At 76.0% G+C, this 113,399-nt stretch carries 103 protein-coding genes and 6 pseudogenes (1 of these 109 cut by a window edge); 63 read left to right on the top strand and 46 right to left on the bottom strand.

Annotated features, from left to right (window positions below):
- Positions 1–1,764 (top strand): annotated as a pseudogene (locus tag ACYX4T_RS12300) (Tex family protein); its annotated part reaches 645 nt to the left of the window's first position; the annotation flags it as partial.
- A gap of 610 nt (positions 1,765–2,374) precedes the next feature.
- On the opposite strand, the gene ACYX4T_RS12295 reads toward ACYX4T_RS12300, so the two are convergent.
- The gene (locus tag ACYX4T_RS12295) at positions 2,375–2,845 is read right to left on the bottom strand and encodes a gamma-glutamylcyclotransferase family protein (RefSeq protein ID WP_274234137.1); all 471 of its coding nucleotides are present in this window, start codon (positions 2,843–2,845) and stop codon (positions 2,375–2,377) included.
- A 150-nt stretch (positions 2,846–2,995) separates the two neighbouring features.
- Here ACYX4T_RS12295 and ACYX4T_RS12290 point away from each other — a divergent pair, with 150 nt between their 5' ends.
- Entirely contained in the window at positions 2,996–4,393 is a 1,398-nt protein-coding gene (locus tag ACYX4T_RS12290; protein WP_476014779.1) for an NAD(P)H-quinone dehydrogenase, read from the top strand.
- A gap of 10 nt (positions 4,394–4,403) precedes the next feature.
- On the opposite strand, the gene ACYX4T_RS12285 is transcribed toward ACYX4T_RS12290, so the two are convergent.
- From ACYX4T_RS12285 to ACYX4T_RS12275, 3 genes are all read right to left on the bottom strand, one after another.
- The gene (locus ACYX4T_RS12285; protein ID WP_476014778.1) at positions 4,404–7,172 is read right to left on the bottom strand and encodes a helix-turn-helix transcriptional regulator; all 2,769 of its coding nucleotides are present in this window, start codon (positions 7,170–7,172) and stop codon (positions 4,404–4,406) included.
- Between the two features lie 350 nt (positions 7,173–7,522).
- Positions 7,523–9,025: a glycerol kinase GlpK gene (gene glpK / locus ACYX4T_RS12280; RefSeq protein ID WP_476014777.1), complete on the bottom strand. Its 1,503-nt coding sequence runs from the start codon at positions 9,023–9,025 to the stop codon at positions 7,523–7,525.
- A gap of 86 nt (positions 9,026–9,111) precedes the next feature.
- Complete coding sequence (locus ACYX4T_RS12275) at positions 9,112–9,834, bottom strand: MIP/aquaporin family protein (protein WP_476014776.1); 723 nt, start codon at positions 9,832–9,834, stop codon at positions 9,112–9,114.
- A gap of 418 nt (positions 9,835–10,252) precedes the next feature.
- On the opposite strand from ACYX4T_RS12275, the gene ACYX4T_RS12270 reads away from it, so the two are divergent.
- Entirely contained in the window at positions 10,253–11,992 is a 1,740-nt protein-coding gene (locus ACYX4T_RS12270) for a glycerol-3-phosphate dehydrogenase/oxidase (RefSeq protein WP_476015262.1), read from the top strand.
- 150 nt (positions 11,993–12,142) lie between these two features.
- Entirely contained in the window at positions 12,143–12,616 is a 474-nt protein-coding gene (locus tag ACYX4T_RS12265; RefSeq protein WP_476014775.1) for an anthrone oxygenase family protein, read from the top strand.
- Between the two features lie 4 nt (positions 12,617–12,620).
- Here ACYX4T_RS12265 and ACYX4T_RS12260 read toward each other — a convergent pair whose 3' ends face one another.
- The 3 genes from ACYX4T_RS12260 to ACYX4T_RS12250 all read right to left on the bottom strand — a co-directional run bounded on the left by ACYX4T_RS12260 (position 12,621) and on the right by ACYX4T_RS12250 (position 16,582).
- Positions 12,621–14,117: an MDR family MFS transporter gene (locus ACYX4T_RS12260; RefSeq protein WP_476014774.1), complete on the bottom strand. Its 1,497-nt coding sequence runs from the start codon at positions 14,115–14,117 to the stop codon at positions 12,621–12,623.
- 145 nt (positions 14,118–14,262) lie between these two features.
- On the bottom strand, positions 14,263–14,751 hold the full coding sequence (locus tag ACYX4T_RS12255) for a DUF1707 SHOCT-like domain-containing protein (RefSeq protein ID WP_476014773.1): 489 nt from the start codon (positions 14,749–14,751) through the stop codon (positions 14,263–14,265).
- Positions 14,752–14,770: 19 nt separating this feature from the next.
- Positions 14,771–16,582 carry an acetyl/propionyl/methylcrotonyl-CoA carboxylase subunit alpha gene (locus tag ACYX4T_RS12250; RefSeq protein ID WP_476014772.1) on the bottom strand — a complete coding sequence of 604 codons (1,812 nt, stop codon included), beginning with the start codon at positions 16,580–16,582 and terminating at the stop codon, positions 14,771–14,773.
- A 232-nt stretch (positions 16,583–16,814) separates the two neighbouring features.
- Here ACYX4T_RS12250 and ACYX4T_RS12245 point away from each other — a divergent pair, with 232 nt between their 5' ends.
- Positions 16,815–17,603 carry a hypothetical protein gene (locus ACYX4T_RS12245; RefSeq protein WP_476014771.1) on the top strand — a complete coding sequence of 263 codons (789 nt, stop codon included), beginning with the start codon at positions 16,815–16,817 and terminating at the stop codon, positions 17,601–17,603.
- A 20-nt stretch (positions 17,604–17,623) separates the two neighbouring features.
- On the opposite strand, the gene ACYX4T_RS12240 is transcribed toward ACYX4T_RS12245, so the two are convergent.
- From ACYX4T_RS12240 to ACYX4T_RS12205, 8 genes and pseudogenes are all read right to left on the bottom strand, one after another.
- On the bottom strand, positions 17,624–18,259 hold the full coding sequence (locus ACYX4T_RS12240) for a Maf family protein (RefSeq protein ID WP_476015261.1): 636 nt from the start codon (positions 18,257–18,259) through the stop codon (positions 17,624–17,626).
- 78 nt (positions 18,260–18,337) lie between these two features.
- A pseudogene (locus ACYX4T_RS12235) lies at positions 18,338–18,493 on the bottom strand (SAM-dependent methyltransferase); the annotation flags it as partial.
- Positions 18,492–18,620: pseudogene (locus tag ACYX4T_RS12230) on the bottom strand (SAM-dependent methyltransferase); the annotation flags it as partial. The pseudogenes ACYX4T_RS12235 and ACYX4T_RS12230, both read right to left, overlap by 2 nt.
- A gap of 103 nt (positions 18,621–18,723) precedes the next feature.
- Entirely contained in the window at positions 18,724–20,679 is a 1,956-nt protein-coding gene (locus tag ACYX4T_RS12225) for a hypothetical protein (RefSeq protein ID WP_476014770.1), read from the bottom strand.
- A gap of 48 nt (positions 20,680–20,727) precedes the next feature.
- Entirely contained in the window at positions 20,728–21,234 is a 507-nt protein-coding gene (locus ACYX4T_RS12220; protein WP_476014769.1) for a mycothiol transferase, read from the bottom strand.
- 15 nt (positions 21,235–21,249) lie between these two features.
- Positions 21,250–22,140: a YceI family protein gene (locus tag ACYX4T_RS12215; protein ID WP_476014768.1), complete on the bottom strand. Its 891-nt coding sequence runs from the start codon at positions 22,138–22,140 to the stop codon at positions 21,250–21,252.
- A 28-nt stretch (positions 22,141–22,168) separates the two neighbouring features.
- Positions 22,169–22,411 (bottom strand): acyl-CoA carboxylase subunit epsilon, encoded by a 243-nt coding sequence (locus ACYX4T_RS12210; protein ID WP_476014767.1) that lies wholly within the window; start codon positions 22,409–22,411, stop codon positions 22,169–22,171.
- Positions 22,412–22,436: 25 nt separating this feature from the next.
- Positions 22,437–24,092, bottom strand: a complete 1,656-nt coding sequence (locus tag ACYX4T_RS12205; protein ID WP_476014766.1) for an acyl-CoA carboxylase subunit beta — start codon at positions 24,090–24,092, stop codon at positions 22,437–22,439.
- 82 nt (positions 24,093–24,174) lie between these two features.
- Here ACYX4T_RS12205 and ACYX4T_RS12200 point away from each other — a divergent pair, with 82 nt between their 5' ends.
- Together ACYX4T_RS12200 and ACYX4T_RS12195 are read left to right on the top strand one after the other, a co-directional pair.
- Positions 24,175–25,002, top strand: a complete 828-nt coding sequence (locus tag ACYX4T_RS12200) for a biotin--[acetyl-CoA-carboxylase] ligase (RefSeq protein WP_476014765.1) — start codon at positions 24,175–24,177, stop codon at positions 25,000–25,002.
- Positions 25,003–25,036: 34 nt separating this feature from the next.
- On the top strand, positions 25,037–25,741 hold the full coding sequence (locus tag ACYX4T_RS12195; protein WP_476014764.1) for a PH domain-containing protein: 705 nt from the start codon (positions 25,037–25,039) through the stop codon (positions 25,739–25,741).
- Here the strand turns inward: ACYX4T_RS12195 and ACYX4T_RS12190 are convergent.
- Positions 25,674–26,165, bottom strand: coding sequence for a MaoC family dehydratase (locus ACYX4T_RS12190; protein ID WP_476014763.1), 492 nt, complete (start codon positions 26,163–26,165; stop codon positions 25,674–25,676). The two genes, ACYX4T_RS12195 and ACYX4T_RS12190, sit on opposite strands and share 68 nt — an antisense overlap.
- Positions 26,166–26,225: 60 nt before the next feature.
- Between ACYX4T_RS12190 and ACYX4T_RS12185 the strand changes: the two genes are divergently transcribed.
- Positions 26,226–26,504 (top strand): hypothetical protein, encoded by a 279-nt coding sequence (locus tag ACYX4T_RS12185; protein ID WP_476014762.1) that lies wholly within the window; start codon positions 26,226–26,228, stop codon positions 26,502–26,504.
- Here the strand turns inward: ACYX4T_RS12185 and ACYX4T_RS12180 are convergent.
- Positions 26,501–27,343: an inositol monophosphatase family protein gene (locus ACYX4T_RS12180; RefSeq protein WP_476014761.1), complete on the bottom strand. Its 843-nt coding sequence runs from the start codon at positions 27,341–27,343 to the stop codon at positions 26,501–26,503. The genes ACYX4T_RS12185 and ACYX4T_RS12180 overlap by 4 nt on opposite strands.
- A 49-nt stretch (positions 27,344–27,392) precedes the next feature.
- Between ACYX4T_RS12180 and ACYX4T_RS12175 the strand changes: the two genes are divergently transcribed.
- A complete protein-coding gene (locus ACYX4T_RS12175) occupies positions 27,393–28,073 on the top strand; it encodes a response regulator transcription factor (protein WP_476014760.1) in 681 nt (226 codons plus the stop codon).
- A 9-nt stretch (positions 28,074–28,082) separates the two neighbouring features.
- Positions 28,083–29,363: an ATP-binding protein gene (locus ACYX4T_RS12170; RefSeq protein WP_476014759.1), complete on the top strand. Its 1,281-nt coding sequence runs from the start codon at positions 28,083–28,085 to the stop codon at positions 29,361–29,363.
- A gap of 54 nt (positions 29,364–29,417) precedes the next feature.
- Here the strand turns inward: ACYX4T_RS12170 and ACYX4T_RS12165 are convergent, their stop codons facing one another.
- The 3 genes from ACYX4T_RS12165 to ACYX4T_RS12155 form a co-directional block, all read right to left on the bottom strand.
- Positions 29,418–29,675 (bottom strand): hypothetical protein, encoded by a 258-nt coding sequence (locus tag ACYX4T_RS12165; protein ID WP_476014758.1) that lies wholly within the window; start codon positions 29,673–29,675, stop codon positions 29,418–29,420.
- A 232-nt stretch (positions 29,676–29,907) separates the two neighbouring features.
- Complete coding sequence (locus tag ACYX4T_RS12160; RefSeq protein WP_476014757.1) at positions 29,908–30,393, bottom strand: GtrA family protein; 486 nt, start codon at positions 30,391–30,393, stop codon at positions 29,908–29,910.
- Entirely contained in the window at positions 30,390–32,093 is a 1,704-nt protein-coding gene (locus ACYX4T_RS12155; RefSeq protein ID WP_476014756.1) for a sigma-70 family RNA polymerase sigma factor, read from the bottom strand. The genes ACYX4T_RS12160 and ACYX4T_RS12155 overlap by 4 nt, the downstream gene beginning before the upstream one ends.
- A gap of 163 nt (positions 32,094–32,256) precedes the next feature.
- Here ACYX4T_RS12155 and ACYX4T_RS12150 point away from each other — a divergent pair, with 163 nt between their 5' ends.
- Genes ACYX4T_RS12150 through purE form a run of 3 tightly spaced genes read left to right on the top strand, consistent with a single transcriptional unit; the run spans position 32,257 to position 35,020 of the window.
- Positions 32,257–33,279: a GGDEF domain-containing protein gene (locus ACYX4T_RS12150; protein ID WP_476014755.1), complete on the top strand. Its 1,023-nt coding sequence runs from the start codon at positions 32,257–32,259 to the stop codon at positions 33,277–33,279.
- A gap of 23 nt (positions 33,280–33,302) precedes the next feature.
- Positions 33,303–34,490 carry a 5-(carboxyamino)imidazole ribonucleotide synthase gene (locus tag ACYX4T_RS12145; RefSeq protein WP_476014754.1) on the top strand — a complete coding sequence of 396 codons (1,188 nt, stop codon included), beginning with the start codon at positions 33,303–33,305 and terminating at the stop codon, positions 34,488–34,490.
- The gene (gene purE / locus ACYX4T_RS12140) at positions 34,472–35,020 is read left to right on the top strand and encodes a 5-(carboxyamino)imidazole ribonucleotide mutase (protein ID WP_476014753.1); all 549 of its coding nucleotides are present in this window, start codon (positions 34,472–34,474) and stop codon (positions 35,018–35,020) included. Before ACYX4T_RS12145 ends, purE begins: the two co-directional genes overlap by 19 nt.
- Here the strand turns inward: purE and ACYX4T_RS12135 are convergent.
- Positions 34,981–35,607, bottom strand: coding sequence for a TetR/AcrR family transcriptional regulator (locus ACYX4T_RS12135; protein ID WP_476014752.1), 627 nt, complete (start codon positions 35,605–35,607; stop codon positions 34,981–34,983). The genes purE and ACYX4T_RS12135 overlap by 40 nt on opposite strands.
- Before the next feature lie 92 nt (positions 35,608–35,699).
- On the opposite strand from ACYX4T_RS12135, the pseudogene ACYX4T_RS12130 reads away from it, so the two are divergent.
- The 3 genes and pseudogenes from ACYX4T_RS12130 to ACYX4T_RS12120 all read left to right on the top strand — a co-directional run bounded on the left by ACYX4T_RS12130 (position 35,700) and on the right by ACYX4T_RS12120 (position 38,937).
- Positions 35,700–36,975: pseudogene (locus tag ACYX4T_RS12130) on the top strand (FAD-dependent oxidoreductase).
- Between the two features lie 129 nt (positions 36,976–37,104).
- Complete coding sequence (locus ACYX4T_RS12125; RefSeq protein ID WP_476015260.1) at positions 37,105–38,241, top strand: acyl-CoA dehydrogenase; 1,137 nt, start codon at positions 37,105–37,107, stop codon at positions 38,239–38,241.
- A 105-nt stretch (positions 38,242–38,346) separates the two neighbouring features.
- On the top strand, positions 38,347–38,937 hold the full coding sequence (locus ACYX4T_RS12120) for a DUF805 domain-containing protein (protein WP_476014751.1): 591 nt from the start codon (positions 38,347–38,349) through the stop codon (positions 38,935–38,937).
- 154 nt (positions 38,938–39,091) lie between these two features.
- Here ACYX4T_RS12120 and ACYX4T_RS12115 read toward each other — a convergent pair whose 3' ends face one another.
- The 3 genes from ACYX4T_RS12115 to ACYX4T_RS12105 are packed head-to-tail and all read right to left on the bottom strand — an operon-like array spanning position 39,092 to position 43,082.
- On the bottom strand, positions 39,092–40,273 hold the full coding sequence (locus tag ACYX4T_RS12115) for an SGNH/GDSL hydrolase family protein (protein WP_476014750.1): 1,182 nt from the start codon (positions 40,271–40,273) through the stop codon (positions 39,092–39,094).
- The gene (locus tag ACYX4T_RS12110) at positions 40,270–40,983 is read right to left on the bottom strand and encodes a TIGR03089 family protein (RefSeq protein ID WP_476014749.1); all 714 of its coding nucleotides are present in this window, start codon (positions 40,981–40,983) and stop codon (positions 40,270–40,272) included. The genes ACYX4T_RS12115 and ACYX4T_RS12110 overlap by 4 nt, the downstream gene beginning before the upstream one ends.
- Positions 40,984–41,009: 26 nt before the next feature.
- Positions 41,010–43,082 (bottom strand): LCP family protein, encoded by a 2,073-nt coding sequence (locus ACYX4T_RS12105; protein WP_476014748.1) that lies wholly within the window; start codon positions 43,080–43,082, stop codon positions 41,010–41,012.
- 383 nt (positions 43,083–43,465) lie between these two features.
- Between ACYX4T_RS12105 and rfbD the strand changes: the two genes are divergently transcribed.
- The 4 genes from rfbD (at position 43,466) to ACYX4T_RS12085 (ending at position 46,681) form a co-directional block, all read left to right on the top strand.
- Positions 43,466–44,383, top strand: coding sequence for a dTDP-4-dehydrorhamnose reductase (gene rfbD, locus ACYX4T_RS12100; RefSeq protein ID WP_476015259.1), 918 nt, complete (start codon positions 43,466–43,468; stop codon positions 44,381–44,383).
- A gap of 70 nt (positions 44,384–44,453) precedes the next feature.
- Positions 44,454–44,693, top strand: coding sequence for a hypothetical protein (locus ACYX4T_RS12095; RefSeq protein ID WP_476014747.1), 240 nt, complete (start codon positions 44,454–44,456; stop codon positions 44,691–44,693).
- 79 nt (positions 44,694–44,772) lie between these two features.
- Complete coding sequence (locus ACYX4T_RS12090; protein ID WP_476014746.1) at positions 44,773–45,693, top strand: tetratricopeptide repeat protein; 921 nt, start codon at positions 44,773–44,775, stop codon at positions 45,691–45,693.
- Between the two features lie 10 nt (positions 45,694–45,703).
- On the top strand, positions 45,704–46,681 hold the full coding sequence (locus ACYX4T_RS12085; RefSeq protein WP_476014745.1) for a glycosyltransferase family 2 protein: 978 nt from the start codon (positions 45,704–45,706) through the stop codon (positions 46,679–46,681).
- Here the strand turns inward: ACYX4T_RS12085 and ACYX4T_RS12080 are convergent.
- Positions 46,666–47,151, bottom strand: a pseudogene (locus ACYX4T_RS12080) (TetR/AcrR family transcriptional regulator); the annotation flags it as partial. The gene ACYX4T_RS12085 and the pseudogene ACYX4T_RS12080 sit on opposite strands and share 16 nt — an antisense overlap.
- A 108-nt stretch (positions 47,152–47,259) precedes the next feature.
- Here ACYX4T_RS12080 and ACYX4T_RS12075 point away from each other — a divergent pair.
- Together ACYX4T_RS12075 and ACYX4T_RS12070 are read left to right on the top strand one after the other, a co-directional pair.
- A complete protein-coding gene (locus ACYX4T_RS12075; protein ID WP_476014744.1) occupies positions 47,260–48,477 on the top strand; it encodes an oxygenase MpaB family protein in 1,218 nt (405 codons plus the stop codon).
- Positions 48,478–48,555: 78 nt separating this feature from the next.
- Entirely contained in the window at positions 48,556–49,464 is a 909-nt protein-coding gene (locus ACYX4T_RS12070; RefSeq protein WP_476014743.1) for an alpha/beta fold hydrolase, read from the top strand.
- A 24-nt stretch (positions 49,465–49,488) separates the two neighbouring features.
- Here the strand turns inward: ACYX4T_RS12070 and ACYX4T_RS12065 are convergent, their stop codons facing one another.
- Positions 49,489–49,965, bottom strand: a complete 477-nt coding sequence (locus ACYX4T_RS12065) for a hypothetical protein (RefSeq protein WP_476014742.1) — start codon at positions 49,963–49,965, stop codon at positions 49,489–49,491.
- 128 nt (positions 49,966–50,093) lie between these two features.
- Between ACYX4T_RS12065 and manB the strand changes: the two genes are divergently transcribed.
- Positions 50,094–51,212 (top strand): mannose-1-phosphate guanylyltransferase, encoded by a 1,119-nt coding sequence (gene manB / locus ACYX4T_RS12060; protein ID WP_476014741.1) that lies wholly within the window; start codon positions 50,094–50,096, stop codon positions 51,210–51,212.
- Positions 51,205–52,146 (top strand): DNA-3-methyladenine glycosylase family protein, encoded by a 942-nt coding sequence (locus ACYX4T_RS12055; protein ID WP_476014740.1) that lies wholly within the window; start codon positions 51,205–51,207, stop codon positions 52,144–52,146. Before manB ends, ACYX4T_RS12055 begins: the two co-directional genes overlap by 8 nt.
- A gap of 11 nt (positions 52,147–52,157) precedes the next feature.
- Here ACYX4T_RS12055 and ACYX4T_RS12050 read toward each other — a convergent pair whose 3' ends face one another.
- From ACYX4T_RS12050 to ACYX4T_RS12035, 4 genes are all read right to left on the bottom strand, one after another.
- Positions 52,158–52,685 carry an NUDIX hydrolase gene (locus ACYX4T_RS12050; RefSeq protein WP_476015258.1) on the bottom strand — a complete coding sequence of 176 codons (528 nt, stop codon included), beginning with the start codon at positions 52,683–52,685 and terminating at the stop codon, positions 52,158–52,160.
- A gap of 83 nt (positions 52,686–52,768) precedes the next feature.
- Positions 52,769–54,184 carry a coenzyme F420-0:L-glutamate ligase gene (locus ACYX4T_RS12045; protein ID WP_476015257.1) on the bottom strand — a complete coding sequence of 472 codons (1,416 nt, stop codon included), beginning with the start codon at positions 54,182–54,184 and terminating at the stop codon, positions 52,769–52,771.
- 1 nt (position 54,185) lies between these two features.
- Positions 54,186–55,151, bottom strand: coding sequence for a 2-phospho-L-lactate transferase (gene cofD / locus ACYX4T_RS12040; protein ID WP_476014739.1), 966 nt, complete (start codon positions 55,149–55,151; stop codon positions 54,186–54,188).
- A 77-nt stretch (positions 55,152–55,228) separates the two neighbouring features.
- On the bottom strand, positions 55,229–55,990 hold the full coding sequence (locus tag ACYX4T_RS12035; protein WP_476014738.1) for a site-2 protease family protein: 762 nt from the start codon (positions 55,988–55,990) through the stop codon (positions 55,229–55,231).
- A 360-nt stretch (positions 55,991–56,350) separates the two neighbouring features.
- On the opposite strand from ACYX4T_RS12035, the gene ACYX4T_RS12030 reads away from it, so the two are divergent.
- From ACYX4T_RS12030 to ACYX4T_RS12020, 3 genes are all read left to right on the top strand, one after another.
- Entirely contained in the window at positions 56,351–56,584 is a 234-nt protein-coding gene (locus ACYX4T_RS12030; RefSeq protein ID WP_274198973.1) for a WhiB family transcriptional regulator, read from the top strand.
- A gap of 196 nt (positions 56,585–56,780) precedes the next feature.
- Positions 56,781–60,359, top strand: coding sequence for a glycosyltransferase (locus ACYX4T_RS12025; RefSeq protein WP_476014737.1), 3,579 nt, complete (start codon positions 56,781–56,783; stop codon positions 60,357–60,359).
- Between the two features lie 64 nt (positions 60,360–60,423).
- On the top strand, positions 60,424–60,810 hold the full coding sequence (locus ACYX4T_RS12020) for a VOC family protein (RefSeq protein ID WP_476014736.1): 387 nt from the start codon (positions 60,424–60,426) through the stop codon (positions 60,808–60,810).
- A gap of 4 nt (positions 60,811–60,814) precedes the next feature.
- Here ACYX4T_RS12020 and ACYX4T_RS12015 read toward each other — a convergent pair whose 3' ends face one another.
- Positions 60,815–61,222, bottom strand: a complete 408-nt coding sequence (locus tag ACYX4T_RS12015) for a metallopeptidase family protein (protein ID WP_476015256.1) — start codon at positions 61,220–61,222, stop codon at positions 60,815–60,817.
- A 226-nt stretch (positions 61,223–61,448) separates the two neighbouring features.
- Here ACYX4T_RS12015 and ACYX4T_RS12010 point away from each other — a divergent pair, with 226 nt between their 5' ends.
- From ACYX4T_RS12010 to ACYX4T_RS11980, 7 genes are all read left to right on the top strand, one after another.
- Positions 61,449–61,895: a DUF3499 domain-containing protein gene (locus tag ACYX4T_RS12010; RefSeq protein ID WP_476014735.1), complete on the top strand. Its 447-nt coding sequence runs from the start codon at positions 61,449–61,451 to the stop codon at positions 61,893–61,895.
- A gap of 148 nt (positions 61,896–62,043) precedes the next feature.
- Positions 62,044–63,483, top strand: coding sequence for a phosphomannomutase/phosphoglucomutase (locus ACYX4T_RS12005; RefSeq protein ID WP_476014734.1), 1,440 nt, complete (start codon positions 62,044–62,046; stop codon positions 63,481–63,483).
- A 24-nt stretch (positions 63,484–63,507) separates the two neighbouring features.
- A complete protein-coding gene (locus ACYX4T_RS12000) occupies positions 63,508–63,762 on the top strand; it encodes a Trm112 family protein (protein ID WP_476014733.1) in 255 nt (84 codons plus the stop codon).
- A gap of 6 nt (positions 63,763–63,768) precedes the next feature.
- Positions 63,769–64,893, top strand: coding sequence for an SIS domain-containing protein (locus ACYX4T_RS11995; protein ID WP_476014732.1), 1,125 nt, complete (start codon positions 63,769–63,771; stop codon positions 64,891–64,893).
- A 20-nt stretch (positions 64,894–64,913) separates the two neighbouring features.
- On the top strand, positions 64,914–66,161 hold the full coding sequence (gene manA, locus ACYX4T_RS11990; protein ID WP_476014731.1) for a mannose-6-phosphate isomerase, class I: 1,248 nt from the start codon (positions 64,914–64,916) through the stop codon (positions 66,159–66,161).
- A gap of 81 nt (positions 66,162–66,242) precedes the next feature.
- Positions 66,243–67,196, top strand: a complete 954-nt coding sequence (locus ACYX4T_RS11985) for a cation diffusion facilitator family transporter (protein WP_476014730.1) — start codon at positions 66,243–66,245, stop codon at positions 67,194–67,196.
- A gap of 83 nt (positions 67,197–67,279) precedes the next feature.
- Positions 67,280–67,447: a hypothetical protein gene (locus ACYX4T_RS11980; protein ID WP_476014729.1), complete on the top strand. Its 168-nt coding sequence runs from the start codon at positions 67,280–67,282 to the stop codon at positions 67,445–67,447.
- 54 nt (positions 67,448–67,501) lie between these two features.
- Here the strand turns inward: ACYX4T_RS11980 and ACYX4T_RS11975 are convergent, their stop codons facing one another.
- Positions 67,502–69,136, bottom strand: a complete 1,635-nt coding sequence (locus ACYX4T_RS11975) for a long-chain fatty acid--CoA ligase (protein ID WP_476014728.1) — start codon at positions 69,134–69,136, stop codon at positions 67,502–67,504.
- Positions 69,137–69,697: 561 nt separating this feature from the next.
- Here ACYX4T_RS11975 and ahcY point away from each other — a divergent pair.
- The 8 genes from ahcY to secA all read left to right on the top strand — a co-directional run bounded on the left by ahcY (position 69,698) and on the right by secA (position 81,689).
- Entirely contained in the window at positions 69,698–71,182 is a 1,485-nt protein-coding gene (ahcY, locus tag ACYX4T_RS11970; RefSeq protein WP_476014727.1) for an adenosylhomocysteinase, read from the top strand.
- Between the two features lie 264 nt (positions 71,183–71,446).
- Positions 71,447–72,163, top strand: a complete 717-nt coding sequence (locus tag ACYX4T_RS11965; RefSeq protein ID WP_476014726.1) for a dTMP kinase — start codon at positions 71,447–71,449, stop codon at positions 72,161–72,163.
- Positions 72,160–72,837, top strand: a complete 678-nt coding sequence (gene mtrA, locus ACYX4T_RS11960; RefSeq protein ID WP_476014725.1) for an MtrAB system response regulator MtrA — start codon at positions 72,160–72,162, stop codon at positions 72,835–72,837. The genes ACYX4T_RS11965 and mtrA overlap by 4 nt, the downstream gene beginning before the upstream one ends.
- A gap of 94 nt (positions 72,838–72,931) precedes the next feature.
- Positions 72,932–74,680: an MtrAB system histidine kinase MtrB gene (mtrB, locus tag ACYX4T_RS11955; protein ID WP_476015255.1), complete on the top strand. Its 1,749-nt coding sequence runs from the start codon at positions 72,932–72,934 to the stop codon at positions 74,678–74,680.
- Positions 74,677–76,506 (top strand): LpqB family beta-propeller domain-containing protein, encoded by a 1,830-nt coding sequence (locus ACYX4T_RS11950; protein WP_476014724.1) that lies wholly within the window; start codon positions 74,677–74,679, stop codon positions 76,504–76,506. The genes mtrB and ACYX4T_RS11950 overlap by 4 nt, the downstream gene beginning before the upstream one ends.
- Positions 76,507–76,675: 169 nt before the next feature.
- Positions 76,676–77,509, top strand: a complete 834-nt coding sequence (locus tag ACYX4T_RS11945; RefSeq protein WP_476014723.1) for a ComF family protein — start codon at positions 76,676–76,678, stop codon at positions 77,507–77,509.
- Positions 77,510–77,643: 134 nt separating this feature from the next.
- Entirely contained in the window at positions 77,644–78,339 is a 696-nt protein-coding gene (gene hpf / locus ACYX4T_RS11940; RefSeq protein ID WP_476015254.1) for a ribosome hibernation-promoting factor, HPF/YfiA family, read from the top strand.
- A gap of 146 nt (positions 78,340–78,485) precedes the next feature.
- On the top strand, positions 78,486–81,689 hold the full coding sequence (gene secA, locus ACYX4T_RS11935) for a preprotein translocase subunit SecA (RefSeq protein ID WP_476014722.1): 3,204 nt from the start codon (positions 78,486–78,488) through the stop codon (positions 81,687–81,689).
- Between the two features lie 9 nt (positions 81,690–81,698).
- Here secA and ACYX4T_RS11930 read toward each other — a convergent pair whose 3' ends face one another.
- Both ACYX4T_RS11930 and ACYX4T_RS11925 read right to left on the bottom strand, forming a co-directional pair.
- On the bottom strand, positions 81,699–82,319 hold the full coding sequence (locus ACYX4T_RS11930) for an Rv3235 family protein (RefSeq protein WP_476014721.1): 621 nt from the start codon (positions 82,317–82,319) through the stop codon (positions 81,699–81,701).
- A gap of 135 nt (positions 82,320–82,454) precedes the next feature.
- Positions 82,455–83,273: a TrmH family RNA methyltransferase gene (locus ACYX4T_RS11925; protein ID WP_476014720.1), complete on the bottom strand. Its 819-nt coding sequence runs from the start codon at positions 83,271–83,273 to the stop codon at positions 82,455–82,457.
- A 66-nt stretch (positions 83,274–83,339) separates the two neighbouring features.
- On the opposite strand from ACYX4T_RS11925, the gene ACYX4T_RS11920 reads away from it, so the two are divergent.
- The 9 genes and pseudogenes from ACYX4T_RS11920 to ACYX4T_RS11880 all read left to right on the top strand — a co-directional run bounded on the left by ACYX4T_RS11920 (position 83,340) and on the right by ACYX4T_RS11880 (position 92,252).
- Complete coding sequence (locus ACYX4T_RS11920; protein ID WP_476014719.1) at positions 83,340–84,755, top strand: WS/DGAT/MGAT family O-acyltransferase; 1,416 nt, start codon at positions 83,340–83,342, stop codon at positions 84,753–84,755.
- A 10-nt stretch (positions 84,756–84,765) separates the two neighbouring features.
- A pseudogene (locus tag ACYX4T_RS11915) lies at positions 84,766–85,389 on the top strand (patatin-like phospholipase family protein); the annotation flags it as partial.
- Positions 85,390–85,671: 282 nt separating this feature from the next.
- Complete coding sequence (locus ACYX4T_RS11910) at positions 85,672–86,226, top strand: DUF6912 family protein (protein ID WP_476015253.1); 555 nt, start codon at positions 85,672–85,674, stop codon at positions 86,224–86,226.
- A gap of 73 nt (positions 86,227–86,299) precedes the next feature.
- On the top strand, positions 86,300–87,001 hold the full coding sequence (locus tag ACYX4T_RS11905) for a hypothetical protein (protein ID WP_476014718.1): 702 nt from the start codon (positions 86,300–86,302) through the stop codon (positions 86,999–87,001).
- A gap of 45 nt (positions 87,002–87,046) precedes the next feature.
- A complete protein-coding gene (locus tag ACYX4T_RS11900) occupies positions 87,047–89,116 on the top strand; it encodes a hypothetical protein (protein WP_476014717.1) in 2,070 nt (689 codons plus the stop codon).
- Positions 89,117–89,285: 169 nt separating this feature from the next.
- Positions 89,286–89,723 carry a VOC family protein gene (locus ACYX4T_RS11895; RefSeq protein ID WP_476014716.1) on the top strand — a complete coding sequence of 146 codons (438 nt, stop codon included), beginning with the start codon at positions 89,286–89,288 and terminating at the stop codon, positions 89,721–89,723.
- A 123-nt stretch (positions 89,724–89,846) separates the two neighbouring features.
- Positions 89,847–90,254, top strand: coding sequence for a YciI family protein (locus ACYX4T_RS11890; RefSeq protein ID WP_476014715.1), 408 nt, complete (start codon positions 89,847–89,849; stop codon positions 90,252–90,254).
- Positions 90,255–90,282: 28 nt separating this feature from the next.
- Positions 90,283–91,467, top strand: coding sequence for an RNA polymerase sigma factor (locus tag ACYX4T_RS11885; RefSeq protein ID WP_476014714.1), 1,185 nt, complete (start codon positions 90,283–90,285; stop codon positions 91,465–91,467).
- A gap of 23 nt (positions 91,468–91,490) precedes the next feature.
- On the top strand, positions 91,491–92,252 hold the full coding sequence (locus ACYX4T_RS11880; protein WP_476014713.1) for an SDR family oxidoreductase: 762 nt from the start codon (positions 91,491–91,493) through the stop codon (positions 92,250–92,252).
- Positions 92,253–92,256: 4 nt separating this feature from the next.
- Here the strand turns inward: ACYX4T_RS11880 and ACYX4T_RS11875 are convergent, their stop codons facing one another.
- The 3 genes from ACYX4T_RS11875 to ACYX4T_RS11865 all read right to left on the bottom strand — a co-directional run bounded on the left by ACYX4T_RS11875 (position 92,257) and on the right by ACYX4T_RS11865 (position 95,300).
- Positions 92,257–93,078, bottom strand: coding sequence for a DUF5710 domain-containing protein (locus tag ACYX4T_RS11875; protein ID WP_476014712.1), 822 nt, complete (start codon positions 93,076–93,078; stop codon positions 92,257–92,259).
- Between the two features lie 69 nt (positions 93,079–93,147).
- Positions 93,148–94,053 carry an FkbM family methyltransferase gene (locus ACYX4T_RS11870; RefSeq protein WP_476014711.1) on the bottom strand — a complete coding sequence of 302 codons (906 nt, stop codon included), beginning with the start codon at positions 94,051–94,053 and terminating at the stop codon, positions 93,148–93,150.
- Positions 94,050–95,300, bottom strand: coding sequence for an FAD-binding domain-containing protein (locus ACYX4T_RS11865; protein WP_476014710.1), 1,251 nt, complete (start codon positions 95,298–95,300; stop codon positions 94,050–94,052). The genes ACYX4T_RS11870 and ACYX4T_RS11865 overlap by 4 nt, the downstream gene beginning before the upstream one ends.
- A 36-nt stretch (positions 95,301–95,336) precedes the next feature.
- Here ACYX4T_RS11865 and ACYX4T_RS11860 point away from each other — a divergent pair, with 36 nt between their 5' ends.
- A complete protein-coding gene (locus ACYX4T_RS11860) occupies positions 95,337–95,948 on the top strand; it encodes a nucleoside/nucleotide kinase family protein (RefSeq protein ID WP_476014709.1) in 612 nt (203 codons plus the stop codon).
- Between the two features lie 22 nt (positions 95,949–95,970).
- Here ACYX4T_RS11860 and rsgA read toward each other — a convergent pair whose 3' ends face one another.
- Both rsgA and aroA read right to left on the bottom strand, forming a co-directional pair.
- Positions 95,971–96,996 (bottom strand): ribosome small subunit-dependent GTPase A, encoded by a 1,026-nt coding sequence (gene rsgA, locus ACYX4T_RS11855; protein ID WP_476014708.1) that lies wholly within the window; start codon positions 96,994–96,996, stop codon positions 95,971–95,973.
- 6 nt (positions 96,997–97,002) lie between these two features.
- Positions 97,003–98,319 (bottom strand): 3-phosphoshikimate 1-carboxyvinyltransferase, encoded by a 1,317-nt coding sequence (gene aroA, locus ACYX4T_RS11850; protein ID WP_476014707.1) that lies wholly within the window; start codon positions 98,317–98,319, stop codon positions 97,003–97,005.
- Positions 98,320–98,379: 60 nt separating this feature from the next.
- On the opposite strand from aroA, the gene ACYX4T_RS11845 reads away from it, so the two are divergent.
- Positions 98,380–99,186: an SOS response-associated peptidase gene (locus ACYX4T_RS11845; RefSeq protein WP_476015252.1), complete on the top strand. Its 807-nt coding sequence runs from the start codon at positions 98,380–98,382 to the stop codon at positions 99,184–99,186.
- The gene (locus tag ACYX4T_RS11840) at positions 99,183–99,818 is read left to right on the top strand and encodes an alpha/beta hydrolase family protein (RefSeq protein ID WP_476014706.1); all 636 of its coding nucleotides are present in this window, start codon (positions 99,183–99,185) and stop codon (positions 99,816–99,818) included. The genes ACYX4T_RS11845 and ACYX4T_RS11840 overlap by 4 nt, the downstream gene beginning before the upstream one ends.
- A 26-nt stretch (positions 99,819–99,844) precedes the next feature.
- Here the strand turns inward: ACYX4T_RS11840 and ACYX4T_RS11835 are convergent, their stop codons facing one another.
- Positions 99,845–100,420, bottom strand: a complete 576-nt coding sequence (locus ACYX4T_RS11835; RefSeq protein ID WP_476014705.1) for a TetR family transcriptional regulator — start codon at positions 100,418–100,420, stop codon at positions 99,845–99,847.
- 92 nt (positions 100,421–100,512) lie between these two features.
- Between ACYX4T_RS11835 and ACYX4T_RS11830 the strand changes: the two genes are divergently transcribed.
- Positions 100,513–101,550: an NAD(P)-dependent alcohol dehydrogenase gene (locus ACYX4T_RS11830; RefSeq protein ID WP_476014704.1), complete on the top strand. Its 1,038-nt coding sequence runs from the start codon at positions 100,513–100,515 to the stop codon at positions 101,548–101,550.
- Positions 101,551–101,553: 3 nt separating this feature from the next.
- Here ACYX4T_RS11830 and ACYX4T_RS11825 read toward each other — a convergent pair whose 3' ends face one another.
- A complete protein-coding gene (locus ACYX4T_RS11825) occupies positions 101,554–102,036 on the bottom strand; it encodes an aminoacyl-tRNA deacylase (RefSeq protein ID WP_476014703.1) in 483 nt (160 codons plus the stop codon).
- Positions 102,037–102,396: 360 nt separating this feature from the next.
- Here ACYX4T_RS11825 and ACYX4T_RS11820 point away from each other — a divergent pair, with 360 nt between their 5' ends.
- Positions 102,397–103,092 (top strand): sigma-70 family RNA polymerase sigma factor, encoded by a 696-nt coding sequence (locus ACYX4T_RS11820; protein ID WP_476014702.1) that lies wholly within the window; start codon positions 102,397–102,399, stop codon positions 103,090–103,092.
- A complete protein-coding gene (gene rsrA, locus ACYX4T_RS11815; protein ID WP_476014701.1) occupies positions 103,089–103,427 on the top strand; it encodes a mycothiol system anti-sigma-R factor in 339 nt (112 codons plus the stop codon). The genes ACYX4T_RS11820 and rsrA overlap by 4 nt, the downstream gene beginning before the upstream one ends.
- Before the next feature lie 81 nt (positions 103,428–103,508).
- Here the strand turns inward: rsrA and ACYX4T_RS11810 are convergent, their stop codons facing one another.
- Positions 103,509–103,583, bottom strand: a complete 75-nt coding sequence (locus ACYX4T_RS11810) for a 50S ribosomal protein bL37 (RefSeq protein WP_476015251.1) — start codon at positions 103,581–103,583, stop codon at positions 103,509–103,511.
- Between the two features lie 73 nt (positions 103,584–103,656).
- Here ACYX4T_RS11810 and ACYX4T_RS11805 point away from each other — a divergent pair, with 73 nt between their 5' ends.
- Positions 103,657–105,138, top strand: a complete 1,482-nt coding sequence (locus ACYX4T_RS11805; protein WP_476014700.1) for a sensor histidine kinase — start codon at positions 103,657–103,659, stop codon at positions 105,136–105,138.
- A gap of 201 nt (positions 105,139–105,339) precedes the next feature.
- Here ACYX4T_RS11805 and ACYX4T_RS11800 read toward each other — a convergent pair whose 3' ends face one another.
- Positions 105,340–105,594 (bottom strand): WhiB family transcriptional regulator, encoded by a 255-nt coding sequence (locus tag ACYX4T_RS11800; RefSeq protein ID WP_274198967.1) that lies wholly within the window; start codon positions 105,592–105,594, stop codon positions 105,340–105,342.
- 482 nt (positions 105,595–106,076) lie between these two features.
- Positions 106,077–106,997 (bottom strand): diacylglycerol/lipid kinase family protein, encoded by a 921-nt coding sequence (locus ACYX4T_RS11795; RefSeq protein ID WP_476014699.1) that lies wholly within the window; start codon positions 106,995–106,997, stop codon positions 106,077–106,079.
- A 112-nt stretch (positions 106,998–107,109) separates the two neighbouring features.
- On the opposite strand from ACYX4T_RS11795, the gene ACYX4T_RS11790 reads away from it, so the two are divergent.
- Positions 107,110–107,457 (top strand): hypothetical protein, encoded by a 348-nt coding sequence (locus ACYX4T_RS11790; protein WP_476014698.1) that lies wholly within the window; start codon positions 107,110–107,112, stop codon positions 107,455–107,457.
- A 60-nt stretch (positions 107,458–107,517) separates the two neighbouring features.
- Positions 107,518–108,075 (top strand): class I SAM-dependent methyltransferase, encoded by a 558-nt coding sequence (locus tag ACYX4T_RS11785; RefSeq protein ID WP_476015250.1) that lies wholly within the window; start codon positions 107,518–107,520, stop codon positions 108,073–108,075.
- Between the two features lie 6 nt (positions 108,076–108,081).
- Here ACYX4T_RS11785 and ACYX4T_RS11780 read toward each other — a convergent pair whose 3' ends face one another.
- A complete protein-coding gene (locus tag ACYX4T_RS11780; protein WP_476014697.1) occupies positions 108,082–108,720 on the bottom strand; it encodes a histidine phosphatase family protein in 639 nt (212 codons plus the stop codon).
- Positions 108,721–108,859: 139 nt separating this feature from the next.
- Positions 108,860–109,273 (bottom strand): superoxide dismutase, Ni, encoded by a 414-nt coding sequence (sodN, locus tag ACYX4T_RS11775; RefSeq protein ID WP_425550047.1) that lies wholly within the window; start codon positions 109,271–109,273, stop codon positions 108,860–108,862.
- A gap of 92 nt (positions 109,274–109,365) precedes the next feature.
- Here sodN and ACYX4T_RS11770 point away from each other — a divergent pair, with 92 nt between their 5' ends.
- The 3 genes from ACYX4T_RS11770 to ACYX4T_RS11760 all read left to right on the top strand — a co-directional run bounded on the left by ACYX4T_RS11770 (position 109,366) and on the right by ACYX4T_RS11760 (position 113,070).
- The gene (locus ACYX4T_RS11770) at positions 109,366–109,707 is read left to right on the top strand and encodes a S24 family peptidase (protein WP_476014696.1); all 342 of its coding nucleotides are present in this window, start codon (positions 109,366–109,368) and stop codon (positions 109,705–109,707) included.
- A 76-nt stretch (positions 109,708–109,783) separates the two neighbouring features.
- Positions 109,784–111,385, top strand: coding sequence for an IS1182 family transposase (locus ACYX4T_RS11765; protein WP_476014695.1), 1,602 nt, complete (start codon positions 109,784–109,786; stop codon positions 111,383–111,385).
- 437 nt (positions 111,386–111,822) lie between these two features.
- Positions 111,823–113,070 (top strand): NAD(P)-dependent malic enzyme, encoded by a 1,248-nt coding sequence (locus ACYX4T_RS11760; RefSeq protein WP_476014694.1) that lies wholly within the window; start codon positions 111,823–111,825, stop codon positions 113,068–113,070.
- The last annotated feature ends 329 nt before the right edge of the window (positions 113,071–113,399 follow it).

The following is a 113,399-nucleotide window of genomic DNA, read 5'->3' as shown; positions in this document are numbered from 1 at the left end:
GGGCGCGGCGGGGAGGGTGACACGGCGGCGGCGAAGTTCTCCGACTACGCGGCGTTCGACGAGAAGTTCACGCGCCTGCCCTCACACCGGATCCTCGCGGTCCTCCGCGGCGAGACCGAGGAGGTCCTGGCCCTCACGCTCGATCCGCTGGCCGCCGACGACGACGAGTCCGCGATCACCGACGTCTACCTGGCGCGCATCGCCGCCGCGGTGGGCGTGGCCGACCGCGGGCGTCCCGCGGACCGGTGGCTGGGCGAGGCCGTCCGCTGGGCCTGGCGCACGCGCATCCTGTCGCGGCTGATCGTCGACCTGCGGGTGCGCCTGCGCGAGGTCGCCGAGGAGGGCGCGGTGCTGGTGTTCGCCGGCAACCTGCGCGACCTCCTGCTCGCCGCCCCGGCCGGCGCCCGCCCGACGATGGGCCTCGACCCGGGGCTGCGCACCGGGGTGAAGGTCGCGGTCGTCGACGGCACCGGCAAGGTCGTCGCCACCGACACCGTCCACCCGCACGTCCCGCGCCGGCAGTGGGAGGCCTCGCGCACGAGGATCGGCGAGCTCGCGCGCGAGCACGGCGTCGAGCTCGTCGCCATCGGCAACGGCACGGCCTCGCGCGAGACCCACGCCCTGGTCCGCGACCTCATCGCCCGCGAGCCCGGGCTCGGGCTCGTCGCGGCCGTGGTGTCCGAGGCCGGCGCGTCGGTGTACTCCGCGTCGGAGCAGGCCTCGGCCGAGCTGCCGGACCTCGACGTGTCGCTGCGCGGGGCCGTGTCGATCGCGCGCCGGCTGCAGGACCCGCTGGCCGAGCTCGTGAAGATCGACCCGAAGTCGATCGGCGTCGGCCAGTACCAGCACGACATCGCCGGCACGGCCCTCTCGCGCTCGCTGGACGCGGTGGTCGAGGACTGCGTGAACGCGGTCGGCGTCGACGTCAACACCGCCTCGGCGCCGCTGCTGCGGCGCGTGTCGGGCATCAGCTCGGGGCTCGCGACGACGATCGTCGGCTACCGCGACGAGCACGGCCCGTTCGCGTCCCGCGACGCCCTGCACGCCGTGCCGCGGCTCGGGGCGAAGGCGTTCGAGCAGAGCGCGGGCTTCCTGCGCATCCCCGGCGCCGCCGACCCGCTCGACCGCTCGGCCGTGCACCCCGAGTCCTACCCGGTGGTCCACCGCATCGCGTCGGCGACGGGCACCGACGTCGACGGGCTCGTCGGCAACAGCACGCTGCTCGGCGGGCTGGACCCGGACGACTTCACCGACGAGCGGGTCGGGCGCCCCACGGTGATCGACATCATCAGCGAGCTCGACAAGCCCGGCCGGGACCCGCGCCCGGAGTTCACCACCGCCGAGTTCGCCGAGGGCGTCGAGCAGATCACCGACCTGACGCCGGGCATGGTGCTCGAGGGCCAGGTCACCAACGTGGCCGCGTTCGGCGCGTTCGTCGACGTCGGCGTGCACCAGGACGGCCTCGTGCACATCTCGGCGATGTCGAAGGACTTCGTTTCCGACCCCCGCGCGGTCGTGGGGCCGGGCGACGTGGTGCGCGTGCGGGTCCTCGACGTCGACGTGGAGCGCAAGCGCATCTCGCTGACGCTGCGCGTCGACGAGGACGAGAACGCGAGCGAGGGCGGCGACACCAAGTCGGAGGGCTCGCGCGGCGGGCGCGGCGGCCGGGGGCGTGGCGGACGGGGCCGCGGCGGTGCCCGGGGCCAGGGCGGCCAGGGCGGCCAGGGCGGCCAGGGCGGGCAGGCGGCACCGGCGACGGCGCCCGGCGAGGCGCCGGCCCAGGGCTCCCCGGAAGCCGCTCCCACCGGGTCGCCCACCGAGTCGCCCACCGGGTCGCCCACCGAGGCCGCTCCCGCCGGGACACCCTCCGAGGCGGGCGAGCGGCAGGGCGGCGGCCGGCGCGGTGGGCGCGGCCGGGGCGGCCGGCCCGGTGAGGGTCAGGGGCAGCGCGGTCGCGGGCGTCCCGACGAGGCGCGGGGTCCCCGCGGCGAGGGCCAGGGCGGCCGCGAGCAGGAGGGCCGGCCGGAGGGTCGACCCGAGGGCAGGGGCGGTCGGGGCGGGCGTCCCGACCGGGGTCAGGGCGGCCCGCAGGGCGGTGGCCAGCGCGGCGGGCAGGGCGGTCGCGGGGGCCAGGGCGGCCGCGACCAGCGCGGTGGGCAGGGCCAGGGCGGCCAGCGCGGCGGGCGTGACCGCCGGCCCGCGCCGACGAACGACGCGATGGCCGAGGCGCTGCGCCGCGCCGGCTACAGCGGCTGATCTCCGAGGACGTGGTGCACCGCGGGGCGCTCCCGCGCGTGCACCACGTGCTCCTGGTCTCCCTGCGAACGACCGCGAGCGCGCTGCCGGAGACCGACCGAGGTGCCGGCGCGCGCCTCTACAGCTCCGAGCCGGGCCCCGGCCCCACCGAGCGGCAGGGGCGCTCGCGCAGCGCGCGGACGTAGTCGTCCGGCGCGCCGGCGCTCTCGGCCGCGTCGGACAGCACCCCGATGTAGCGCGCGGAGGGCAGCCCGCCCTCGTAGGCGTCGAGGACGTAGACCCAGGCGAGCTGCGGCCCGTCCATGGTCTGGATGCGCAGGCGCAGCTTCTTGTGCATGCCGAGCTCGCCGCCCTCCCAGCGGTCGAGCCCGTCGACGTCGAGGGGGCTGACGTCGTAGAGCACCACGAAGACCCGCGACCCGGGATCCTCGACGACGGTGGACAGGGCGCCCTCCCACCCGTAGTCCTCGCCGCCGAAGGTCAGGCGCCAGCCCTCGAGCCAGCCCGTGCCCGACATGGGCGAGTGGGGCGCCCGTTGCATCATCTGCGCGGGGTCCATGTTGGATCCGTACGCGGCGTAGAGCGGCACGGCGGACAGGGTAGTCAGGAGGCGTGCTCGGGAGGCACCGCCTCGGGGTCCGACCCGTCGGTGGCCGGAACACGATCGGTGCGTGCGCGTCATCCGCGTCGCCGGCCGGTCGTGGACCATGGAGGGTGACGAACAGGAGGGAACCACCACATGACCCGCATCGTCATCCTCGGCGGAGGGCCCGCGGGGTACGAGGCGGCGCTCGTCGCCGCCCAGCACGAGGCCGACGTCACGGTCGTCGAGCAGGACAGCCTGGGCGGCAACTGCGTCGCCTACGACTGCGTGCCGTCCAAGACCTTCATCGCCTCGGCCGGGGTGCGCGCGAGCTTCCGCAGCACCCACGAGATGGGCGTCGACGTCGACGACCCGCGGGTCGACCTGCCCCGGGTCAACAGCCGGGTGCACGGCCTCGCGCTCGCCCAGTCGGCCGACGTGCACCAGACCCTGCAGCGCGCCGGCGTCCGGGTCGTGCAGGGGCGCGCGTGGTTCGAGGAGAGCGACCGCACCAGCGCCACCCATGACGTCTGCATCGCGCACCCCGACGGCAGCACCGAGACGGTGACCGCCGACGTCGCGCTCGTCGCCACGGGCGCCTCGCCGCGCGTGCTGCCCGACGCCCAGCCCGACGGCACGCGCATCCTGACCTGGCGCCAGCTCTACGACCTCGACGCGCTGCCCGAGCACCTCGTCGTCGTCGGCTCCGGCGTCACCGGCGCCGAGTTCGTCTCCGCGTACGCCGAGCTCGGCGTACCGGTGACCCTGATCTCCAGCCGCGACCGGGTGCTCCCGCACGAGGACCCCGACGCCGCGGCGACGCTGGAGGAGGCCTTCACCGCCCGCGGCGTGCACATCGAGCCCCGGTCCCGGGCGGAGAAGGTCGTCGCCACCGCGGACGGCGTGCGGGTGACGCTGAACGACGGCCGCGAGGTCGAGGGCTCGCACGCGCTGATGACGGTCGGCTCGGTGCCCAACACCGGCGACCTCGGGGCCGCGAACATCGGCCTCGCGCTCACCGACAGCGGCCACATCACCGTCGACCGGGTCTCGCGCACCGACATCCCGGGCGTCTACGCCGCCGGCGACTGCACCGGTCTGCTGCCGCTGGCCTCGGTGGCGGCGATGCAGGGCCGCATCGCGATGTGGCACGCCCTCGGCGAGGGCGTCTCCCCGCTGCGGCTCAAGACGGTCGCGTCGGCGGTGTTCACGCGCCCCGAGGTGGCGACGGTCGGGATCAGCCACGCTCAGGTGGAGAGCGGCGAGTTCTCCGCCCGCGAGGTGATCATGCCGCTCGGCACCAACCCGCGGGCGAAGATGTCGGGGCTCCGGGAGGGCTTCGTCAAGATCTTCTGCCGGCCGGCGACGGGCGTCGTGATCGGCGGGGTGATCGTGGCCCCGGTGGCCAGCGAGCTCATCCTCCCGCTGGCCATGGCGGTGCAGAACAACCTGACGGTCGACGACCTCGCCCACACGTTCTCGATCTACCCCTCCCTGTCGGGTTCGGTCACCGAGGCGGGCCGGCGGCTGATGCAGCACGACGACCTGGACTGATCCCGGTCGGTCAGCGGCTCTGGACCCGGTCCCGCAGCGCGCGGCGGCCGGCCAGGCCGAGCTTCCCGTAGACGTTGCGCAGGTGGTACTCGACGGTCTTCCTCGAGACGAACAGCTCGGCGGCGATCTCGGGGTTGGTCCAGCCGCGCCCGACGAGGGTCGTGACCTCGCGCTCGCGGTCGGTGAGCTCGTCGGCCCACCGGCCGCGGCGGGAGACCTCCGGCGGGACGCCGCCGGTCGGGGCGGCCCCCAGGTCGGCGGGCTCGGTCGCATCGGCGAGGTCGGCGAGGCAGCGGTCCAGGAAGGGCCGGGCGCCCATGCGGCTGTAGGCGTCGGCGGCGGCGTCCAGCGCGGCCCGGCCCTCGGCGCGGTGGCCGGCGCGCACCAGGGCCCAACCGTGGGCGTGGCGCAGGCGGGTGCGGTACCAGGCGGGCTCGCCGCCCTCGGCCGGCAGCGCCAGCCCGGCGTCGAGGACCCGGAGGGCGCCGTCGAGGTCACCCCGGGCGGCGGCGAGCCGGCCGCCCAGCCAGGCACGCGCCACCGGCAGGCAGCTGCCCGCCGCGGGGACCCGGTCGAGCGCCGCGAGCGCGGTCGCCGCGTCGTCGAGGCGCCCGGTGTCGAGGTGGCTGTCGACGAGCGCGGGCAGCCACCACCCCGAGTAGAGCCGGACGCGGTCGGGCTCGAGCAGGTCCGGCGTCAGGGTCCCGAGCGTGCTCGCGACGTCGGCGGCGCGGCCCTCGGCCTGCGCGATCGCCGCCTCGGCGAGGGCGAGGTGGACCCGGGGCCCGAGGAAGTCGGCCGCGCGCGCGAGGTCCGTGGCGCGGTGGAGGTCGGCACGCGCGGCGTCCTGCTCGCCCCGGCCCGCGTGGAGGATCGCCGACAGCGAGAACAGGGTGGCGTGGTCGACGCTGCGGCCGTGGCGCACGGCGGCCTCGACGGCGGCCTCGACCTCGCGACGGGCGGCGTCCCACTCGCCGAGCAGGTAGTCGACCCACACCAGGTGCACCTGCGCGGACACCCCGAGCAGGTGCGCCAGCGGCGTGCTCCGGCGTCGGGCGACGACGGTGAGGTCCGCGCACGCCGGGGCGAGCCGTCCGAGCAGCCCCCGCAGCGCGCCGCGGTGGGTGAGCGCGGGCAGTTCGTAGGGGGTGGCCCGCGCCGGGTGGTCGGGCAGGAACGCCAGCTCCTCGAGACCGCGGGCGGGCCCGTCGGTCAGCGCCGTGCCCGCGGCGGTGAAGGCGCGCGCGAGCGGCACCAGCCGGTGGTCCGCGGGCACCCGGCGCCGGGCGTCGCCCGCCGCCGCGACGGCAGGACCCCCGTCGCCGAGCTGACAGTGGACGTAGGCCAGCTCGAGGTCGAGGCGCGCGACGGCCTCGGCCGTCGCGGGCTCCTGCGCGTCGTCGTCCATGCCCGCCCGTGCCGCCTCCAGCAGGTCGCGGGACGCGATCACCTCGTCGCGCGCGAACGCCAGCAGCCCGAGCAGCTCCGAGCGCGCCGGGCCCTCGGGCAGCGCCTCGATCTGCGCGGTGTGCTCGAGCGCGTGCCCCTCGCGGGCGGCGTGCACGAGCAGGCGCACACCCTCGGTCAGCCGGGCGGCCCGCGAGCGCTCGTCGGGGCTGCGCGACGACGCCCACAGCAGGCTCTCCGCGGCCGCGACCAGCGCGCCGCCCTCGAACTCCGCGGTGGCCGCGCGCTCCAGCTCGTCGGCGAGCGCGCCGTCGGGACCCGCCGACGCGCCGACCAGGTGGCGACGGCGGGTGGCGCCGCCCGTCAGCTCCGCGGCCGCCCGGTGCAGCGCGCGCCGGCGGTCGGCGGGCAGGCTGCCGTACACGGCGTCGCGGACGAGCACCGAGCGGAAGGCGAGGATCTCGTCGGTCTCGTCGACCTGGGCCTCCAGCAGCCCCTCCCGCACGAGCGGGGCGGCGTCCTCGGCGACGCCCGCGCGCCCGGTGAGGGCGCGCAGCACCCGGACCGACGCCGGCTCGCCCACCACCGCCAGCGCCTCGAGCGCCGCCCGCGGGCCGTCGGCCAGCCGCACCAGGCGGCGGCGCAGACTCGCGGCGAGGGAACCCGGCGGCTGCGGCCGGCCCAGGCGGTAGCGCCCGGCCAGGTCGGACTCGGCGAGGACCGCGCGCAGGTACGTCGGGTTGCCGTCGGTCTCGGCGCGCAGGCGCGCGACGGTCCAGGCGCTGACCTCGGGGTCGACCTCCCGGGCGAGCTCGCCGACCTCCTCGACCGTGAGCCCGCGCAGCGTCATCCGGACCGTGTCCTCGGGCCACGCGTCGCCGGGCGGGGGCTCGAGCCAGTCGCCGGGGCGGTCGTGCCCGGCGAGCACGGGCAGCACCCGCAGCGGCGGGAGCCGGCGCAGGAGGCGGCGCAGGGTGGCGAGCGACTCGGGGTCGGCGCGGTGCAGGTCGTCCGCGACGAACAGCACCGGGCGCCGGTCGGCGAGGTCCTCGAGGGCGGCGAGCAGCGCCGACGCGCCCGGCCGCGACGGGCCGGTCGGCACGGACGCGTCGGCCGCCCCCGCGGCGTGGGCCGCCGCCAGGCAGCGCTCGAGCAGCTCGCCGGGACGGCTCAGCCCGACGTCGGGGGCCACGGCCCGCACGACGGTCATGGCCGGCTCGACGCGCCGGCGCAGCCGGTCGACGAGCTCGGACTTGCCGATGCCGGCCGGCCCGGTGACGAGGACGGGCACCGGCGCGCCCTCCCGGGCCCGGCGCGCGAGGTCGAGCAGCGAGGCGAGCTCGGCCGAGCGCCCGACGCCGTCGGCACCCACCCTGGTGATCGTCCCCGTCACGCGCCGCACCCCCTGCGCGATCGTGCCGCCCGGCACCGGGACGTGACCAGCCGGATGCCCGGCGTGGACTAGGGATTCACCCTGGGGCGGGTGTCGACGCGCGCGCCGATGCTGGAGCACGTCGCCCGAGCGGCCGCCGACGACAGCGCGTCCCACCCCGACCCCCCCGAGGGTGGGACGCGGAGGTCGGACCGGTGTCGACGACGGGCGCCGGCGCGGTGTGCCCGTGCCGGCGCCGACGCGCCGGGACCGGCCGCTCGGGTGACCCCGCGGTCCCGCCGTAGACCCGGCGCCGACCCGGCGCCGACCCGACAGAGCGCGCCGTGCGATCAGGCCCAGTCGAAGGTGCGCGTGACCGCCTTCTTCCACTGCGCGTAGGTCTCGTCGCGCAGGGTCGGGTCCATTGCCGGCGACCAGACCTTGTCCTGGGCCCAGTTGTCGCGGATGTCCTGCTCGGAGTCCCAGAAGCCGACGGCGAGGCCCGCGGCGTAGGCGGCGCCGAGGGCGGTCGTCTCGGCGACCACCGGCCGGATGACGTCGACGCCGAGCAGGTCGGCCTGGAACTGCATGAGCACCTCGTTGCCGACCATGCCGCCGTCGACCTTGAGGGTGGTCAGCGGGACGCCCGAGTCGGCGTTCATGGCGTCGATGACCTCGCGGGTCTGGAACGCGGTGGCCTCGAGGACGGCGCGCGCGAGGTGGCCCTTGTTGACGTAGCGGGTCAGCCCGACGATCGCGCCGCGGGCGTCGGAGCGCCAGTAGGGCGCGAAGAGGCCGGAGAACGCGGGCACGAAGTAGGCGCCGCCGTTGTCGTCGACCGACTTGGCGAGATCCTCGATCTCGGGGGCCGTCGCGATGATCCCGAGGTTGTCGCGCATCCACTGCACCAGCGAGCCGGTGACGGCGATCGAGCCCTCGAGGGCGTAGACCTGCGGCGCGTCGCCGATCTTGTAGCAGACCGTCGTCAGCAGGCCGTTCTTCGACTCGACCTTCTCGGTGCCGGTGTTCAGCAGCACGAAGTTGCCGGTGCCGTAGGTGTTCTTGGCCTCCCCGACGTCGAGGCACGCCTGCCCGAAGGTCGCGGCCTGCTGGTCGCCGAGGATGCCGGCGACCGGGACGTCCCGGAACGTGCCGCGGGCGCGGATCGGGCCGTAGTTCTCCGACGACGACCGGATCTCCGGCAGCATCGCCATCGGGACGCCGATCTCCTCGCAGAGCTCGGGGTCCCACTCGAGGGTGTCGATGTTCATCAGCAGGGTCCGCGACGCGTTGGTCGGGTCGGTGACGTGCAGCCCGCCCTCGTTGCCGCCGGTGGCGTTCCAGAGCACCCAGGTGTCCATGGTCCCGAACGCGAGCTCGCCGCGCTCGGCGCGCTCGCGGGCGCCCTCGACGTTGTCGAGGATCCAGCGCGCCTTCGGGCCCGCGAAGTACGTCGCCAGCGGGAGGCCGGTCTTCGCGCGGTAGCGCTCCGCGCCGCCGCCGAGCGCGCCGAGCTCGTCGCAGATCGCCTGGGTGCGGGTGTCCTGCCAGACGATCGCGTTGTGGATGGGCTCGCCGGTGGCCTTGTCCCAGACGACCGTGGTCTCGCGCTGGTTGGTGATGCCGACGGCCGCGATCTGGTCGGCGTTGAGGTCGGCGCGGGCCAGCGCCCCGCCGCACACCTGGCGGGTGTTGCCCCAGATCTCCGAGGCGTCGTGCTCGACCCACCCCGCCCTCGGGAAGATCTGCTGGTGCTCGAGCTGGTCGACCGCGACGACCCGTCCCGAGTGGTCGAAGATCATGCACCGGGTCGACGTCGTGCCCTGGTCGATCGCGGCGACGTACTGCGTCATACGGTGGCTCCCTGCGAGATCGGGGGACGTGGAGGTCGGGGCCGAGCGCCCGCTCCCGGACGGGGGAGCGGGTGCCGGCCGGGAGGTCAGCCCGTCGCGACGGGCGCGACGGCGGCGACGAGGGCGGCGAGCGCGGCGCCGATGAGCGGGCCCACGACGGGCACCCACGAGTAGCCCCAGTCGGGGCGGCCCTTGCCACGGATCGGCAGGACGGCGTAGGCGATGCGCGGCCCGAGGTCACGGGCCGGGTTGATCGCGTAGCCCGTCGGGCCACCCATCGTCTGCCCGATGCCCATGACGACCGCGGCGGCGGCGGCGTAGATCGCCGGGCTGTCGCCGTAGGGGGCGACCAGCAGGAACAGCACCAGCGCGAACGTGCCGATGGTCTCCGTGACCATGTTCCACACCGGCTTCTTGATGGGTGGGTTGGTCGAGAAGATGTTCAGCGTGCCCGAGTTGTCCTCGCTCGCGTCGAACTGCAGCTTGTAGACCAGCCAGGCGAGGACGGCCCCGGCGAAGGCGCCCAGGAACTGCCCGATGAGGTACCACGGCACCTGCGACCACGGCGTGCCGCCGGCGATCGCGCTGCCCAGGGTGACGGCCGGGTTGATCGCGCCGCCGGAGGCGTCGGCGATGCTGGCCCCGGCGAAGACGCCGAACCCCCAACCGAACGTGATGAGCACCCACGACGCGGTGTCCCCGTCGGCGTTGGTGCGGGTCAGCAGCACGTTGGCCACGACCCCACAGCCGAAGAGGAGCAGCACCATGGTGCCGAGGAACTCCGAGAGGATGATGCTTCCTGCGCTCACGAGGACTCCTGTCTGCGCCGACCCAGCCCCTGCGACGCTCGTCCGGGGTCCTGGGTCGGCCCAGGGCGCGCGTGATCGGCGACGCTAGTGGCGCGCTTCACCGTGTGTCCATGATCCGGCCGGATCTCGCGGGTGACGGGCCGGGTCCCCGGGCATCCAGCGACCGGGACGGACCACGTGATCGCGCCGCGTGCTCGCTGCCCGGGGTGGCGTTGCCGCGTTAGCGTGAGTGGCGGGGAGCGCCCCGGGGTCGCCCGCCGGCGGTGCGGTTCGGCAGCCCCCCGGCACGACGCGACGGGCAGGGACGAACGAGAGGGGATCGGACGTGGGCGCTGGACGGAGTGCAGGGGGCGCCGCGGACCGCGGGGCGGGTGACGTGGGGGCGGGTGACGCCGGGGTCGATGCCGGCGCCGAGGCGCTGGACGCCGCCGCCGAGCCGTCCCGTCTGGGCCCGGCGGCCCGCGAGCGGGACTGGGACCGGCTGGCCTCGGAGCAGTTCGACGTCGTGGTGGTCGGCGGCGGGGTCGTCGGCACCGGCGCGGCGCTGGACGCGGCCACCCGGGGCCTCAAGGTGGCGCTGGTCGAGGCGCGCGACCTCGCGTCGGGGACGTCGAGCCGGTCGTCGAAGCTCTTCCACGGCGGGCTGCGCTACCTCGAGCAGCTCGACTTCGGGCTGGTGCGCGAGGCCCTGCGCGAACGCGAGCTCAACATGACCCGCCTCGCCCCGCACCTCATCAAGCCGGTCAGCTTCCTGTACCCGCTGACGAAGCACTGGGAGCGCCCGTACGTCACCGCCGGCGTCACGCTCTACGACACGATGGGCGGCAAGAGCTCGCTGCCCCACCAGAAGCAGCTGACCCGCTCGGGCGCGCTGCGCATGGCGCCGGCGCTCAAGCGCAGCGCCCTCGTCGGCGCGATCCGCTACTACGACGCCCAGGCCGACGACGCCCGCCACACGATGATGGTCGGGCGCACGGCGGCCCAGTACGGCGCGGTGGTGCGCACCTCGACCCAGGTCGTCGACTTCCTGCACGAGGTCGACCGCGTGGCCGGCGTGCGCGTCCGCGACGTCGAGACCGGTCGCGAGACCGACGTGCGCGCGTCGGTGGTGGTCAACTGCACCGGGGTCTGGACCGACCAGATGCAGCACGCCGCCGGCACCCGCGGCCGCTTCCGGGTCAAGGCCTCGAAGGGCGTCCACTTCCTCGTGGCGCGCGACAAGATCCCGTCGGACACCGGGATGATCCTGCGCACCGAGAAGTCGGTGCTGTTCGTCATCCCGTGGCGCAACCACTGGATCGTCGGCACCACCGACACCGAGTGGAACCTCGACCTCGCCCACCCCGCGGCGACGCGCAAGGACCTCGACTACCTGCTCGAGCACATCAACTCGGTGCTGGTCACGCCGCTGACCCACGACGACATCGAGGGCGTGTACGCGGGCCTGCGCCCGCTGCTGGCCGGCGAGTCCGAGCAGACCTCGAAGCTCTCGCGCGAGCACGCCGTCTCGCGGGTCATGCCGGGCCTCGTGGCCATCGCGGGCGGCAAGTACACGACCTACCGCGTCATGGCCGCCGACGCGATCGACGCCGCGGCCGAGGACATCCCGACGCGCGTGGCGCCGTCCGTCACCGACCGCGTGCCGCTCGTCGGCGCCGACGGGTACTTCGCGCTGGTCAACCAGGCCGAGCAGCTGGGCACGCGCCACGGGCTGCACCCGCACCGCGTCCGGCACCTGCTCGACCGCTACGGCTCGCTCCTGCACGGCCTGCTGGCCATGGGCGACAGCGCCAACGGCGGGGACCCCTCGCTGCTCGAGCCCGTCCCCGCGTCGCCGGACTACCTGCGCGTGGAGATCGCGTACGCGGTGGCCTACGAGGGCGCGATGCACCTCGACGACGTCCTCACCCGGCGCACCCGCATCTCGATCGAGTACGCCCACCGCGGCATCGACTCGGCCGAGGCCGTCGGCGCGCAGATGGCCGAGCTCCTGGGCTGGACCGACGAGCAGCGCGACCTCGAGGTCCGGTCGTACATCGAGCGCGTCCAGGCCGAGCGGGACTCGCAGACGGTCGACACCGACGTCGAGGCGGACAAGCTCCGCGTCGCCGCCCCCGACCCCCGCGCGCCCCGGCTCGCGGCGCTCGGGACCGGCTGAGTCGCGCCGGGAGGCAGCGAAGGACACGCCCCCGCTGCGTGGGACGCAGCGGGGGACGCCCTCGCCCGGACGGGTATCCGGACGGGCGGGCAGGCATCCCGGACGGACGGCCCTGGTCCGGGGCCGTCGGCGCGCGGTGGACTGGTCGCCATGACGACCCTGGTGGCTGCGGCGACGCTGCTCGCCGGCGCGCTCTCGGCCCTGCTGGCGGGGCTCTACCTGGCGTTCTCGCTGACCGTCATGCCGTCGCTCGCGCGGCTGCCCGACGCGGTGCTGGTGTCGGTCATGCAGACGGTGAACCGGGTGATCGTGCGGCCCGGGTTCGTCGTGCTGTTCCTGGGTGCGCCGCTGGTGGCCGTCGCGGCGCTCGTGCTGGCGCTGGTGGCGGGGGCGCCGGTGGTGCTCGTGCTGATCGGGGCGGTGCTGCAGGTCGCGTCGATCGGGATCACGATCACGGTGAACATCCCGCTGAACACCGCGCTCGACCGTGCGAACCCGGGCGAGGCCGGTGACGTCGCCCGGGTCCGCGAGGCGTTCGAGCGTCCCTGGATGCGCGCGCACCGCGTGCGCACCGCGGTCACCACCGTCGGGGCCGTGGCCCTGCTGGCGGCGCCGCTGGTGTGACCCGTCAGCGCCCGGCGACGGGCGTCGACGGGGTGTCGCTGGTGTCGTCGCCGGTCTCGACGGGACCGCTCTCGGGGCTGCCGTGCGCCGGCGTCCCACCGGCCGGCTTGCGGCGCACCATGAACGAGACGCCGACCGCGACCAGTCCGATGACCCCGGCGACCATGAACGCCAGCTGCAGCCCGGCGGCGTCGGGCGTGCCCGTCGGCGACGAGGACCCGATGGCCGCGACGGTGACGAAGCCCGCCGTGCCGGCCGCGCCCGCGACCTGCTGGAGCGTCGTGAGGATCGCGCTGCCGTGCGAGTACAGGTGCGAGGGCAGGACCGCGAGCCCTTCGGTGAGCAGTGGCGTCATCATCAGGCCGAGCGAGGCCATGAGCAGGATGTGCACCGCGATGACCATCCACAGAGCCGCCCCGGCTCCGAGGAGGGCCAGCAGCCACATCGACGTCGCGAGCCCGATGGCGCCCGGGATGACGAGGGGGCGGGCGCCGACGCGGTCGAACAGCCGGCCCACCGGGCGGCCCATGAACCCGAGCACGAGGCCGCCGGGCAGCACCGCGAGGCCCGTGGTCGCCGCGCTCACGCCGAGGACGTTCTGCAGGTAGATCGGCAGCAGGATCGCCCCGGCGCCCAGCAGCGACATGAACAGCAGGGCCGAGAGCACGATCGCGACGACGAACTGCCGGTGGCTGAACGGCCGCAGGTCGAGCAGGGCCGACTCGGAGCGCTGGAGCTGCATCTGGCGCAGGACGAAGGTGGTCAGCGCGACGGCGCCGACGACCAGCGCGGCCCACGGCGGGATCACCGCGCTGCCGCCGTGCCCGAGCGTCGACAGCCCGTAGACGATGCCGCCGAAGGCGAAGAACGACAGGGCCACCGAGAGCAGGTCGAGCGGCGTCGGGTGCGTCTCGCTCTGCAGCCGGAAGAGCACCAGCCCGACGACGAGCGCGGCGATCGACAGCGGCAGGACGCTCCAGAACATCCAGCGCCAGTCGAGCGAGGCGAGGATGAGGCCGCCGATGGTCGGGCCGATGGCGGGGGCCACGGCGATGACGATCGAGATCGTGCCCATCGTCGCGCCGCGGCGCTCCGGCGGGATCAGGCGCATCACCGAGGTCATGAGCAGCGGGATCATCACCGCCGTGCCCGTGGCCTGCACGATGCGGCCCACGAGCAGCAGCTCGAAGCCCGGCGACAGCGCGCAGATCAGCGTGCCGGTGCTGAACAGCGTCATCGCGGCGAGGAACACCTGCCGCGGCGTGAAGCGGTTGAGGATGTAGCCCGTGGTCGGGATGACCACGCCCATCGTCAGCAGGAAGCCGCTGGTCAGCCACTGCACCGTCGTGGCCGACACCCCGAGGTCGCCGGTGAGGTGCGGCAGCGCCACGCTGAGGATGGTCTCGTTGAGGATCATGACGAAGGCCGAGACGACCAACGTCATGATGATCACCATCGGTCGCGCGCTGGTGCGCTGGCCGGTTCCGGACGGGCCGGTCATCGTTCCCCCTCGTGGCGGCGGCCGTGGCGGTCACGGACCGGTGGCAAGAGCATCACACCCACCCCCGACAGGCGATCGGTTTCCGCCTCCGGGGACCGCACACACGACGCCGGGTGTCCGGTCGGACGACGTGCTCAACACCTGCTCACCCGCGTGGTGTTCCCGCCGTGACGGGGATTGCGCCGAGCGCGGACCCCTCAACCGCCCTGGCGGTGGGAGACGTACGCCACGCCCGCGAGCACGATCGGCACGAGGATGAAATCCAGGGGAAACGCCCACCGCTGACGGCGAAGAGCACCGCGGCCGCCGCCGGTGTGAGCAGCGAGATCAGCCCGGCGTGCCGCGCGATCGCCGCGCCGCCGGGGGCCACGAGCTCCGGGAGCTCCGGGGCGGCGGGCGCGTCGGCCGCCGCCGGCCGCGGCGCCGTCGAGGTGGCCGTCGAGGTGGCCGTCGGGTAGACCGGGTGCGGCTCGGGGAGGTCGCTGAACAGCGCCTCGAGCTGGACCCGAGACGTCGCCCGCGACGCCCTCGCGCAGCGGTCGGCGTGCTCGGCGCGCTCGAGGCGGCCGGCGCGCCGGTGCGCGTCGAGCGCCTCCATCGCGAGCTCCCGCTCGTGCGCCCCGACGTCCGCCACGCCCCTCAGTATGCGCCGCCTACGACGCGTCGGGGATCTCGCAGATCACGGCGCCCTGGTTGACGCTCGCGCCCGCCTCGAGGGTGAGCCCGGTGACGACGCCGTCCTTGTGGGCGGTGACCGGGTTCTCCATCTTCATGGCCTCGACGACCACGACGAGGTCGCCCGCCGACACCGTGTCGCCCTCGGACACCGCGACCTTGACCACCGTGCCCTGCATCGGCGCGGTCACGGCGTCGCCGGAGACCTTGGCGCCGCCGCCGGAGCGGGCGCGCTTCTTCTTCGGCGTCGCGGCCCGCGCGCCGCCCCCGCCGCCACCGATGGCGAGGTCGCCGGGCAGCGACACCTCGAGGCGCTTGCCGCCGACCTCGACGACCACCGTCTGCCGCGGCAGGGAGTCCGCCGCCTCCTCGTCCGTCGCGGCGGCCTCGTACGGCGGGATCCGGTTGTCGAACTCGGTCTCGATCCAGCGCGTGTGCACCGTGAACGACTCGGCGCCGTCCGGGGCGGTGAAGGCCGGGTCGTCCAGCACCGCCCGGTGGAACGGGATGACCGTCGGCAGGCCCTCGACGACGAGCTCGGCGAGCGCACGACGCGAGCGGGCCATCGCCTGCTCCCGGTCCTCGCCGGTGACGATCAGCTTGCCGACCATCGAGTCGAACTGCCCGCCGATGACGGTGCCGGTCTCGACGCCCGAGTCGACGCGCACGCCGGGGCCGTCGGGGGCGACGAAGCGGGTCACCGTGCCGGGCGCGGGCAGGAAGCCGCGGCCGGCGTCCTCGCCGTTGATCCGGTACTCGATGGCGTGCCCGCGCGGGGTCGGGTCCTCGCTGAAGCGCAGCTCCTGGCCGGCGGCGATGCGGAACTGCTCGATGACGAGGTCGATCCCGCTGGTCTCCTCGGAGACGGGGTGCTCGACCTGCAGGCGGGTGTTGACCTCGAGGAACGAGATCGTGCCGTCCTCGCCGACGAGGAACTCCACGGTGCCGGCGCCGGAGTAGCCGGCCTCGACGCAGATGTCGCGGGCCGAGGTGTGGATGCGCTTGCGCTGCTCGTCGGACAGGAACGGCGCGGGCGCCTCCTCGACCAGCTTCTGGTGGCGGCGCTGCAGCGAGCAGTCGCGGGTGCCGACGACGATGCAGTTGCCGTGCTGGTCGGCCAGGACCTGGGCCTCGACGTGGCGGGGCCGGTCGAGGTAGCGCTCGACGAACGACTCGCCGCGCCCGAACGCCGACACGGCCTCGCGCACCGCGGCGTCGAACATCTCGGCGATCTCGTCGCGCTCGCGGGCGACGCGCATGCCGCGCCCGCCGCCACCGAACGCCGCCTTGATCGCCACCGGCAGCCCGTGCTCGTCGGCGAAGGCGATGACCTCGTCGGCGTCGGCGACCGGGTCCTTCGTGCCGGGCACCAGGGGCGCCCCGGAGCGCTCGGCGATCTTGCGAGCGGTGACCTTGTCGCCCAGGTCGCGGATGGCCTGCGGGCTCGGGCCGATCCAGATCAGCCCGGCGTCGATGACGGCCTGGGCGAAGTCCGCGTTCTCGGAGAGGAACCCGTAGCCCGGGTGGATCGCGTTCGCGCCGGAGTCCCGCGCGGCCTTCAGGAGCTTCTCGATGTCGAGGTACGACTCGGCCGCGGTCTCCCCGCCCAGCCCGAACGCCTGGTCGGCGAGGCGGACGTGCGGGGCGTCCCGGTCCGGGTCGGCGTACACGGCGACGCTCCGCAGGCCCGCGTCGGCGCAGGCACGCACCACGCGCACCGCGATCTCGCCGCGGTTCGCCACCAGGACGGTGTGCAGCGGGTCGAACCCCGTCGGGGCGGACGCGGCCATCGAGGGACCTCCTGGGGGATCATCGCTGAACCGGGGCTGGACCGGGGTCGGTCGGGGCAGTGTAGGGGCGGCCGGACGGGTGCCCGGTCGGGTCACTCTCTCGTACTCGATGCGGCAGCGTCGCGGAGCCCGGCGTGGTCATGACCACACGCCGAGGATGCCCGCTCACGCCCCGCACACGCCGCGCCCCGGTGCGGGTCACCCCGTCCGTCGCGGCTACGGTCGGCGACCGATGCAGCCTTGGTGGTGGCGGTCGGTGGCCGTGTGCGCGTCCGTGCTGGCCCTCGCCGGCCTCGTCGCCGTGGTCGCCGGGGCGGTCGGCGCCGACCGGGCGACCTCCCTGCGCCTCGCGACCGAGGACGTCGTCGCGCCCACGGGACCACCACCCGGGGCGGTGGACCCGCCGTCGGAGCCGTCGGAGCCGTCGGAGCCGGCGGCGCCCACGGCCCCGCCGGAGCCCGAGGAGCCGGCGCCGTCCGGACCCGCCGACGAGGCCCCGGCCCCGGACGCGCCGCGCGTGCCCGACGCGGTGACGGCCACGACGCTGGCGCTCCCGGCGGGGTGGCGGGTCGCGCCGGACCAGGACGTCGTCGAGGTGCCGTCGGGCCGGTTCGAGGGCGCGACGATCCTGCGGCGCGGCGAGGGCACGGTGGTGCTCGTCGGCCTCGCGGACCCGGAGCGCGTCCCCGTCGACCCGCCCGTCGCCGACCCCGCCCGGACCTCCGCGCTGGACGCCGAGGCGCGGCGGCTGGCGGACGCCTACGCCGACCTGCTCGCCCCCGGCGCCGGGACCGCGGACCTCACCGACAACGAGGCGTCCGTCGCCGACCTGCCCACCCGCACCTCGGTGCGCCGTGTCGAGGGCGGCGAGCTCGACGGCGCGCTGGTGCGCGTGAGCACGATCGCGGCGCCGGGCCGCACGCTCGCGGTGCTGGCCGTGGCCCGGCCCTCGCCGACCATCGAGGCCGACGGCGACGCGGCGGACGCCGTGGTGCGCTCGCTGCGCCTCGATCCCGCCTGAGCAGCCCCGAGCAGCGGTACTCAGGTCCGGGGGGCCGCCGCCCAGAGCGCGTCGACGCCGACGCCGATCTCGCCGAGCAGGCGCCGGGTCAGGGGCAGGCTCAGCCCGACGACGTTCGACGGGTCGCCCTCGATGCCCTCGACGAACCAGCCGCCCAGGCCGTCGAGCGTGAACGCGCCGGCGACGGCCAGCGGCTCCCCGCTCGCGAGGTAGGACTCGAGCTCGGCGGTGCTGGGCTCGGAGAACGCGACGGCCGTGCGCGCGTGCCCGGTGACCTCGCGCTCCACGGCGCCGTCGACCACGCGGACCAGCGCGTGCCCGGTGAACAGGTCCGCGGCGCGCCCGGCCATCTGGTCCCACCGACCGCGCGCGGCGTCGAGCGACGCCGGCTTGCCCACGAGCTCGCCCTCGAGCCACAGCATGGAGTCCGCGCCGACGATGACGCAGTCGGGCTCGGCCGTCGCGATCCGCGCGGCCACCGTGCGGGCCTTCGCCAGCGCGAGCGCCGACACGGTGTCCTCGGGCGTCGCGCCGTCGCCGAGCTCGGCGACCACGGCGTCCTCGTCGACGTCGGAGACCTCGACGAGGGGTTCCACCCCGGCGGCACGGAGGACGGCCCGTCGGGCCGGGGACGCGGACGCGAGCACCAGACGCACGGGGCGGCACCCTACGTCGGCGGCCCGAGGGCCGCGTCGTCGCCGGTGTCGTCTCCCGCGTCGTCGCCGGTCGACGTGGACCACGCGGGCGTCGGGGTGGGTCCGCCGCGCGACCTCGTGGACCGTCGGCGAGGTCGGGATGCCGGTGCCGATGTCGATGAACGGGGTGATCCCCGCCTGCGCGGGTGATCTCCGCCTGCGCGAGGTGCTCGACCGCCAGCACGAGGAACGCACGGTGGTTGCGCGCGAGCTGGCGCTGATCGGGATGGCTCGCGATCACCGCCTTGGCGGCCTCGCGGTCGGCGGCGACGTTGTCCTGCCCGCCGAGGTAGTAGTCGTCCGTCCGCGCGGGCGACGGCACCTTGTTGTCGAACCCCTCGGTCACCGCCGGCCCCCGCGCGAAGCCACCGTCACCGCCGCGGGGGCGAGGTCCGATGTGCGACGCGACGGCCGCGCCCGTCCGCTCAGAACGGCGGCGGATCGTCCGGCCTGCCCGGTGGTGGTCGCCCCGGCGGCGGGATGTCGGGGTAGGGGTCGTCGATCCAGATCGGGTCGTCGCCGGCGCGCGCCTCCGGGGACGTGCTCGACCGGTAGCGGCCGGGCGCCGGGTCGGGGAGCTCCGGGATCACCCGCCGCGGCGGGCGCTCGTAGGTGTGGCCGGTGGGGCTGGTCCAGACGAAGGTGCCGGGGGAGGTCTGGTCGAGCCGCCACCCGGACCCGTGCTTGAGGTGGTGGTCGTGCGGGCACAGCGGGCCGAGATTTCCGGCGAGAGTCCGTCCGTGCGCGGCCACCGGCCGCGTGTGGTCGATGTCCGCGACCACCGCGGACGCCCGGCAGGGCGGGAACACGCACGACCGGTCCCGCGCCTGGATCCACCTCGCCAGCGCGGCCGATGGGGTGCGCCGATCGGCGGCCTCCGGCGCGTCCTCGTCGGGCGGATGCCACGCCCGGAGCTGGTCCTGCAGGTCGGCGATCACCTCGGCCCAGGGCGGGTGGCGGTCCGGGCGCACCGTCGTGAGCTCGGCCTCGGTGACGTGCAGCTCGACCACCGGCCGCGGCGCCACGGGTGGGTCGTCGAACGGCGTGGTCGCGTACCCGCGCGGCCGGCGGCGGGTCACCAGCGCCGCCACGAGGTGACCGTCGGCGCCGGAGATCGCGACCCGCCACTCGGCCCGGCAGAGCTGCCGCGCGAACTGGCGGGCGAACGCCGCGTGGATGACGCCGTAGCCGGGCATCAGCCCCGGCTTCTCGTCCAGCCCGAGCAGCGTCAGCAGGCCGATCCGCACCTCGATCCGGCCCCGCCGCGACCCCCTCGGGTGCTCGGCGCGCCGGCCGCCCTCGACGGCCGCGTCCTCGCCCTCCTCGTCGGGCACCTCGTCGGGGTCGGCCGCCGCGCCGGGGGCGACCGTGTCGTCGTCGGGCTCGTCCGGCGTGCCGGCGCGGCCCGGGCCCCGGTCGGCCGGCTCGTGGTCGGGCGGTACCTCTCCGTCCGCGGCTTCGTCGGAGCGCCGGTCGTTGGCCGAGTCGTCGGCGCTGCCGTCTCCGTCTGCGCCTGCCGGCCCCCGCCCGCCGTGCTGGACGGGCGTCCGGCGGCCGCGCGGATCCCGCGGGTCGGCCGCGGCCACGACGGCGGCGACGAGGGCGTCGTCGCCGCAGCCGGCGGTGCGGGGGCTGAGCAGGGCGAGGTAGAGGTCGGCGCGGATGGTGTCGAGCAGCCCCGGGTGTCCCAACGCCTTGGCCCGCATCGCGAGCCGGTCGACGTGGGCCACGGAGCGCGCCCCGGCGTCGAGCGGCAGGTCGAGACCCGAGACGTTGAGTGTGCCGGAATCGGTGCGTCGGGCGCGGACGCGACGCTGTCGGCGGGAGTTGTCGTACAACCGCGCCGCCCACTCCGGGTCGATGGCCGCCGCCAGCTGCTGCAGGCGCTCGATCAGGCCGGAGAGCGTCAGCCGCGGCGCCTCCGGCAGCACCGTGCGCACCACCCGCGCGGCGTGCTCCGCCGACAGCGAGGACGTCCAGGTGACGCAGAGGCGCACGCGGTCCGCGTCGACCGAGCCGGCGTCCCACGCCGCCCACAGCTCCGGGATCGCTGCGATCGCCGTGTCGGCCCGGTCCAGCATCGCCGACACCCGCGTGCGGGACTCGGACAGGGCGACCCGCAGCTCGTCGCCGCCGACGGTCGCCGAGCCCTCGCGCCGTCCGCCGGGCTGCTCGGGATCGGCCAGGGCCGCCTCGCGGGCGGCAAGGGAGAACCGCGCCTCGTGGTGGGACAACTGGCGGCGCCACGCCACCGCCAGCGTCACCGCGTCGTGAGCCGACACGGCGCACGGGTCGACCTGCTCGAGCAGCGCGCCCAGCATCGGCCCGGGGGTCGCCGTGGCGATCCCCTCGGGGAGCGATGCGAACACCTGTTCGAACACGACATCAGACTAGCGCCGACCCCCGACGACGACGGCCCTTTCGGGGAACTACTCGCCACCGCTCCCGGTGGCCAGCTCGACCGCTATGTCGAGGTGGCCGACGTGGCGCGCGTACTCCTGTACGAGGTGGAGCAGAACGCGCTCGAGGGTCGCCGGCGGCGCGCCGTCCCATCGAGGTCCGGGCGCGCCGACCTCGTCGAGACGGTGACCCGCGACGATCGCGCGGGTGCGTTCGCCCTGATCGCGCAGGGAGGCGACCACCTCGTCGGCATTCGTGCCCTCGGGTACCACCCAGCGGCCCTCGCGCGAGTCGGCCCACGGGTCGTCGACGGCGAGGCCCAGGAAGCCCCACTCGAGCCAGCGCCGCTCGACGTGCCGCAGGTGGTGCAGCAGCTCCACCGGCAACCATCCGGACGACAGGCGGCTCCGGGCGCCCTCGGCGGCCGGGAGCTCCCGGAGCTTCTCCACGGCACGCTCGCGGAAGAAGTCGAGGTAGCCGAGGAGCACCTCGCTGCGGGACCCGAGGACGTCGGTGGGTTCGGGGAACGCGACCACGCGGCCCACCCTGGCCTACAGCTGCAGCACGGCCTGGACGTCGAGGTGGATCTGGATGGTGGAGCCGACGACGGGGATGCCGCGGGCGACCATCTGCTGCCAGTTGAGCGTGAAGTGCTCGCGGTGCAGCGACGTCGTGGCCGTGGCGCCGACGCGCGTGCCGTTCCACGACTGGGTGCCGAGGTAGGTGGTGTCGAGCCGGACGTCGTTGGTGCGCCCGCGGATCGACAGCTCGCCGTCGATGGTCCAGGCGTTGCCCGCCCGCACGACGAAGCGGGTGCTCGAGAACTGGAGCTGCGGGTGGTCGTCGACGGCCAGGAAGTCCTGGGAGCGCAGGTGGGCGTCGCGCTGGGCGTTGTGGGTCTCGATGCTGGCCGCGTCGATGACGACGTCGACGCTGGAGTCCTCGAGGTCCTCGGCGATGTGGATCGAGCCGCGGAACCGGGTGAACTGGCCGTAGACCCGCGACAGCGCGATGTGCCGGGCGACGAACCCCAGCCGGCTGTGGGCGTCGTCGATCACCCACTCGCCGGGTGAGGGGCGCGTGCTGCCCTGGTCGGCGGACATCGTCAGCGCACCGAGGGCGGCGTGCTCACCCCGGCCGACCAGGAGGTCGCGGGTGAGGGTGGTGTAGCCGCCGAGCGTCGCGCGCAGGGTGTACGCGCCGCTCGGCACCGCGGCGGTGTAGAAGCCGAAGGGGTCGGTGACCGTCTCGGTGACCACGCGCCGCAGGCCCTCGGCCTCGATCACCGCGACCGCGACGCCGGGCAGGGGCCGGCCCTCGACGTTGCGCAGCTGGGCGCTGACCAGCCCGCCGGTGGGCGGGATGGGCATGAGGGCGTGGTCGGCGTCGCGGTAGCTCTCGCCACCGATCGGCGTGCGACGGCGTCGGCGCAGCAGGGCCATCAGGTCACCCGGAGGAGTCGGGGAGGGGTCATCGCGGTCGGGCGGACGCCCGCCAGCCTCCCGGCCCGGGGTGGACCGGGCCGCGCACGAGGTCGACGCGGCGCGCCCAGCCCGACGTCGGCGTCGGGTCGGGGGCCTCGGCGGGGCCACCGCCCGCGGCGGCGAGCACGGCGGTCAGCGCGGCGATCTCGGCCGCGTCCGGCTCGCCGCGCACGATGCGCAGCAGCGGGCGGGCCAGGGTCTCCTGGCCGTCCTCGGAGTCCTCGCTCACCGCCACACCTCCGCGTTCGCTGCCCTCACAGGGGCACGTTCCCGTGCTTGCGCGGCGGCAGCGTCTCGCGCTTGGTCTCGAGCATCCGCAGCGCCCGGGCGACGTAGCCGCGGGTGTGCGACGGCGGGACGACGGCGTCGACGTAGCCCCGCTCCGCGGCCACGTAGGGGTTGGCGAGCGTGTCCTCGTACTCCTGCTGCAGCTCCGCGCGCCGGGCCTCGACGTCCCCGCCGGCGTCCTCGACCTTCTTGAGCTCCTTGCGGTAGAGGATGCTCACCGCGCCGGAGGCCCCGGTGACCGCGATCTGCGCAGTGGGCCAGGCGATGTTGACGTCGGCCCCGAGGTGCTTGGAGCCCATGACGTCGTAGGCGCCGCCGTAGGCCTTGCGGCAGATGACCGTGACGAGCGGGACCGTCGCCTCGGCGTACGCGTAGATCAGCTTCGCGCCACGCCGGATGATCCCGTTGTACTCCTGGTCGGTGCCGGGCAGGAACCCCGGCACGTCGACGAAGGTCAGCACCGGGATGTTGAAGGTGTCGCACGTGCGCACGAACCGCGCGGCCTTCTCGCTCGCCCCGATGTCGAGGCAGCCGGCGAGCTGGGTGGGCTGGTTGGCCACGATGCCGACCGGGCGGCCCTCGACGCGGCCGTAGCCGGTGACGATGTTGGACGCGTAGAGCGCCTGGATCTCGAGGAAGTCGCCGTCGTCGACGACCCGCGTGATCGCCTCGCGGATGTCGTAGGGCTGGTTCGGCGAGTCGGGCACCAGGGTGTCGAGCTCGAGGTCGGTCTCGCCGATGCCGTCGGGCACCGACCCGCTCTCCTCCTCGCCCGGGATCCGCGGCGGGTCGGTGAGGTTGTTCGACGGCAGGTAGCCCAGGAGCTCCTGGACGAAGGAGATCGCGTCGTCCTCGTCGGAGGCCAGGTAGTGGGCGTTGCCGGACGTCGCGTTGTGGGTGCGGGCGCCGCCGAGCTCCTCGAAGCCGACGTCCTCGCCCGTCACCGTCTTGATGACGTCGGGGCCGGTGATGAACATGAACGACGTCTCGTCGACCATGACCGTGAAGTCGGTGAGCGCGGGGGAGTACACCGCACCACCGGCCGCCGGGCCCATGACCAGCGAGATCTGCGGGACGACGCCGGAGGCGTGCACGTTGCGCTTGAAGATCTCGCCGTAGAGCCCGAGGGCGACGACGCCCTCCTGGATGCGCGCGCCACCGCCGTCGTTGATGCCGACGACCGGGCAGCCGATCTTCATGGCCACGTCCATGACCTTGACGATCTTCTCGCCGTAGACCTCGCCCAGCGCGCCGCCGAAGACGGTGGCGTCCTGGGAGAACACGCAGACCGGGCGTCCGTCGACCGTGCCCTGCCCGGTGACGACACCGTCGCCGTAGGGACGGTTGGCGTCGAGGCCGAAGTTGGTGGAGCGGTGGCGCGCCATCGCGTCGAACTCGAGGAAGCTGCCCTCGTCGAGCAGCAGGTCGATCCGCTCGCGGGCGGTCTTGCGGCCCTTGGCGTGCTGGCGCTCGACCGCACGCTCGCTGCCGGCGTGGACCACGTCCTCCTGACGCCGGTACCAGTCGGCCAGCTTGCCGGCCGAGGTGTGGACGTCCGGCTCCTCCGAGGCCCCACTGGCTGCGCTGTCGGGCTCCGGCAACGGCTCCGTCGCGGCGGTCATGGAGCGGCACTGTAGCGACCGGGTCCGACACGCTCGGGGGACGCGGGCGAGAGGGTGATCAGCGGCACTACGGTGCGCGGTCGTGGCCGCTCCCCTGGACGAAGACTCGCTGCGCCGCGCGCTGTGCCCGCCGTCGGGGCCGTGGGCGGCGCTGGACGTCGTGGCCGGCACCGGCTCCACCAACGCCGACCTCCTCGCCCGCGTCGCCGGCCGCGACGCCGCGCCCGACCGGACCGTCCTCGTCGCCGAGCACCAGGACGCCGGCCGCGGGCGCCGCGAGCGCGTGTGGGAGGACCGGGCGGGGGAGGGCCTGACCTTCTCGGTGCTCCTGCGCCCGCGCGAGGTGGCACCGGAGCGGTGGGGGTGGGCGCCGCTGCTGGCCGGGCTGGCGCTGGTCGAGGCGGTCGACACGCTGACCGGCGGCACGGTCCCCGCCGCGCTGAAGTGGCCGAACGACCTGCTGCTCGGCGACGGCGCGAAGGGGGCCGGGGTGCTGGCCGAGGTCGGTGCGGTCACCGGCGACGACCGCGCGCTCGTGGTCGGGATCGGGCTGAACGTCGCGACCCCGGTGGCCGACCTGCCCCCCGGTGCGACGTCCCTGGCCGCCGAGGGCGCCGACCTCGCGCGGGGCGACGTGCTGGTCGCGGTGCTGCGCGCGCTGGCCGAGCTCGACGGACGGTGGCGCGACGCGCGGGGCGACGCGGTCGCGTCCGGCCTCGTCGACGACTACCGCGCGCGCTGCGCGACGCTGGGCCGCGAGGTGGGCGTGACCCTGCCCGGCGACCGGGTGCTCACCGGGCGCGCGGTCGACGTCGACCGCGACGGGCGGCTCGCGGTGCGTGCCCTGGACGGGGACACCACCGTCGTGTCGGCGGGCGACGTCGTCCACGTGCGGCCCACCGCTCGTTAGCCTCGCCGGAGGACCCGGGGAGGGGGTGCGGCGCGTGGCCTACCCCGACGGCGTGCTGCGCCGCGGCGAGCACGTGCTCGCCCACCGGCGCCCGCACTGGCGCATGCTCGTCGTGCCCGCGCTGGTCCCGCCCGCCGCGGTGTTCCTCGCCGCCCTGCTCGCCGGCCTGGCCGACGGCATCCCGTCCGGGTCGACGCGCGCCGCGGTGCGACTGGCGCTGGTGCTGCTCGCGGCGGTCGTCATCGGCTGGCTCGCCGTCCTGCCGCTCGTGCGCTGGCGCTGCACCCACCTCGTCGTCACCGACCGGCGCCTGCTCGTGCGCGAGGGCGTGCTCGCCCGGGAGAGCGTCGAGGTCGCGGGCGCGACGATCACCGAGGTGCGCACGCGCAGCACCGGGTCGGAGCGGGTGCTCGGCGCGGGCACGCTGGTCGTGGCGACCGCGGGCACCGAGGAGCCGTGGGAGTTCGCGGGGCTGGGCGACGTCGAGCGCCTGGCGACGCTGGTGGGGACGATGGCCGAGGACCGGGGCGGGCTCGACCGGGCGCTCGTCCCGCGGGCCGAGGTCCGGGACGCGTGGGACGAGCCGGCCGCGGACGACGAGCTCGACGACGAGGACCCGGACGCCTTCGACCCCGACGACCAGGACGAGCTGGACGAGCCCGACGAGCCGGTCAGGGGCTGGCGGGGCCGCCGGGCGCGGCGGCGGGCGCGCCGTCGCGCCGCCCGAACATCCCGGTGAAGCGGCCCCGGTAGACCTCGGTGCCGTCGTCGCGGGTCAGCGTGCCCAGCAGGGTGACGAGGCCCAGGTGGGGGCGGCTGGCGGAGACGCGCGCTGCGAGGATCTCCAGGGACGCATCGAGCCGGTCGCCCGGGAACACGGGCGCCGGCCACGAGATCTCGTCGCCGCCGGGTGAGCCCAGCGCCGCCGCGCGGGTGAGCAGCGCGTCGACGTAGCAGCGCATCCAGAGCGACGCGGTGAACCACCCCGACGCGCACAGCCCGCCGAACAGCGACGCGCGGGCCGCCTCCTCGTCGACGTGGAAGGGCTGGGGGTCGAAGCGGCGGTTGAAGGCCAGCATCTCGTCGCGGTCGACGACCACCGAGCCGAGCGCGATGCGCCGACCGGCGGGCAGGTCCTCGAAGCAGACCTCGGGGGCGGTCACGGCGGTGATCGTGCCAGTTCCCGGGGGAACCGCTCGGCGGTCGGCTGCGTCGAAACCCGTGTGCGAGCCGGTGAGCTGGCGGGCTGGCTGGCCGCGGCCGGGGTGGCCGGGGCGGCGGTCAGCGTGGACGCCGAGGTCGAGCGGGCGTGGTGCGTGCGGCCCGTGCCCGGGGCGGACGGGGCCGACGGGGCAGAAGGGGCCGAGGACGGGAGCTGGGAGGTGTTCTGGTGCGAGCACGGTGGGCGGTTCGAGTGGACGCGGTTCGACGACGAGTCGGCCGCCTGCTTCTCGCTGTTCGGGCGGCTGGTGTGGGCGCGGCTCGCGGGATCCTCCGGCTAGCGCCGGACGATCTCCAGGGCGGCGTCGTGCAGCAGGCCGTTGGTGGTCAGCGAGTCGCCGCCGTCGGGGCGCGCGACGCCGCCGAGGTCGGTGAGCCGGCCGCCGGCCTCCTCGACGAGGACCTGGGCGGCCGCGAGGTCCCAGGTGTTGGCGGCGGGTTCCACGGCGAGGTCGAGGACGCCCTCGGCGACGAGGCAGTGGTGCCAGAAGTCGCCGAACGCGCGGCTCTCCCAGCAGGCGCGGGTCAACGCGAGCCACTGCTCCTGGCGGTCGATCGTGCGCCAGTACTCGAGGTCGGTGGTGGAGGCGTAGGCGTCCTCGAGGGCTCCGACGCCGGACACCGCGAGCGGGGCGGCGTCGAGGCCGCGGGCGGGGTCGGAGGTGTGGGCGCCCCGGCCCGCCGCGGCCCACCAGCGCCGCTGCAGGGCGGGGGCGCTGACGACGCCGACGACGGGGCGGCCGTCCTGCACCAGCGCGACGAGGCTCGCCCACACCGGGACGCCGCGGGAGAAGTTCTTGGTGCCGTCGATCGGGTCGATCACCCAGACCCGCCCGGTGCCGAGGCTGCCGCCGCGCTCCTCGCCGAGCACGTCGTCGTCGGGGCGGTGGGTGGCGAGCACGGCGCGCAGGCGGTCCTCGCAGGCGGTGTCGGCGTCGGTCACCGGGGTGCGGTCGGGCTTGCGCTCCACGCGCAGGTCGACGGCGCGGAAGCGGGGCAGGGTCACGGCGTCGGCGGCGTCCGCGAGCGAGAGGGCGAGCGCGAGGTCGAGGTCGGGGTCGGGGTCGGGGTCGCTGTCGGGGTCGGCGGGGTCGAGGTCGGCGGACCCGGCGGAGCTCATGGCGGGCGATCGTGCCAGGACTCCGCACCCCCGGGGCTACTGTGGCGCCGTGACCACCGTGCTGCTCGTCGAGGACGACGCGGCGATCGCCGGACCCCTCTCCCGCGCGCTGCAGCGCGAGGGCTACGAGGTCGACATCGTCGGCGACGGTCAGGCCGCGCTCCACCGAGCGGGCTCCGCCGGGCCGGATCTCATGGTGCTGGACCTCGGCCTGCCGGGGATGGACGGGCTCGAGGTGTGCCGGCGGGTGCGCGCCGACCAGCCGGACCTGCCCGTGCTCATGCTCACCGCGCGCACCGACGAGGTCGACTTCGTCGTGGGGCTCGACGCGGGCGCGGACGACTACGTGGGCAAGCCCTTCCGGCTCGCCGAGCTCCTGGCGCGGGTGCGGGCGCTGCTGCGCCGCCGCGCGCCGGAGGTGCTCGACGCCGGCGGGGTGCGCCTGGAGCCGTCGGCGCGGCGGGTCACGGTCGACGGGGTCGAGGTCGGCCTGGCCAACAAGGAGTTCGAGCTGCTCCGGGTGCTCATGGCCCACGCCGGGCAGGTGGTGTCCCGGGAGGAGATCCTCCGTGAGGTCTGGAACGACCCCGAGATGAAGACCTCCAAGACCCTCGACATGCACATGTCCTGGCTGCGCCGCAAGCTCGCCGACGAGGGCGGGTCGGTCGGAGGGGTCGGGGGCAAGCGCATCAGCACGGTGCGCGGGGTCGGGTTCCGCTTCAACACCTAGGCCCCGCCCGTGCGACGCCGGATCCTCGTCTCGACGCTCATCGTCGTCACCATCACGGTGGCGGTACTGGGCGGCCCACTGGCGCTCACGACGTGGCGGCTGGTGGAGGACTTCACGCGCGCGGACATCAACTCGCGGCTGCGGCAGGTCGTCGCGACGCTCGACTCGCAGGTGTCGGGCGAGCGGCCGGTGGACCTCAGCGCGGTCGGCATCGCTGTTCCGCCCGGCGGGTCGCTGGTGGTCCGCACCCCGCGGGGCACGAGCACGCTGGGCGAGCTGGCCCCGGGCCCGACGGTCAGCGAGACCCTGCCGTTCGGGCTCTCGGGGACGGCGGTGCTCTCGGAGCCGATCACCGAGATGCGGGCGCGCCAGCTGCAGGCGACGGCGCTGGTGCTCGCGGCGGTGCTGCTGTCGGTGGCCGTGGGCGCGGTGGTGGCGACGCTGACCGCCCGGCGGCTGGCCGACCCGCTCCAGCAGGTGGCCGGGCGCGCCGCGCGTCTCGGCGCCGGCGACTTCCGGCCCGCGCCGCACCGCCACGGGATCCCCGAGCTCGACCGGGTGTCCGACGTCCTCGACTCCTCGGCCGCGGCGCTCGCCGAGCTGCTCCAGCGCGAGCGCGAACTGGTCGGCGACGTGTCCCACCAGCTGCGCAGCCGCCTGACCGCCCTGCAGCTGCGCCTCGACGAGCTCGCGGCCCACCCCGACGACCAGGTCTCGGCGGAGGGCGCGGCGGCGCTCGAGCAGGCCGAGCGGCTCGCCGAGGTGCTCGACGAGCTCCTCGCCTCCGCGCGCGAGGCCCGCGCGGCGGGCGCGGCGCCGCTGGAGGTGGCGGGCGAGCTGGAGGCCGTGGCCGACGAGTGGCACGACCCGCTGCGTGCCGAGGGCCGCGCGATCCGCGTGCGCACGCCGGAGGGCCTCGTCGCGCGGGCCACGTCGGGACGGCTGCGCGAGGCGCTCGGGGTGCTCGTCGACAACGCCCTGCGCCACGGCCGGGGCACGATCACGCTCTCGGCGCGCCTGTCGGACAACGACACGATCGTCGTCGAGGTCGGCGACCACGGCGAGGGCGTCCCGCCCGAGCTCGCCCCGCACGTGTTCGACCGTGGGGTGTCGGGGGCGGCGTCCACCGGCCTGGGACTGGCGCTGGCCCGCGCGCTGGTCGAGGCCGACGGCGGGCGCCTCGAGCTCGCCCGGACGCGGCCCGCGACCTTCGCGGTGTTCCTCCCCGTGCCCCGCACCGACCGGACCGTCGCCGCCCCGCGCCCGCTCCCCACGACCGGGCCGCGCTGAGGCCTGCCGGGACGACGACGGGCGACAGGCGTTCGGGGGAGGGTCAGCGAGGGGTCAGCGGGGGCGGTGGTGGCGCACCAGCGCCACGGTGACCTCGGTGAGGTCCTCGGCGTCGAGCTCCTGGCGACGTCCGTGGGCCTCCTCGCGGGCGCGGGGGGCGGGATAGGGCCCGTAGGTGTCGGCGGCACCGGTGACGGGGTCGAGGACCAGGACCATCAGCCCGTCGCACTGCTCGAGCCCGTCGGCGTCGAGCAGGGGGTCGGCGGTGACGTCCCGGCTGCCGGTGCGATGCGGGCACGGGAGCTTCGGCACAGCTGGTCCTCCTCCGCGTCCTTCGAGGCCCGGCCCGCCTGAGCCCTCCCCGGCCGAGCGGTACCGACGGTATCAAGAACCTTGGAAACCCCTGCGCGTTCGGGCGACGACCGGCTCCGCATCGGAGACCGGCGGTCGTCGATCTCGCCATGCGGTGGCCTGCGCGACATCGGTCGGCGGAGGGCCGTACCCCGATCGGGGGTCGCGGCGATCACGACGAGCGTTCGCCCGGCTACCGCCACGGGCCGAGATCGTCGGGGAACACCCACCGGCGGAACGCCCACCAGCGGAACACCATGGCGAGGAGCGTCCCGACGACCTGGGCGCTGACCAGGTCGGCGACGTGCTCGGTCAGCGTCGACACCGCGGGCGTGGCGAGGTCGAGCACGTAGCGCGAGATCCCGAGCGGCGCGGCGTTGATCGCCAGCGCGACGCCGGAGACGGCGAAGTACAGCAGCGCCTCGTGGGGCCGGCCGCGCCCGCCGCGCGTACGGAACGACCACTCGCGGTTGAGGACGTAGCCCACGATCGTCGCGACCAGCACCGCCACGACCTTCGCCGTGACGGGCTTCGGCTCGAGCACCGTGGACTTGGCGGTGACGAACACGGCCGTGTCGACCACGAAGGTGATCGCGCCGACGGTGGCGAACTTGACCAGCTCGCCGTGCCGGTCGACGAGCCGCACGGCCCGGCCCGGCACGTCGCGCAGCCCCGTCACCGGGCGGAGTGTAGTGAGCCCTCCCGTGCGGCGGGGCCGGTCCGGCAGATCACGCCCGCGTCACCGACGACGGGCAGCCGGGCCGTCACGAGGCAGTCCTGGTCAGCGGGCCGGGGGCGGGCCGCGGTCGTTCGGGCGGTGGGGCGGGCGGTCGTGCCGCGGGCCGCCGGCGCGGCGCGCTCGGCGCCTGCCGTGCCGGTCGTCCCCGGCGAGGTCTCGCGGCGGGCGGTCGGGGGGTCCCCGGCGGCCGCACCCGCCGCGCGGGCGGGTCCGGTCGCGCGGTGCGTCCCGCTCGGACGGTCGGCGCCGGTGGCCCCGTCGGTCAGGCCCGGGATCGCGAGCACGGCCTCCGGCGACGGCGTGCGGCCCGGGGCCCGGTCGGTCCCGGACGTCGGTCCGCTGCCGCGGCCCGGCGCCGCCGCATCCGGCGCGGCGCCCGCCCGGCCCGAGGTCACCGGGGCGCCCGGCACGCCCGGCACGCGCGGCGGCAGGGCCCCACCCGGCGGCTCGGCGACACCGGGCGGGGCCACCCCCGGCGGCAGGGTCGCCCCCGGCGGCACGGCGACACCTGGCGGGGCCACCCCCGGCGGCACCGCCCCCGGCGCGGGACCGGCCTGGACCGGCGCGGCCGGGGGCTCGAGGGCGTCGCCCAGCACGAAGGCCGCGAGGCCGACCGCGCCGGCGAGGCCGATGACGCCCGCCGTGCGCACCCGGGCGGGCGGGACGGGGCGAACGGCCCCGGTGATCCCCGTCAGCGCGCCGAGCACACCGATCGCGCCGCCCCCGGCGACGGCGAGCTCGCCGGTGCTGGCCACGTCGAGCGGACCGGTCGAGCCGCGCGAGGCCAGGTAGCCCAGCACTCCCGCGCCGAGCACGAGCGGCGCCACCACCGCGCGCAGCATCCCGGCGTTGACGTCGCGCAGCTCGGCGGCCAGGGCCCGGCACTCGGAGCACTCGGCGAGGTGCGCCTCGACCCGCTCGGCCTCCCGGCGCGCGAGTCCGCCGCGGGTGTAGGCGCCGAGCTTCTCGCCGGTCTCGCGGTGCCGGCGGTCCCAGCGGCCCGAGCCGGTGGCGAGGTGTTCCTGCAGGTAGGCCTGGCGCAGCCCCTCCCGCGCGCGGTAGCCGAGCGCGGACACGGCGTTGGCCGACAGCCCGAACAGCGGCGCGATGTCCGCCGGGGTGTCGCCCTCGACCTCGAGGTGCCAGAGCACCGCCTGCCATCGCTCGGGCAGCGTCGCGAAGGCGCGGGCGGCCATCGTGCGCTCGAGGCCGGCCAGGGCGGGGTCGGTGAAGGGGACGACGGTGCCGTCCGGGTCGACGCCCTGGACGTCGGTGAGGTCGTCGGTGAGGTCGACACGACGCTCGGCGCGGCTGCGGTCGTAGGCGAGGTGGCGCACCGACGTCAGCAGGTACGCCCGGAACGCCTCGGTGGGACCGCGCCCGGCGCGCAGCACCTCGAGCATGCGTGTGAAGGCGCCGGCGACGAGGTCGTCGGCGTCCGCGGGGGAGCGGGCGAGCTGGCGGGCCAGGGCCCGCGCGGCGTGCTGGTGGCGGGCGTAGAGCGTCCCGAAGGCGGCCGTGGAGTCGCGGTCCGCGCCGCGCCCGCGCAGCAGCGCGATGAGGTCGGCGTCGCTGCGGGCGTCCCCGCTCGCATCCCCGCCCGCGTCCCTGCCGTCCCCGCCCCCGTCGTCGACGGACATGGCCGCACCTCCCCCCTCACCCGTCCGGTCGAGTGTGCGGGACTCCGGTCGGCCGAACCGGTGAGCGTCACCGTCATGGGCGACGGTCCCGCGCGTCTCCCCTTCGGATCGGGAGGACGGACCCGACGACGCGAGCACGGTGGAGGTCGGCCACGGGATGGACGTGAGCAGCATCGAGGGGACGCGCGCCGCGAGCTCGACGGCGGGCGGCGCGCCGGGGCCCACCGACGCCACCGGTGCCACCGAGGCCGTCGGCGGCGTCGACGCCGCGCTCGCGGGCGCCGCCCCCCGCCCCGGTCGGGCCGCCCTGCTGCGCGAGCGGTGGTTCGCGTGCAGCAGCGCCCTGGGCTGGTCCGCCGCGGCGGACTGGCCGGACCCGACGGTGGAGGCGGTCTGCGCGGTGGTCACCGCCCGGCACGCCGGACGGGACGCGCGCGACCGGGCGGTCGAGCGGGTCCTCGCCCGCTGGGCGGGCGCCCGGGCCGGGGCGGGCATCGGCCTCGCCGAGACCCTCACCGATCTCGCCGCCCTGAGCACCGCCGTGTCCGGCGCCGGGGCGGAGGAGCCCGACGACGCGGTCGGGGGCGTCGTGCCCGGGCGCCACACCCCGGTCCGGGGCCCCGACGGGGTGCGCCTGCTGCGCGCGGTCTCGCTCGCGTGGACCCACGTGGCCTGCGGCGACATCGCCGAGACCGCGGCCGTCGACCCGCTCTCGGGCCTGGCGAGCGTCCGCTACCTGCGCACCCGCCTCGCCGAGGTCTACCGCGCCGCCCGCGCCCACGGCCGCGCCGCGGGTGACGAGCACGCCCTGGTGGTGCTCGCGCTCGACGTCCGCGACTGGCGCCGGGTCGCGCCGCTCTCGATCGCCGGCGACGCCGCGGGCGTGGTGTTCGACGCCGGCGAGTCGATCGCCGTCGTCGGCCGCGGCACCGTCGTCGTTCTCGCCCCGCGCGCGGGTCTCACCGAGCGCACCGCCGTCCTGCGCCGCCTGCTGACCCGCCGGCTCGCGGCGGCCGAGGGGCTCGTCGGGTCGCCGACGGTGCGGATCGCCCGCCTGCCCGCCACCCACGACGGCGCGTGCGCGCTGCTCGCCCGGCTGCGCGACGCCGAGCCGGAGCCCCAGCACGAGCCCCAGCACGAGCCCCACCACGAGCCCCAGCACGAGCCGGAGCCGCATCACACCTGACCAGCGCGTACCGTGCTCCGACCGTGGACGAGCGTACCGGCCTGCCCGTGGTGACGATGATCGGCGGCGGCCAGCTGGCGCGGATGACCCACCAGGCCGCGGTCGCGCTCGGCCAGTCGTTGCGGGTCCTCGCGACGGGGCCGGGCGAGCCCGCGGCGCTGGTGACGCCCGACGTCGTGCTGGGCGAGCACACCGACCTCGAGGCCCTGCGCCGCGCGGCCGTCGGCGCCGAGGCCCTGACCTTCGACCACGAGCACGTGCCCGGCGAGCACCTGCGTGCCCTGGTCGCCGACGGCGTCGCGGTGCACCCCGGCCCGGACGCCCTGCGGCACGCCCAGGACAAGCTCGTCATGCGCACCCGCCTGCGCGAGCTCGGCGAGCCCGTGCCGCCGTTCGCCGCGGTGGAGGGCGTCGACGACGTCACCGCGTTCGCGCAGGAGCACGGCTGGCCGGTGGTGCTCAAGGCCGTCCGGGGCGGCTACGACGGGCGCGGCGTGTGGGTCCTCGACGACGCCGGGGCGGCGCGGGCCACCGTCACCGAGCTGCTCGCGGCGGGCACGCCGCTCATGGTCGAGCAGGAGGTGGCCCTGCGCCGCGAGCTCGCCGCGGTCCTCGCCCGCTCGCCGTTCGGGCAGGCGGCCGTGTGGCCGGTGGTCGAGACCGTGCAGTCCCACGGCATCTGCACCGAGGTCCTCGCTCCTGCGCCCGGGCTCGACCCCGGGCGTGCCCAGGAGGCCGAGGAGCTCGCGCTGCGGATCGCCCACGCGCTCGGCGTCGTCGGGCTGCTCGCGGTGGAGCTGTTCGAGACCGAGCAGGGCCTCGTGGTCAACGAGCTCGCCATGCGCCCGCACAACTCGGCGCACTGGACGATCGAGGGCTCGGTGACCTCGCAGTTCGAGCAGCACCTGCGCGCGGTGCTCGACTACCCCCTCGGCGCCACCGCGACCACCGCGCCCGTCACCGTCATGGCCAACGTGCTCGGCGGTGACCCCGTCCCGACCACCGGCGTCGACGAGCGCCTGCACCACACCCTCGCCCGCTTCCCCGACGCGCGCGTGCACCTCTACGGCAAGGCCGAGCGCCCGGGCCGCAAGGTCGGGCACGTCACCGTGCGCGGTGACCACGTCGACGACGTGCGGACCCGCGCCCGGCTGGCCGCCGACCACCTCTCCACCGGCGTGTGGAGCGACGGATGGGACCCGCACTCGTGAGCACCGAGCCCGCCGTCGGCATCGTCATGGGCAGCGACTCCGACTGGCCGACCATGCGCGCCGCCGCCGAGGCCCTCGACGAGTTCGACGTGCCGTGGGAGGCGCGGGTGCTCTCGGCGCACCGCACCCCGCGGGTCATGCTCGACTGGGCGGCCGCGGCCGCCGGGCGCGGGCTGCGCGTCGTGATCGCCGGCGCCGGCGGGGCGGCGCACCTGCCCGGCATGGTCGCGTCGGCGACGACGCTGCCGGTGATCGGCGTCCCGGTGCCGCTGGCGCACCTCGACGGCATGGACTCGCTGCTCTCGATCGTGCAGATGCCCGCCGGTGTCCCGGTGGCGACGGTGTCGATCGGCGGGGCGCGCAACGCGGGCCTGCTCGCCGTGCGGATGCTCGGCGCCTCCGACCCGGCGCTGGCCCGGGCGGTGGAGCGCTTCCAGGCCGGGCTGGCCGAGGCCGTCGCCGCCAAGGACGAGGCCCTCGCGGCTCGGGCTCACGGCGAGGCCGAGGGCGCCAGCGACCCCGTGAGGTAGCGCTGGATGGTCGGACCGTAGGCGGCGACCAGGGTCTCCCGGTCGGCGGCCGCGAGCTCGGGCAGCGCCAGGATCTGGCGGGCGACGAGGACCCCGACGACCTGCGAGGCGCAAAGGTCGGCGCGCAGCCGGGGGCGGTCAGCCCCCGTGTGCTCGCTGACGGCGGCGGCGAGCCGGTCGAGGATCGCCTCGCCGAGGAACTCGCGCATCATCCGCGCCGCGTCCGGGTGCCCGACGGCCGAGCGCACGAGCCCGAGCATGGGGTTGGCGTCACCGAGCTGGTCGACCACGGTGAGCAGGAGCCGCATGAGCCGCTCGCCCAGCCCGTCGACCCCGGGCGCGAGCAGGCGGGGCACGACCACGCCCGGGTCGAGCGGGAACTCCATCGCCGCGACGAAGAGCCCCTGCTTGGTGCCGAAGAAGTGCATGACCAGCGCCGGGTCCACCCCGGCGTCGCCGGCGATGGCGCGGACGGTCGCGCCGCGGAAGCCGTCGGTGCCGAAGCGCGCCCGGGCCGCGTCGAGGATCGCCTCCCGCGTGCCGGAGTCACCGGGCCGGCGTCCGCGCGGGGTCGGGTCGGTGGCCACGGGACGATCCTAGTTCAACAGCCGTTGATTTCTGCGCGCGACGGGTCCACACTCGGATTCAACAGGCGTTGAGATCGCTGGAGGTGGGAACGATGGAGCGGACGACGTGCTGCGTGGTCGGCGGCGGGCCGGCCGGGATGGTGCTGGGCCTGCTCCTCGCGCGGGCCGGGGTCGAGGTCACGGTGCTCGAGAAGCACGCGGACTTCCTGCGCGACTTCCGCGGCGACACCGTCCACCCGACGACGCTCGACCTGCTCGACGAGCTGGGCCTCGGCGCGCGGTTCGCCGCGCTGCCGCAGAGCCGCCTCGACCTGGTCTCGTTCCCGGTCGACCGCGACGAGACGCTGGTCGTCGGCGACCTGCGCCGCCTCGCCGGGCGGGTGAAGCACCCCTACATCGCGATGGTCCCGCAGTGGGACCTGCTCGACCTGCTCGCCGACGCGGGCGCCGCCGAGCCGGCGTTCACGCTGCGGATGGACACCGAGGTCACCGAGCTGCGCCGCGACGCGGACGGCCGGGTCACCGGGGTCGCGTACCGGACCGCCGACGGTGCCGAGGGCGAGATCGCCGCGGACCTCACGGTCGCCTGCGACGGGCGCGGAATCCACCGCCCGGGCGCAGGCGGGGCTGCGGGTCGTCGAGATCCCGGTGCCGATGGACGCCTGGTGGTTCCGCCTCCCGCGCCGCCCCGAGGACGGGTCGCCGGGGCTCACCCCGCGGATGAGCGAGGGGCGGATGGCCGTCGTCATCCCGCGCGAGGGGTACTTCCAGATCGCGTACCTGGGGGCCAAGGGCCGGGACGCCGAGCTCCGCGCCCGCGGGATCGCGGCGTTCCGTGCCGACGTCGCCGAGCTCGCGCCCGACCTCGCCGACCGCGTCGACGCCCTCGAGAGCATGGACGACGTCAAGCACCTCGACGTCCGGCTCGACCGGCTGTCGCGCTGGCACGTCGACGGGCTGCTCTGCCTCGGCGACGCCGCGCACGCGATGTCGCCGGTGGGCGGGGTCGGGATCAACCTCGCGGTCCAGGACGCCGTCGCCGCGGCCACCCTGCTCGCCGCCCCGCTGCTCCGCGACCAGGAGGGCGGGGCCCGGGTCACCCCCGGCGAGCTCGACGCCGTCCGGCGCCGGCGCCTGCTGCCGACGATCGCGGTGCAGGCGGTCCAGCGGCTCATGCACCGCGGGCTCGTGGTGCCGGTCCTGGCCGGGCGCCGCGGCGGCCCGCCCGCGCCGATCCGCCGGCTGCTCGCCCGGTTCCCGGCGCTGACGGTGGTGCCGGCCTACCTGATCGGGGTGGGCCTGCGGCCCGAGCGCGCCCCGGCCTTCGCGCGGCGCCCCGCCGAGCCGGCGGCGGTCGACCGGGGGTAGCCAGGCCCACACCCGGCGGCGCGACCGCGAGGTGCCGCGACGGTAGGACGTCCGAGTACCGTGATGGCGCAGTGCCGTCAGGGGCGTGGGCCAGTGGTGTGGAGGGACGTCGTGGATCCGGATTTCGACCTGTACAGCCTCGGCGAGGAGCGCGACGCGCTGCGGGAGTCGATCCGTGCCCTCGCGGAGAAGGAGATCGCCCCGTACGCCGCGGAGGTCGACCAGCAGGCGCGGTTCCCCACCGAGGCCCGCACCGCGCTGACCCAGAACGGCTTCCACGCCATCCACATCCCCGAGCAGTACGGGGGTGAGGGCGCCGACTCGATCGTCGCCTGCATGGTCATCGAGGAGGTCGCGCGGGTCGACGCGTCGGCCTCGCTGATCCCGGCGGTGAACAAGCTGGGCTCGACGCCGATCATCCTGTCCGGCTCCGAGGAGCTGAAGCAGCAGGTCCTGCCGACGATCGCCTCGGGCGAGTCGATGATCAGCTACGCGCTCTCGGAGCGCGAGGCCGGCTCCGACACGGTCTCGATGCGCACCCGGGCCCACCGGGACGGGGACGACTGGGTGCTCAACGGCACCAAGTGCTGGATCACCAACGGCGGCGTCTCCGACTGGTACACGGTCATGGCGAAGACCGACCCGGACAAGGGCGCCAACGGCATCTCGGCGTTCGTCGTGCACTCCGACGACCCGGGCTTCTCGGTCGGGCCGAAGGAGCACAAGCTCGGCATCAAGGGCTCGCCGACCACCGAGATCTACTTCGAGAACTGCCGCATCCCGGGCGACCGGATCATCGGCGAGCCGGGTACCGGGCTGAAGACGGCGTTCGCGACCCTCGACCACACCCGCCCGACCATCGGCGCGCAGGCCGTCGGCATCGCGCAGGGCGCCCTCGACGCGGCCGTCGACTACGCGCGCGAGCGCCACCAGTTCGGCAAGGCCGTCGCCGACTTCCAGGGGCTGCAGTTCATGCTCGCCGACATGGCCATGAACACCGAGGCCGCCCGCCACCTCGTCTACGCCGCCGCGGCGCGTGCCGAGCGCGGCGAGAGGATGGGCCTCATCGCCTCGGCGTCGAAGTGCTTCGCCTCCGACACGGCCATGTCGGTGACCACCGACGCCGTGCAGATCTTCGGCGGTGCCGGCTACACCGTCGACTTCCCGGTCGAGCGGATGATGCGCGACGCCAAGATCACGCAGATCTACGAGGGCACCAACCAGATCCAGCGCATGGTCATGGCGCGGAGCCTGCTGAAGAAGTAACCCGTTCGGGGTACTGCTCACGGAGCGTGTGGATCGCTAGCCTACCCGGGCGAAAGGGTCCGCGGCGGACGCGGCCCCGCCCCACGCTCCGTGAGAGGTCCTCCCATGCAGTGGTACCTGAAGGTGCTCAAGCAGTACGCCGACTTCAACGGGCGTGCGCGGCGCACCGAGTTCTGGATGTTCGTGCTGTTCAACATCCTCGCGGTGATCGTGCTGAGCATCATCGACGTGCTGATCGGCACCGCGAGCTTCTCGACCACGAGCACCGGCTTCTCCACCAGCGGCGGCCTGCTGACCACGATCTACCAGCTCGCCGTGCTCATCCCGTCGCTCGCGGTCGGCGCCCGGCGCCTGCACGACACCGGCCGCTCGGGCTGGTGGCAGCTGCTCGCCCTCATCCCGCTGGTCGGCATCATCATCCTCATCGTCTGGTGGGCCACCGACGGGCAGCCCGGCGCCAACGAGCACGGCATGAACCCGAAGCAGGACGCGATGGCCGGCTACCCGCAGGGCGGCTACCCGCAGCAGGGCTACGGCCAGGGCGGCTACCCGCAGCAGGGCTACGACCAGGGCGGCTACCCGCAGCAGGGTTACCCGCAGGGCTACCCGCAGCAGGGTGGCTACCAGCAGGGCGGCTACCCGCAGCAGCAGCAGTACCCGCCGCAGCAGCAGTACCCGGGCGCGCCGCAGGCGTGACGGGCGGGGCCACCGCGCCCCCGACGAACGCACGGGCGGGCCCCCGCCCCCGACGAACGAACGGCGCTCTCGCTGCTACCGATGCAGCGAGAGCGCCGTTCGTTCGTCCGGGGGGTCGGCGTCCGGGGGCGTGCCGAGGGCCGGACGGCTCAGCTCAGCCGGCGAGCGGGCCGCCGGGGCCGAAGGCGTGGGCGGCGAAGCGCCCGGCGATGAGCCGGTGGGTCGCGGGGTCGGGGTGGAGCCGGTCGGGCAGGGGCAGCTCGGCGGCGTCGGCCTCGCCGTAGAGCTCCCGGCCGTCGAGGTGGTGCAGGTGCGGGTCGTCGGGGGCCCGCTGCGCGACGACGCGCGCGAGCTCCTCGCGGATCACCTGCAGCGTCAGCCGCCCGGACGCGACGTCGGCGGGGTCGCCGGTGGCGCGGAAGAACAGCGTGCCCTCGTCGGCGACGTCCATGGCGCCGGGGCCCGGGGTCTCCTCGTGGATCGGGCAGAGGATCGACGAGACGACCAGCAGCGGCGTCGTCGGGCGTCCCTCCCGGATCGTGTCGAGGAACCCGTGCACCGCGGGCCCGAGCGCGCGGCGGCGCAGGAGGTCGGCGTTGACGAGGTTGATGCCGATCTTGAGGCTGATGACGTCGGCCGGGGTGTCGCGGATGGCGCGCGCGGTGAACGGGTCCAGCAGCGCGCTGCCGCCGAAGCCCAGGTTGACCAGCTCGACGCCGGCCTCCGCCGCGGCCAGGGCGGGCCAGGTCGTCGACGGGCTCGCGGCGTTGGAGCCGTGGCTGATCGAGCTGCCGTGGTGCAGCCAGACCCGCCGGTCGCCGGTCGGTGCCGCGGTCAGCGGGGCGTCGGAGCGCAGGGCGACGAGCTCGGTGATCTCGGTGTGCGGGAGCCAGACCTCGACGAACTTGTCGCGGTCGGCGAGGCCGTCGAAGCGCACGGTGCCGACCGGGCCGGGCTCGGTCGTCGCGGCGCCCGTGGCGGGATCGAGCCGCAGCACCTTGCCGCCCGAGGTGCCGCCCCGGGCGACGAGCTCGCCGTCGACGCGCAGGTCGTAGACGCCGTCCGGGCGCAGTGGCGTGCCGACGTAGCCGACGCGCGTGCGCAGCGTGTCCAGCTCGACGACCGTCGCCCGCGTGTGCACGGCGACCCGCACCCCGGACGGCTGGGCCTCGGCCATGGCGACCTGGCCCCTATCGGCGTGCTCCATTGAATGCGCCTGCGCGCGCGCCCGGGCGGGCAGGCGGTGGGGGAGGACCCCGTGCTCGGTGCGCTCGAGCTCGACGGCGCCGCGCAGGAGGTCGGCGGTGATCTCGGTGGTGATGTCCGGGGTGCTCACAGGACGCGGGTGACCTTCTCCGTGCCGGCGCGCCGCTCCTGGTCGCCGGCGGGGTGCCGCACCTGCACCAGCGAGGCCCCGGCGGCGAGCACGGCGAGGAAGCCGTCGACGAGGCCGCCGGCGGTCGCGAGCGGCCACGAGGCGGTGGAGAGCACCCGGTCGCCCGCGCCGAGCCCGAGCTCGGCCGCGCGCTCCCGGGCGGTGGCGACGACGGTCGCGACGTCGGCGCCCTCGAGCGCCGGGGCGTCCTCGCCGACCGGGGTGAGCGGGTCGAAGTGGTCGCCGTGCACGCGGACCTCGGTGGCGTAGTCGACCGCGCCCCGGGGCAGCGCGTCCCCCAGCCCCTGGCCGAACGCGTCGAGGGAGAAGCCGACGACGAGCCCGGCGGCGCCCGCGGCCCCGAGGTGCTCGGCGTCGGTCAGGGCGACCTCGGCGCCCGCGGGCTCGGCGACCGCCTCGGCGCCGCAGGCCCACACCGCGCACAGCGCCGCCGCGGTCTGCCAGTGCGCGGGCAGCAGCACCGCGACCGGGGTGCCGGGCTCGACGTCGCACTCGTCGCGCAGGAGGTTCGCGGTCTTCGCGACCCAGTTGCCGAACGTGGCGCCGGAGAGCTCGATGCGCTCGCCGGTGGCGTCGTCGTAGAAGGTGATCAGCGGGCGGGCCGGGTCGCCCGCGAGCCACGGGGCGAGCAGGGCGTCGGTGACGGTCATCGGGCCCGGACGCTATCGCCCGTCGCTCAGTCGATGCAGGGGACGCCGTCGGCGGTGATCGCCGGCTGGGGCGGCGGGGCGGGGGCGACCTCGCCGCCGCCGGTCAGCCCGCCCGAGGCGCCGGAGGCCGGAGGCGGGCTGGGTGCGGCGCCGGGCCCGTCGTAGTCGGCGCCGAGCAGCACGCGCACGGTGTTCGGCGGGACCGTCGGGTCGAAGCGGGTCGGCAGGTCGTCGAGGCTGCGGGCGACGCGCGCGCCCGCCCCGTCGCCCGCCGGGCCGAACAGCACCTCGGAGCGCGGGGCCGGGGCCTCGGCGTTGCCGGCGACCGTCCGGGCGTAGCCCTGCGCGGAGAGCACGGCGACGACCCTCGCGGCGGCCCCCTCGGCGTCGGAGGCGTTGCGGACGTCGACGGGGATGGTCGCGGGCGCGGGGCCGTCGTCGTTGGCGTCGGCGGAGTCCTCGGGCCCGATGGCGTCCGCGACGAAGCGCTGCACGGTCCTCGGGTCGACGTCGAGGACCTCGCCGCGCCCCTCGACGTTCCGCGTGCCGTTGGTGGGGATGGTCAGGAACGCGACCGCGCCGGCGCTGACGTCCTGCATCTGCTGGCCGAAGCGCAGCAGGTCCCACCCGCCGTCGAGCACCACCGACTGCTGGACGGCCTCGAGCAGGCGGCCGAGGGTGAGCGGGTCGGCGAGCGTGCCGGTGGAGAGCACCTTGCGCGACATCGAGGCGAGGAACGCCTGCTGGCGGCGGATGCGGTCGAGGTCGCCGTTGGGCAGGCCGTGGCGCTGGCGGACGAAGGCCAGCGCGTCGCGCCCGGCGATCGTGCGCGGGCCCGCGGGGAAGCGGGCGCCGGAGAGCTCGTCGTCCACGGGGTTGCGGAGGCACACGTCGACGCCGCCGATGGCGTTGGTCAGCGTGTAGAAGCCCATGAGGTTGACCTCGGCGTAGTGGTCGACGGTCAGCCCGGTGAGGTCGGCGACGGAGCGCACCAGCTCCTGGCGGCCGGCCTCGGACGAGCGGACGTCGACCTCGCGCGGGTCGGTGACGCCGGACGCCACCAACCGGTTGGCCTCGTCGGCCTTCGCGCCGGGGTACGCCGAGTTGATCTTGTCGCGGCGGAAGGCGCCGGGGATCGAGACGTAGCTGTCGCGGGGGATCGAGAACGCGACCGCACGGCTGCCGTCGTTGGGCACCCGCACCAGGATCATCGTGTCGGTGTTGACGACGCCGTCCGCGGCGCCGGCGCCCAGCTCGCGCAGCGCCTCCTCGGGCAGCGGCCGGCCCTGGGCGTCGGTGCGGCTGTCGACGCCGACGAGCAGGATGTCGGTCGCGCCGTCGGCGGCGTCGCCGACCGGGCCGTTGCCCAGGGCGCTCGTGCCGCCGACGCTGCCCGACAGCGCCGCCCACGCCGAGCCCGACAGCGCGAAGACCAGCACCGAGAGCACGACGAGGCCCGTGCGGATCCAGCGGCCGATCGGCCGGCGCCCGTCCCCCTCGGGGAGCTCGCGCACCGGCCGCGGCCGGCCGGGGGGACGCGGCGGGGGCGGGCCGGGACGGCCCCGGTCGCGATCGGGCCGGTCCCGGGAGGGGCGGCGGTCGAGGTCGCGGGGGTCGCGGTCGCGGGGGTCGCGGTCGCGGGGATCGCGGTCGCGGGGATCGCGGTCGCGGGGGTCGCGGTCGCGGGGCCCCGGGCGTCGTGGGCGCCCGGGCGGCCCGGGGAGGTCGTCGGGGCCCGCGACGCGGCTGCTCGTGCGCGACCCGGCGGGGACGGCGGAGAGCTCGGCGAGGTCGCGGCGGCGCAGGCGTGCCCCGGCGCCGTCACCGTTGCCGTTCCGGCGGGCAGCACCGTTGCCGGCACTGCCGTTGCTGGCACTGCCGTTGCCGCCACTGCTGCCGTTGCTGCGGGCGGAGGGCCGGCGGTCGGGCTGCGTGGCGCTGTCGTCGGGGGCGGGGCCCCACCCGTCGTCCCGGTCGCCGGGATCGCCGGGGTCGCCGGCGGGCGGTCCACCGGCGCGGCCGGGGCTGCGGCGGGCCGCGGACGGCCCGAAGCGGCGGGCCGGGTCACGGCGGGTCGGGCCGGGGTCGTCACGGTCCATCGCCCCGCCTCCCTCCGCCGTCCGGGCCCCGGGCGAGGGCCGTCGGTCGATCATGGTCCGTCGTCGCCGCGGGCCCGCGGCGCCCCCGGCGAGGCGCTGGTGGGCTCCCCCCGGTGCCGGGCCCGGTCGGGGCTCGCGCCGTCGACGAGGGGCCTGTCCAGAGGCTAGACGGCGTCCGTCCCGTTCGGTGTCTCTCACCCGTTGGACGGCTCGTCGGCGCGTCGCGGCGACGCGCGGTGAGTGCGGGCCGGTTCCCGTGGCTCGAGCTGGGGGTCGAGGCGCCGGGGCCGTGCGACGGCGGTGACCGGGCACGCACGGGCGTCACCCGGCGGGCTGGGAGACTGCCGCGCGTGATCGACGGGGGGCGGGGTCCGGTGCGGTGGATGGTGACCGGGGCGGGGGGCGCGCTGGGGACGGACCTCGTCGCCCGGCTCACCGCGCCCGGCGACGAGGGAGCCCCGCCGGACGACGCCGTGCTCGCCGTGACCCGCGCCGAGCTCGACGTCACCGACGCCCCCGCCGTCCGCGCCGCGGTGCACGGGTGGGCCGGCGGGACGGCCGGGGCGGGGCGGCCGGTGCTCGTCAACGCCGCCGCCTACACCGCGGTCGACCGCGCGGAGACCGAGCCCGAGGCCCGCGCGGCGGCGTGGGCGGCCAACGCCGAGGCGCCCGGCCTGCTCGCGGCGGCGTGCGCGGAGGTCGGCGCGACGATGGTCCACGTCTCCACCGACTACGTCCTCGGCCCGCTGCCCGACGGCGCGCGCCGCCCCCTCGAGCCCGACGACCCCACCGCACCCGCCGGCGTGTACGCGCGCAGCAAGCTGGCGGGGGAGCAGGCCGTGCGCGCCGCGCTGCCCGACGCCCACCACGTCGTGCGGACCGCGTGGGTCTACGGCGCCACCGGGACGAACTTCGTGCGCACGATGGCCCGGCTCGCCCGTGAGCGCGACACCGTCGACGTCGTCGACGACCAGCACGGCTCGCCCACGTGGTCGGCGGACCTCGCCGCGGGCCTGGTCGCGCTCGCGCGCTCGTCGGCACCCGCGGGGACACGGCACGTCGCGGGCGGCGGGGCGACGACGTGGTGCGGGCTCGCGCGCGCGGTGTTCGAGGAGCTGGGCGCCGACCCCGCCCGCGTGCGCCCCTGCGACACCGCGTCCTTCCCCCGTCCGGCCCCGCGCCCGGCGTGGTCGGTGCTCTCCGACGCGTCGTGGCGCGCCGCGGGCCTCGAGCCCCTACCACCGTGGCGGGAGGCCCTGGGCAGGGCGGTCAGGCACCACCCGGAGCTCCTGCTGGGCTGAACGGGCTAGCCCCGTCATCACATCGATGTGATTTGCGTGTCCTCGGGGCGGTCTCGCGCGTTGAGCGGTCATGGCTGTGGAGACGGTCCTCCTCGCGCTGCTCGGGCTGGTCGCCGTGTGGTTGGTGATCGACGCCGGGCGCGAGCGACACCGGTTGCGAGCGCGGGTGGCCCGCGACGAGCGGTGGCAGGCCGAGCGACGGCGCCACGCGCGGCGCGAGCCGGCGGCGAACGCCTCGCCCGACGCCTGGCGCTACTGGCCGCTGACGCTGCCCTCCCCGGACGACGCCACGCGCGGTCCGCGGCTGTAGGTGCGCCCCGCGCACGTGAGCAGAAAGAAGTGCCCTGGCACTCCTTTCTGCTCACCTGCGCGCAGCGCACACTGATCCGGTGACGGAGCAGGCCGCGCCGGGGGCGAGCGGGCCGTCGGTGGACGCCGACGCGCACGACGACGCCGAGCCCCTCTGCGCCGAGGCGCGGGCGCTCCTCGCCGACCCGCACCCCGACCCGGCCGTGCACCACGAGGAGCTCGTCGCCGTGCTGCGCCGGGCCCTGGCCAGCGGGGAGCCGTCGGCGCACGGGCTGCTCGCGAACGCCCACCTCGCTCGCGGCAACCGCCGCGACGCCGTCGAGATCCTGACACCGGTCGTCATGGGCCGCGGGCGCACCGACCTCGCGGGCCTCCTGGGCGAGACCCTCGCCGCGGTCGGCGACCACGAGCGCGCCGAGGCCGCCTTCCTCGTCGGCCTGGACGCCGGCGACCCCGCGGCCACCAACGACTACGGCGTCTTCCTGCGCGAGCGCGGGCGCACCCAGGAGGCGCTCTACGTGCTCGACCGCGCGGTGCGCCTGGGCGACGAGCTCGCGGGGCTCAACCTCGTGGCGCTGCACCTCGAGGAGCTCGACGACCCGCTGACCGCGGCCGAGCTCGCCGAGGACCTCCACGACGAGGGCCGACCGGCGACCCTCGTCGCGCTCGCCGACTGCCGGCTCGCCGAGGGGCGGGTACCGGAGGCCGAGGAGCTCTACCGCCGCGCCGCCGAGCTCGGGGCGCCGTGCGCGCACGTCTACTACGGCTGGTTCCTGCGCGACCGCCGCGACGACCTCGCCGGCGCCGAGGAGCAGCTGCGCCGGGCCCACGAGGTCGGCGAGCCGGGCGCGGCGTTCCACCTGGGCCGCTTCCTGCACGACCTCGGCCGCCGCGAGGAGGCGCAGCCGTTCCTCGAGGAGGCGTCGTGGCGCGGCGACCCCGACGCCGAGGCCCTCCTCGAGGCGGAGTACCGCGGGCTGGTCGACGAGTGGGACGACTGAGTCGGCCACAATGCCGGCCGTGCCCGACCCCGTGCCCGCCTACGGCCCCGCCCTCGCCGTCGTCGCCGTGACCTACTCGCCGGGTGAGTCGCTCGCCGAGTTCCTGACCTCGCTGGAGAAGGCCACGTCCCGGCCCCACCGCGTGGTGCTGGCCGACAACGGCTCGGTCGACGGCGTCCCGGAGGCCGCGGCCGCCGCCGACGACCGCGTCGAGCTGCTGCGGATCGGCGAGAACGTGGGCTACGGCGCCGCGGCGAACCGCGCGGTGGCGGGGCTGCCGGCCGAGGTGGGCTGGGTGCTCGTCGCCAACCCGGACATCGCGTTCGGCCCGGGCAGCCTCGACGCGCTGCTCGACGCGGGCGAGCGGTGGCCGCGCGCCGGGGCGCTGGGCCCGCTGATCCGCACGGGCGGCGAGGTCTACCCCTCGGCGCGCCGGCAGCCCAGCCTCGGCCGCGGCGTCGGGCACGCGCTGTTCGCGGCCGTGTGGCCCGCGAACCCGTGGACGCGCGCCTACCGGCAGGACGGCGCCGTCGCCGAGCGCACCGCGGGCTGGCTCTCCGGCTCCTGCGTGCTGCTGCGCCGCGAGGCGTGGGACTCGGTGGACGGCTTCGACCCGCGCTACTTCATGTACTTCGAGGACGTCGACCTCGGCGACCGCCTCGGGCGCGCCGGCTGGCTCAACGTCTACGTGCCGGACGCGGAGGTCACCCACACCGGCGGGCACGCCACCGAGCGCGACGCGCCGACCTCGACCCGCATGCTCGCCGAGCACCACCGCAGCGCCTACCGCTTCCTTGCCGACCGCTACCGCGGCCGTCGCTGGGCGCCGCTGCGCCTCGGGCTGCGGGTCGGGCTGCGCCTGCGGGCCCGGACCGGGGCGCGTTCGGCGTTCTCGGGACCCAGGGCCCGGCCCAGGTACCCCAGCACGAGCGCGGTGACCTCCTCGGCGAACGCCTCCCGCGCGATCGGCGGCTCCTCGAGCACGTAGCCGACCGCGAGGCTCTCGACGGTCCGCACGAGCAGCCAGGCGACGGTGCCCGCCGGGTGCCGCAGCTCCCCGCCGTGGCGCGCGAGCAGGGTGCTCGTGAGCAGGGCGTCGACGCGGCGGGCGAAGGCGGCGCGCCGGTCGTCACCGGCCCGGGGCAGGCGCTCGGCGACCGCGCGCAGCAGCGCCGGGTGCTCGGCGAGCGCGTCGACGAGCGCGAGCACCACCCGCCGCACCGCCACCGTCGCGTCGCGCTCGGCGGCGGTGTCGACGAACGCGCGCGTCACCCGCTCCTCGAGGTCGTCGGCGTAGCGGCGCACGACCTCGTCGAGGACGGCCTCCTTGTCGGGGAAGTACTGGTAGAGCGAGCCCGGGCTGATGCCGGCCGCGGCGGCGACGTGGTTGGTGGTCAGGCCGTCGGTGCCGCGCTCGAGCAGCACGCTCCGCCCGGCGGCCACGATCCGCTCGACCATCGCCCGCGAGCGCTCCTGGCGGGGCTCGCGGCGACGGCGCGGAGCGGTCACGGTCGTCGGGCGGACGCGACTTGAACGCGAGCAGGAACTCGTCTCAGCATGGTGCGCATGGTGGCACGCGAGCAGCTCGACCCCTATCCCGGTCGCTACCGCGCCGCACCCGAGCGCTCGCGGCGCATCGCGCGCCCGCTGGGCCTGGTCGCCCGGGTGCGGTCGACCGACGAGGAGCTGCTCGACCGCATCGGGCGGCGCATGTTCGCCCGCGACGAGGTCGGGGCGGATCTCGCCGCGGCGATGAGCCGCCCGCGCGGCGACGAGGACCGCGTCACGATGGCCGCGTTCCACCGTGCCCTCGCCGGCGCGGAGCCGGAGACCCCGGCGCTGGCGCGCTTCCTCGCGGTCGTCGAGGACACCCCGGACTGGGTGGACCCCGCCCTCGTCGAGCGCGGCGGCCGCGCGCTGCGGCGGATGGGGCGCACGCTCGACGACGTCCTGCTCACGCTCTCGCTCATCGGCGGCTACCGCTTCGGCGGGCCCGCCGACCTGCTCGTCGCCACGGGCGGGCTCACCGGCTCCACGGCGATGCGCCGCCTCGGGGAGACGACGGCGTGGGCGCGCGCGGTGATCGCGCCGGGCGGGCTGCGCCGCGACGGCGAGGGCTGGCGGCTCACGGTGCACGTGCGCGCCATGCACGCCCTGGTCGGCCGGCGCTTCGAGACCGACGGGCGCTGGGACGTCGGGCACTGGGGCCTGCCGGTCAACCAGTCCGACCAGGCCGCGACGCTCGGGCTCTTCAGCAGCACCGGCCTGCTCGGCGCCCGCGCGCTGGGGTGGGTGGTGACGCCCGCCGAGTCGCACGCCGTCATGCACCTGTGGCGCTACACGGGCTGGCTCATGGGCGTCGACGAGGACTGGCTGTTCACCACCGAACGCGAGCAGAACCACTTCCTGCACCACGTCCTGCTCGTCCAGGACGACGTCACCCCGGCCGGTCCGGCGCTCGCCCGCGCGCTCGTCGACGGCCAGCGGGCGACGGCGTCGAGCCCCTGGCGCGGCGCACTGCGCCGGCGCCACGTGCTCGGCCTGCTGCGCTGGTTCCTCGGACGCGAGGCGCTGCGGGACCTGGGACTCCCCGACGGCCCGCTCCGGTCCCTGCCCTGGACCGTGCCGCCGACCGTCCTGCGCAACCTCGTGCTCTCGGGGCTCGTGGCCCGCACCCGGCGCGGCCGCCGGGCGCTCGAGCGGGCCGGCGACGCCTGGACGCGCCGCGAGCTCGACCGCCGCTTCGCCGGCGCCCGGCCCGGGGTGGCGGAGCTGCCGGGGTAGCGAGCGGGGTCACATCGTCGCCCGGGAGTGGACGAAAGTCCGTGGTGCGGGGCGCGCCCGGCGCGGTGTGCTCGGCCCATGGGCACCGCGGCGGTCGGGGGCTTCGTCGACGGGCGGGCCCGCGCGCGGTTCGCCGCGGCGTGGCAGGCCGCGATGGGGGCGCTGCCGCCGCACGCCCCGCACACCGTCGACACGGCCTTCGGCACGGTGCGCGTGCACCGCTTCTCGCGCCGGGGCGGGACCCCGGTCCTCCTGCTCCCGGGCCGGCGGGGCACGACGGCGATGTGGGCGCCGAACCTGCCCGCCCTCGCGGCCCGGCACACGGTGTGGGCGCTCGACCCGCTCGGCGAGCCCGGCGCGAGCGTCCAGACCGCCCCGATCACCGGTGACGCCGACCAGGCCGCCTGGCTCGCCGAGGTCGCCGCCGCGCTCGGCGCCCCGCTCCACGTCGTCGGGGCGTCGCTGGGCGGGCGCTGGGCCCTGGAGCTCGCGGTCCGCCACCCCGGCCTGGTCCGCTCGCTGACCCTCCTCGACCCGGCCCACACCCTCGCGCGCCTGCGCGTCGGGTTCCTCCTCGCGTCGCTGGCCGCGCCCGTCGGCGGCGAGCGCCTGCTCCTGCGCGTCGCCGGGGGCGGGGCAGCGCCCACCGAGCCCGCCGAGCCCACCGAGCCCGCCGAGCCCGCCGAGCCCGCCGACGACCCGCTCACCGCGGTCCTCGAGCTCGGCGCGAGCACCTACCGGATGCGCCTCGGCCCGCCCGGCTACCCCGGGGACGCGGCGCTGCGGTCGCTGGCGATGCCGGTCTTGGCCCTGCTCGGCGGGCGCAGCACGGTCCTGCACGCCGGCCGGGCCGCGCGGCGGGCCCGCGCGCTGATCCCGGACGTCGAGGTCGAGGTGTGGCCCGACGCCGGCCACGCGCTGCCGAGCTCCCACGCCGAGGCCGTCAACGCGCGGCTGGCGGCGTTCCTCGCCCGGGTGGGGGTCTGAGCCGGTCGGCGCGCCGGGGTGCCGTCAGCGACCGAAGAGCCGCCGCCACCACGAGCGCGGGGGCTCCTCGGCGGGCGCCCGGTCGTCCTCCGGCCCGGGCGCGGGACCGGGCCCGCCGGGGAAGGGGTTGGCGGGGAACGGCGAGGTGCCCGGGTGGGCCGCCGACGGGCGCGTCTCGAAGCGCACGGTGGTCGGGTCGCCGGCCTCGTCGCCGTCCTGGTCGTCCGGGTGTCGGTGGTGGCCGTTGCGGGTCCGGCCCTGACCGGGCTGCCCGTCGACCTGTCCGTCCGGCCGGAGCCGGTCGTGGCGCAGCCGCTGGGTGAGGTCTGGGTCGTGGCCCCGGCCCCGCGAGGTCAGCCCGTGCGGCAGGATCGTGGTGCTCGAGGCGTCGAACGGCGAGACCGCGGAGTCGGGCGTGATGACGTCCTCGTCACGCTCCGTGGCTCGCTGGGAGGCGTGCGCGATGGCGTCCTGGGCGCGCTCCCACGCATTCGAGGCCACCTGCGACCCTCCTGCTCGTTCCCCCGACGGGCGGGTCTCGGCCGGGTCGTCGGCCGACACGGCCCCGGGAGGGTCCACACTATCGCCCGCGGTCACGATTCGTCATCGACGAGGGGGGTCTTCGGGTGATGCAGACAGGGGACGCGGGGCTCGACGGGACGATCATCGACCCCGCGCGCACCGCCGCGGTGGTGCTCGTCGGCGGGCAGGGCAGCCGGTTGCGGCCGCTCACGCTGAGCACGCCGAAACCGATGCTGCCGACGGCCGGGGTGCCGTTCCTGACGCACCTGCTCTCGCGGATCGCGGCGGCCGGCATCCGCACCGTCGTGCTCGGCACCGCGTACCGCGCGGAGGTGTTCGAGGGGTTCCTGGGCGACGGCGCGGCGCTGGGCCTGGACCTCACCTGCCGCCCCGAGCCCGAGCCGCTCGGCACCGGCGGCGGCATCCGCTACGCGGCGGACGCGCTCGCGCCCGGGTTCGACGAGGTCGTCGTGTTCAACGGCGACATCCTCTCCGGGGTCGACGTGCGCGCCGTGATCGGCGAGCACCGCGCGGCGGGCGCGGACGCGACCCTGCACCTCGTGCGGGTCCCCGACCCCACCGCGTTCGGCTGCGTGCCCACCGACGCGACGGGGCGGGTCACCGCGTTCCTGGAGAAGACGCTCACGCCGCCGACCGACCAGGTCAACGCCGGCTGCTACGTCTTCCGCCGCGAGGTGGTCGACGCGATCCCCACCGGCCGCCCCGTGTCCGTGGAGCGCGAGACGTTCCCGGGCCTGCTCGCGGGCGGCGCGCGGCTGCAGGGCCACGTCGAGTCGTCGTACTGGCTCGACCTCGGCACCCCCGCCTCGTTCGTGCGCGGCAGCGCCGACCTCGTGCAGGGCGCCGCGCCCACCGCGGCGCTGCCGGGGCCGGTCGGCACGGCACTGATGCTGCCCGGGGCGAAGGTGGCGTCCTCGGCGTCGCTGACCGACGGCACGACGCTCGGCGCCGACGTCCATGTCGGCGAGGGCAGCCGGATCTCCGGGTCGGTGGTGATGGACGGGGCGCGGATCGGCGACGGCGCGGTCGTCGAGCGCTCGGTGATCGGCCCGGGCGCGACGATCGGCGACGAGACCGTGGTCAGCGACGCGGTCGTCGGCGACGGCGCGTCGATCGGGGCGTCGTGCGAGCTGCTCGCCGGCGTGCGGATCTGGCCCGGTCTCGTCGTCCCCGACGGCGGTCTGCGATTCTCGGGTGGTGCCTGAGGCGCTCCTGCGGGCCCCCGCCGCCGAGCGGGTGTGGCGGCCCGACTTCGTGCTCGACCTGCGTGCGCTGATCGCCCCGCTGCGCCGCGGCAAGGGCGACCCGACGTTCCACACCGACGTCGAGGGCTCCCACGGCGGCGAGCTCTGGCGCGCGAGCCCGACGCCCGAGGGCCCGGCGACGCTCGCGCTGTCGCGGCGCGACGGGGAGGTTCGGGCGCGGGCGTGGGGACCGGGCGCGGCGTGGGTCGTCGACGGGGTGCCGGCGCTGCTGGGCGCCGAGGACGACGACGCCGGCTTCGTCGGCCACCACCCGCTGGTCGCCGAGACCCGCCGGCGCATGCCCGGCCTGCGTCTCGGGGCCACGCGCACGGTGTGGGACCAGCTGCTGCCCGCGATCCTCGAGCAGAAGGTGACGGGCACCGAGGCGCGCCGGTCGTTCCGCGAGCTGTGCTGGCGGTTCGGCGAGGACGCGCCGGGCCCGACCCCGCGGCCCATGAAGCTGCCGCCGACCCCGCGGCGCACCCGCGAGATCCCCGACTGGGAGTGGCACCGCGCCGGCGTCGACCAGGCCCGCCGCCGCGCGATCCTGGCCTGCGCCACCGTCGCGCACCGCCTGGAGTCCGCCGCCGAGCTGCGCGGCGAGGCCGGGCGCGCCCTGCTGCGCAAGGTGCCGGGGATCGGGGTGTGGACCGCCGCCGAGGTGGCCCAGCGCTCCTGGGGCGACCCCGACGCCGTCAGCGTCGGCGACTTCCACATCCCCTCGACCGTCGGCTGGGCGCTGGTGGGCCGCAAGCTCGACGACGCCGGGATGCTCGAGGTGCTGGCCTGCTACGCGCCCCAGCGTCAGCGCGCCGTGCGGTACATCGAGGCCTCGGGGTTCCGGCGCCCTCGCTTCGGGCCCCGCTTCTCGCCCAAGGACTACCGGACGTACTGACCCCTCGAGGATCAGGACGAGAGCGCGCGCCCGAACGCGACGTCGTCGGGCAGCTCGGCGAGCCGCCACCAGCGCAGGTCCAGCGACTCCTCGCTGATCGACTCCACCGCGCCGGGCGGGGCGTGGGCGACGAAGCGGACGTCGAGGTGGCGGGTGGGCACGCCGAGCGAGCAGGTCAGCGCGTGGACCTCGGCGTGCACCGGCTCGGGGTCGAGCACGAGGCCCGGGATGCCGGACTCCTCGGTCGCCTCGCGCAGCGCGGCGCCGGCGAGGGTGGTGTCGTCGGGCTCGATGTGCCCGCCGAGCTGGATCCACGCCCCGATGCGCGGGTGCAGGGTCAGCAGCGCGTGCTCGCCGGCGGCGTCGAGCACGAGCGTCGACGCCGTCAGGTGCCCGGGCGCGCAGGAGCGCGAGCAGGCGTCGGGGCGGGCGTCGAGGTAGGACAGCAGCGCCTGGCGCACCGAGTCGACGTCGCGCAGCGCCGGGCGCCAGCGGTCGAGCACCGCGCGGGCGTCGGCGTGCACCGCGGCCGTCGACACCGCGGCGCGGGTGCCCGCGGCGAGGGTGCGGTCGCCGGCGGGCTCGGAGGCCGGGTCGACCGCCGGGTCGAGCTCGGGGTCGCTCACCGCTCCACCCACCGGTCGTCGACGACGAGCTCGCCGCGCGGGGCCGGCGGTGCGGCCGGGTGCCCGACGGCCACGGCGCCGAGGGGCTCCCAGTCGGCGGGCAGGTCCAGCTCGGCGCGGACGACGTCCGGCGCGAAGATCGTCGAGGACACCCAGCACGAGCCGAGCCCCTCGGCGGCCAGCGCCACGAGCAGCCCCTGGACCGCCGCGCCGCCGGCGACGGTGAACATCGTGTGCTCGGCGGCGGCGCGCCGGGCGTCGGGGTAGGCGTGGGCGCCCTCGAGCACGAGGAACGGCAGCACGACCTCCGGGGCGGTGCGCAGGATGTCGCCGCGCGCCACCCGACGGGCGATCGCGGCGTCGGGAAGACCGTCCCCGCGCAGGTCGGCGCGCCAGGCTTCGGCCATGGCGTCGAGCAGCCGGGCGCGGACGTCGGGCGAGGCGAGGTGCACGAACCGCACCGGGCGGGTGTGGTGCGGTGCGGGCGCGGTGAGCGCCGCGGCGCCCGCCCGGCGCAGGGCCGCGGGGTCGACGGGGTCGGGCGCGAAGGCGCGCACCGACCGCCGGGCCGGGACCGCCTCGCGCCGTCCCCGCGCCAGGGCCTCGTCCGTGCCCAGCCAGAACAGGTCCTCGGAGACCGGGCGCACGAGGTCCGCGCCCCGCGCGGTCTCCGAGCGCAGCGCCGCGGGCAGCCCCCGCACCACCGCGACGGGCACCCCGCCGAGCTTGCCCTTGACGAGGTCCGCGGCCGCCGCGACCTCGTCGGCCACCGCCACCTCGGTGACGACCAGCTCGTTGCCCTGCGCGTCGACCGCCCCGCCGTAGGCGTGCAGCACCTCGAGGCCCGCCGCGCCGATCGCGGCGTCGGTCTGGCCGGTGCGCCAGGTGCGGCCCATGGTGTCGGTGACGAGCACCGCGACGTCGACCCCGAGCCGCTCGCGCAGCGCCGCGCGCAGGGCGGCGGCCGAGGCGTCGGGGTCGGTGGGCAGCAGCGCGACCTCGTCGCCGGCGACGTTGGAGGCGTCGATCCCGGCCGCGGCCTGCACGATGCCGAGCGGGTTCGCGACGATCTTGGTGCGGCCCTTCGTCGCGAGCAGGCGCACGGTCTCGCGGTCGATCAGCGCGCGGCGGGCCGCGTCGCGCGCGTCGGGGTCGGACGGCACCGGGACCAGGCGGCCCTCGACCTTGGAGAGCACCTTCGAGGTCACGACGAGCACGTCGCCGTCGGCGAGGGTGCCGTCCAGCGCCGTGGCGAGCGCAGCGGCCAGGTCGTCGCCGGGCCGGAACTCGGGGAGCCCGCCGACGCCCCAGAGCGCCAGCCCGCCCGCGGCGTGGTCGCCCGGCGGGGGAGCGAGGGACGCCCCGGCTGCGTCCGACGCACCGGAGGTGACCCTCGGTCCGCCGGGCGACACCTCAGACACCGGCGAGCTCGTACGCCGCCCGCACCATCGCGGCGGTGGTGTCCGGGTCGGTCATCATCAGTGGCACCTCGCGGACCTCGACGCCGGGCACGTCGGCGCCGTCCCCGGGCGCGACGAGCCAGCCGTCGAGCAGCCCGCCGGTGGCCCGCGACCCGTACCAGCGCCCGACGCCCTCGGCGGTCACCGGCACGTCGACCGCCGCGAGGCACGCCTCCGCCATCCCGCGCACCGCGTGTCCGCCGACGATGGGCGACACCCCGACGACCTTCCCGCGCGCCGCGGTAAGCGCCGGGCGCATCGCGGGCACGTCGACGATCGTGTTCACGCTGACCACCGGGTTCGACGGCGCCACGAGCACCACGTCGGCGCCGGCGACCGCGGCGAGCGCGTCCGGGCAGGCGCTGGCCTCGTCGCGCCCGATCGAGGCGAACGAGTGCGGGGTCAGCGCCGCGCGGTGGCGCACCCACCACTCCTGGAAGTGGATCGCCCGGCGGGAGGGCGGGTCGTCGGCGCTGCCGGGGTCGTCCACGACCACGTGGGTCTCGATGCGGTCGTCGCTGGCGGGGATCAGGTCCACCCCGGGCGCCCAGCGGTGGCACAGCGCCCTCGTGACCTGCGAGAGCGGGTAGCCGGCGCGCAGCATCCGGGTCCGCACGAGGTGCGTCGCGACGTCCCGGTCGCCCAGCCCGAACCACGTCGGGTCGGCGCCGTACGCCTCGAGCTCCTCGCGCACCGACCACGTCTCCTTGGCGCGGCCCCAGCCCTTCTCGGTGTCGATGCCCGCGCCGAGGGTGTACATGCACGTGTCGAGGTCGGGGCAGACGCGCAGCCCGTGCATCCAGATGTCGTCGCCGATGTTGACGACGGCGCGGATCGTGTCGCCGGGACCGGCGGCGGCCTTGACGCCCTGCAGGAAGCGGGCGCCCCCGACGCCCCCGACCAGAACGGTGACCTGCACCGGGTGCTCCTCTCGTCCGACCACCCCCGATGGTCCTCCTGCGGGGCGCGCGCACGGTGCGGCGGGTCGGTGCACCGTCAGCGCAGCAGCTCCGTGAACTGGGCGCCGCCGAGCGCGGCGAGCGTCGAGTCGCCGCCGACGAGGCCGAAGACGGCGTCGGCCACGGTGAACAGCAGCGCCGAGGCGAACGGGACGAAGAAGATGATCAGGATGAAGCCGATCGGGGCGTAGGGCGCGATGCGGGCCGCGGCGGCGCGCGTGCGGTATGGCAGGTAGGGGTCGATGACGCCCCAGCCGTCGAGCCCCGGCACCGGCAGCAGGTTGAGCAGGAACGTCAGGACCTGGATCAGGCCCAGGAACATCAGGGCGGCGGCGAGCGGCAGCGGCGGCGCCGTGAGCACCACGGCGATCGCGATGACGAGGGCGAGCACGAGGTTCGCCAGCGGCCCGGCCAACGACACCGCGCTGATCGCGGGCCGCGAGCGCAGGGCGGAGCGCTGGATCCACACCGCCCCGCCGGGCAGCGGGATGCCGCCGAGCAGCAGGAACAGCAGCGGCAGGACGAGGGTGAGCCCGATGTTGGCGTAGCGGCGGATGTCGAGGCTCAGGTAGCCCATCGCGCGCACCGAGTGGTCGCCGCAGCGGTCGGCGGTCAGGGCGTGGGAGAACTCGTGCAGGCACAGCGAGACCGCCCAGCCGGCGAGCACCAGCAGCACCGTGCCCCCGATCACGGCGCCCTCCGCCGGCACGAGGGTCAGCGCACCCCCCGCGGCCGTGAGGGCCACGAGGACGAGGAAGATGGGGCTGACCGGGGAGCGCAGGCGCGAGCGTGGGGCCACACGGCCCAGTGTCCCCGATGGGTTTCGAGCGTCCGTTGCTACGGACAGAGCATGACGCTCACCGCACGTGACGACCGGTCGTCGCGACATGCGGCCGGACGAGGCCCCCGGCTTGACCCGGATGGAACGACACCGGTGTAATTCCTACGCGATGACACGTCGGTGCGGGGCCGACGCCTCGTCCGCTCAGCGGGGGGCCGGGGGAGTCGAGGCGAGGAGGGCGTCGTGAACGCTGCGGAGAGCGGGTCGGTGGTGCTGGGCAGCCAGGGGCACGGAGCGGAACGGGGCTGGGCGATGGGTCCGGCGGGTCCGGCGCAGGCGCCGAAGGCGGGGTTGCGGGACGTGCTGTCCGAGCTCGCCATGGTGACCGAGGACGAGCAGGAGTGGCAGGAGCGCGCCCTGTGCGCGCAGACCGACCCGGAGGCGTTCTTCCCCGAGAAGGGCGGCAGCACCCGGGAGGCCAAGCAGATCTGCAACAGCTGCGAGGTCCGCAGCGAGTGCCTCGAGTACGCGCTCGGCCACGACGAGCGGTTCGGGATCTGGGGCGGGCTCTCGGAGCGCGAGCGCCGGCGCCTCAAGCGCCGCGCGGTCTAGCGGAGGAGCGCGCGGGGCCGTGTGACACCCCGGCCGTCCCCCGTCCGGGGCGGGTCCTAGTCTCGGACGCCGGACCGCAGCGTGGGCGCCCTCGGGTGGTGGCCCGAGGGGAAGGACGGCGCGCGTGGCTCGACCCTCCCCGACCGGGGCATCGACGCGGGCACCGTCACGGGCCGCGTCGGGTGCCCCGGCACCGGTGCTGGCCGTCCTCGTCTGCCACGACGGCGAGACCTGGCTCCCGGGCACGCTCGACGCGCTGTCGCGCCTGACGCGGCGGCCGCGCTGGGTGGTCGCGGTCGACACGGGCTCCACCGACGGCACGGCCGGCGTCCTCGCGGCGAGCAACCAGGTCGACGTCGTCCTGCGCATGCCCCGCGACACCGGCTTCGCCGAGGCCGTGCACACCGCGGTCGACGACGCCGACCGCCGCTGGGGCCGCAACGCCACGGCCGGCCGGAGAGGGGAGCACGCCGATCGGGGATCCGGGGACTGGCTCTGGGTCCTCCACGACGACGCCGCCCCGGCGCCCGACTGCCTCGAGGTCCTGCTCTCGGTCGCCGACGCCTCCCCGTCGGCGGCGGTCCTCGGCCCGCTGTGCCTCGACTGGGACGACCCCCGCCTCGTCGTCGAGGCCGGCGTCTCCATCGACGCCTCCGGTTCGCGCCAGACCGGCATCGGCGCCGACGAGCTCGACCTCGGCCAGTTCGCGACCAACTCCGAGGTCCTGGCGGTCGGGTCGGCGGGCTCGCTGGTGCGCCGCCGCGAGTGGGACTCCCTCGGCGGCTACGACACCGCGCTCGGCCTGCTGCGCGAGGACGTCGACTACGGCTGGCGGGTCAACCGCGCCGGCGGGCTCGTCCTGTGCGCCCCGTCGGCCCGCCTGCGCCACGCCCGCGCGCTGACCAGCCGGGCGCGCCCGCTCGACACCGCCGGCGTCGACCCCCGCTACCGGGCCACCGACCGCGCCCACGGCGTGCGGACCTTCCTCGCCAACTGCTCCAGCCCCGCCTTCGTGCTGGGCCTCGCCCGGCTGCCGGTGCTCGCGGTGCTGCGCGCGCTCGGGCTGCTGCTCGTGCGCCGCGCCCGGGCGGCGGGCGCGGAGCTCGCGGGCCTGTCGCGGGTGCTCGGGTCCGGGCCGGGCATCGCCGACCTGGCCGACGCCCGCCGCCGGCGCAGCACCGGGGCGACGGCGCTGCCCCGCGAGCTGCGGGGCCTGCTCACCAGCCGCACCACGCGCCTGCGCAACGCCGTGCGGGGCGGGCTGACCTCGCTCGTGCGGGGGCGCCTGCGCGAGGAGCTCGAGCTCGGCCGCCTGCCCGAGTGGGCGGAGCGCACGGGACGGGCCGGGACCCGCGGCGACGGGACCGGCGCCGGCGACGGGGCCGGTGACGCGGACGCCGGCCGCCGCCGCGCGGTCGGCCCCGAGGCCCTGCCGGCCGGCGCGGCGCTGCGCCGGCGGCGCACCGCGGGCCTGCGCCGCCCGGGGGAGTCGCTGGCCGTCGCGCTGCCCGGCCCCCGGGCCCCGGCCGACGCCGCGGCCTCGCACGAGCCCCCGACCGAGGCCGTCGCCCCGATCCGGCCCGGCGACCCCCGGCCCGCGCCCGACGGGGAGCGGGTCGTCTACGTCCCGGTCACGCCGGGCCGGGTGGCGCGCGAGCTGCTGCTCGCCCCGCCGCTGCTGCTCGTCGTCGGGCTCACCCTCGTCTCGCTGGTGACGCAGCGCGCGCGCCTCGGGCTCGGCCTCGCCGGCGGGCGGATCGCCGAGGTCCCGGGCCTGCGCGAGCTCTGGTCGACCTACCTCGCCGCCTGGCACCCGATCGCCGGCGGCACCGGCGCACCCGTTCCCGCCGCGCTCGCCGTGGTCGGGGTGCTGGGCGGGCCCGCGTGGCCGGTCGGCGGGCCGCCGGCGGCGGTGTCGCTCCTGCTCGTCGCGGCGCTGCCGCTGGCGGGCCTGTCGGCGTACCTCGCGACGCGCGAGCTGCGGGTCGGCCGGGTGCTGCGGGCGTACGCGGCCGCGGTCTACGCGCTGCTCGGCATCACCGCCGGCGCGGTGGCGCAGGGGCGCCTCGACGGCGTGGTGGCGGCGGTGCTGCTGCCGCTGGTGCTGGCCGGCGTGGTCGCGGTGCTGCGCGGGGTGCGCACGGCGGGCCGGCGCGGCTCGTGGTGGAGCACGGCCGCGGGCACGGCGCTCGCGCTCGGGGTCGTCAGCGCGTTCGCCCCGCTGGTGCACGTGCTGGTGCTGGTCGTCGTGGTGATCGGCTTCGTCCTCGTGCCGGCACCGCCCCGGGCGGCCGGACGCCGGGCGATGTCCCTGGCGGTCATCGTCGTGCTGCCGGTGCTCCTGCTGCTGCCCTGGCCGACGGTGCTGCTCGCGGCCCCCGAGGTGCTGCTGCACGGCACCGGGGCGACCGTGCCGGAGCGCTTCGTGTCCGCGCTCGACGTGCTCTCGCTCGACCCCGGCGGCCCCGCCACCCTGCCCTGGACGGGCCTGGTGCTCGTGGTGGCCGCGGTCGGGGGCGCGCTGGTGGCGCCCCGGAGGGCCGCGGTCCCCGGGCTCGCGCTGCTGCTGCTCGGGATCGTCACCGCGGGCGTCGTCGGGTCGTTCGCGCTGGTGCCGCTCGCCGGCGGCGACCCGCGTCCGGGCTGGACGGGGCCGGCGCTCGCCGTCGCCGCGTGCGGGGCGCTGTGGAGCCTGCTCGCGCAGGTCGCGGCCTCGCGGACCGAGCCGCTCGGGCGCCTGCTGGGCCGCCGCGACCCGGGCGACCGCGCCGACCGGGGCCCGGCCCGGCGCGGCGAGTCCGAGCTCGACCTCGGGGGCGCCGGCCTCGGCGGGCGCCTGGCCGGCGCGGTCGAGCGCGCCGGGGCGGGCGCCTCGGTCCTGGCCGGGCGGCTGCGCTCGCGCGCCCCGGGCGGCGGCGACCGCAGCGCCCGCGCGCGGGGCGTCGCCGTGCCGGTGGTGGCGACCGCGGTCGTGGTGCTCGCCGTCGCCACCGTCCTGCGCGGCGGGGCCGGCCCGCTCGCCGACACCCGCGCACCCGCGCTCGACCGGACCGTGGCGGCGGAGCTCGAGCGGACGGGGGCGCGCGTGGTCGTCGTGACCCGCGAGGAGGACACCACCCGCCGCGCCGGCCCCGAGCTGCCGCGCTACGGCGACGACGACCTCGCCCCGGTCGGCGCCTCGCCCGCCCGGCTGCAGCGCGACGTGCGCGCCCTGCTCTCCGGCGACCCGGCCACCGCGCAGGCGGGCGTCGCCGAGCTCGCGACCGGCGGCACCGGGCTCGTCGTCCTGCCCGACGAGCAGACCGCCCGTGCCGTGCGCGCGGCCGCAGGGCCGCTGCTCGGCGACGCGCCGCCGGTCTCCGACGGGCGGCCCACGGCGCGTGTCGCCCTGCCGGTGGCCGGGGCCGTGCTGCTCGAACCGCCGGTCTCCGACGACGCCACCGAGGCCCGCGCCGCCCCGCGCCGCCCCGCCGGCCTGACGACCGTGCCCTCGGACCTGCCCACGGTCGCGGTGCGGGTGTCGCCTGGTGCCGACCGCCGGCTGCTCGTCGTCGCCGCCGAGCTCGAGTCGGGCTGGTCGGCGACCGTCGGCGGGGTCGCCGCGCCGATCGTGCCCGCGTGGGGCCACCTCGTCGCCGTCGCCGTGCCGCCGGGCGGCGGGGCCGTCGTCGTCGACCGCGACGAGACCGGGCGCCTGCTGCTCCTGCTGCTCCAGCTCGCGCTGGTGCTGTTCACCGCCCTCTCGGCGCTGCCGTCCCGGCGCCGGTTGGACTAGCACCGTCGGCTCGACCACCGCTGCTCGACGACCGCTGTCGGGGGTCGGCCCTAGTGTCCGCGGCATGTTCGACCACGTCGGGTTCCCCTGCGGTGACGTCGAGACCTCCGTCGCCTTCTACACCGCGGTGTTCGCGCCGCTGCGCATGGCCGTGGGCGTGCGCATCCCCACCGGTCCGCCGGGAGCGCCCGAGGTCGTGGGCATGACCACCGGCGGGCCCCACCCGGACTTCTGGCTCGCGCCCGGCGACGCCGTGGCCCAGGAGCTGCACGTCGCGTTCGCCGCGCCCGACCGGGCCGCGGTCGACGCCGTGCACGAGGCCGCGCTCGCCCACGGGGCGGAGGTGCTGCACGCGCCCCGGATCTTCACCGAGTACCACCCGGGCTACTACGCGGTCTTCCTGCGCGACCCCGACGGCCACAACGTCGAAGCGGTCCACCACGGGTGGTGAGGCGCTACTCGTCCCCGGAGATGGTGTCCGGCTCGACGCCGAGGTAGCCCGCCACCTGCTCGACGAGCACGTCGTGCAGCAGGTCGGCGAGGTCCTCGCCGTCGAGCGCGCGGGCCTCGAGCGGGCGGCGGTAGAGCACGATGCGCGCGCGGGTCACCGCACCGCGGCGGTCCATGCCCGCGGGCACGAGCCGCGCCAGGGGCACCTCGCCGTCGCCGAGCACGGCGTCGTCGTCCACCGGCGAGCGCCGGGGGCCGGCGGGCACCTCGGGCACGTCGTCGACGGCCACGTCGAGGTCGGCGAGCTCGGCGCTCCAGCGCTCCTCGATGGGCTCGAGCGCCTCGAGGACGAGGGCGTCGAAGCGTTCGGCGCGCGTGCGCGCCGCGGGGGAGCCCGACGGGTACAGCGGCATCCGCAGGCCGCGGCCGCGCCGGTCGCGGCGGCGGCGGCGCGGGCCGGAGGTCGACCCGGCCCCGGGACCGGACGCCGGCGTGCTGCCCCGGCGGCTCGCGCTCCTGGTCACGAGCGTGGAGCCTACGCGCGGCGCCGGGGTCGGGGCGTACCTGGCGGGTACGAGCCCCGGCGCGCCGCCGCGCGCCTCCCGGGCGGAGGCGTCCGTCCGGGCTATCGTCCGGGACGTGCGAGGAGTGCGGAAGTGCTCACGGACCGGGTGTGGTCATGCGGCCGTGGCCACCCTGACCTATGTCTACTCGGACTCGACCGCCGTGGTCGGGCCGCTGGCGACGAGCGCCGAGCCGCACTCGTACGACCTCTGCGAACGCCACGCCGTGCGCCTCACCGCGCCGCGCGGCTGGGAGGTCGTGCGCTACGAGGGCGAGTTCCCCACCGAGCCCTCCGTCGACGACCTGACGGCCCTGGCCGAGGCCGTGCGCGAGGCCGGGCGGGCCGACCGCCCGCTCGAGACCGACGGCCGCCCCCGGATCACGGCCGGCTCGGGGGGAGGGCCCGGGCTGCCGCCGGCCCCGTTGCCGGGGCTCGCCACCGGGGTCGCGGGCGGTCCCGCGAGCACGCCCACCGGCCGTCGCGGCCACCTCCGGGTCCTGCCGGACCCCGCCTCCTCCTGACCGCGGTCCCGAGCGCGGTCCGGCCCGGACCGGGACGCGGGACCCCGCTCCCACCTGGAGCGATCCGGTGGCCCACGATCCTTCACCCATCGGCGGACGTGCCCGCCCGGCGGGCGCAAGGGCCCGCCCGCGCCGATAGGCTGACGGCGTGGCCAGTGCGCAGTCCTCGGCACCCGACCGTGCCCAGGTGATCGACCAGGTCGTCAAGGCGTACGACATTCGCGGTCTCGTGGGCAGCCAGCTCGACGCGACGTTCGTCCGGGACGTCGGTGCCGCCTTCGCGCGGGTGCTCCTCGACGAGCAGGCCGACGGCTCGGGCTCCGGCCTGGGCGGCGGCAAGGGCCTCGTCGTCGCCCACGACATGCGCGAGTCCTCGCCCGAGCTCGCCGACGCCTTCGCCGAGGGCGTGACGGCGCTGGGCGTCGACGTCGTGCACATCGGCCTGGCCAGCACCGACATGCTCTACTACGCCTCGGGCGCCCTCGAGATGCCCGGCGCGATGTTCACCGCGAGCCACAACCCGGCGACCTACAACGGCATCAAGCTCTGCCGCGCCGGCGCCTCGCCCGTGGGCCAGGACTCCGGGCTCGACGAGATCGCCGCGCTGCTCGACCGCGGACCCGGCGAGGCCACGCCGGACGTCTCCGCGGGCGGGCGCGGCAGCGTCTCGCACCGCGACATGCTCGCCGACTACGCGGCCTTCCTGCGCTCGCTGGTCGACCTCTCGGGCATCCGCTCGCTGTCGCTCGTCATCGACGCCGGCAACGGCATGGCCGGCCACACCGTGCCCGCGGTGCTCGACCCGCTCCCGATCGAGGTCTACCCGCTCTACTTCGAGCTCGACGGCAGCTTCCCCAACCACGAGGCCAACCCGCTCGACCCGGACAACCTGCGCGACCTGCAGCGCGAGGTCGTCACCCTCGGGCGCGTCGACGCCGGGCTCGCCTTCGACGGCGACGCCGACCGGGTGTTCCTCGTCGACGAGAAGGGCGACGCGGTCAGCCCGAGCGCGATCACCGCGCTCGTCGCGACGCGCGAGCTGGGCAAGCACCCCGGCTCGACGGTGATCCACAACCTGATCACCTCGCGCGCCGTCCCGGAGATCATCACCGAGGCCGGCGGGACGCCGGAGCGCAGCCGGGTGGGCCACTCGTTCATCAAGGCCACCATGGCCGGGACGGGCGCGATCTTCGGCGGGGAGCACTCCGCGCACTACTACTTCCGCGACTTCTGGAACGCCGACTCCGGCATGCTCGCCGCCCTGCACGTCCTGGCCGCGCTCGGGGAGCAGGACCGCCCGCTCTCGGAGCTCATGGCGCGGTACTCGCGCTACGCCGCGTCGGGCGAGGTCAACTCCACGGTCGACGACCCGCGCGCCGTGATGGCCGAGGTCGAGCAGACGTTCGGCGCGCGCGAGGGCGTCACCACCGACGACCTCGACGGGCTGACCGTCAGCTTCGCCGACGGCTCCTGGTTCAACCTGCGCCCGTCCAACACGGAGCCGCTGCTGCGGCTCAACGTCGAGGCCGCCGACGACGACGCCGTGGCCGCGCTGCGCGACGAGGTCCTGGGCCTCGTCCGCGGCTGACCTGACCGAGGAGGAGACCCGGAGATGCCGCTCGGTCTGGACGCCGACCTGCTGGAGATCCTGGCGTGCCCCGCGCCGGACCACGGGGCGCTGCGCCCCGGCACGCCCGAGGACGCCGACTCCGTCGTCAGTCCCGTGCTGACCTGCACGGTCTGCGATCGGCGCTACCCCGTCACCGACGGGATCCCGGTGCTCCTGCTGTCCGAGGCGACCGGGGGCCCCGAGCCGGCGGCCGGGACGCGCAGCGCAGCGGAGCCGGACCCGTCGAGACAGGGGTGAGCCGCGGTGCTCGACGACGCCCTGCTCTCCGACGAGACGCGCCTGCTCGCCGCCGACCGTGACGGCGTGCTGCGCGCGGTGGCGACCGCCGGCGCCCAGGTCAGGGCGACCGCGGAGGCCGCCCGCGAGGCCGGCGTGGCCCGCGAGCTCGCGGGCCTGCGACCCCGTGCGCTGGTGCTGCTGACGCGGCCCGGCACCACCGAGTCCGCATACCGCCTGCTCGCGGCCCTGCTCACGCCCACCGCACCGCTGCCGGTGATCGTCAGCGGTGTCGCGCCGCCGTGGCTGGGTCCGCTCGACGTCGTCGTCGCCACCCACCGGGGGCGCGAGGCCGACCCGGTCGAGGCCGACCTCGCCGAGTCGGTGCACCGGGCGGTGCGCCGTGGCGCCCACGTCGTGCTCGGCGGCCCCGCCGAGGGACCGGTGGCCGCCGCCGGCGCGGGGCACGTGCTCGCGGTCGCGCCGCGGATGACCTACGGCGTGCCGGGCGAGGACCTCGACGGGCTCGACACCGCGACGGTCCTCGCGACCGGGCTGGCGGTCGCCCGCGCCCTCGACCTGCTCGACCTGGACCTCGACGTGCTCGCCGACCGCCTCGACGCCGAGGCCGAGCGCGACGGCCCGCGGGGCGAGGCGTTCGTCAACCCGGCGAAGAGCCTGGCGCTGCGCCTGGCCGAGCGCACGCCGCTGCTGTGGGGGGCGGACCCCGTCGCGGGCCTGCTCGCCGGCTACGGCGCGACGGTGCTGGCCACGCACGCCGGCGTCGTCGCCCAGGCCACCACCGTCGCCGCGGCGGGCGCCCAGCCGGCGCTGCGCGCGCGGCTGCAGGAGAGCGCGGGGGAGGCGTCGATCTTCGCCGACCCCTTCGACGACCCGGCCCCGGAGGCTCCGCCGCCGCGGCTGGTCCTGCTGGCCGCGCGCGAGGACCTCGCGGTGCGGCGGCTCGTCGCCGACGTCGGTGCCCGCCACCCGGGCGCGGACGTCCTGGAGATCGACGACGTCGACCTGGCCGGGGAGGGGCCCGCGCCGGACGCGCTGCGCGCGGCCGTGCTCGCCACCCGTCTCGACTTCACCGCGGTCTACCTCGGCCTCGCCCTCGGGGCGCGGACGCCCGGGGTCCGGACCGCCTGATCACGAGGGGCACCAGAACAGTGGAGGTCCTCAGGGGCAGCGTGCGCACGTACGCGTGGGGTTCCCGGACGCACCTCGCCGAGCTGCTCGGTGAGGAGGTCCCGTCCCCGCACCCGCAGGCCGAGCTGTGGCTCGGCGCGCACCGCGACGACCCCTCGCAGCTGGTGGCCGGGGACGGGTCCGCCGCACCCGGCGACACCCGCTCGCTCGCCGACGTCCTGCGCGACGACCCGACCGGGACGCTCGGCCCGGCGCGCCGGGAGCGCTGGTCGGACCGCCTGCCCTACCTGCTCAAGGTGCTGGCCGCCGAGGAGCCGCTGAGCCTGCAGGCGCACCCGTCGGCGGAGCAGGCGGCCGCCGGCTACGCCCGCGAGGAGGCGGCCGGCGTCCCGCGCACGGCCGCCGAGCGCAACTACCCCGACCCCCTGCCGAAACCCGAGCTGCTCTGCGCGCTCACCGAGTTCCACGCGCTGGCGGGGTTCCGCGACCCGGCGCGGACCGTGGCCCTCCTGCGCGCCCTCGACGTGCGCGCGCTCGACCACCACACCGAGCTGCTCGCCGCCCAGCCCGACGCCGACGGCCTGCGCGCGCTGTTCACCACGTGGATCACGCTGCCGCAGCGCGCGGTCGACGACCTCGTGCCCGCCCTGCTCGACGGCTGCGTCGCGCACGCGCGCGGGCACGGGGAGTTCACCGCCGAGGCGCGCACCCTGCTCGACCTCGGCGAGCGCTACCCGGGCGACGCCGGCGTGCTGGCGGCCCTGCTGCTCAACCGCCTCGCCCTCGCGCCGGGCCAGTGCCTCTACCAGCCCGCGGGCTCGCCGCACGCCTACCTGGCGGGCGCCGGGGTGGAGCTGATGGCGAACTCCGACAACGTCCTGCGCTGCGGCCTGACCCCGAAGCACGTCGACGTCCCCGAGCTGCTGCGGGTGCTGGACTTCGCGCCGGGACCGCCGACGCTGCTGCCCGGTGAGGGGCGCGGACCGGTCACGCGGTTCTCGCCGTCCGAGTACTTCAGCCTGGCGCGCTGCGCGTTCACCGGCGACGAGGCCGACCTGCCCGCCGAGGGCGTCGCCCTCGGTGTCGAGGGACCGCGCATCGTCGTCTCGGTCGAGGGCAGCGTGCGGCTGCGCACGTCCCGGGGGCAGGACCGCGAGGTGCCGCGGGGGACGGCCGCCTGGTTGCCGGCGTGCGACGGGCCGGTCACGGTCGCGCCGGTCGACGGCCCGGCGCTGGCGTTCGTGGCCGCCGACGGGCTGGGCGGCTGACCGGGCGGGGTACCGGGCACCCCGACGCGCTACCTTCACGGCGACCTCACGCTCGCGCGTTCCATCCCGGGAGGCCCCACCGTGTCCGCATCCGGAGGCGGCAAGGCGATCGTCGCCGCGCTGGCGGCCAACGCCGGCATCGCCGTGGCGAAGTTCATCGGCTTCGCGATCACCGGCTCGTCCTCGATGCTCGCCGAGGGCGTGCACTCGGTGGCCGACACGAGCAACCAGGGACTCCTGCTGTTCGGGCGCCGGCGCGCCCGCCGCGACGCCGACAGCGAGCACCCCTTCGGCTACGGCCGGGACCGGTTCTTCTACTCGTTCATCGTCGCCCTGCTGATCTTCAGCCTCGGCTCGGTGTTCGCCCTGTACGAGGGCATCCACAAGCTCTCCGGGTCCGACGACCTGACCAGCCCGTTCGTCGCCGTGGCCATCCTGCTCGTGGCCATCGGGCTGGAGTCCTACAGCTTCCGCACCGCGGTCAAGGAGTCGCGGGAGCTCAAGGGCGACCAGTCGTGGTGGGGGTTCATCCGGACCTCGGTGAACCCGGAGCTGCCGGTCGTGCTGCTCGAGGACTTCGGCGCCCTCGTCGGCCTGGTCCTGGCCCTCGCCGGCGTCGGGCTCAGCGTGCTCACCGGTGCGGTGATCTGGGACGCGATCGGCACCATCGGCATCGGCGTCCTGCTCGGGATCATCGCGATCATCCTCATCGTCGAGACGAAGAGCCTGCTCATCGGCGAGGGCGTCGGGCCGCGGGTCGCCAACACGATCACGTCCTCGCTCGTCGGCGGGCCGGTGGAGCGGGTCATCCACCTGCGCACCCAGTACCTGGGCCCGGAGGAGCTGCTCGTCGCGGCGAAGATCGCGGTCCCGGCCTCGCTGCCCACCGGCGACGTGGCAGCGGCGATCGACGAGGCCGAGGCGCGGCTGCGGGCGGCGGTGCCGGAGGCGCGCATCGTCTACCTCGAGCCCGACCTCGACCGCACCGGCCACGACGCCGACGTCGACGAGGCCCTGGACCCGACGCCCGGCTGAACCGGGCGTCGGTGCATCAACGCCGCAAACCGCTCACGCAGAGCGACCGAACGCTCACGAAAAGCCGCGTCGCGGGGGTCGCGGTGGCCCGTCCGCGCTTCCGGTTCGTCCTCTGGATGGTCATCGGGATCGTCGTCTACGTCACCTACTCGCGCCGGCACTCCGTGCTCGGCAGGCGCGAGCGCGGCGAGGAGGCCTCCGTGACCACCCCGGCCGGCGGCCCGTCGGCCCCGCCGACCCAGCCGCAGTAGTCGCGCCCGAACGCCCCCGGGGCCCGCGGCTCCGGGGGCGCTCCCGCGTCCGGGTCAGGCCTGCGCCGGGGCCTGGTGACCCGCGAACTTCTCGCGCAGGGTCTTCTTCGAGAACTTGCCCGTCGAGGTCTTGGGCACCTCGTCGATGAAGACGACGTCGTCGGGGACCTGCCACTTCGCCACGCGGGTGGCGACGTGCTCGAGCACGGCCTCACGGGTGAGCTCGACACCCTGCTTCGGCACGACGCAGGCGAGCGGGCGCTCCGACCACTTCTCGTCGGGGATCGCGATGACCGCGGCCTCGGCGACGCCCTCCATCGACATGATCTCGTTCTCGAGGTCGACCGAGGAGATCCACTCACCGCCGGACTTGACGAGGTCCTTGGTGCGGTCCACGAGCTTGACGTAGCCGTAGGGATCGATCACCGCGACGTCGCCGGTCTTGAGCCACCCGTCGGAGGTGAACTGCTTGCCGCCGTCCTCGTTGCGGTAGTACGACGCGGCGATCCACGGGCCGGCGGCCTGCAGCTCGCCCGAGGTCTCGCCGTCCCACGGGAGGACCTCGCCGGTGTCGGGCTCGCAGATGCGCAGGTCGACCAGCGGCGAGGGGGTGCCCGCGGTGGCGCGCACGTCGGCGAGCTCGTCGTCGGACAGGCCGTCGTGGACGCTCTTGAGGACGCCGGTGGTGGCGATCGGGCTGGTCTCGGTCATGCCCCAGGCCTGGGTGATCGGCAGGCCGATCTTCTGGCGCCACGCCTCGGACAGCGACTTCGGCACCGCCGACCCGCCGCAGAGCAGCAGGCGCAGGTCGGGCAGGTCGCCCTCGGCGAGCTCGGGCAGCACGCCCATCCAGATCGTCGGGACGCCCGCGGTGACGGTGACCTCGTGGTCGCGCAGGATGCCGGCGATCGCCTTCGGGGTCATGTTCGGTCCGGGGAAGACGATCGAGGACCCCGCGAAGACCGCCGCGTAGGGCGTGCCCCAGGCGTTGGCGTGGAACATCGGCACGACCGGGAGCAGGACGTCGCGCTCCACGAGCCCGGCGACGTCGGCCATGAGCACGGCGATCGAGTGCAGCACCGAGCTGCGGTGCGAGTAGACGACGCCCTTGGGGTTGCCGGTGGTGCCCGACGTGTAGCACATGGCGGCGGCCTGGTTCTCGTCCGCGATCTCGAAGCGGCCGGCGAACGGCTCCACGGAGTCGAGCAGCTCCTCGTAGCGGAGGATGCGCTCGTCGTCGGGGATCGCGGTGTCGGCGCCGTCGTCGACGACGATCACCTTGCGGACCGTGGTCATCTGGTCGACGTGCGGCCAGAACTGCCCGAACAGGGAGCGGTCGACGAAGACGACCTCGTCCTCGGCGTGGTTCGCGATGTAGATCAGCTGCTCGGTGAACAGCCGGATGTTCAGCGTGTGCAGCACGCGCCCGCTGCACGGCACGGCGAAGTACAGCTCGAGGTGCGCCGGGCTGTTCCAGCAGAACGTGCCGACGCGGCCCTCGGCGGAGACGCCGAGCGTGTCGAGCGCAGCCGCGGCCTGCCGCACGCGCCGGGCCCACGACGCGTAGTCGGTGCGGTGCACCGTGCCGCCGGCGCCCACGCCGACGATCGGTTTGTGCGCGAAGAGCTGCTCGGCGCGGTGGAACACGTGCGGCAGGGCGAGTGGGTAGTCCTGCATCTGTCCGAGCACGTTCTTGGCCTCCTGAGACCTCGTCCTGGTGTGTCAGGTGTCGTGTGGTTCCGGTCACGCATCCTACGGACCCGGTGCCCGGGATGACCGGCTCGTGGCGGATCGGTGGCGGATCGTCAGCGGGTCGTCACGAGCGGGCGTGCTCGGTGCTGTGACCCGCCTGACCGTGTCGCCGCCGCCCCGGCGGTCACCTGCGCGGACGCGTCGCACCGCCCGTCCGGGGGCACCCGGACCGGCCGCGGCGCGGTTGACCGGGTATGGGGCCTGTGCTGGACTTGTTCCACGGCATCGATCGCACACCTCGTGCGAACGGAAGCTGTCGAGTGGCGCTGCAACGGCCGGTCCGGGCACGTCGGGGACCGTCCGCCACGCTCGGCAGTGGTCCGCACCATCGCAAGGGCGCCTGTGGATGGTGGTGAAGCGTGTTCCCGTGCCCGTGACCTCCCGGCGTGTCCCGAACCGTCGGTCGAGAGTCGGTCGAGACACACCCGCGGCGCGGGTCGGGCCCCACGGTCCACCACCACGACACACCCGAGAAGATCCTCGAGAGAAGCAGGAGTCATGACGAACGCAGTGGGCACCGCCAACGAGAAGTACACCGAGCGGAACGGCATCGATTTCGCGGTCGCCGACCTCGGCCAGGCCGACTTCGGCCGTCGGGAGATCCGCCTCGCCGAGCACGAGATGCCCGGCCTGATGGCGCTGCGCCGCGAGTACGCGGAGGCCAAGCCGCTGCACGGCGCGCGCATCTCCGGGTCCCTGCACATGACGGTGCAGACCGCGGTGCTCATCGAGACGCTCGTCGAGCTGGGCGCGGAGGTCCGCTGGGCCTCCTGCAACATCTTCTCCACCCAGGACCACGCGGCCGCCGCGGTCGTCGTCGGCCCGCACGGCACCCCCGAGCAGCCCAAGGGCGTCGCCTGCTTCGCCTGGAAGGGCGAGACGCTCGAGGAGTACTGGTGGTGCGCCGAGCAGATGATGTCGTGGAAGGACGCGGACACCCGCGGTCCGAACATGATCCTCGACGACGGCGGCGACGCCACGATGCTCGTGCACAAGGGCGTCGAGTTCGAGAAGGCGGGCGTCGTCCCGTCGGTCACCGACGACGACCCGGCCGAGTACCAGGTCGTCCTGGCCACGCTGCGCCGCTCGCTCGAGGCCGACCCGCAGCACTGGACCAAGGTCGCCGCCGGCATCCGCGGCGTCACCGAGGAGACCACGACCGGCGTCCACCGGCTCTACGAGTTCTTCAACGAGGACAAGCTCCTCTTCCCGGCGATCAACGTCAACGACTCGGTCACCAAGTCGAAGTTCGACAACAAGTACGGCTGCCGCCACTCGCTCATCGACGGCATCAACCGCGCCGTCGACGTGCTGATCTCCGGCAAGAAGGCCGTCATCTGCGGCTTCGGTGACGTCGGCAAGGGCTCGGCCGAGTCGCTGCGCGGCCAGGGCGCCCGCGTGACCGTCACCGAGGCGGACCCGATCTGCGCGCTGCAGGCGCTCATGGAGGGCTACGACGTCGACACCCTCGACAACGTGATCGAGGAGGCCGACATCGTCATCACGACGACCGGCAACAAGGACATCGTCACCCTCGACCACATGAAGCGGATGAAGCACCAGGCGATCCTGGGCAACATCGGCCACTTCGACAACGAGATCCAGATGGAGAAGCTCGAGAAGTCGGGCACCACGCGGATCAACATCAAGCCGCAGGTCGACGAGTGGAAGTTCGACGACGGCCACTCGATCATCGTCCTGTCCGAGGGCCGGCTGCTGAACCTCGGGAACGCCACCGGGCACCCGAGCTTCGTCATGTCGAACTCGTTCTCGAACCAGACGATCGCCCAGATCGAGCTGTTCACGAAGAACGACGAGTACCCGCTCGGCGTCTACCGGCTGCCGAAGCACCTCGACGAGAAGGTCGCAAAGGTGCACGTCGAGGCCCTGGGCGGCGAGCTGACCAAGCTCACCAAGGACCAGGCCGAGTACATCGGCGTCGACGTCGAGGGCCCGTACAAGCCGGAGCACTACCGCTACTAGTCGCTCGCGGCAGGCCGACGCGGTCGACAGCGCTGCTCCGTCGCGCTGCCGACCGGTCGGCGCCGCGGCCACTGGCCGCATGACGTTGACCGAAGGGCCCCTTCGCTCGAACAGATCGAGCGAAGGGGCCCTTCGCTCGTTTCCGGGGGCGCGGCCGACCGTCCTGCCGGAGACGCGACCACCTGGTGGTGGGCGCCCCTCGCCCGTCTACTCGAGCGAAGGGGCCCTTCGCTCGCCACCACCGAGCCTGCATAGGGTTCGGACGTGGGCGTGATGGTGGCCGTCGAGGGTCTCGACGGGGCGGGCAAGGCGACGCTGGTCGCGGCCCTCGCCGACGCCGCCGGCCGACGGGGCGCCAGCGTCGCCACGCTCGCGTTCCCGCGCTACGACGCCGACGTCCACGCCGGGCTGGCCGGCGAGGCGCTGCACGGCGAGCACGGCGACCTGCGCGGCTCGGTGCACGCGATGGCCGTGCTGTTCGCGCTCGACCGGGCGGACGCGGCGGCCGGGCTCCGGGCCGCCCGCGAGTCGCACGACCTCGTCCTCGTCGACCGCTACGTCGCCTCGAACGCCGCCTACGGCGCCGCGCGCCGCGGGGAGGACGTCGACGGGGCGTTCGTCGCGTGGGTGCACGCGCTGGAGATCGGGCGGCTCGGGGTGCCCGCCCCGGACGCGCAGGTGCTCGTCCGGGTCCCGGGCGAGGTCGCCGCGCGCCGGGTCCGCGAGCGCGCCGCGGCCGACCCGACCCGCACCCCCGACGGCTACGAGTCGGACGCCGCGCTGCAGGCGCGGTGCGCGGCGGTGTACGACCAGCTCGTCGAGCGCGGCTGGCTGGCCCCCTGGTCGGTGGTCGGCGCCGAGGACGGGCCCGCAGCTGTCACCCGAACGGCGGAGTCGGTGGTGGCAGAACGGCTCGTCGGGCGATCGTCGGGCGACATCGCCCCCGGATCGTCGGTGAGAAGTGACACCATTGAGACATGAGCTCTCGGATCCTCGTGGTGGACGACGACGCCTCGCTGGCGGAGATGCTGACGATCGTCCTGGAGGGCGAGGGCTTCGAGACGACGGTGGTCGGCGACGGCGCGGCCGCGCTGCCGGCGCTGCGCGAGAGCTCGCCCGACCTGGTGCTGCTCGACCTCATGCTCCCGGGGATGAACGGCATCGACGTGTGCCGGGCGATCCGGGCGGAGTCGGGGGTGCCGGTGGTCATGCTGACGGCAAAGACCGACACGGTGGACGTCGTGCTCGGGCTGGAGTCCGGCGCGGACGACTACGTGGTCAAGCCGTTCAAGCCGAAGGAGCTCGTCGCGCGCATCCGCGCGCGCCTGCGCCAGTTCCCGGCCGAGCCGGCCGAGCAGATGCAGATCGGCGACGTCACCATCGACGTCCCGGCCCACCAGGTGCGCCGCGACGGGCGCACCATCCCGCTGACGCCCCTGGAGTTCGACCTGCTGGTGGCGCTCGCGCGCAAGCCGCGCCAGGTGTTCACCCGCGAGGTCCTGCTCGAGCAGGTCTGGGGCTACCGGCACGCCGCCGACACGCGGCTGGTCAACGTGCACGTGCAGCGCCTGCGCTCGAAGGTCGAGGTCGACCCGGAGCACCCCGAGGTCGTGCTGACGGTCCGCGGGGTGGGGTACAAGGCGGGCCCGCCCTGATCGGAGCAGTGCCGTGCTGACGGGCGTCCGCCGCCGGTTCGACCGCTTCGCCGCGGAGCGCGTCGGCCAGGTCCGCGTGCTGTGGCGGCGCTCGATGCAGCTGCGCGTGGTGCTCTCGACGCTCGTGATGTCGGTGGTCGTCGTGACGGTGCTGGGGCTGGTGCTCCAGACCCAGATCGCCGACCGGCTGGTGCAGGGCAAGGAGCAGGCCGCCCTCATCCAGGCCGAGATCTCCCGCCAGGCCCTCGAGCGCGACCTCGCGCGCATCGACCCCGACCGCGACGGTGCCCAGTCGGTGCTCGACGACGTCCTCGACCGGCTGTCCACCAGCGGTCAGGACGCCGAGCAGAGCGGGCTGGCCCGCGGCAGCGACCCGATCAGCGACGCCGGCGCGTTCGACGCGGTGCTCATCGCGGGCTCCGACACCGTGGGGGCCGTGCCCGGCACGCTGCCGACGGTGCCCGGCGGGTCGGGCGAGGTCAGCGCCGGCCCGGCCCAGGTCATCCCGCCGCAGCTGCGCGCGCCGGTCCTGCAGGGCTTCCTCGCGACGAAGTACCTCACGGTCGCCTCGTCGGGGCAGGCGGCGCCGGTGCCGACGCTCGTGGTCGGCCAGCCGGTGCGCACCGCCGGGCGCAACCTGCAGCTCTACCTGCTCTTCCCGCTCTCGGCCGAGCAGCGCACGCTCGCGCTGGTCCAGAGCACCCTGGCGCTGGCCGCGGGCGTCCTGCTCGTGCTGCTGGCGGGCATCTCGTCGGTGGTGACGCGGCAGGTCGTGCGCCCGGTGCGCCAGGCCGCCGACGTCGCCGAACGCTTCGCCGACGGCCACCTCGACGAGCGCATGCCCGTGCACGGCGACGACGAGGTCGCGCGCCTCGCGGAGTCGTACAACGAGATGGCGGCGAGCATCCAGTCGCAGATCCGCCAGCTCGAGGAGTTCGGGGCGCTGCAGCGCCGGTTCACCTCCGACGTCAGCCACGAGCTGCGCACCCCGCTGACCACCGTGCGGATGGCCGCCGAGGTCCTGCACGCCCAGGTCGACCCCGCCGAGGTCACGGCCGCGCGCTCGGCGCAGCTGCTGGTGGACGAGCTCGACCGCTTCGAGACCCTGCTGTCCGACCTGCTGGAGATCAGCCGCCTCGACGCCGGCATGGCCGAGCTGGGCCTCGAGACCGTCGACGTCGGCGCGGTGGTCCGCCGCGCCGCCGAGACCGTGCGGCACCTCGTCGACGAGTCCCGCACGCCGCTGCTGCTCGACCTCCCCGACCAGCGCGGCGACCAGGTCCTCGCCGAGATCGACCCGCGGCGCGTCGAGCGCATCCTGCGCAACCTGCTGGCCAACGCCATCGACCACGGCGAGGGCCGGCCCATCGAGGTCCGGCTGGCCGCCGACGAGGGCGCGCTCGCGGTGGTCGTGCGCGACCACGGCGTCGGGCTCAAGCCCGGCGAGGCGGGGCTGGTGTTCAACCGGTTCTGGCGCGCCGACCCGTCCCGCCAGCGCCGCAGCGGCGGCACCGGGCTCGGGCTCGCGATCAGCCTCGAGGACGCGCGGCTGCACGGCGGCTGGCTGCAGGCGTGGGGCGAGGTCGACCGCGGCGCGGTGTTCCGCCTGACGCTGCCCCTGCGCCACGGCGAGCGCCTCCGGGCGAGCCCCCTGCCCCTGCTGCCCGTGGCCGCCGCGCCCGCCGCCGCCGAGCCGGGCATCCACGACGCCGCGCCCACCACCGGCACCGCCCTGCCCCCGCCCGACGGCGACGAGGCGGGCGCGGACGGCGAGCCGGCCCCGCCCGACCTTCCCGAGCCGGCCCCGCCGTCGGACCCCGGCGCCTCCTCGGTGGTCCGGTGAGCCGGTACCGCACGCGGCGACTGCTCGGCGTCCTGCTCCTCGCGCTAACGCTCACCGCCGGGTGCGCCTCGGTGCCGGGGTCGTCCGAGGTCACCGTGCTGCGCCGGGTCGGCGACGCGGCGGAGCCGACCGCCCCGCCCGGTCCCATGCGCGACGCCGGCCCGCTGGAGACGGTGCGCGGCTGGGTGCTGGCCTCCGGGGCCACCGCCGAGCGCCACCGGGCCGCCCGCGCCTTCCTCACGCCCGCCGCGGCCGGGACCTGGGACGACGGGGCCGCCCCGGTCGTCGTCAACGACCAGGTCGACACCGTGTTCGTCGACCGCCCCGTGCCCGTCGGCGAGGCCGCGGTCCGCATCCGGGCCACCGCGCTCGGCGTCCTCACCCCCGAGGGCGTGTTCGTCGCCGGCGTGCGCCCGATCGAGGTGGACGTGGGCCTCGTCGAGCAGAACGGCCAGTGGCGCATCTCCTCGCTGCCGACGGGCACGATCGTGCGGCGTTCCGACCTGCGCGCGAACACCCGCCCGGTGCGCACGTGGTTCCTCGACCCGCAGCGCGTGGGGCCCGTGTCCGACCCCCGCTACCTCGACACCACCCCGGCGCGCTCGGTGCCGACGCGCACGGTGCAGTACCTGCTCAGCGGGCCGTCGGAGTCGCTCGCGGGCGCGGCGGTGAGCTCGCTGCCGACGGGCACCATCCTGCGCTCGGACGTCTCCATCACCGCCGAGGGCGCGGCGGTCGTCGACCTCACCCGCACCGGACCGCTCGACGACCCGCGTCGGCGCGAGATCGCCCAGCAGGTGTCGCTGACCCTCGCCGGGATCGGGGTGACGCGCACCCGGCTGCTCGTCGACGGCGAGCCGTTGCTGCCCGCGACGCCGGAGGTCGACGTCACCACGACCCTCCGGGGCCTGCCCCCCCAGGTCGCGCGGCGCCCCGACCTCCCCGCGGACCCGGTCGTCGGCGGCCCCGGCGACACCGAGGTGCCCGTGCTCGTCGCCGACGCCGGGCGGCTGCGCCTGCTCTCCGGGGAGCCCGCGGGCGGCCCGGCCGGGCGCGGGACCTACCGCGCGGTGTCGGCGTCCGCGAGCTTCGAGGGGGAGGTCGCCGTGGTGGCCGAGGACGGCGCGGGCGGCGACCCCGCGGCGACCCGGGCGCGCCTGCTCACCGGCGCCGGCGGCTCCGAGCTCGCGCCCAGCGGCATCGAGGGCCGCTCGCTCGCCCGGCCCACGTGGACCCCGGACGGGACCGAGGTCTGGTCGGTGCTCGACGGCAGCACCGTCGTCCGCGCCGTCGAGCAGGGACCGGGCGGCAGGGTGCGGCCGGTGGCCGTCGACGCGTCCGCGCTGGCCGGGGCGGGCGTGACCCCGACGACCGGGACGCCCGGCCCGCTGTCGGCGCTGCGCATCTCGCCGGACGGGGCGCGGCTGGCGCTCGTGGCCGGGGGGCGCGTGCTCGTGGCCGCGATCGCGCGGGACACCGCGGGCGGGGCCCGCCTCGGCTCGGTGACGGCGCTGCGGCCGGAGTCGCTCGACCAGGTCCTCGACGTCGGCTGGACCCGCACCGACCAGCTCGTCGCCGTCGGCAACCGCGCCGACCGGCCCGTCACCCTGGTCTCGGTCGACGGCCTGGACCTCGAGTCCCTGTCGACGACCAACCTGACGCCCCCGGTCACGGCCGTCGCCGCCCGCCCGGGCCGCCCGCTGGTCGTGGCCGACCAGAGCGGCACCTGGACCCTGCCCCTCGACGGCGGCAGCACCAGCGGCGGCGACGTCTGGCAGGCCGTGCCCGGCTTCGGCGCGTCGACGGTGCCGGCCTACCCGGGCTGAGGCCACCGCCCGGCCCACCATCGAGGCCCCTGAGGGCCGCCACGGTTCCCCCCACCGGGCCCTCCGCGGTGCCCCTCGCCCGGGCGCCCGTCCCCATCGCCCGGACGCGTCCACGGCCGTCCGGCGCAGTGCTGGCCCCACGGCGGGGCCCGCTCCGAGGCTGGGGGCCGTGTCCCAACGACCCGGTCCCCGGCCGGGCGAGGCCCTCCTCGCCCTGGCCGACCTGCTGCTGCCCGCCCCGTGCGCCGGGTGCGGGCTGGAGGGCACGCGCTGGTGCGCGGCGTGCCGGGACCGCTGGCGCGAGCCGGCCCTGCTCGAGGTGCCGGGGCTGCCGCCGGTGCTCGCGCTGGCGCCGTACGCGGGCAGCCCGCGCGAGGTGCTGCTGTCCTACAAGGAGCGGGGCCGCCGCGAGCTCGCCCGCCCGCTCGCGGGCCTGGTCGCCGAGGCGCTGCGCGCCGCCGCGGTGCCGCCCGCGGCCCTCGTGCCCGCGCCGTCCCGCCCGTCCGCCGCCCGGGCCCGCGGCGGGGACCACGTGCTGCGGCTGGCGCGGGCCGTGGTGCGCGGGGCCCGCACCGCCGGGGGAGGCGTGCCCTGCGTGTCCCGCGCGCTGGCGCTCGGTCGCGGCGCCGCGGACTCGGTCGGCCTCGACGCCGCCGCCCGCGCCGACAACCTCGCCCGCCACCTCCGGCTGCGTCCCCGCGGCCTCCCGCCGCCGGGCTGCGCGGTGGCGCTGCTCGACGACGTGCTGACCACCGGGGCCACCGCGCGGGCGGCGACGCGGGTGCTCGCCGCGGCGGGGCGCCCGGTGGACGTGGTCGTCGTGCTGACGGTGGCGGACCGTCGCGCGCGGCGGTCGTCCGCCCGGGTGAGGTCGTCGCGCGGCGGGGCCGTCACCCGCCCGGACTCCTCCACCCGGGGTGAACCCGCCGGTCGGGTGTCGTCCGAGTGGCCGGTATCGGGCGGATCGGACCTTCCGCAGGAACGGCGGTCGACACTACGGTGACGCCTCACATCCTGATCCGTGAACGACAGGAGGCGCGAACGTCGCAGTTGGACGCGGTCCGGGTCCCGGCGAGGCGTGCCGATCCCTCCCCGGTCGAGCGGGCCGTGCAGCCATCCCCAGACCGGGAGGTCGTCTTGGAGATCGTCGTCTGCGGACGCAACGTCGAGGTCCCGCAACACTTCCGCGAGCACACGGCAGACAAGCTGTCGCGACTCGAGCGCTACGACCACAAGATCGTGCGGATGGAGGTCCAGCTCTCCCACGAGCCGAACCCCCGCCGGTCCAAGAACTGCCAGCGCGTCGAGATCACCGGCCGCGGACGCGGCCCCGTGGTCCGCGGCGAAGGATGCTCAGCTGACTTCTACTGCGCCCTGGACCAGGCGGTGGCGCGCCTCGAGGCCCGTCTGCGCCGCGCGCACGACCGCCGTCGCGTGAGCCACGGCCGTCGCGTGCCGGTCTCCGTCGCGCGGGCCACGGGCGGCCTGCGCGCCCCGGACGGCCAGGACGCCCCGTCCGCGGCGACCGCCACCGAGCTGCTCGAGCGCGAGGCGCCGGAGGGCTGGTCGGTCGACGTGCCGGCGGCGCGGACCCCGGCGGACGACCGCGCCGGGGAGCCGGTCGACGACACCTCGGACGAGGAGCACGCGCCGGGCCAGGTGGTGCGGCACAAGGAGCACCACGCGATCCCGATGACGGTGGACGACGCCCTGTCGCAGATGGAGCTCGTCGGGCACGACTTCTTCCTGTTCGCCGACAAGGCGACCGGCCGGCCGAGCGTCGTGTACCGCCGCCACGGCTACGCGTACGGGGTCATCGCGCTCGTGCAGTAGTCCTCCCGCGGTCGTCGCGGACCCGTCCCGCCGCACGCGGCCACAGGGCCCGTCCCCGGAGCACCTACGATGGGGACGGGCCCGTGGCCGTTCGCGTGTCGTGGGCCCGCCCATCCGTGGCGCCGACGAGGACGAGCGAGGTCACCGTGGTCCTGAACCGACTGCTGCGTGCCGGTGAGGCGCGTACGGTCAAGCGCCTCGGCAAGATCGCGGACTACGTCGACACGTTCGCCGACGAGACCGCCGAGCTGACCGACGCCGAGCTGCGGGCGAAGACCGAGGAGTTCCGCGAGCGCTACGCCGACGGCGAGTCGCTCGACGACCTGCTGCCCGAGGCCTTCGCCGTCGTGCGCGAGGCCGCCTCCCGCACGCTGGGCCAGTTCCACTACCCCGTGCAGATCATGGGCGGGGCGGCCCTGCACGAGGGCAACGTCGCCGAGATGCGCACCGGCGAGGGCAAGACGCTGGTCTCGACGCTGCCGGCGTACCTCAACGCGATCGCCGGCGACGGCGTGCACATCGTCACCGTCAACGACTACCTGGCCCAGCGCGACTCGCAGTGGATGGGCCGCGTGCACCGCTTCCTCGGCCTCGAGGTCGGCGCCATCTACTCGGGCATGCCCGGCGACGAGCGCCGCCGGGCCTACCAGGCCGACATCACCTACGGCACGAACAACGAGTTCGGCTTCGACTTCCTGCGCGACAACATGGCCTGGTCGAAGGCCGAGTGCGTGCAGCGCGGCCACACCTACGCGATCGTCGACGAGGTCGACTCGATCCTCATCGACGAGGCCCGCACCCCGCTGATCATCTCGGGGCCCGCCGAGCAGAGCGCGCGCTGGTACACCGAGTTCGCGCGCCTCGCGCCGAAGATGACCAAGGACGTGCACTACGAGGTCGACGAGCGCAAGAAGACGATCGGTGTCACCGAGGACGGTGTGTCCTTCATCGAGGACCAGCTCGGCATCGACAACCTCTACGAGGCCGCGAACACCCCGCTCGTCGGGTACCTGAACAACGCGATCAAGGTCAAGGAGCTCTTCCTCCGCGACAAGGACTACATCGTCCGCGACGGCGAGGTCCTCATCGTCGACGAGTTCACCGGCCGCGTGCTCGTCGGCCGGCGCTACAACGAGGGCCTGCACCAGGCGATCGAGGCCAAGGAAGGCGTCGAGATCAAGGCCGAGAACCAGACGCTGGCCACGATCACGCTGCAGAACTACTTCCGCCTCTACGACAAGCTCTGCGGGATGACCGGTACCGCCCAGACCGAGGCGGCGGAGCTCTCGAAGACCTACAAGCTCGGCGTGGTCACCATCCCGACCAACCGCACGCCGCAGCGCGTCGACCAGCCCGACCTGGTCTACAAGACCGAGCCGGCCAAGTTCTCCGCCGTGGCCGACGACGTCGCCGAGCACTACGAGCGCGGACAGCCGGTGCTCATCGGCACGACGAGCGTCGAGCGCTCGGAGTACCTCGCCAAGCTGCTCACCGAGCGGGGCGTGGAGCACTCGGTGCTCAACGCGAAGTTCCACGAGCAGGAGGCGTCGATCATCGCCCAGGCCGGGCGGCGCGGGGCGGTCACGGTCGCCACCAACATGGCCGGCCGGGGCACCGACATCGTGCTCGGCGGCAACCCCGACTTCATCGCCGACCAGCGCCTGCGCGCGAAGGGCCTCGACCCCGTCGACACCCGCGAGGAGTACGAGGCGGCGTGGGACGGGACGCTCGCCGAGGTCAAGGACGAGGTCGAGCGGGAGGCCGAGGAGGTCAAGGACGCCGGCGGCCTCTACGTCCTGGGCACCGAGCGCCACGAGTCGCGGCGCATCGACAACCAGCTGCGCGGCCGCTCGGGCCGTCAGGGCGACCCGGGGGAGTCGCGGTTCTACCTGTCGCTCGGTGACGAGCTCATGCGCCGGTTCAACGGGGCGATGGTCGAGTCGATCATGACCCGGTTCAACCTGCCCGAGGACATGCCGATCGAGGCCAAGATGGTCTCGCGGGCGATCCGCAGCGCGCAGACGCAGGTCGAGCAGCAGAACTTCGAGGCCCGCAAGGACATCCTCGAGTACGACGAGGTCATGAACCAGCAGCGCACGGTGATCTACGCCGAGCGCCACCGCGTGCTGGAGGGCGAGAACCTCTCCGAGCAGGTCCAGAACATGATCGTCGACGTCGTCACCGCGTACGTCGACGGCGCGACGTCCGAGGGCTACAGCGAGGACTGGGACCTCGAGAAGCTCTGGACCGGGCTGGGCCAGCTCTACCCGGTCGGGATCTCGTGGTCCGACCTCGTCGAGGAGCACGACGACATCGACCGCGACCTGCTGGTCGAGGTGCTCACCTCCGACGCGCTCGACGCCTACGCCCGCCGCGAGGAGGAGATCGACCGCATCGCGCCGCAGGGCGGGATGCGCGAGCTCGAACGGCAGGTCGTCCTGTCGGTGCTCGACCGCAAGTGGCGCGAGCACCTCTACGAGATGGACTATCTCAAGCAGGGCATCGGCCTGCGCGCGATGGCCCAGCGCGACCCGAAGATCGAGTACAAGCGCGAGGGCTACGAGATGTTCACCTCCATGATGGAGGGCATCCGCGAGGAGTCCGTCGCGTTCCTGTTCAACCTGACCATCCAGGTCGAGGAGCAGGCGCCCGTCGACGCCGTGCCCGGGGCCAACCCGACCACGGACACGAGCGTCCAGGCGGCCATCACGCCGGACACCCCCGACCCGCGCACCAGCCAGACGCCCTCGACGTCCGGCGCGGCGCCGCTGCCGGTCGACCCGCGCGTGGCCGGGGCCCCGACCAGCGCCATCCCGGTGCCCCAGCGGGCCCCGGCGCCGCCGGCCCAGCCCCAGCAGCCCGCGGCCGCGCGTGCTCGGCAGGGCGGTCAGGCCGCTGCGGGCGGTCAGGGTCCGCACGGAGCTCCCGGGCGCCCCGCCCGCGGCCCCGACCCGGGCTCGCAGCGGCCCGCCGGCCCGCGCGGCGGGCGGCGCGCGCAGCGTGACGGGCAGCGGGGGGCGCCCGCCCCCGAGACGCAGGACGGCGGGCCGGCGACGACCGCCGGCCCCGCGCTCTCGCAGCTGGGCCAGAGCGCGATGCCGGAGGCGTTCCGCGGTGCGGGGCTCGGCGGGCGGCGCCCGCAGGAGCTGGACTACAGCGGACCGGACGAGGACGGCCAGGTCGCCCGCCACGCCGCGGGCGACGGAGCGGCCGCCGGCGGGCGTGCTGCCCGGGCCAACCCGCAGCAGGCCCGGCGCGCGGACACGCCGTCGCGCAACGCGCCGTGCCCGTGCGGGTCGGGGCGCAAGTACAAGCAGTGCCACGGGGCGCCGCCCCGCACGCCGGGCTGATCCCGCGCCTCACCCCGGGCACAGCGCCACCACGCGCCAGCGCCCGGGGTGGGCGGCGCCGTCGTCGGTGCGCTCGAGGCGCGCGGCGAGGGCCCGCGCGCGGCGCGGGCCGGCCACCACGGCGGCCACCTCCACGGCCCGGGGCCCGAGGGCGCACACCCGCAGGCCGCGCAGCGTCGTGCCGGTGCCGTCGCGGGCGGCGGTCCGGCCGCGAGGAGCGGTGCCCCCCGGACCCCCCGGGCTCTCGGTACCTCCCCGGCCCCCCGGAGCCCCCTGGCCCCGCCCGCCCGGCGCCGCGCGGGCCAGGGTGGTCAGGGCCGCGGGGGCGAGCAGGGCCTCGAGGTGCGCGACGGGACGGCGCCCGGCCAGCACGTCGGCCACGGCGGTGAGCAGGCGCGCCGCGAGGGGGCGCAGCGCGGCGGCGAGGCCGTCCAGCTCGTCCTGGACGCGGCGGGTGCGGGCGTCGGGGTCCGGGGTGACCCGGGGCGCCGGGGGAGCGCCGAGGAGCACCTCGGCCAGCGGTCGGACCCGCGGCGCGGGCACCTCGCCCACGCGGCGGGCCCGCGCCGGGGCGGTGCAGGCGGTGTCGGTGCAGGCGGTGTCGGTGCAGGCGGGGTCGCTACTGCGCATCGCGGTCACGCGGGTCCTCCGGGCGCACGAGGGTCGGCGGCGCCGGGGGAGGAGGCCGGTCCGCAGGGGAACGCCCCGGAGCGTAGGCGGGCCGGCGGACCGGCGGTGGCCGATCCGGGGAACGACCCGGGGTACTCAGCTCCGCCGGCGGGCGAGCTCGAAGCACGCGACCGAGGCGGCGACGGCGGCGTTGAGCGACTCCACGCCGGGTGCCAGCGGGATCGTGACCGTCCCGTGCAGCTCGCCGCGCACGTCGTCGGTGATCCCGTCGGTCTCCCCGCCGACCACCAGCGCCACCCGCCCCGGCAGCTCGGCCTCGAACAGCGACGGCGGTGCGGTCCCCTGGACGGTCCCCCGACCCGCCGCGCCCGGACCGTCCAGCCCGAGCAGCACGAAGCCCGCCTCGGCCAGCGCCGCGAGCCCGCCGGCGGCGGAGCCCGCCCGCAGGACCGGCGCGTGGAAGGCGACGCCCGCCGACGCCTTGATCACCAGCGGGTCGATCGCCGGCGCGCCGCGCCGCGGCAGCAGCACGCCCTCGAGGCCCGCGCCGGTGGCCGAGCGCAGGATCATGCCGACGTTCGCGGGGTTGGTCAGGCCGTCGAGCACGAGGACGCGGGCGTCGGCGTGGTCCGGCAGGTCGGCGAGGAAGTGCTCGACCGGCCGCATCCGCGGGGCGACGACGTCGGCGAGGACGCCCTGGTCCTGGCGCCCGTTGCCGGCCAGGACCTTCACCCGCTGCGCCGACGCCCGCTGCAGCACCAGGCCGCGGGCGCGGGCGGCCTCGGTGAAGGTGCGCACGGCGTCGCGGTCGGCGCCCTCGGCGAGCACGACCTTGTCCACCTCCAGCGCCGGGTCCTCCAGGGCCTCGAGCACCGGCCTGCGCCCGTACACCGTCACGAACGCGTCCTTGGGCGAGACGGGACGACCGGACCGTGAGCTGGGTGAGGGCGACATCACGACCAGCCTGGCAGAGGTGCCGACCAGCGGCCCGGGGTCGGGCACTGTGCGACGATCGCGGCCATGCCGGACCGCCTGTCGGCCTTGGACGCCTCGTTCCTCTACATGGATCAACCGACGACGCCGATGCACGTCGGGAGCGTGTCCATCTTCCGCAAGCCCCGGTCCGGGTTCGACTACGACGGCCTGGTCGAGCTCATCTCGAGCCGGATCGGACTGGTCCCGCGCTACCGACAGAAGATCCGTGAGGTGCCCGGGCGCATGGCCCGGCCGGTGTGGATCGACGACGTCGACTTCGACGTCACCTACCACGTGCGCCGCTCCGCGCTGCCCCCGCCGGGCACCGAGCGGGCCCTGTGCGACCTCGTCGCGCGGCTCATGTCGCGGCCGCTGGACCACACCCGTCCGCTGTGGGAGATGTACCTGGTCGACGGGCTGTCCGGGGGTCGGGTCGCGCTCGTGACGAAGACCCACCAGGCGATGGTCGACGGGGTCGCGTCGATCGACATCGGGCAGGTCGTGCTCGACGACACCGCCAACGGGCGACCGCAGAGCGAGGAGGAGTGGATCGCCCGGCAGGAGCCGTCGTCGTGGCGGCTCATCTACGACGCGGTCGGCGAGGCCGTCGCGCGGCCCGGGAACGCCGTCGAGGCCGCCCGGGACGCGGTGCGGGACGCGGCGGACACCGTCACCAAGGTCGCCGGCGTCGCGGGCGGCCTGTTCTCGGCGGTGCGGACGGCGGTGCGCCCGGCGCCGGTGAGCCCGCTCAACGTGCCGATCTCGACCCAGCGCCGCTTCGCGATGACCCGCACCGACCTCGAGGACTACCGCGCCGTGCGCCGCGCCCACGGCGGGACGATCAACGACGTCGTGCTGGCGGTGATCTCGGGGGCGCTGCGCAACTGGCTGCTGTCGCGGGGCGCGACGGTGTCGCCGACGACGACGATGCGGGCGATGGTGCCGCTGTCGGTGCGCGGGGACGCGGAGACGACCGGATCGATCGCGGGTGCCGGGCTGCTGGGCAACCAGATCGCGTCGTTCCTCGTCGACCTGCCCGTCGGGGAGCCCAACGCCGTGCTGCGGATGCACCACGTGGCGCACGCGATGCGCGAGCACCGGGAGTCGGGGCAGTCGGTGGGCGCCAACGCCCTGGTCCGCGTGGGCGGGTTCGCGCCGCCGACCCTGCACGCCCTCGGTGCGCGCGCCGCGAACGGTGTCGCGCGGCGGCTGTTCAACCTCGTCGTCTCCAACGTCCCCGGCCCGCAGCACGCGCTGTACGCGGCCGGGGCGAAGATGCTCGAGATGTACCCGGTGGTGCCGCTGGCCAAGGGACAGTCGCTGGCGGTGGGGCTCACGTCGTACGACGGCGGGGTGTTCTACGGCTTCAACGCCGACCGCGACTCGATGGCCGACGTCGACGAGCTGGGCGAGCTCGTCACCGAGTCGCTGGCCGAGCTGCGGGCGACGGTGCCGCGATGACGGGCACGCGGTGAGCTTCGGCCTGGTCCTCGGCACGGGGGGCCAGCTGGGCTACGCCTGGATGGTGTCGGCCCTGACGACATGGGAGCGGGCCACCGGGCGCGACGCGCGGGACGCCGACGTGATGGTCGGGACCTCGGCGGGCTCGGTCGTCGCGGCCGCGCTGGCGAGCGGGGTGCCGGTGTCGGACATGCTCGCCTCGCTGCTGGACCCGCCGCCCGCGCCGTCGCGCCCCCGGGGTGCCCCGAGGTCGACCGCGCGGCGGGGCCTGCCGCCGCTGCCGCGGGTCGGGCCGGGCTCGCTGCGGCTGCTGGGGGAGATCGCGCGACGGCCGCGACGGTTCCCGCCGCTGGCGTTCGGGGCGGCGCTGCTGCCGACCGGGCGCGGCGACACCACCGGGCTGCACCGCTGGGCCACCAAGTGGGCCCACGAGCAGTGGCCGGAGCACCCGCAGGTCCGGATCGTCGCCATGGACTACGACAGCGGCGCCCGCGTCCCCTTCGGCCGCCGCGGCGCGCCGCCCGCGTCGATGGCGGAGGCGGCGACGGCGTCGTGCGCGGTGCCGGGCTGGTTCTCCCCGGTGCGCATCGCCGGCCGTCGCTACGTCGACGGCGGGGTGTGCTCGGCGACGTCCGCGGACCTCCTGCTCGACGCCGACCTCCCTCGCGTCGACGAGGCCCTCGTGCTCGCACCCCTGGCCCGGACGGGGCCGGCGCCGGCGGTGTGGTCGGATCCCGTGGGCGCCACCGACGGCTGGCTGCGCGGGCTGATCGGCGGGCGCTCCGACCGGGAGGTGGCGCGGCTGCGGGCCGCCGGGATCGTGGTGACCGAGCACGCCCCGGACGCCGAGGACCGCGCCGTCACCGGGTGGAACGTCATGGACCCGCGCAAGCAGGCCGAGGTCGCGCAGGTGGCGCTGCGGACGACGGCGGCGCGGTGGGTCGGCGAGGACAGGACGGGGGAACGGTCGAGGATCTACGTCCCGGCGACGGTGGCCAGTCTGCGGCGCCTGCTCGACACCGAGGCGCTGCAGCCGCTCTCGGGCACCGCGTTCGCGCTGACGCCGCGGCTGCGCGAGGCCTACGCGGTGGGGGACGACGAGGAGCTCGAGTACGTCGCCATGAGCGAGGCCGCCCGGGCGTCGCTGCGCCTGCTGGCCACCAAGCTGGCCGACGACCCGTCGACGCCGCCGCGCCGGGCCGTCGTCAGCGCGGACGTCGACGACGTCACCCTGCGGCCCGACCTCGACGACGCCGTGGTGCGCGTGGCCGGGGCGATCCCGATGGCGCGCCTGGCAGCGGTGCACCTCGACCTCGAGGAGGCCGGCGACGCGGTGCGGGCCGCCGCGGCGGTCGTCGACGCCGCCGACCTGGGCGACCCGGACGCCGAGTTCACCCTCGGCGAGGCCGAGGGCCACGAGCTGGCCTGGTACGGGGTGCAGGAGCTCCCCTTCGTGCTGGAGCTGATGTAGTACCTCCGGGGGAGGCGGATCCGGTCCCTCGGGCTGATTCGCCGTGGTCCGTGGATCCCTAGCGTTCCGGGGCATGAGCCACCCCTCGCTCTCCGTCTCGGCCGCGACGTCGCGCCCCGGCGCCGGGGCGGGGGCGTCGGTGCCGGTGCCACCCGCGTCGGTGGAGGTGCCGGTCGCGCGGGGTGGCGGGCGTCGGGCGGCCGTGGCGGGCGGGCGGGGGGTCGCCGCCGGGGGTGCGGAGACGTGGCGCCGGGTCGGGCGGCGGCTGGCCTACGGGCTCGGGCTGGTGCCGGCGTCGGCGGGCGAGCTGATGGCGATCGCGATCAGCGGCCCCGCGGGAGGGGTGGACACCGCGCGCCGCCACCTCGCGAGCGCCGGCGCGCGGACCACGACCGTCGGCGCCGACCGCGTCCCCGGCCGGAGGGTGTCGCTCCACGGACTGCTCGGAGTGCTGCAGGGGCTGGTGTTCTGGTGGCTGACCTGGACGGCGCTGGTGGCGACGGCGCGCGGCCCGTTCTACGGGTTCGTCGTCGAGGGCCCGTACGACGACGCGTGGGGCGGCCCGGGCCTCGTCGGGGCGTGGGCGGCGCACGCGTGGGCGTGGGTCGGGGTGCTGATCGTGGTGGCGCTGGTGTGGTGGGGGCTCGGGGCCCTGCACGTCGCGCTGTCCGAGCACCTGCTGGGGCGGGTGCGGCGGGCGTGGGTCGTGCCGGTGTCGGTGCTCGTGGCGCTGGGTGCGGTGCTGCTCGTGGTCGCGTGGGTGCCGCGGGTCTGACGAAGCGGCCCCGCGGTGTCGGGGGTGGCCGCTACGATCGAACACGTGTTCGACGACGGCTGGCAGGAGGTGCCGGCGGGGCTCGAGGAGACCCCCGCCGGGGCTGCGCTGGCCGCTGTCCTCGACCGCATCGATCCGCGGCGGGTGTCGCCCTACGACACGGTGCGCCTGGTGGCCGCCCAGCGCCGCCAGCTCGCACACCAGCAGGCCTGCTTCCACGCCTGCGCCCGCGAGGCCGCCCTGGCCGACCCGACCGCGCCGGGCGGGCGGGCCGAGATGGACGTGCCCGAGGCCGCCGACGAGCTGCGCGTCGTGCTCGCGGCGTCCCGCACGGCCGTGGCCCGGGTGCTGGACGTCGCCGAGGCCGCCGAACGCCACCCGCGCCTCGGCGCCGCGTGGCGCGACGGACGGATCGACGAGCAGCGGGTCGCCATCCTCGTGCGCTGGACCACGGCGCTGGCCGAGGAGCACGCCGCGACCGTGATCGGCGAGCTGGTGGACGAGGCGGCGACGATGACGCCCTCGCGGTTGATCGACCGCGTCCAGGCCCTCGCCAAGGCCCTCGACCCGGCGTGGGCCGAGAAGCTGTACCGCCAGCACCGCCGCCAGCGTCGCGTCCGGGCGCGCTGCACCGAGGCGGGCACCGTCAACCTCTCCGCGATGGACCTGCCCCTCGAGGGCGGGGTGCGCACGGTCCGGCGCATCAACGTGCTCGCCGCCCGCGCCCAGGCGGCGGGGCACCCGGGCCTGATCGAGACCATCCGCGCCGACGTCTTCCTCGCCGTCTTCCACCCCGACAACGCCGGCGCCTCCGACGCCCAGCTCGTCGCCGCCGTGCTCGCCGCGGCCCGACCCGACGACCCCCGGCCCCGCGGCGCGCCCGACCCCGCCGACGCGCCGCCGGCCGCGCCCGGCGACGGTGCCGGCGGGGAGGACGGCTCGCGCGGCGGCGCCGCGGACGGCGATGCCGCCGCCGCGGACACGGGCGCCCGTGGTCCGGGCGAGGAGACATCGCGGGTCGGTGGTGCCGGTGGGCGGCGGCCGACGCGCCAGTCGCGGTTCGAGCTGCGGGTGGGGCTCTGCACGCTGCTCCGCCTCGACGACCGGCCCGCGCGGCTGCCGGGCTGGGGCGTGGTGGCGGCCGGGGTGGCGCGCGAGCTGGCCGCGGCCCACGCCGATGCCGAGTGGCGGGTGGCGGTCACCGGCGCCGACGGCGCCCTGGTGGCCGCCCTCATCACGCGCCACCGCCCCGCCGAGGCCACCACGACGCCCCAGGAGCCGCCGATGCCGGGCGGTCCCCGCCCCGTGGTCGAGCTCCACGTCGACGAGGCCCTCCTCGACCGCCTCGACCCGGGCGACCATCCCGGCTGGGAGCGGCTGCTCGCCGACCTGCAGCACCAGCTCCGGCAGTGGCGCACGGCCCGCGCCGAGGACGAGGCCGCGCGAGCGGCCGAGCAGGAGGCCGAGCAGGAGGCCGAGCGGCAGGCCGAGCAGCGGACCGAGCAGCAGGCCGAGACCCCCGCTGCTCGCGACGACCATGAGCGCGGCGAGGACCAGCAACGGCGGAGCCGCGGACCGGACGCCGCCACCTGGGCCCGGGTGGCCGCGCGCCGACGCCTGCGCGCCCGCGAGGCCCTCGCCCGCTTCCCGTCCGCCGCGCTGCGGCGGTGGATCACGATGCGCGACCGGTCGTGCGTCTTCCCGCCCTGCGGGGCCTCGGCGCTGGAGGCGGAGATCGACCACACCCGGTCGGTGCTCGAGCGCGGCCTCACGCTCGTCGAGAACCTCGGGCCCGCGTGCGGCCACGACCACGACCTCAAGGACCGCGGCTGGACCCTCACCCAGCCGCGACCGGGGTGGTTCCGCTGGACGAGCCCCACGGGCCACACCTACGAGCGCCCGCCGCGCCCGGTGGTCGACGACCTGCCCGGACCCCGCCCACCCACCGCGCCCTCGAGCACCGAGCCCCACCAGTACGCGGACGACGGCCCGGCATGGGACAACGACCCGCGTCCCGGCGAGCCCATCGCTCCCGAACCCGAGCCGCCGGCCCCGTCGCCGCCGGGAGCAGCGCGGACGGGCCTCGTGGACGATCCGGACCCGCCGCCCTTCTAGAGCGGCGATGACGCTCCTGCTGACGACCGGGCTCCCGGCGACCACGAGGTCCTCGGCGACCCCGGGCCCGCCGGCTCCGACCACTCCGCGGCAGTCGTCGAGATCGTCGCGCCGGCTCCGTCCCCCGACCAGGAGCGGCCGTCGGGGCCGCCGGAGACGGAGGACGACCATGACCGTGCAGCGCCTGGACCACGTCGGCGTCGTCGTCGACGACCTCGACGGCGCGATCGCGTTCTTCCTCGAGCTCGGCCTCGAGCTGGGCGACCGGGGACCGGTCGAGGGCGAGTGGGTGGACCGCGTCGTCGGGCTCGACGGCGTCCGCGTCGAGATCGCGTTCGTGCAGACCCCCGACGGTCGGGACCGGCTGGAGCTGACGAGGTTCGAGACACCGGAGGCCACCACCGCCGAGCCGCACGCCCCGGCCAACACCCTCGGGCTGCGGCGCCTCATGTTCGCCGTCGACGACATCGACGCCACCGTGGCCCGGCTGCGGGCCACCGGCCACGACCTCGTCGGCGAGATCGCGCGGTTCGAGGACCTCTATCGGCTCTGCTACGTCCGCGGCCCGGAGGGGATCATCGTCGCGCTCGCCGAGGAGCTCCGCTGAGGACGCGGGGACGAGGAGAAGAATCTCGCCGGAGCTGTCGAGAACGCCGCACCGGCACCGTCCCAGGAGTGCGAGCGGCCCGAGCGCACGGCTCGGGCCTCGCGACCACGGAGGAGACCGACCATGAAGTACCTGATCCTCAAGCACTACCGCGGCGGCCCGACCCCGGCCGTCGAGTTCACGCCCATGGACAAGTGGACGCCGGAGGAGGTCGACGCCCACATGCAGTACATGAGCGACTTCGCCTCCCGCCTGCAGGAGACCGGCGAGTTCGTCGACAGCCAGGCGCTGTCGTCCGAGGGCGCGTTCGTGCGCTCCGACGGGGAGGGCCGGCCCCCGGTGACCGACGGGCCCTTCGCCGAGACCAAGGACCTCATCGCGGGCTGGATGATCATCGATGTCGAGTCCTGGGACCGCGCGGTCGAGCTGGCAGGCGAGCTGTCCGCGGCACCCGGCGCGGGTGGGGAGCCGATCCACGAGTGGCTCGAGGTCCGGCCGTTCCTCACCGGCGTCCCCGGCGGGACGGACTGAGCGGGCCCGACGACCGGGGACAGGGGAGGTGAGCGACGTGGGGAGCAGCTCGGCGGACGTGGCCGGCGTCGACGAGTCGCTGCTGCGCGAGCTGGTGCCCGCGGTCATCGGCGTCCTCGGCCGGCGCGGCGCGGACTTCGCGTCGGCCGAGGACGCGGTGCAGGAGGCGCTCATCCGCGCCCTCGACACCTGGCCCGACGACCCGCCCCGCGACCCGAGGGCGTGGCTGGTCGCCGTCGCCTGGCGGAAGTTCCTCGACGCCGCGCGGGCCGAGTCGTCCCGGCAGGGGCGGGAGCTGGCGGTCGACGCCGAGCCGCCCGCAGGCCCGGCGCCCGCCACCGACGACACGCTGCGCCTCTACTTCCTCTGCGCCCACCCCACCCTGCCGCCGTCCGCGGCCGTGGCGCTGACGCTGCGGGCGGTCGGCGGCCTGACCACGCGGCAGATCGCGGCCGCCCACCTCGTCCCCGAGGCGACGATGGCGCAGCGGATCAGCCGGGCGAAGCGGCGGATCGCCGACCTGCCCCTCGACCAGCCCGGCGACCTCGCCACCGTGCTCCGCGTGCTCTACCTCGTCTTCAACGAGGGCTACGGCGGCGACGTCGACCTGGCGGGCGAGGCGATTCGTCTCGCCCGCCAGCTCGCCGCCCTCACCGAGGAGCCCGAGGTCGCGGGCCTGCTCGCGCTCATGCTGCTCCACCAGGCCCGGCGCGCCTCCCGCACCGGGCCGGGCGGGCGGCTCGTCCCGCTGGCCCAGCAGGACCGCTCGCGCTGGGACACCGCGCTGATCGCCGAGGGCGTCGCGATCCTCCAGGCCGCCCTGGCCCGCGACCGGCTCGGCGAGTACCAGGCCCAGGCGGCCATCGCGGCCCTGCACGCCGACGCCCCGAGCGCGGAGGAGACCGACTGGGTGCAGATCGTCGAGTGGTACGACGAGCTGCTGGCGATCACCGACAGCCCGGTGGTGCGGCTCAACCGCGCGGTGGCGGTCGGCGAGGCCGACGGCCCGCGGGCCGGGCTCTGCGCGCTCGCCGCGGTGGACCCCGGCCTGCCCCGCCACATCGCCGCCGCGGCCTACCTGCACGAACGCGCCGGCGACCTCGCCCGCGCCGCCGACCTCTACGCCGAGGCCGCCCGTCTCGCGGGCAGCGTGCCCGAGCGCGACCACCTCACCCGCGAGGCCGCGCGGGTCCGCCAGCTTCTCGGCCGCTGAGCACGTCGTGCCACGCTGCCCCGGTGACGTCACCGGTGAGGCCCCCGCTCGCGGGCCGGACGGCCCTGGTCACCGGCGGCTCGCGCGGCATCGGGCGGGCGGTGGTCGAGCGCCTGGCGGCGGACGGGGCGTCGGTGGTGTTCAGCTACGCCAGCGACCGCACCGCTGCGGACGCGGTGCTCGCCGCCGTCGAGGCCGCCGACGGCCGCGCCTGGGCGCTGCAGGCCGACTTCACCGACCGGGACGCCCCGCGCCGGCTCTACGACGCCGCCGAGGAGCGCCTCGAGGGACTGGACATCCTCGTCAACAACGCCGGCTCGTCCACCCGCCCGGTGCCGATCGACGAGACCACCGACGACGACTACGACCGGCTGATGCGCGTCAACACCTGGTCGGTGTTCGCGCTCATGCGCGAGGCCCACACCCGCCTGCGCGACGACGGGCGCATCGTCAACGTCTCCACCCTCAACACCGTGGCGCCCACCGCCGCGGTCGCCGTGCACGCCGCGAGCAAGGCCGCGGTCGAGCAGTTCGCCGCCTGCGCGGCCCGCGACCTCGGCGGCCGCGGCGTCACGGTCAACACCGTCCTGCCCGGCGCCACCGACACCGACCTGCTGCGCACCAACAACCCCGGCGTGGACCTCGACGCCGCCCTCGCGCCGCTCAGCCCGCTGGGACGCCTTGGCCGGCCCGACGACATCGCTGCCGTCGTCGCCTTCCTGTGCGGCCCCGACGGGCGGTGGATCACCGGGCAGGCGCTGCGCGCCACCGGCGGCCTGCCCTGACCGCTCACAGCTCCCGCGTCCACGTGCCCAGGCGCCGCGCGACGGCGTAGAGCTCGTCGATCTCGTCGTCGGCCAGCGCCGTCGGCAGCGCCGTGATCCGCCGCGGCAGGTTCGCGGGCCGCGCCACCAGCACCCCGCGCGGCCAGATACCGCCCGGGGCCGTGGCGACCGACCCCGCGACGACCGCCAGCGCGGACGTCGCCGGCGGGGCCTCGGCGGCGTTCCGGGCGGCCGCGAGGAGCCGGCCCGCCCGCTCGGCCTCGGCGCGGGCCCGGGGGACGTGGTCGACGAGCTCGCCGTCGACGGTCAGGTGGTCGCCGTCGACGCGCACCGCCGCGCCGGGGTGGTGCGCGGTCCGCACGGAGACGACGCCCGGCGGGCCCACCAGCACGTGGTCGACCTCCTCCCGCCCGGGCCCGACGGGCACGCCGTGCAGCACCCGCCATGGCGGCCGGCGCCGGGCCGGCCGCGCCAACGGGCCCGCCTCGGTCAGCCCGTTCAGCGCCGCCGCGAGCCGGGCCTCCACCGACGCCCCCGCCCGCCGGTCCCCGCCGCCACCCCGCCGCGACGCCTCGACGGGCCACCGGCCCGCCGGCTGCTCGTCGGAGGACACCGACGCCGCCGCCTCCGCCGGCTCCGACGCCGCCGCCGCTGGCTCCGCCGACGCCGCGGCGTCACGGGCCCCGGGCCGCCAGCGCGCGAGCTCCGCCATCCCGGGCCGGGGCGCGTACCAGCGCTTGGCGCGCCAGTCCCAGAGCGCGCCGGCGGCCCGGGCCTCGTCCTTCTCCCCGAACGGCACGTCCAGCCACGGCTGCTGCTCGCGCACCACGACGACCCCCTCACGCCCGCCGGCGCCCGACGCCCACCCTGGCACGCCGCCCCGACAGCGGCGGCGCTACAGGTGCGCGGCGTCCACCCGCGAGAGCACGAGGTCGTGCTGCACCGTCACGGGCTCGTCGAACCGCACCGGGGGCCGCGCCGCGACGCCCCGCCGCATCTGCGCCGGGTAGCTCGCGGCACGGTAGTCGTTGGGCACCCGGTAGACGTGGAACCCCGCCGCGCGCAACGGGCCCAGCACGTCCTCGGGGCCGTGGCCGTGGGCGGCGAGCCGGTCCGGCGCCACCTCGACCGCGATCTCGACGTCGTCGCGCATCCCGTCGAGCAGGCCCGCCAGCGACGCCACGACCGCTGCCTCGTCGCCCTCGACGTCGATCTTCACCAGCCGCGCGCGGGCGACCTCGTCGGTAGTGAGGACGGCCCCGAGGTCGCGCACCGGCGCGGTGAAGTCGGGCCCGCCGGTCCCGGGGACCGCGCTGGCCCCGCCCCGGTTGCCGGCGTCGGGCAGCCAGAAGGACCGGTCGCCGGCATCCGAGGTCGACCCCACCGCCGCGTGCACCGTGCGCACCCCGGGCAGGTCTGCGACGTGCCGGCGCAGCACCGCGAGCGCGTCGGGGGAGGGCTCGACGGCGACGACGTCCGCGCCCGCCCGCGCGCCCAGCCGCGTGAACCAGCCGGTGTAGGCGCCCACGTCGACCAGCACGTCCCCGGGCCCGAGCCGGCCGGGCAGCCAGCGGGCGAGGTGCGGTTCCCAGAGCCCGAAGAGGTAGAGGTAGCGGTCGACGAGGTCGGCGGTGTCGACCTCGGTCGGGCCGGCGGCCGTCGGGACGGTGCGCCGCCGGGGCCGGCGGGCGAGCCAGCCGTCGAGCCACCGCGCGAGGTCCGCGGCGAAGGGACCGTGCGCCAGCGAGGCGCGCACCAGCGGCACGCCCCGCGAGGCGGGCGGTGCGGGGAGTGCGGTCACGCTGCGGCCCGGTCCGGCTGCGCGGGCATGCCCTTGCGCCACGCGGTGTAGGACTGCATCCGCCCGGCCCGCGGCCGGAACAGCCACGGGTACGGGTGCACGACCGCCGGCTCGAGGGCCGCCGCGCGCCGCCGGAACCCGGGCACCGGTGCGAACGTGACGGCGAGGCGCCGCCCGGCCAGCTCGTCGGTCACCCGGCCTCGGTGGATCTCCACCGGCCGCCGCGTCGCGAGGTCGGCGAGGGTCTCGGCGAGGAACACCAGCCGCTTGCCCGAGAGCATGAGCCGGCGCAGCAGCGGCTCGTCGAAGCAGAACACGGCCGGGACGTCCGGGTGCGCGGCCAGGGCCGGGTCGGCGTCGCCGAGCGACTCGGCGGTCAGCCAGACCGCCTCGACAGCTCGCTCACCGGAGACCGACAGCGGGCCGGACGTCACGGTGGGATCGGGGTCGTCGCGCAGCAGCTCGGACATCGGGGCGCGGGTCGTGCGCTGGTCGGGCCACTCCTGCACCGGGCAGGCGTCGCGCAGCACGCAGCGCCGGCACAGCGCGGGAGCCCGCTTCTGCACCTGCCAGCGCGCGAACGCGTAGGCCTTCCCGTTGCCGGCGCCGGTGGTCCACTGCCAGTTCAGGCGGTTGGCCGCCCGTGACCCGTCGAGCAGGTGGGTGAAGAACTCCTCCTCGCCGTCGCGCCACCGCGCGCCCGCCCGCACCGTCCACTGGCTGGCCAGCCACATCCGCGTCTGGTTGACCAGCCAGCCGTCGGCGTGCAGCTCCCCGACGGTCGTGTCCATGCACTCCATGTCCCGGGGCCACGGCTCGTCCCACGGCTCGGCGGGGCTCGGCGGGTGCGCGCGCAGCTCGGTGGCCAGCGCCGCGCCGCCGTCCCGGCCGAACCGCGCGTAGAGGTGGCGGGTGAACTCCTGCCAGGCGAGCTCGTCGCGGTACTTGCGCCGGTCGTTCGAGGGGGCGTCGGCGACGTGGTCCCACAGCGTGGGCAGCGCGACGAGGTTGTAGCGGATGTAGGGCGACATCCTCGACGCGCCGCGGCGCTCCGGTGGCCACACCTGGTTGCGGCTCCCGGCGTACCCGGTGACGTCGAGCGCCGCCAGGGCGGCGTCGGCCTCGGTCTGCCCGCCGCGGATCGACCCCGACGCGGCGGGGGTGTCGCAGGCGAGGTCGGCGAGGTGCTCGCGCACGAAGTCCACCGCGGCGTCGGGACCGGGTTCGGGCACGGGCAGCTGCACCATCCAGCCGTACCCGCCCGATGCGCGATCATGCGTGGCGTGACGCAGCCTCCCGCCCCGAGCATCGCGCACCTCCTGGCCGCCGCCCGCACCGACGGGCGCCGCCGCGTCCTCGGGATCGTCGGGGGACCGGGCGCGGGGAAGTCGACCGTCGCCGCCTCCCTCGCCGGCCCCGGGGTGGCCGTGGTGGGGATGGACGGCTGGCACCTCGCCAACGCCGTCCTCGACCGCCTGGGCCGCCGCGAGCGCAAGGGCGCCCCCGACACCTTCGACGCCCCGGGCTACGTCGCCTTCCTCGAGCGGGTGCGGGCGGGCACGGGGACGGTCTGGGCCCCCGAGTTCCGCCGCGAGATCGAGGAGCCGATCGCCGGGGCGCTGGAGGTCCCGCCCGACGCGCTCGTCGTCGTCACCGAGGGCAACTACCTGCTGCTGGACGAGCCGCCCTGGGACGGCGTCCGGGCCCTGCTCGACGAGGCGTGGTTCCTGGAGCCCGACGAGGAGGTGCGCCGCGCCCGGCTGGTCGCCCGCCACGAGCGCCACGGCCGCAGCCACGCCGAGGCGGTCGCCCGCGCCGACGGCAGCGACGCCGCCAACGCGCGGATGATCGCCGCGACCGCCCACCGGGCCGACGTGGTGCTGCGCGGGACGTGACCCACCCCTGAGCTCCCCGGCGTCACGTCTCCCACGTGGGGGTGCGCAGCGCCTCCAGGACGCGCCGCAGGGCCTCCAGCCGGGCCGGCGGCAGGCGCCCGGCGGCGACCTCGCCGTCCAGCGCGCACTCGGGGTCGGCCGGGGGACCGAGGTGCCCGCAGCCCCGTGGGCACTCCTCGATCGCCGCGGCCAGGTCCCCGAACGCGGCCACCACGTCGTCGGGGGCGATGTGGGCGAGGCCGAACGACCGGACGCCCGGGGTGTCGACCACCCACCCGCGCCGGTCGGGCAGCGCGAGGGCGACCGCCGACGTCGACGTGTGCCGCCCCTTGCCCACGCCCGACACCTCGCCGACGGCCCGGTCCGCGTCGGGCACCAGCTGGTTGACCAGCGTCGACTTGCCCACCCCGGAGTGCCCGACGAGCGCGGTCACGCGGTCGGCGACGACCTCGCGCAGCCCCGCCGGGTCCTCGCCGGCCCGGGTGACGACGCGCGGGAGGTCGAGCTCGGCGTACTGCGCGGCGAACGGCTCGGGGTCGGCGAGGTCGGCCTTCGTCAGGCACAGGACCGGTTCCAGGCCGCCGGCGTAGGCGGCGACGAGCGCGCGGTCGACGAACCCGGTCCGCGGCGGCGGGTCGGCCAGCGACGTCACGACCACCAGGTGGGAGGCGTTGGCGACGACGACCCGCTCGTAGGGGTCGGTGTCGTCGGCGGTGCGGCGCAGCACGGAGGTCCGGTCGGCGACCCGGACGATGCGCGCAAGCGCGTCCTCGCCGCCCGACACGTCGCCGACCAGGCCCACCCGGTCCCCGACGACGACCGGCGTGCGCCCCAGCTCGCGGGCCCGCATGGCGACGACGCGGCGCTCCGGGTCCTCGTCGGGGGCGCAGGTCCAGCGGCCGCGGTCGACGCCGACGACCATGGCGGGGGCCGCGTCGGCGTGCTCCGGGCGGCGCTTGCTGCGCGGTCGCGTGCCCCGGCCCGGGCGGACGCGGACGTCGGACTCGTCGAGCCGCGAGGTCTGTCCCCGCCCGCCGCCACGTGTCACCGGTCCTCAGACCCCCACCCCGGCGCCCGCCACGAGCGTCGGCCAGTCGTCGGCGAAGTCGGGCAGGGTCTTCGTGGTGGCGGCGACGTCGTCGATCGTGACGCCGGGGACGACGAGCCCCACGATCGCGCCGGCGGTGGCCATCCGGTGGTCGGCGTACGCCCGCCACGGCCTGCTCGGCGACGTCAGCGGCCCGGGGGCGATGGCGAGGCCGTCGTCGGTCTCGGTCACCCGCGCCCCGACGGTGCCGAGCTCGGCCGCGAGCGCGGCCAGGCGGTCGGTCTCGTGACCGCGGATGTGCGCGACCCCGCGCAGCCGCGACGACGCCCCGTCCCGCGCGGCGAGGGCGGCGAGGGCCGCCACGGTCGGGGTGAGCTCGCTGACCTCGTGCAGGTCGACGTCGACACCCGCCAGGCGCTCGGGCCCGCGGACGGTGAGGCCGTCGGCGCCCCGCGACACGCGCGCCCCGAACGCCTCGAGCACCCGGCACACCACGGCCCCGGGCTGCAGGTCGGTGTCCGGCCAGCCGGCGACGGTCACCGCGCCACCGGTCGCCAGCGCCGCCGCCAGGTAGACCGCGGCGCCGGAGAGGTCGGGCTCGACGTCGAGCACCGCGGGCGCGGCGACGGGGCCGGGGGCGACGTGCCAGCGGCTCCGGTCGTCCTCGACGACGACGCCCGCGGACCGCAGCATCGCCACGGTCATGGCCACGTGCGGCAGCGAGGGCACGCCCCGGTCGCCGGCGTGGGTGACGGTGACGCCGCGGGCGTAGCGCGCGCCGGAGAGCAGCAGGCCCGAGACGAACTGGCTCGACGCCGACGCGTCGACCGTGACCTCACCGCCGACCGGGTGCGGCCCGCCGGCGACGGTCAGCGGGAGGGCCTCGCCGGTGACCTCCACCCCGAGCCCGCGCAGCCCCGCCACGATCCCGCCCATCGGCCGCTCGCGGGCGCGCGGATCCCCGTCGAGCACCACCGGGCCGTCGGCCAGCGCGGCGAGCGGCGGCACGAAGCGCATGACGGTGCCGGCGAGCCCGCAGTCGACGTGCCCGCCGTGGAAGGTCGCGGGGGCGGTGATCTCCAGGTCGAGGGTGCCCGCCCGGCCGTCGGTGGTGGTCACGGTGGCCCCGAGCGCGGCGAGCGCCCCGACCATGAGCGTCGTGTCGCGCGAGCGCGCCGCCCCGCGCACCCGCCGGGTGACGCCGTCGGTGCCCAGCGCCGCGAGGACCAGCGCCCGGTTGGTCACCGACTTCGACCCCGGCACCGACACGGTGCCGTGCACCGGCCCGTCCGCGGTCGGTGCTGGGAAGGGCTGCTCGCTCATCGGGCCATCCTCTCGCGATCGCGGGGGACGCCGTCGGACCCCGGTGCCAGGATGGAGCGCATGTGCGGCCGCTACAGCCAGTCGAAGGACCCGGCCACGCTCGCCGAGGAGTTCGACGCCGTCGACGCCACCGAGGGCGCGTGGCCCGGTCCCGAGTACAACGTCGCGCCCACCACGACGGTGATCGGGGTCGTCGACCGGCACCCGCGCGACGACCGGGGCAAGGCCGACCCGCAGCGCCTCGAGCGCAGCCTGCGGGCCATGCGCTGGGGCCTCGTGCCCGGGTGGGCCGACGACCCGAAGATCGGCAACCGCATGATCAACGCGCGGTCCGACTCGCTGACCAGCAAGCCCGCCTTCCGTCGCGCGGTGAAGGGGCGGCGGTGCCTGCTCCCGGCCGACGGCTGGTACGAGTGGCAGCGCGACGGGCACGGCGGGAGCGGCCGCAAGGTGCCGTACTTCATCACCCTGCCGGGCGGGAGGTCGATCGCCTTCGCCGGGCTCTGGGAGACGTGGCGGCCGAAGGACGCCGCGCAGGGCACGCCGCCGCTCATCAGCACCACGGTCGTCACCATCGACGCCGCCGGGCCGCTGACGGAGATCCACCACCGCATGCCGCTCGTGCTGCCGGCGCAGCGGTGGCGGGCCTGGCTCGACCCGGACAACGACGACCCGACCGACCTGCTCGAGCCGCCCCCGCCCGAGCTGCTGACGTCGTTCGAGCTGCGCCAGGTGTCCACCATGGTCAACAACGTGGCCAACCACGGGCCGGAGCTGATCGAGGAGCGCCACGACGAGCCCGAGCAGGTGGGGCTCGACCTGGATCTCGACGCAGACCTCGACGCGGACGTCCCGGCGACCCAGTGACCCCGCCGGCGATCACCGTCGAGACCCCGCACGGTCCGGCCGAGGTGCACCTGGACGACGCCGACACCCCGCGCGGGCTGCTCGTCCTCGGCCACGGCGCGGGCGGGGGCGTCGAGGCCCCGGACCTCCTGGGTGCCCGCGCGGCCGCCCGCGACGCCGGGCTCGCCGTGGCCCGCGTCCTCCAGCCCTACCGTGTCGCCGGACGGAAGGCGCCGGCCCCGGCCGCGCAGCTCGACGCGGCGTGGGCCGCGGTGGTGGCACACCTGGGCGAGCGGCTGCCCGGCGTCCCCCAGGTCCACGGCGGGCGCTCCTCCGGCGCGCGCGTGGCCTGCCGGGGCGCGGCCGCCCTCGACCCCGCGCGGGGCCCGGTGGCGGTCCTCGCCCTCGCCTTCCCACTGCTCGCGCCGGCCCGCAAGGACGGCACGCGCCCGGACCGCGGCCCCGAGATCGACGCCGTGACGGTGCCCGTGCTCGCCGTGTCGGGGGCGAACGACCGCTTCGGGATCCCGGCGGGGACCGCGACGCGCGAGGTCGTCGTCCTCGCCGGCGACCACTCCCTGCGGGCGCGCGGGCCCGTCGCCGCGGCCGTCGGCCCCTGGCTGGAGCGGGTGCTGGCGCGCGCCGCCGTGTGAGGTGGGCCTGAGCTCGGCGCGAGGCGTCAGCCGGGCCGGAACGCCCGGCGCGCGACGGCGTGCAGGGCGGTGCGTCGCCGCTCGTGGTCGGCCGCCGGATCGTCCGGGGCGGCCGCGACGACGGTGGCCGCCGGCGACCACGACATCGACAGCGCGATCACCAGCGAGTAGACGTCGGCGGGCGCCAGGTCCGGGTCGACCAGCCCCTCGGCCTGGGCGGCCCGGATCGCGTCGAGCTTCGCGGTCATGACGTCGCCGACGGAGGTCAGCAGGTCGCCGGTCGGCACCCGCTCCAGGCGCGCCCACGTCGCGAGCAGGACGACCGACGGCGTCTCCAGGTAGGCGTCGTAGAGGCGCACCGCGTAGCCCGCGAGATCGGTCGCGTCGAGCGGGACGAGGTCGACGATGAGCTCGAGGTGCTCGGCGAACACGGCGTCGAACAGCCCGTCCTTCGACGAGAACCACGCGTAGATCTGCGCCTTGTTGGCCTCGGCCGCGTCGGCGATCCGGTCGACGCGCGCGCCGGCGATGCCGTAGCGCGAGAACTCCGCGGTCGCGGCGTCGAGCAGCCGGCGGCGGGTGGCGGTTCCGTCCCTCGGCACGACCAGATCATAACCAACCGTTCAGTTGCGAGCGAGCGACCTCCGGCCTACGGTTGAAGGTAACCAACCGGTTTGTCACAAGGAGGAGCACCATGCGCCAGGTCACGGGATGGGCCGCCCACGCCCCGGGTGACGTCCCGCGTTCCTGGGCGTTCGCCCGGCGCGACCCGCGCCCGGCCGACGTCGCCGTCCGCGTCACCCACTGCGGCGTCTGCGCGACCGACCGGCACGCCCTCGCCTCCGGCGACCCCGCCGCGTTCCCGCTGGTCGCGGGCCACGAGATGACCGGGGTGGTCGAGGTCGTCGGCGACGCGGTCACCGACCTGCGCCCCGGCGACCGCGTCGCCGTCGGCAACATCGTCGACTCCTGCCGGACCTGCCCGCCGTGCCGCGCCGGGCGGGAGAACGACTGCGAGGCCTTCCCGACCCTGACCTACGGCGGCGAGGACCGCGTCTCCGGCGGCATCACCCAGGGCGGGTTCTCGAGCGAGATCGTCGTCGACCGGCACTTCGTGTACACGCTGCCGGACGCCCTCGACCCGGCGGGCGCGGCCCCGCTGCTCTGCGCCGGCATCACCACCTGGTCGCCGCTGCGCCGCTTCGGGACGGGCCCGGGGACGACGGTCGGCGTCGTCGGGGTCGGCGGGCTCGGGCACCTCGCCATCAGGTTCGCCCACGCCCTGGGCGCCGAGACGGTCGCCCTGACCACCAGCGAGGCCAAGGCCGACGCCGCGAAGGCGCTGGGCGCCGACGACGTCGTCCTCACCCGCGACCCGGACGCGCTCGCCCGCCAGGCCCGACGCTTCGACCTGCTCGTCGACACCACGGGCCACCCGCTCGACCCCGCGCCCTACCTGGCCGCGCTCGCGGTCGACGGCACCTACGTCCTCGCCGGCATCCCGCCGCAGCCGCTGCGGGTCGACCCGATGAGCCTCGTCGTCGGCGAGAAGCGGATCGCCGGCACGGGCAGCGGCGGGGTGCCCGCGACCCGCGAGATGCTCGACGTCGCGGCCGAGCACGGGATCGTCGCCGACGTCGAGGTCGTGACGCCCGACCGTCTCGGGGAGGCCCTGGAGCGGCTGGGGCGCGGCGACGTGCGGTTCCGGTTCGTGGTGGAGATGCCCGGCTGATCGTCAGCGCGCGGCGATCTCGGCCAGGTCGCCGCCGGTCGCGGCGACCAGGTCGTCGGGGGCCAGCTCCACCTGCAGGCCCCGGCGGCCGGCCGAGCAGAAGACGGTCCCGTGGTCGGCCACCGAGAGGTCGATGACGACGTCCAGCGGCTGGCGGCTGCCGAGCGGGGCGATGCCCCCGACCACGGAGCCGGTGAGCCGCTGGGCCACGCCGGCGTCGGCCATCACCGCCCGCTTCCCGCCCCGCGCGGCGGCAAGGGCCTTGAGGTCGAGGGTCCCGGCCACCGGCACCATCGCCAGCACCGGCGTCCCGTCCACCTCCGCGACCAGCGTCTTGAACACCCGGCCGGGGTCGAGGCCGAGGGCCTCGGCGGCCTCGGTGCCGTAGGCGGTCCGGCCCGGCGCCGTGTACGGGTGCGTCGTGTACGCGACGCCGGCGTCGTCGAGGGCGGCCAGGGCCGGGGTCGCCGCCGCTCGTCGCGCCACGGCGCCCGAGGGTAGCCCGCGGGTGGGGACGGACCGGGACGGAGCGGGACCGGAGCGGACCCGGGCCGGCCCGGGCAGGGGAATCGCGGGCCTGGTCACCGCGTTGAGCCGGACATGCCAGCAGTGATGACGATGGCGGAGCCCGGCACGGCCGACACGGCCGTACCCGCCGCCGCGACGCCGTACGACGGCGTGACGTCGTCCGCGGGTCGGGATGGCCTGCGCCCGGCGCGGGTAGTCTCCGCGGGACTCACCGACGTCCCGACCGCGCCGAGGGCGCGGCCCGAAGGGAGCCCCGTGGCCGACGCGGCGAGGGCCCGTTCTCGCGACGAGACCTCTGACCAGAGCGACCAGGTCGACGTGGCGTCCGAGACGCCCGCCGAGCGCGCCGAGCGCTTCGAGCGCGACGCGATGCCGATGGTCGACCAGCTCTACGCGGCGGCGCTGCGGATGACCCGCAACCCCGCCGACGCCGAGGACCTGGTGCAGGAGACGGTGCTCAAGGCGTACTCGTCGTTCGCCTCGTTCACGCCCGGCACCAACCTCAAGGCGTGGCTGTACCGCATCCTCACCAACTCCTACATCAACACCTACCGCAAGCGGCAGCGCCAGCCCCAGCAGTCGCCCACCGAGGAGATCACCGACTGGCAGCTCGCCCAGGCCGGTGAGCACAGCTCCTCGGGGCTGCCGTCGGCCGAGGCGGAGGCGCTGGAGAACCTGCCCGACACCGACATCCGCGACGCGCTGCAGAACCTGCCCGACGACTTCCGGATGGCGGTGTACCTCGCCGACGTCGAGGGCTTCGCCTACAAGGAGATCGCCGAGATCATGGGCACGCCCATCGGCACGGTGATGTCGCGGCTGCACCGCGGGCGCCGGCAGCTGCGCGAGGCGCTCACCGACACCGCCCGCGACCGCGGCTTCATCCGCGATGGCGGGGGCCGTGGGGACGGCGCGACGGCGCGCGACGGCGCGTCCCGTGACGGCTCTGCTCGCGACGGTGCGGTCCGCGACGGCGCGGACCGGGTGACCACCCGAGAGGGGGCCGGACGATGAGCTGCGGAGAGCCCCACGAGACCGACTGCTCCGAGGTCCTCGCCGAGGTGTGGCTGCTGCTCGACCACGAGTGCGACGAGGACCGCGACGCCCAGCTGCGCCGCCACCTCGACGAGTGCGGTCCCTGCCTCGCGCGCTACGGCCTCGAGGAGAAGGTGAAGACCCTGCTCGGCCGCAGCTGCGGCGGCGAGCACGCCCCCGAGGGCCTGCACCAGCGGCTGCGCGAGCAGATCCGCGCCACCGTGCTCGAGCAGGCCGAGGTGACCGTCGAGCGCAGCGCCGCCGGCACCGTCGTCGAGGTCAACCAGACCCGCGTGGAGTCCTGGCGCAGCTGAGGCCCGGACAGACCCCGGACGCCGGAGGGCCCGCCCGCGATCCGTCGCGGGCGGGCCCTGTCGTGCGTGCGGGGCAGGCGCTCAGCTGTGGGGGCGCTTGCCGTGGTTGCTGGCCTTCTTCTTGCGGTCCCGCTTCTGGCGCGCGCGCTTCGACATGCGTCCATCGTCCCACGTCCACCGGTGGTCACCGGCGGGGTGGCATGATCCGGTGGTGAACCGCGCGCGACCGGTGTCGACGCTGCAGAACCTGCTCGCGGCCCACACGGCGCTCTCCGGGTCCGCGGCGGCCCACCTGCAGCGCGTGGTCGCCGAGTGGCAGCTGCTCGCCGACCTGTCGTTCGCCGACTTCCTGCTGTGGGTGCCGACCTCGGACGGCGGGTTCCTCTGCGTCGCCCAGAGCCGCCCGACGACGACGGCGACCGCCCACCCCGAGGACATGGTCGGGGCCGTCGCCTCGGCCAGCCAGCGCCCCCAGCTCGAGCGGGCCGTGCAGGACGCCGTGCTGCGCCGCGAGGACCAGCCGCGCTGGCACCGGGGACGGTCGGTGCGCCGCGAGGTGGTGCCGGTGCGCGAGCCCGGCGGCGGCGTGGTCGCCGTCCTGGGCCGCGACACCAACCTCGCCGCGCCCCGCGTCCCGAGCACGCTGGAGATCTCCTACCTGGCCGTCGCCACCGACCTGTGCCAGATGATCGCCGACGGCACCTTCCCCACCGCCGAGGGGCACGACGAGGGCCGGTCGTCGCCGCGGGTGGGCGACGGGCTGGTGCGCATCAGCTCCAGCGGCCGCGTGCTCTACGCCAGCCCCAACGCGTCCTCGGCGTTCCACCGCCTCGGCTGGAGCGAGGAGCTCGTGGGCGCCGACCTCGCCACCGTCGTCCGCGAGGTCGCCGACGACGCGTTCGAGGGCAGCGAGGCGAGCGAGCACGTCCGGGGCGCGCTGGCCGGCACCCCCTCCCAGCGCGCCGAGCTGACCGGTCACGGTGCCACCGCCGTCCTGCGGGCCCTCCCGCTGCACCCGCGCGGCGTGCCCAGCGGCGCGCTCGTGCTGGCCCGCGACGTCACCGATGTCCGCCGCCGCGACCGGGCGCTGCTCAGCAAGGACGCGACGATCCGCGAGATCCACCACCGCGTGAAGAACAACCTGCAGACCGTCGCGGCCCTCCTGCGCCTGCAGGCCCGCCGCACGCCGCACACGGAGGCGCAGGAGGCGCTCACGGAGTCGGTGCGCCGGGTGGCGTCGATCGCGCTGGTGCACGAGGCGCTCGCGGCGTCGGTGGACGAGAAGGTCGACATCGACGAGGTGCTCGACCGCGTCCTGCCGATGATGAACGACCTCGCCCGCCCCGGGGCCCGCGTCGACATGCGCCGGGAGGGCCGGGTGGGCGTGCTGCCGGCGGTGATGGCGACCCCGCTGGTGATGGTGCTGACCGAGCTGGTGTCCAACGCCCTCGAGCACGGGTTCGCCGAGGGGGCGTCGGGGTCGGTGGTCATCGCGGCGTCGCGGACGGCCGCCCAGCTGGAGGTGGAGGTCCGCGACGACGGGCGCGGGCTGCCCGAGACGTTCTCGCTGGAGCGGGCCACCGGCCTGGGCCTGCAGATCGTGCGCACGCTCGTCGACTCCGAGCTGGCCGGCACCCTGGGCCTGCGCCCGGGCGAGGAGGCGGGCACGCGGGCCGTGCTGCGGGTGCCGCTGCAGCACCGGGGCCGCTGAGCGGTCCCGCGAGGGGACACCGGGACGCACCGAGGCCCCGGTCCCGTCCGTGGGGACGGGGCCGGGGCCTCGGGTGTCGTAGCGGGTGTCGTGCCGTGCGTGCTGTCGGTCGGGGCTCCACGGGTACCGCGTGCCGGACGCGTGGGGAGCGAGCGTCCGGCACGACCCGTGGTCGCGACGCCGGGGAGCGTGGCGACGCGATCAGAACCCGGTGTGCACCTCGGGCCGGATGCCGTGGCGCTTGAGCGCGCGGCGCTCGTCCTCGCTCGCGCCGCCCCAGACACCCGCGTCCTGACCCGACTCGAGCGCCCACTTCAGGCACTCGGTCATCGCCGGGCAACGCCGGCAGACACTTTTCGCGCGAGCGATCTGGGAGAGCGCGGGGCCGCTCGTGCCGACGGGGAAGAACAGTTCCGGGTCCTCGTCGCGGCAAGCAGCGTCGTTCCGCCAGTCCATCGTTGATGAGCTCCTCGGTGGGGCGCTTCGGGGTGCGCACCCGTCGTGGTCGTCGTGTTCTCGACCTCGCCGCGGGCCCGTGGTGGGCCCGCGACCTGCCGGTGGAGACCGGGGACCTTCGCTGTCACCCTGTCTCCCGCCCGCCGGTCGCTCTCTTTCACGACGGCGGACCCATCCGGTCCGAACTCGCGACCCTCACGGGCGGCGCGTCCTTCCCGGTATTCGCGGGGGATGCGAAACAATCTGCAGGACGTGACCGACGAGATCGAGTGCCAAGCGGCTCGACGGGCGAACTCGGTCGGTGAGTGGAATGGCGCGGACCGTCATGACCGCCCGGCTGCGACGAACGACGACCACAGCACGACGAAGCGTCCACCCGTCCGGTGCTCCACGACGAGCGGTCAGCAGCTGGGCTCGATTCAGAAGCCCGCCGACCGCCGGTCACGGCTCACACCGGGTTCATCTCCGGCAGGTTTCGGGCCTCACACGACCACGCGGAGGGCGTCGGGGACGGCCACGAACTCGACGTCGCTGCGCCGGCCGAGGTGGTCGCCGTCCACCTGGAGGTTGACCGGCTCCCCGCTCGTGATCCGCAGCGCGGGCACGTCGTCGTGGCGCACGACCGATCTCAGGCCGCTCGCGCCCTGGGCGCGCAGGACCTGCGCGACGAGGCGCAGCACCGTGGGCAGGCCCAGCGAGCGCAGGGCGAAGACGCCGAGGCCGCCGTCGAACGAGCAGCCGGGGTTGGTGCGCACCGGCCGGGCGCCCAGGTAGGTCCAGGGGTCGGTGTTGGAGACCAGGGCGAGCTTGACGCCGGTCACCGGGTCCTCGCCGGGGATCTCGACGGTGAGGTCGGGCGGATCGACCCGCGCGCGCGACCAGCGGCGGACCGAGGTGGCGACGTAGCGGGTCGGGGTCGCCTCCCGGCCCCGGCCGCGGGCGCGCTCCATCGACGCGATGACGTCGGCGTCCCACCCGAGCCCGGCGTTGAAGCTGAACCACCGCTCGTCGGCGCGCCCCAGGCCCACGGTCCGCGAGCGGCCCTCCGCGAGGGCCCCCAGCAGCGTGTGGGTGGCCTCCAGCGGCTCGCGGGGCACACCCAGGGCGCGCGCGAAGACGTTGGCCGAGCCGCCGGGCACGACGCCCAGCGCGGGCACGTGCTCGCCGGGGCCGTCGGCGAGCAGGCCGTTGAGGGCCTCGTTCACCGTGCCGTCGCCGCCGAGCACGATGACGAGGTCGACGGCCTCGGCGCGGGCGCGGGCCGCGAGCTCGGCGGCGTGGCCCCGATAGCGGGTGGCGACGACGTCGAGCTTGATCTCGCTGGCGAGCGCGTGCGCGATGACGTCCTGACCGGCCGCCGTCGTCGTGGTGGCCGAGGGATTGGCCACGAGCAGCGCACGCACGGCGCTCACCGTAGACGGCCCTGCCCGTCCGGTCGGGGGGTGCGGTCCCTCGATGTCGCCGATCTCTCGGCCGACCGAGGGACGCGGGGGCGTGCGGCCTACCCTGAACGGCGTGACACCACCGCGCCCCGTGCTCCTCGCGGCACTCGGCGTGCTCGCCGAAGGGGTGGCCGGCGTCGTCGTCGCGGCGCTCCTCGTGGCCGTGGGCGTGGTGTTCTCGGTGTGGGGCTTCGTCGCGCTGCTCGGCCTCGGGCTGGTGGTCGTGGCCGTGGCGCTGCTGCGGGGCCGGCGCGGCGCGCGGGGGCCGGCGCTCGTCGCGCAGCTGCTGACCATCGGCTGCGCCTTCTACGCCGCCGTGCCCTCCGGGCGCCCGGAGTGGGGCGTGCCGGTGCTCCTCGCCGCCGCCGCGGTGCTCTACGGCCTCCTGTGCGCGCCCGCGCGCGCGTGGGCGGAGGAGTAGGGAGTCCCGGTCCGGCCTGTCGGAGCCGGCCGCGGCGACCTAGCGTCGGTGGACGTGCCGATGAACGCGCTGCACCGCCGGCTGTGCCGCTCCGACCGCTGGGCCGACCGGATGCACGGCGAGGTCCTGCCGTGGGCGCTCGAGGGCGTCGACCTCGCCGGCGAGGTCCTGGAGATCGGGCCGGGCTACGGCGTGACGACGCGCTGGCTCGTCGAGCGGGCCGGCGCGCTGACCGCCGCCGAGGTCGACCCGCGCCTGGCCCAGGACCTGGGCCGGGCGATGGGCGAGCGCGTCGACGTGCGCACCGCCGACGCGACGCGCCTGCCGTTCGCCGACGCCAGCTTCGACGCCGTCGTCTGCTTCACCGTGCTCCACCACGTGCCCTCGCCCGCCGCGCAGGACCGCGTCCTCGCCGAGGCGGCCCGCATCCTGCGTCCCGGTGGGGTGTTCGCGGGCTCGGACAGCCGGCGCAGCCTGCGCTTCCGGCTGCTGCACGTCGGGGACACGATGGTCGTCGTCGACCCGGCCACCCTGCCCGACCGCCTGCGGGGCGCGGGCTTCGGAGAGGCCACCGCCGACGCCGGGGACCGCTCGTTCCGGTTCCGGGCGCACCGGTAGCACCGGTCAGTGACGGTCGGCGGGCGGGGGCGGGGCCGCGACGAGGCCGCCGGGAGCGTTGAGCAGGTCGATGCGCGGCACGCCGCGCTCGTGGCCCAGCACCGTCACCGACGCCGCGTCGAACGCGAACCCGACCCCGGCGGTGGCGTCCAGGCCCAGGTAGCGGGCGATGAGCACCCGCCCCGCGTGGCCGTGGCCGACCACGACGAGGTCGCGGTCGGCGAGCACCCGCTCGGCGTCGGCGATGACGTGGTCGAGGCGCTCGGCCACCTCGGGCGCGGTCTCACCGCCCGGGCTGGGGTGGGTCCACACGGTCCAGCCGGGGTCGTCCTCACGGATCTCGGGGGTCGTGCGTCCCTCGTAGGCGCCGTAGTCCCACTCGACGAGGTCCTCGCGGGTGGTCCACGGCTCCAGCCCCGCCAGGCGGGCGGTGTCGGTGGCGCGCCGCCGCGGGCTGGTCCAGACCTCGGGGGCGGGCACCTCGTCGCCGCGGAGGGTGACCAGCAGGCGTCCGGCGGTCCGGGCCGCCGCCTCGCCCGCCTCGGTGAGGGGGAGGTCGGTGCGGCTGGTGTGCCGGCCGTCGCGCGACCACTCGGTCTCGCCGTGGCGCAGGAGGTAGAGGCGTCCGACGGGGCTGTCGCTCACGGCGGGCCAGGTACCCCGGGGCGTCGGTGATGACGCGGTGCTGACGTGGCGGGTGTCCCACGACGGCGCGCCCGCCCCCGGGGTGCGGGGACGGGCGCGTCGGGTCGTGCGCGGGGTCGCGGCGGGGCCGCGGAGGGACTCAGCCCTTCTTGGTCTCCCAGAAGATGTCCGAGATCTCGGCGATGTAGTCGAGCACCTGCTGACCGCTCTGCGGGTCCATGGACGACTTGGCGCCGCCCTCACCGCCCCCGGCCGCCTTCGTGGCCTTGTTGAACAGCTCGTGGAGCTGCGGGTACTTCTCGAAGTGCGGCGGCTTGAAGTAGTCGGTCCACAGCACCCACAGGTGGTGCTTGACGAGGTCCGCGCGCTCCTCCTTGATCTGGATGGCGCGGGCCCGGAACGCCGGGTCCTCGTTGGACTGGTACTTCTCCTGGATCGCCTTGACCGACTCGGCCTCGATCCGGGCCTGAGCCGGGTCGTAGACGCCGCAGGGGAGGTCGCAGTGCGCGGTGGCCTCCAGACGCGGACGCAGGACGCTGGAGAGCAGTCCCATCTCGCCTCCCTGTTCCTCGTGGGGAATGGTGATCGTTCCGACGTCAGTGAACGTACCCCCGTGACCGGGCACCGACACGTGGAGCGCCGCCGGTGAGGACCCCTCGTGAGCTGCTGGTCACGGCCGCGCGCCACTTCCCGCGCCGCGTCCTCGTCCGCGGCGGGTCGATGGCGCCGACGCTGCGGGACGGGGACGTCGTGCTCGCGCGCCCCGGCGCCGCGGTGCGCCCGGGGGAGCTCGCGCTCGTGCGGTGGGCCTCGCGACCGGGGCAGCTCTCGGTCAAGCGGGCGACGCTGGCGTCCGACGACGGCTGGTTCGTCGTCGGCGACGCCCCGACGGCGTCGACGGACTCCCGCACCCTCGGCCCGGCCGAGGTCGTGGGGCCGGTGCGCTGGCGGCTCTGGCCCCGTCCGGGACGGCTGCGGGCGCGCTGAGGACGAGCTAGGAGACTGCTGAAGAAGTCAGCGCGTCGAGGCTGGTGGTCGGCGGGTGGGCTGGGATCCTTGTCGGGTGCAGGGTCGCTCTGATGATCAGCGTGAGTTGCTGGATGTGGAGTCGGTCGCCGGGCATTTGCTGAAGCCGGGCAGCGTGTTCGCGTTCCTGGCTGCGCATCGGGCCCGGCTGTTCGCCCCGGAGCTGTTCGCCGACCTGTTTCCCACCCGCCGCGGCCGGCCGAGTGTGCCGCCGGAGGTGGTGGCCACGGTGCTGGTTCTGCAGGCCCTGCACGGCCTGTCGGACCGGGAAGCTGTCGAGGCACTCACGTTCGATCTGCGGTGGAAAGCCGCCTGCGGGCTGGCGATCACCGACACCGCGTTCGACGCCTCGACGCTGACCTACTGGCGACGCCGGCTGGCCGCCTCGAACAGCCCGAACCGCATCTTCGAGACCGTCGCCGCGGTGGTCGCCGAGACTGGTGCGGTGGCGGGGAAGACCCGCCGGGCGTTGGACTCGACGATTCTGGATGACGCGGTGGCCCGCCAGGACACCGTGACCCAGCTGATCGCCGCGATCCGCCGGGTCGCCCGCGACGTCGGTGCCGGCGCCGAGGTCGTCACGGCGGTCACCACGAGCGGGCATGACTACTCCCACCCGGGCAAGCCGCAGATCGCCTGGGACGACCCCGCGGCCCGTGACGAGCTGGTCTCCGCGTTGGTCAACGACGCGTTGGCGGTACTCGCCGAGCTGGAGACGCGCCACCCCGGCGGGGCCGGGCTCGACGAGCGCGCCAGTCAGGCGGTGGCGTTGTTGGCGCTGGTCGCCGGGCAGGACGTCGAGCCTGCCGAGGGCTCCGATGGCACCGACGGGCGCTGGCGCATCGCGACCAAGGTGGCCCCGGACCGGGTGATCTCCACCGTCGATCCCGACACCCGCCACGCGCACAAGTCCCGGGAGCGCCGCCAGGACGGCTACCGCGCGCACGTGGTGGTCGAGCCCGACATCGGGCTGATCACCAACACCAGGCTCACCCAAGCCTCGGGCCCGGACAACAGCGACGCCACTGTCGGTATCGCCCTGCTCACCGGCGACCCCAACCTCGAGGCCGCCGCCAGCGAGCCGGGCGAGGCGCTGGAGGTGCTGGCCGACTCGGCCTACGGCACCGGCGACGCCCTGGCCGCGCTCGAGCAGGCCGGGCACACCGCGGTGATCAAGCCGTGGCCGCTGCGCCCGACCGTCCCCGGCGGGTTCACCATCGACGACTTCACCCACGATCCGGCCGCGAGCACCATGACCTGCCCGAACGGGATCACCCGCCCGATCACTGCGAGCGGAGCAGCGATCTTCGGGGCGCACTGCCGCGACTGCCCACTGCGCGCGCAATGCACCACCGCCACCGACGGGCGCACCCTGCACCTCGGGCCGCACCACGCGCTGCAACGAGCACACCGCGCCCGGGCGAGCACCCCCGAGCACCTCGAGTCCTACCGTCGGCACCGGCCCATGGTCGAGCGCTCCATCGCCTGGCTGACCCGCGGCAACCGGCGCGTCCCCCACCGCGGCGTGGTCAAGAACAACGCCTGGCTGCACACCCGCGTCGCCGCGCTCAACCTCCGCCGAATGATCACCTTCGGACTGCACCTCGACCACGGCCGATGGGCCCTGGCCGCAAGCTGATCCGAGGACCCAGCCGACTACCGGCCCGGCTACGGCCTCGACAGCCCATCAACAACCCGCCACTATCAGCGCCGGGCGGGGCGACCTCTTGTCGCACCCACGGGTGCTGACCGCAGCACGACTGCCGAGGCGCCCACCAACCCACTTCTTCAGCGCGCTCCTAGGACCGGTCGGCGACGGGTCGGCGAGGGGCACGGCGCGCCGGGTGACGGGGGACGCAGACACGACCGCCGTGGACGCGCGAGGATCGCCCGCACCGGGCGCAGGAGCGCAGGAGTCCTCACCCGGGCCGCGCGCCCACCCGCGCCGACGGCCCGCCCGGCGCCCGCCGACCGCGGGCGCCGCCACCATTTCCTCCCGTGTCCTCCCGTCCGGGTACCCCGGCGCCGCGATGCCCGTCGCAGTGCCGCGACCCCTCGATCTCGCTTGGAGCCCCCGTGAGCGACGCGAACGCCGACACGACCAGCAACCAGCCCGCCCTCGACGGCCGCGACATCACCGAGGAGGAGGTCTTCACGGCGCACGAGGGCGGCAAGCTCTCGATCGCCCCGACGGTCGGGCTCTCCGGCCGGCGCGACCTCGCCATCGCCTACACGCCCGGCGTCGCGAAGGTGTGCCGGGCGATCGCCGACGACAAGGCGCTCACCGCCCGCTACACGTGGACCCACCGCCTGGTGGCCGTGGTCAGCGACGGCACCGCCGTTCTCGGGCTCGGCGACATCGGCCCGCGCGCCTCGCTGCCGGTGATGGAGGGCAAGTCGGCGCTGTTCAAGGCGTTCGCCGACCTCGACTCCATCCCGCTGGTCCTCGAGACCACCGACGTCGACGAGATCGTCGACACGCTCGTGCACCTGCGCCCGAGCTTCGGCGCCGTGAACCTCGAGGACATCGCCGCGCCGCGCTGCTTCGAGATCGAGCGCCGGCTGGTCGAGGCCCTCGACTGCCCCGTCATGCACGACGACCAGCACGGCACGGCGATCGTCGTGCTCGCGGCCCTGCGCAACGCCGCCCGTGTCCTGGACCGCGACCTCGCGTCCCTCAAGGTGGTCGTCAGCGGCGCGGGCGCGTCCGGCGTGGCCTGCGCCAAGATCCTGGGATCGGCGGGGGCGAGCGACGTCGTCGTGCTCGACTCCCGCGGGGTCATCCACGAGACCCGCGAGGGCATGAACGTGGAGAAGATTGCGCTGGCCGAGCAGACGAACCCCCGCGGCGTGCGCGGCGACCTGGCCGCGGCCGTGGCGGGCGCCGACGTCTTCCTGGGCCTGTCGGGCTCGACGGTGCCCGAGTCGGTGATCGCGTCGATGGCTGACGGCGGCGTCGTGTTCGCGCTGTCCAACCCGGACCCCGAGATCGACCCGGCCGTCGCGCGCAAGCACGCCGCGGTCGTGGCCACCGGGCGCAGCGACTACCCGAACCAGATCAACAACGTGCTCGCCTTCCCCGGGGTGTTCGCCGGGGCCCTCGACGCGGCGGCCCGGCGGATCACCGAGGCCATGAAGCTCGCCGCGGCCGACGCGATCGCCGACATCGCCGCGGGCGACGAGGAGTTCGGCGCCGACCACATCGTCCCCAGCGCGCTCGACCCCCGCGTCGCGCCCGCGGTGGCGGCGGCCGTCGCGGAGGCCGCCGCCGACGAGGGCGTGGTGCGCCGCCACGTCGCCGAGGTCGCGGCCGAGCACCACTGAGCCGGCTCGCGGTTCATCCGGTCGCCCACGATGGTGTAGCGCGCCGACACGTCGGGTACCGACGGGTCGATCCGGTGGTCCGACGTATCGATGTCGCTCGGCCGGACCATCCGGGATCCACCGATCGGTGGTTGCCGGGCGCTCGCGGCATGATCCGGACCGCTCGTGGCTCACCGGGCGCACCGTCGGTAGGGCGGCGAGCCGCACGTGGGTGACCAGGCGGTCGATCGGCGCAGCAGGACTGGGCCGTGTGCCGTTCGTCGTGGACGCCGTCCGCTTCGGCGCGACGACCGGTCGGTGTCCTCAAGGTCGATCGTCCGTGTGGTGCA

The organism is Actinomycetospora sp. ABD4_176 (genome assembly GCF_056311855.1).
This window is presented reverse-complemented; position numbering and strand designations above follow the sequence as displayed.

Bases quoted from the DNA above. Each gene is read 5' to 3' on its own strand.
- ACYX4T_RS11845 (WP_476015252.1), top strand. From the start codon at position 98,380: ATGTGCGGCCGCTACAGCCAGTCGAAGGACCCGGCCACGCTCGCCGAG.
- ACYX4T_RS11830 (WP_476014704.1), top strand. From the start codon at position 100,513: ATGCGCCAGGTCACGGGATGGGCCGCCCACGCCCCGGGTGACGTCCCG.
- sodN (WP_425550047.1), bottom strand. From the start codon at position 109,273: ATGGGACTGCTCTCCAGCGTCCTGCGTCCGCGTCTGGAGGCCACCGCG.
- ACYX4T_RS12290 (WP_476014779.1), top strand. From the start codon at position 2,996: ATGACCCGCATCGTCATCCTCGGCGGAGGGCCCGCGGGGTACGAGGCG.
- aroA (WP_476014707.1), bottom strand. From the start codon at position 98,319: ATGAGCGAGCAGCCCTTCCCAGCACCGACCGCGGACGGGCCGGTGCAC.
- ACYX4T_RS12095 (WP_476014747.1), top strand. From the start codon at position 44,454: ATGGCTGTGGAGACGGTCCTCCTCGCGCTGCTCGGGCTGGTCGCCGTG.
- ACYX4T_RS11925 (WP_476014720.1), bottom strand. From the start codon at position 83,273: ATGTCGCCCTCACCCAGCTCACGGTCCGGTCGTCCCGTCTCGCCCAAG.
- purE (WP_476014753.1), top strand. From the start codon at position 34,472: ATGGGACCCGCACTCGTGAGCACCGAGCCCGCCGTCGGCATCGTCATG.
- ACYX4T_RS11920 (WP_476014719.1), top strand. From the start codon at position 83,340: ATGCCGGACCGCCTGTCGGCCTTGGACGCCTCGTTCCTCTACATGGAT.
- ACYX4T_RS12020 (WP_476014736.1), top strand. From the start codon at position 60,424: ATGTTCGACCACGTCGGGTTCCCCTGCGGTGACGTCGAGACCTCCGTC.
- ACYX4T_RS12215 (WP_476014768.1), bottom strand. From the start codon at position 22,140: ATGGCCCTGCTGCGCCGACGCCGTCGCACGCCGATCGGTGGCGAGAGC.
- ACYX4T_RS11800 (WP_274198967.1), bottom strand. From the start codon at position 105,594: ATGGACTGGCGGAACGACGCTGCTTGCCGCGACGAGGACCCGGAACTG.
- rfbD (WP_476015259.1), top strand. From the start codon at position 43,466: ATGGTGACCGGGGCGGGGGGCGCGCTGGGGACGGACCTCGTCGCCCGG.
- ACYX4T_RS12030 (WP_274198973.1), top strand. From the start codon at position 56,351: ATGGTGACCGAGGACGAGCAGGAGTGGCAGGAGCGCGCCCTGTGCGCG.
- ACYX4T_RS12155 (WP_476014756.1), bottom strand. From the start codon at position 32,093: ATGTCCGTCGACGACGGGGGCGGGGACGGCAGGGACGCGGGCGGGGAT.
- glpK (WP_476014777.1), bottom strand. From the start codon at position 9,025: ATGACGCAGTACGTCGCCGCGATCGACCAGGGCACGACGTCGACCCGG.
- ahcY (WP_476014727.1), top strand. From the start codon at position 69,698: ATGACGAACGCAGTGGGCACCGCCAACGAGAAGTACACCGAGCGGAAC.
- ACYX4T_RS12250 (WP_476014772.1), bottom strand. From the start codon at position 16,582: ATGGCCGCGTCCGCCCCGACGGGGTTCGACCCGCTGCACACCGTCCTG.
- ACYX4T_RS12180 (WP_476014761.1), bottom strand. From the start codon at position 27,343: ATGAGCTCCGCCGGGTCCGCCGACCTCGACCCCGCCGACCCCGACAGC.
- rsrA (WP_476014701.1), top strand. From the start codon at position 103,089: ATGAGCTGCGGAGAGCCCCACGAGACCGACTGCTCCGAGGTCCTCGCC.
- ACYX4T_RS12075 (WP_476014744.1), top strand. From the start codon at position 47,260: ATGGTGGCACGCGAGCAGCTCGACCCCTATCCCGGTCGCTACCGCGCC.
- mtrA (WP_476014725.1), top strand. From the start codon at position 72,160: ATGAGCTCTCGGATCCTCGTGGTGGACGACGACGCCTCGCTGGCGGAG.
- ACYX4T_RS12260 (WP_476014774.1), bottom strand. From the start codon at position 14,117: ATGACCGGCCCGTCCGGAACCGGCCAGCGCACCAGCGCGCGACCGATG.
- ACYX4T_RS11785 (WP_476015250.1), top strand. From the start codon at position 107,518: ATGAACGCGCTGCACCGCCGGCTGTGCCGCTCCGACCGCTGGGCCGAC.
- ACYX4T_RS12110 (WP_476014749.1), bottom strand. From the start codon at position 40,983: ATGACCGTCACCGACGCCCTGCTCGCCCCGTGGCTCGCGGGCGACCCG.
- ACYX4T_RS12015 (WP_476015256.1), bottom strand. From the start codon at position 61,222: ATGCCGCTGTACCCGTCGGGCTCCCCCGCGGCGCGCACGCGCGCCGAA.
- ACYX4T_RS12205 (WP_476014766.1), bottom strand. From the start codon at position 24,092: ATGACCGCCGCGACGGAGCCGTTGCCGGAGCCCGACAGCGCAGCCAGT.
- ACYX4T_RS12265 (WP_476014775.1), top strand. From the start codon at position 12,143: ATGACGACCCTGGTGGCTGCGGCGACGCTGCTCGCCGGCGCGCTCTCG.
- ACYX4T_RS12245 (WP_476014771.1), top strand. From the start codon at position 16,815: ATGCAGCCTTGGTGGTGGCGGTCGGTGGCCGTGTGCGCGTCCGTGCTG.
- ACYX4T_RS11930 (WP_476014721.1), bottom strand. From the start codon at position 82,319: ATGCGCAGTAGCGACCCCGCCTGCACCGACACCGCCTGCACCGACACC.
- ACYX4T_RS11890 (WP_476014715.1), top strand. From the start codon at position 89,847: ATGAAGTACCTGATCCTCAAGCACTACCGCGGCGGCCCGACCCCGGCC.
- mtrB (WP_476015255.1), top strand. From the start codon at position 72,932: ATGCAGCTGCGCGTGGTGCTCTCGACGCTCGTGATGTCGGTGGTCGTC.
- ACYX4T_RS12085 (WP_476014745.1), top strand. From the start codon at position 45,704: ATGCCGGCCGTGCCCGACCCCGTGCCCGCCTACGGCCCCGCCCTCGCC.
- ACYX4T_RS12120 (WP_476014751.1), top strand. From the start codon at position 38,347: ATGCAGTGGTACCTGAAGGTGCTCAAGCAGTACGCCGACTTCAACGGG.
- ACYX4T_RS11895 (WP_476014716.1), top strand. From the start codon at position 89,286: ATGACCGTGCAGCGCCTGGACCACGTCGGCGTCGTCGTCGACGACCTC.
- ACYX4T_RS12105 (WP_476014748.1), bottom strand. From the start codon at position 43,082: ATGGACCGTGACGACCCCGGCCCGACCCGCCGTGACCCGGCCCGCCGC.
- ACYX4T_RS11865 (WP_476014710.1), bottom strand. From the start codon at position 95,300: ATGGTGCAGCTGCCCGTGCCCGAACCCGGTCCCGACGCCGCGGTGGAC.
- ACYX4T_RS12070 (WP_476014743.1), top strand. From the start codon at position 48,556: ATGGGCACCGCGGCGGTCGGGGGCTTCGTCGACGGGCGGGCCCGCGCG.
- ACYX4T_RS11905 (WP_476014718.1), top strand. From the start codon at position 86,300: ATGAGCCACCCCTCGCTCTCCGTCTCGGCCGCGACGTCGCGCCCCGGC.
- ACYX4T_RS12000 (WP_476014733.1), top strand. From the start codon at position 63,508: ATGCCGCTCGGTCTGGACGCCGACCTGCTGGAGATCCTGGCGTGCCCC.
- manB (WP_476014741.1), top strand. From the start codon at position 50,094: ATGCAGACAGGGGACGCGGGGCTCGACGGGACGATCATCGACCCCGCG.